The 115164-nt window shown below is 44.9% G+C and carries 100 protein-coding genes, 1 pseudogene, 2 riboswitches and 1 other annotated feature (1 of these 104 only partly in view); of the genes and pseudogenes, 44 read left to right on the forward strand and 57 right to left on the reverse strand.

Annotated elements, in window-relative coordinates; genetic code table 11:
* The 4 genes from panP to EXZ60_RS02655 all read right to left on the reverse strand — a co-directional run.
* Window positions 1-972, reverse strand: partial view of a pyridoxal-dependent aspartate 1-decarboxylase PanP gene (gene panP / locus EXZ60_RS02640; protein ID WP_115339696.1) — the 5' portion only. 672 nt of this gene lie to the left of the window's left edge; only the first 972 of its 1644 coding nucleotides appear in the window; the start codon lies at window positions 970-972; its stop codon lies beyond the left edge, outside the window.
* A 99-nt stretch (window positions 973-1071) separates the two neighbouring features.
* The gene (locus tag EXZ60_RS02645; protein WP_094125238.1) at window positions 1072-1584 is read right to left on the reverse strand and encodes a hypothetical protein; all 513 of its coding nucleotides are present in this window, start codon (window positions 1582-1584) and stop codon (window positions 1072-1074) included.
* An 86-nt stretch (window positions 1585-1670) separates the two neighbouring features.
* Complete coding sequence (locus tag EXZ60_RS02650; protein ID WP_277435243.1) at window positions 1671-2576, reverse strand: lysine exporter LysO family protein; 906 nt, start codon at window positions 2574-2576, stop codon at window positions 1671-1673.
* A gap of 23 nt (window positions 2577-2599) precedes the next feature.
* Window positions 2600-3520, reverse strand: coding sequence for an HDOD domain-containing protein (locus EXZ60_RS02655; protein WP_026028826.1), 921 nt, complete (start codon window positions 3518-3520; stop codon window positions 2600-2602).
* 370 nt (window positions 3521-3890) lie between these two features.
* Between EXZ60_RS02655 and EXZ60_RS02660 the strand changes: the two genes are divergently transcribed.
* Window positions 3891-4484 carry a TfoX/Sxy family DNA transformation protein gene (locus EXZ60_RS02660; protein WP_013857112.1) on the forward strand — a complete coding sequence of 198 codons (594 nt, stop codon included), beginning with the start codon at window positions 3891-3893 and terminating at the stop codon, window positions 4482-4484.
* Between the two features lie 88 nt (window positions 4485-4572).
* Here the strand turns inward: EXZ60_RS02660 and EXZ60_RS02665 are convergent, their stop codons facing one another.
* The 3 genes from EXZ60_RS02665 to EXZ60_RS02675 form a co-directional block, all read right to left on the reverse strand.
* Window positions 4573-5121: a hypothetical protein gene (locus EXZ60_RS02665; protein ID WP_026028034.1), complete on the reverse strand. Its 549-nt coding sequence runs from the start codon at window positions 5119-5121 to the stop codon at window positions 4573-4575.
* Between the two features lie 182 nt (window positions 5122-5303).
* On the reverse strand, window positions 5304-5801 hold the full coding sequence (locus EXZ60_RS02670) for a response regulator (protein WP_029189736.1): 498 nt from the start codon (window positions 5799-5801) through the stop codon (window positions 5304-5306).
* Window positions 5802-5831: 30 nt separating this feature from the next.
* Window positions 5832-7757 carry an ATP-binding protein gene (locus EXZ60_RS02675; RefSeq protein ID WP_277435244.1) on the reverse strand — a complete coding sequence of 642 codons (1926 nt, stop codon included), beginning with the start codon at window positions 7755-7757 and terminating at the stop codon, window positions 5832-5834.
* 174 nt (window positions 7758-7931) lie between these two features.
* Here EXZ60_RS02675 and EXZ60_RS02680 point away from each other — a divergent pair, with 174 nt between their 5' ends.
* Together EXZ60_RS02680 and serC are read left to right on the forward strand one after the other, a co-directional pair.
* The gene (locus tag EXZ60_RS02680) at window positions 7932-9191 is read left to right on the forward strand and encodes a DUF945 family protein (protein WP_277435245.1); all 1260 of its coding nucleotides are present in this window, start codon (window positions 7932-7934) and stop codon (window positions 9189-9191) included.
* Window positions 9192-9334: 143 nt separating this feature from the next.
* The gene (gene serC / locus EXZ60_RS02685) at window positions 9335-10432 is read left to right on the forward strand and encodes a 3-phosphoserine/phosphohydroxythreonine transaminase (protein ID WP_198300476.1); all 1098 of its coding nucleotides are present in this window, start codon (window positions 9335-9337) and stop codon (window positions 10430-10432) included.
* Between the two features lie 101 nt (window positions 10433-10533).
* Here serC and purB read toward each other — a convergent pair whose 3' ends face one another.
* From purB to mnmA, 3 genes are read right to left on the reverse strand one after another with little or no spacing between them, the layout of a single operon-like run.
* Window positions 10534-11904 (reverse strand): adenylosuccinate lyase, encoded by a 1371-nt coding sequence (gene purB / locus EXZ60_RS02690; protein ID WP_013857106.1) that lies wholly within the window; start codon window positions 11902-11904, stop codon window positions 10534-10536.
* Between the two features lie 54 nt (window positions 11905-11958).
* Window positions 11959-12576 (reverse strand): high frequency lysogenization protein HflD, encoded by a 618-nt coding sequence (hflD, locus tag EXZ60_RS02695; protein ID WP_019281971.1) that lies wholly within the window; start codon window positions 12574-12576, stop codon window positions 11959-11961.
* A gap of 20 nt (window positions 12577-12596) precedes the next feature.
* Complete coding sequence (gene mnmA / locus EXZ60_RS02700) at window positions 12597-13718, reverse strand: tRNA 2-thiouridine(34) synthase MnmA (RefSeq protein ID WP_017043901.1); 1122 nt, start codon at window positions 13716-13718, stop codon at window positions 12597-12599.
* Between the two features lie 199 nt (window positions 13719-13917).
* On the opposite strand from mnmA, the gene EXZ60_RS02705 reads away from it, so the two are divergent.
* Both EXZ60_RS02705 and EXZ60_RS02710 read left to right on the forward strand, forming a co-directional pair.
* Entirely contained in the window at window positions 13918-14187 is a 270-nt protein-coding gene (locus EXZ60_RS02705) for a hypothetical protein (RefSeq protein ID WP_013857103.1), read from the forward strand.
* 102 nt (window positions 14188-14289) lie between these two features.
* Complete coding sequence (locus tag EXZ60_RS02710; protein WP_088721150.1) at window positions 14290-15594, forward strand: inosine/guanosine kinase; 1305 nt, start codon at window positions 14290-14292, stop codon at window positions 15592-15594.
* A gap of 57 nt (window positions 15595-15651) precedes the next feature.
* Here EXZ60_RS02710 and EXZ60_RS02715 read toward each other — a convergent pair whose 3' ends face one another.
* Window positions 15652-16065, reverse strand: a complete 414-nt coding sequence (locus tag EXZ60_RS02715; protein ID WP_017043902.1) for an H-NS family nucleoid-associated regulatory protein — start codon at window positions 16063-16065, stop codon at window positions 15652-15654.
* A gap of 417 nt (window positions 16066-16482) precedes the next feature.
* A riboswitch (Lysine riboswitch) is annotated at window positions 16483-16666 on the forward strand.
* Between the two features lie 116 nt (window positions 16667-16782).
* On the opposite strand from EXZ60_RS02715, the gene EXZ60_RS02720 reads away from it, so the two are divergent.
* The 9 genes from EXZ60_RS02720 to hisIE all read left to right on the forward strand — a co-directional run bounded on the left by EXZ60_RS02720 (window position 16783) and on the right by hisIE (window position 25962).
* Window positions 16783-18384 carry a Na+/H+ antiporter NhaC family protein gene (locus tag EXZ60_RS02720; protein WP_088732249.1) on the forward strand — a complete coding sequence of 534 codons (1602 nt, stop codon included), beginning with the start codon at window positions 16783-16785 and terminating at the stop codon, window positions 18382-18384.
* A gap of 193 nt (window positions 18385-18577) precedes the next feature.
* Window positions 18578-18714 (forward strand) — a sequence feature (His leader region).
* A gap of 53 nt (window positions 18715-18767) precedes the next feature.
* Complete coding sequence (gene hisG / locus EXZ60_RS02725) at window positions 18768-19664, forward strand: ATP phosphoribosyltransferase (RefSeq protein ID WP_026027608.1); 897 nt, start codon at window positions 18768-18770, stop codon at window positions 19662-19664.
* 5 nt (window positions 19665-19669) lie between these two features.
* On the forward strand, window positions 19670-20968 hold the full coding sequence (gene hisD / locus EXZ60_RS02730; RefSeq protein WP_013857097.1) for a histidinol dehydrogenase: 1299 nt from the start codon (window positions 19670-19672) through the stop codon (window positions 20966-20968).
* Entirely contained in the window at window positions 20968-22008 is a 1041-nt protein-coding gene (gene hisC, locus EXZ60_RS02735; protein ID WP_277435246.1) for a histidinol-phosphate transaminase, read from the forward strand. Before hisD ends, hisC begins: the two co-directional genes overlap by 1 nt.
* 80 nt (window positions 22009-22088) lie before the next feature.
* Window positions 22089-23162 carry a bifunctional histidinol-phosphatase/imidazoleglycerol-phosphate dehydratase HisB gene (hisB, locus tag EXZ60_RS02740; protein WP_064624998.1) on the forward strand — a complete coding sequence of 358 codons (1074 nt, stop codon included), beginning with the start codon at window positions 22089-22091 and terminating at the stop codon, window positions 23160-23162.
* Entirely contained in the window at window positions 23162-23824 is a 663-nt protein-coding gene (hisH, locus tag EXZ60_RS02745; protein ID WP_017044648.1) for an imidazole glycerol phosphate synthase subunit HisH, read from the forward strand. The genes hisB and hisH overlap by 1 nt, the downstream gene beginning before the upstream one ends.
* A gap of 13 nt (window positions 23825-23837) precedes the next feature.
* Complete coding sequence (hisA, locus tag EXZ60_RS02750; RefSeq protein ID WP_277435247.1) at window positions 23838-24575, forward strand: 1-(5-phosphoribosyl)-5-[(5-phosphoribosylamino)methylideneamino]imidazole-4-carboxamide isomerase; 738 nt, start codon at window positions 23838-23840, stop codon at window positions 24573-24575.
* A complete protein-coding gene (gene hisF, locus EXZ60_RS02755) occupies window positions 24557-25330 on the forward strand; it encodes an imidazole glycerol phosphate synthase subunit HisF (RefSeq protein WP_017044649.1) in 774 nt (257 codons plus the stop codon). Before hisA ends, hisF begins: the two co-directional genes overlap by 19 nt.
* Window positions 25327-25962: a bifunctional phosphoribosyl-AMP cyclohydrolase/phosphoribosyl-ATP diphosphatase HisIE gene (gene hisIE / locus EXZ60_RS02760; protein WP_017043909.1), complete on the forward strand. Its 636-nt coding sequence runs from the start codon at window positions 25327-25329 to the stop codon at window positions 25960-25962. The genes hisF and hisIE overlap by 4 nt, the downstream gene beginning before the upstream one ends.
* 49 nt (window positions 25963-26011) lie before the next feature.
* On the opposite strand, the gene EXZ60_RS02765 is transcribed toward hisIE, so the two are convergent.
* The gene (locus EXZ60_RS02765) at window positions 26012-26695 is read right to left on the reverse strand and encodes a pseudouridine synthase (protein ID WP_206208096.1); all 684 of its coding nucleotides are present in this window, start codon (window positions 26693-26695) and stop codon (window positions 26012-26014) included.
* 361 nt (window positions 26696-27056) lie between these two features.
* Between EXZ60_RS02765 and EXZ60_RS02770 the strand changes: the two genes are divergently transcribed.
* The gene (locus EXZ60_RS02770; RefSeq protein WP_277435248.1) at window positions 27057-29282 is read left to right on the forward strand and encodes an NADP-dependent isocitrate dehydrogenase; all 2226 of its coding nucleotides are present in this window, start codon (window positions 27057-27059) and stop codon (window positions 29280-29282) included.
* Between the two features lie 79 nt (window positions 29283-29361).
* Here EXZ60_RS02770 and cspD read toward each other — a convergent pair whose 3' ends face one another.
* Window positions 29362-29583, reverse strand: a complete 222-nt coding sequence (gene cspD / locus EXZ60_RS02775; protein ID WP_013857087.1) for a cold shock domain-containing protein CspD — start codon at window positions 29581-29583, stop codon at window positions 29362-29364.
* A gap of 473 nt (window positions 29584-30056) precedes the next feature.
* Here cspD and clpS point away from each other — a divergent pair, with 473 nt between their 5' ends.
* The gene (gene clpS / locus EXZ60_RS02780; protein ID WP_010319243.1) at window positions 30057-30377 is read left to right on the forward strand and encodes an ATP-dependent Clp protease adapter ClpS; all 321 of its coding nucleotides are present in this window, start codon (window positions 30057-30059) and stop codon (window positions 30375-30377) included.
* 42 nt (window positions 30378-30419) lie between these two features.
* Window positions 30420-32690: an ATP-dependent Clp protease ATP-binding subunit ClpA gene (gene clpA / locus EXZ60_RS02785; protein WP_277435249.1), complete on the forward strand. Its 2271-nt coding sequence runs from the start codon at window positions 30420-30422 to the stop codon at window positions 32688-32690.
* 142 nt (window positions 32691-32832) lie between these two features.
* Here the strand turns inward: clpA and infA are convergent, their stop codons facing one another.
* From infA to aat, 3 genes are all read right to left on the reverse strand, one after another.
* Entirely contained in the window at window positions 32833-33051 is a 219-nt protein-coding gene (gene infA, locus EXZ60_RS02790) for a translation initiation factor IF-1 (protein WP_006075347.1), read from the reverse strand.
* An 81-nt stretch (window positions 33052-33132) separates the two neighbouring features.
* Window positions 33133-33831: an arginyltransferase gene (locus EXZ60_RS02795; protein ID WP_277435250.1), complete on the reverse strand. Its 699-nt coding sequence runs from the start codon at window positions 33829-33831 to the stop codon at window positions 33133-33135.
* Between the two features lie 2 nt (window positions 33832-33833).
* Window positions 33834-34550: a leucyl/phenylalanyl-tRNA--protein transferase gene (gene aat, locus EXZ60_RS02800; RefSeq protein ID WP_277435251.1), complete on the reverse strand. Its 717-nt coding sequence runs from the start codon at window positions 34548-34550 to the stop codon at window positions 33834-33836.
* A 205-nt stretch (window positions 34551-34755) separates the two neighbouring features.
* Between aat and aroA the strand changes: the two genes are divergently transcribed.
* The gene (gene aroA, locus EXZ60_RS02805; RefSeq protein ID WP_277435252.1) at window positions 34756-36036 is read left to right on the forward strand and encodes a 3-phosphoshikimate 1-carboxyvinyltransferase; all 1281 of its coding nucleotides are present in this window, start codon (window positions 34756-34758) and stop codon (window positions 36034-36036) included.
* 60 nt (window positions 36037-36096) lie between these two features.
* Here aroA and EXZ60_RS02810 read toward each other — a convergent pair whose 3' ends face one another.
* A complete protein-coding gene (locus EXZ60_RS02810) occupies window positions 36097-36348 on the reverse strand; it encodes a YciN family protein (protein ID WP_013857082.1) in 252 nt (83 codons plus the stop codon).
* Window positions 36349-36868: 520 nt separating this feature from the next.
* Between EXZ60_RS02810 and topA the strand changes: the two genes are divergently transcribed.
* From topA to EXZ60_RS02830, 4 genes are all read left to right on the forward strand, one after another.
* The gene (gene topA / locus EXZ60_RS02815) at window positions 36869-39499 is read left to right on the forward strand and encodes a type I DNA topoisomerase (RefSeq protein WP_277435253.1); all 2631 of its coding nucleotides are present in this window, start codon (window positions 36869-36871) and stop codon (window positions 39497-39499) included.
* A 658-nt stretch (window positions 39500-40157) separates the two neighbouring features.
* Window positions 40158-41375, forward strand: a complete 1218-nt coding sequence (gene glgC / locus EXZ60_RS02820; protein WP_096036297.1) for a glucose-1-phosphate adenylyltransferase — start codon at window positions 40158-40160, stop codon at window positions 41373-41375.
* A gap of 1 nt (window position 41376) precedes the next feature.
* Complete coding sequence (glgA, locus tag EXZ60_RS02825; protein ID WP_019282197.1) at window positions 41377-42831, forward strand: glycogen synthase GlgA; 1455 nt, start codon at window positions 41377-41379, stop codon at window positions 42829-42831.
* Window positions 42832-42964: 133 nt separating this feature from the next.
* Window positions 42965-43765, forward strand: coding sequence for an alpha/beta hydrolase (locus EXZ60_RS02830; protein ID WP_019282196.1), 801 nt, complete (start codon window positions 42965-42967; stop codon window positions 43763-43765).
* Here EXZ60_RS02830 and EXZ60_RS02835 read toward each other — a convergent pair.
* The 5 genes from EXZ60_RS02835 to torD all read right to left on the reverse strand — a co-directional run bounded on the left by EXZ60_RS02835 (window position 43762) and on the right by torD (window position 47791).
* Window positions 43762-44079, reverse strand: coding sequence for a DUF2007 domain-containing protein (locus tag EXZ60_RS02835; protein ID WP_081244899.1), 318 nt, complete (start codon window positions 44077-44079; stop codon window positions 43762-43764). The two genes, EXZ60_RS02830 and EXZ60_RS02835, sit on opposite strands and share 4 nt — an antisense overlap.
* A gap of 8 nt (window positions 44080-44087) precedes the next feature.
* Window positions 44088-44768 (reverse strand): TVP38/TMEM64 family protein, encoded by a 681-nt coding sequence (locus tag EXZ60_RS02840; RefSeq protein ID WP_026028026.1) that lies wholly within the window; start codon window positions 44766-44768, stop codon window positions 44088-44090.
* Between the two features lie 149 nt (window positions 44769-44917).
* Window positions 44918-45505: a TfoX/Sxy family DNA transformation protein gene (locus tag EXZ60_RS02845; protein ID WP_013857073.1), complete on the reverse strand. Its 588-nt coding sequence runs from the start codon at window positions 45503-45505 to the stop codon at window positions 44918-44920.
* A gap of 114 nt (window positions 45506-45619) precedes the next feature.
* Window positions 45620-45705: riboswitch (cyclic di-GMP riboswitch) on the reverse strand.
* A 161-nt stretch (window positions 45706-45866) separates the two neighbouring features.
* A complete protein-coding gene (gene purR / locus EXZ60_RS02850) occupies window positions 45867-46874 on the reverse strand; it encodes an HTH-type transcriptional repressor PurR (protein WP_010319453.1) in 1008 nt (335 codons plus the stop codon).
* A 272-nt stretch (window positions 46875-47146) separates the two neighbouring features.
* Window positions 47147-47791, reverse strand: a complete 645-nt coding sequence (gene torD, locus EXZ60_RS02855; RefSeq protein WP_064625014.1) for a molecular chaperone TorD — start codon at window positions 47789-47791, stop codon at window positions 47147-47149.
* A gap of 286 nt (window positions 47792-48077) precedes the next feature.
* Here torD and torR point away from each other — a divergent pair, with 286 nt between their 5' ends.
* Window positions 48078-48791 carry a two-component system response regulator TorR gene (torR, locus tag EXZ60_RS02860; RefSeq protein ID WP_017044659.1) on the forward strand — a complete coding sequence of 238 codons (714 nt, stop codon included), beginning with the start codon at window positions 48078-48080 and terminating at the stop codon, window positions 48789-48791.
* A 125-nt stretch (window positions 48792-48916) separates the two neighbouring features.
* Here torR and elyC read toward each other — a convergent pair whose 3' ends face one another.
* Entirely contained in the window at window positions 48917-49741 is an 825-nt protein-coding gene (elyC, locus tag EXZ60_RS02865) for an envelope biogenesis factor ElyC (RefSeq protein WP_096036300.1), read from the reverse strand.
* Window positions 49742-49829: 88 nt separating this feature from the next.
* Here elyC and cmoM point away from each other — a divergent pair, with 88 nt between their 5' ends.
* From cmoM to mukB, 4 genes are read left to right on the forward strand one after another with little or no spacing between them, the layout of a single operon-like run.
* The gene (gene cmoM / locus EXZ60_RS02870) at window positions 49830-50621 is read left to right on the forward strand and encodes a tRNA uridine 5-oxyacetic acid(34) methyltransferase CmoM (protein ID WP_010319458.1); all 792 of its coding nucleotides are present in this window, start codon (window positions 49830-49832) and stop codon (window positions 50619-50621) included.
* A gap of 2 nt (window positions 50622-50623) precedes the next feature.
* A complete protein-coding gene (mukF, locus tag EXZ60_RS02875; protein WP_194662791.1) occupies window positions 50624-51961 on the forward strand; it encodes a chromosome partition protein MukF in 1338 nt (445 codons plus the stop codon).
* Complete coding sequence (gene mukE / locus EXZ60_RS02880; RefSeq protein ID WP_017044662.1) at window positions 51942-52673, forward strand: chromosome partition protein MukE; 732 nt, start codon at window positions 51942-51944, stop codon at window positions 52671-52673. The genes mukF and mukE overlap by 20 nt, the downstream gene beginning before the upstream one ends.
* Entirely contained in the window at window positions 52670-57127 is a 4458-nt protein-coding gene (mukB, locus tag EXZ60_RS02885) for a chromosome partition protein MukB (protein ID WP_277435254.1), read from the forward strand. The genes mukE and mukB overlap by 4 nt, the downstream gene beginning before the upstream one ends.
* 79 nt (window positions 57128-57206) lie before the next feature.
* Here the strand turns inward: mukB and EXZ60_RS02890 are convergent, their stop codons facing one another.
* From EXZ60_RS02890 to EXZ60_RS02915, 6 genes are all read right to left on the reverse strand, one after another.
* Window positions 57207-58184, reverse strand: coding sequence for an alpha-L-glutamate ligase-like protein (locus EXZ60_RS02890; protein ID WP_019282191.1), 978 nt, complete (start codon window positions 58182-58184; stop codon window positions 57207-57209).
* Window positions 58185-58186: 2 nt separating this feature from the next.
* A complete protein-coding gene (locus tag EXZ60_RS02895) occupies window positions 58187-59692 on the reverse strand; it encodes an inactive transglutaminase family protein (RefSeq protein ID WP_013857063.1) in 1506 nt (501 codons plus the stop codon).
* 14 nt (window positions 59693-59706) lie between these two features.
* The gene (locus EXZ60_RS02900; protein WP_129532439.1) at window positions 59707-60459 is read right to left on the reverse strand and encodes an ATP-dependent zinc protease; all 753 of its coding nucleotides are present in this window, start codon (window positions 60457-60459) and stop codon (window positions 59707-59709) included.
* 139 nt (window positions 60460-60598) lie between these two features.
* The gene (cmoB, locus tag EXZ60_RS02905) at window positions 60599-61570 is read right to left on the reverse strand and encodes a tRNA 5-methoxyuridine(34)/uridine 5-oxyacetic acid(34) synthase CmoB (protein WP_277435255.1); all 972 of its coding nucleotides are present in this window, start codon (window positions 61568-61570) and stop codon (window positions 60599-60601) included.
* Window positions 61571-61664: 94 nt separating this feature from the next.
* Window positions 61665-62408: a carboxy-S-adenosyl-L-methionine synthase CmoA gene (cmoA, locus tag EXZ60_RS02910; RefSeq protein WP_064625030.1), complete on the reverse strand. Its 744-nt coding sequence runs from the start codon at window positions 62406-62408 to the stop codon at window positions 61665-61667.
* 100 nt (window positions 62409-62508) lie between these two features.
* Entirely contained in the window at window positions 62509-63375 is an 867-nt protein-coding gene (locus EXZ60_RS02915; protein ID WP_277435256.1) for a DUF72 domain-containing protein, read from the reverse strand.
* 276 nt (window positions 63376-63651) lie between these two features.
* Between EXZ60_RS02915 and aspS the strand changes: the two genes are divergently transcribed.
* Window positions 63652-65427: an aspartate--tRNA ligase gene (aspS, locus tag EXZ60_RS02920; RefSeq protein WP_047690909.1), complete on the forward strand. Its 1776-nt coding sequence runs from the start codon at window positions 63652-63654 to the stop codon at window positions 65425-65427.
* A 120-nt stretch (window positions 65428-65547) separates the two neighbouring features.
* Window positions 65548-66126 (forward strand): thymidine kinase, encoded by a 579-nt coding sequence (locus EXZ60_RS02925; protein ID WP_026027614.1) that lies wholly within the window; start codon window positions 65548-65550, stop codon window positions 66124-66126.
* Window positions 66127-66209: 83 nt separating this feature from the next.
* Here EXZ60_RS02925 and EXZ60_RS02930 read toward each other — a convergent pair whose 3' ends face one another.
* From EXZ60_RS02930 to EXZ60_RS02940, 3 genes are read right to left on the reverse strand one after another with little or no spacing between them, the layout of a single operon-like run.
* On the reverse strand, window positions 66210-66842 hold the full coding sequence (locus EXZ60_RS02930; protein ID WP_277435257.1) for a YdcF family protein: 633 nt from the start codon (window positions 66840-66842) through the stop codon (window positions 66210-66212).
* On the reverse strand, window positions 66835-67665 hold the full coding sequence (locus tag EXZ60_RS02935; RefSeq protein WP_277435258.1) for an NAD(P)H-binding protein: 831 nt from the start codon (window positions 67663-67665) through the stop codon (window positions 66835-66837). The genes EXZ60_RS02930 and EXZ60_RS02935 overlap by 8 nt, the downstream gene beginning before the upstream one ends.
* Before the next feature lie 32 nt (window positions 67666-67697).
* Window positions 67698-68588 carry a LysR family transcriptional regulator gene (locus EXZ60_RS02940; protein WP_277435259.1) on the reverse strand — a complete coding sequence of 297 codons (891 nt, stop codon included), beginning with the start codon at window positions 68586-68588 and terminating at the stop codon, window positions 67698-67700.
* 96 nt (window positions 68589-68684) lie between these two features.
* Here EXZ60_RS02940 and EXZ60_RS02945 point away from each other — a divergent pair, with 96 nt between their 5' ends.
* Window positions 68685-69128: a PACE efflux transporter gene (locus tag EXZ60_RS02945; RefSeq protein ID WP_094147084.1), complete on the forward strand. Its 444-nt coding sequence runs from the start codon at window positions 68685-68687 to the stop codon at window positions 69126-69128.
* 63 nt (window positions 69129-69191) lie between these two features.
* Here the strand turns inward: EXZ60_RS02945 and EXZ60_RS02950 are convergent, their stop codons facing one another.
* Complete coding sequence (locus tag EXZ60_RS02950) at window positions 69192-69425, reverse strand: TIGR02647 family protein (RefSeq protein ID WP_010318620.1); 234 nt, start codon at window positions 69423-69425, stop codon at window positions 69192-69194.
* 302 nt (window positions 69426-69727) lie between these two features.
* On the opposite strand from EXZ60_RS02950, the gene focA reads away from it, so the two are divergent.
* The 5 genes from focA (at window position 69728) to EXZ60_RS02975 (ending at window position 77064) form a co-directional block, all read left to right on the forward strand.
* Window positions 69728-70582 (forward strand): formate transporter FocA, encoded by an 855-nt coding sequence (focA, locus tag EXZ60_RS02955; RefSeq protein WP_026028023.1) that lies wholly within the window; start codon window positions 69728-69730, stop codon window positions 70580-70582.
* A gap of 640 nt (window positions 70583-71222) precedes the next feature.
* A complete protein-coding gene (gene torE, locus EXZ60_RS02960; protein ID WP_010318622.1) occupies window positions 71223-71399 on the forward strand; it encodes a trimethylamine N-oxide reductase system protein TorE in 177 nt (58 codons plus the stop codon).
* 51 nt (window positions 71400-71450) lie between these two features.
* Complete coding sequence (gene torC / locus EXZ60_RS02965; protein ID WP_026028833.1) at window positions 71451-72635, forward strand: pentaheme c-type cytochrome TorC; 1185 nt, start codon at window positions 71451-71453, stop codon at window positions 72633-72635.
* A gap of 24 nt (window positions 72636-72659) precedes the next feature.
* Window positions 72660-75122 (forward strand): trimethylamine-N-oxide reductase TorA, encoded by a 2463-nt coding sequence (gene torA, locus EXZ60_RS02970; RefSeq protein ID WP_017044673.1) that lies wholly within the window; start codon window positions 72660-72662, stop codon window positions 75120-75122.
* A gap of 205 nt (window positions 75123-75327) precedes the next feature.
* Window positions 75328-77064, forward strand: a complete 1737-nt coding sequence (locus tag EXZ60_RS02975; protein ID WP_277435260.1) for an alpha-galactosidase — start codon at window positions 75328-75330, stop codon at window positions 77062-77064.
* A 102-nt stretch (window positions 77065-77166) separates the two neighbouring features.
* Here the strand turns inward: EXZ60_RS02975 and EXZ60_RS02980 are convergent, their stop codons facing one another.
* The 22 genes from EXZ60_RS02980 to EXZ60_RS03085 form a co-directional block, all read right to left on the reverse strand.
* Window positions 77167-78876 (reverse strand): ATP-binding protein, encoded by a 1710-nt coding sequence (locus tag EXZ60_RS02980; protein ID WP_277435261.1) that lies wholly within the window; start codon window positions 78874-78876, stop codon window positions 77167-77169.
* Between the two features lie 2 nt (window positions 78877-78878).
* Window positions 78879-79418, reverse strand: coding sequence for a heme NO-binding domain-containing protein (locus EXZ60_RS02985; protein ID WP_277435262.1), 540 nt, complete (start codon window positions 79416-79418; stop codon window positions 78879-78881).
* Window positions 79419-79561: 143 nt separating this feature from the next.
* Window positions 79562-80203, reverse strand: a complete 642-nt coding sequence (locus tag EXZ60_RS02990) for a sugar transferase (protein ID WP_017044066.1) — start codon at window positions 80201-80203, stop codon at window positions 79562-79564.
* 11 nt (window positions 80204-80214) lie between these two features.
* Entirely contained in the window at window positions 80215-81405 is a 1191-nt protein-coding gene (locus EXZ60_RS02995; protein ID WP_277435263.1) for a glycosyltransferase family 2 protein, read from the reverse strand.
* A complete protein-coding gene (locus EXZ60_RS03000) occupies window positions 81402-82508 on the reverse strand; it encodes a glycosyltransferase (RefSeq protein WP_277435264.1) in 1107 nt (368 codons plus the stop codon). The genes EXZ60_RS02995 and EXZ60_RS03000 overlap by 4 nt, the downstream gene beginning before the upstream one ends.
* Window positions 82509-82652: 144 nt before the next feature.
* Entirely contained in the window at window positions 82653-84080 is a 1428-nt protein-coding gene (locus EXZ60_RS03005; RefSeq protein WP_277435265.1) for a Wzz/FepE/Etk N-terminal domain-containing protein, read from the reverse strand.
* Window positions 84077-85189 (reverse strand): glycosyltransferase, encoded by a 1113-nt coding sequence (locus tag EXZ60_RS03010; RefSeq protein WP_277435266.1) that lies wholly within the window; start codon window positions 85187-85189, stop codon window positions 84077-84079. The genes EXZ60_RS03005 and EXZ60_RS03010 overlap by 4 nt, the downstream gene beginning before the upstream one ends.
* Complete coding sequence (locus EXZ60_RS03015) at window positions 85182-85910, reverse strand: acyltransferase (RefSeq protein ID WP_010320166.1); 729 nt, start codon at window positions 85908-85910, stop codon at window positions 85182-85184. Before EXZ60_RS03015 ends, EXZ60_RS03010 begins: the two co-directional genes overlap by 8 nt.
* Window positions 85911-85981: 71 nt before the next feature.
* Window positions 85982-87358, reverse strand: a complete 1377-nt coding sequence (locus EXZ60_RS03020; protein ID WP_277435267.1) for an O-antigen ligase family protein — start codon at window positions 87356-87358, stop codon at window positions 85982-85984.
* The gene (locus EXZ60_RS03025) at window positions 87355-88818 is read right to left on the reverse strand and encodes an oligosaccharide flippase family protein (protein ID WP_277435268.1); all 1464 of its coding nucleotides are present in this window, start codon (window positions 88816-88818) and stop codon (window positions 87355-87357) included. The genes EXZ60_RS03020 and EXZ60_RS03025 overlap by 4 nt, the downstream gene beginning before the upstream one ends.
* Before the next feature lie 22 nt (window positions 88819-88840).
* Window positions 88841-90016, reverse strand: a complete 1176-nt coding sequence (locus tag EXZ60_RS03030) for a glycosyltransferase family 4 protein (protein WP_017044060.1) — start codon at window positions 90014-90016, stop codon at window positions 88841-88843.
* 1 nt (window position 90017) lies between these two features.
* A complete protein-coding gene (locus tag EXZ60_RS03035; protein WP_277435269.1) occupies window positions 90018-91220 on the reverse strand; it encodes a glycosyltransferase in 1203 nt (400 codons plus the stop codon).
* A 226-nt stretch (window positions 91221-91446) separates the two neighbouring features.
* Complete coding sequence (locus EXZ60_RS03040; RefSeq protein ID WP_277435270.1) at window positions 91447-92514, reverse strand: glycosyltransferase family 4 protein; 1068 nt, start codon at window positions 92512-92514, stop codon at window positions 91447-91449.
* Window positions 92495-94018, reverse strand: coding sequence for a sigma-54 dependent transcriptional regulator (locus EXZ60_RS03045; RefSeq protein ID WP_010320160.1), 1524 nt, complete (start codon window positions 94016-94018; stop codon window positions 92495-92497). Before EXZ60_RS03045 ends, EXZ60_RS03040 begins: the two co-directional genes overlap by 20 nt.
* Before the next feature lie 183 nt (window positions 94019-94201).
* Window positions 94202-94585, reverse strand: a complete 384-nt coding sequence (locus EXZ60_RS03050; RefSeq protein WP_010320159.1) for an Hpt domain-containing protein — start codon at window positions 94583-94585, stop codon at window positions 94202-94204.
* A gap of 30 nt (window positions 94586-94615) precedes the next feature.
* The gene (locus EXZ60_RS03055) at window positions 94616-95302 is read right to left on the reverse strand and encodes an AAA family ATPase (RefSeq protein ID WP_277435271.1); all 687 of its coding nucleotides are present in this window, start codon (window positions 95300-95302) and stop codon (window positions 94616-94618) included.
* A 1-nt stretch (window position 95303) separates the two neighbouring features.
* Window positions 95304-97400: an SLBB domain-containing protein gene (locus tag EXZ60_RS03060; protein WP_017043980.1), complete on the reverse strand. Its 2097-nt coding sequence runs from the start codon at window positions 97398-97400 to the stop codon at window positions 95304-95306.
* A complete protein-coding gene (locus EXZ60_RS03065) occupies window positions 97387-98223 on the reverse strand; it encodes an OmpA family protein (RefSeq protein ID WP_277435272.1) in 837 nt (278 codons plus the stop codon). The genes EXZ60_RS03060 and EXZ60_RS03065 overlap by 14 nt, the downstream gene beginning before the upstream one ends.
* 19 nt (window positions 98224-98242) lie before the next feature.
* Entirely contained in the window at window positions 98243-98563 is a 321-nt protein-coding gene (locus EXZ60_RS03070; RefSeq protein ID WP_010320155.1) for an STAS domain-containing protein, read from the reverse strand.
* A 195-nt stretch (window positions 98564-98758) separates the two neighbouring features.
* On the reverse strand, window positions 98759-99736 hold the full coding sequence (locus tag EXZ60_RS03075; RefSeq protein ID WP_277435273.1) for an endonuclease/exonuclease/phosphatase family protein: 978 nt from the start codon (window positions 99734-99736) through the stop codon (window positions 98759-98761).
* Between the two features lie 15 nt (window positions 99737-99751).
* Window positions 99752-100306, reverse strand: a complete 555-nt coding sequence (locus EXZ60_RS03080; RefSeq protein ID WP_194662765.1) for a hypothetical protein — start codon at window positions 100304-100306, stop codon at window positions 99752-99754.
* Between the two features lie 9 nt (window positions 100307-100315).
* On the reverse strand, window positions 100316-102427 hold the full coding sequence (locus EXZ60_RS03085; RefSeq protein ID WP_194662763.1) for an LruC domain-containing protein: 2112 nt from the start codon (window positions 102425-102427) through the stop codon (window positions 100316-100318).
* 315 nt (window positions 102428-102742) lie between these two features.
* On the opposite strand from EXZ60_RS03085, the pseudogene EXZ60_RS03090 reads away from it, so the two are divergent.
* From EXZ60_RS03090 to EXZ60_RS03115, 6 genes and pseudogenes are all read left to right on the forward strand, one after another.
* Window positions 102743-103061: pseudogene (locus tag EXZ60_RS03090) on the forward strand (IS4 family transposase); the annotation flags it as partial.
* Window positions 103062-103190: 129 nt separating this feature from the next.
* On the forward strand, window positions 103191-104096 hold the full coding sequence (locus EXZ60_RS03095; RefSeq protein WP_194662762.1) for a manganese-dependent inorganic pyrophosphatase: 906 nt from the start codon (window positions 103191-103193) through the stop codon (window positions 104094-104096).
* Between the two features lie 100 nt (window positions 104097-104196).
* Window positions 104197-104589: a DUF2750 domain-containing protein gene (locus tag EXZ60_RS03100; RefSeq protein ID WP_017047713.1), complete on the forward strand. Its 393-nt coding sequence runs from the start codon at window positions 104197-104199 to the stop codon at window positions 104587-104589.
* Window positions 104590-104880: 291 nt separating this feature from the next.
* Window positions 104881-105864: a hypothetical protein gene (locus EXZ60_RS03105; RefSeq protein WP_088729450.1), complete on the forward strand. Its 984-nt coding sequence runs from the start codon at window positions 104881-104883 to the stop codon at window positions 105862-105864.
* Window positions 105865-106282: 418 nt separating this feature from the next.
* On the forward strand, window positions 106283-107956 hold the full coding sequence (locus EXZ60_RS03110) for an amidohydrolase (RefSeq protein WP_088729811.1): 1674 nt from the start codon (window positions 106283-106285) through the stop codon (window positions 107954-107956).
* Between the two features lie 49 nt (window positions 107957-108005).
* Window positions 108006-108518 carry a hypothetical protein gene (locus tag EXZ60_RS03115; protein WP_277435274.1) on the forward strand — a complete coding sequence of 171 codons (513 nt, stop codon included), beginning with the start codon at window positions 108006-108008 and terminating at the stop codon, window positions 108516-108518.
* Here EXZ60_RS03115 and EXZ60_RS03120 read toward each other — a convergent pair.
* A complete protein-coding gene (locus EXZ60_RS03120) occupies window positions 108508-109413 on the reverse strand; it encodes a LysR family transcriptional regulator (protein ID WP_115339918.1) in 906 nt (301 codons plus the stop codon). The two genes, EXZ60_RS03115 and EXZ60_RS03120, sit on opposite strands and share 11 nt — an antisense overlap.
* Window positions 109414-110165: 752 nt before the next feature.
* On the opposite strand from EXZ60_RS03120, the gene ltrA reads away from it, so the two are divergent.
* A complete protein-coding gene (gene ltrA, locus EXZ60_RS03125; protein ID WP_277435275.1) occupies window positions 110166-111638 on the forward strand; it encodes a group II intron reverse transcriptase/maturase in 1473 nt (490 codons plus the stop codon).
* A gap of 148 nt (window positions 111639-111786) precedes the next feature.
* Here the strand turns inward: ltrA and EXZ60_RS03130 are convergent, their stop codons facing one another.
* Window positions 111787-112383, reverse strand: coding sequence for a tyrosine-type recombinase/integrase (locus EXZ60_RS03130; protein ID WP_069546410.1), 597 nt, complete (start codon window positions 112381-112383; stop codon window positions 111787-111789).
* A gap of 350 nt (window positions 112384-112733) precedes the next feature.
* Between EXZ60_RS03130 and EXZ60_RS03135 the strand changes: the two genes are divergently transcribed.
* Both EXZ60_RS03135 and yidZ read left to right on the forward strand, forming a co-directional pair.
* Window positions 112734-113942, forward strand: coding sequence for an MFS transporter (locus tag EXZ60_RS03135; RefSeq protein ID WP_277435276.1), 1209 nt, complete (start codon window positions 112734-112736; stop codon window positions 113940-113942).
* Window positions 113917-114873, forward strand: coding sequence for an HTH-type transcriptional regulator YidZ (yidZ, locus tag EXZ60_RS03140; RefSeq protein ID WP_017045330.1), 957 nt, complete (start codon window positions 113917-113919; stop codon window positions 114871-114873). Before EXZ60_RS03135 ends, yidZ begins: the two co-directional genes overlap by 26 nt.
* Window positions 114874-115164 lie beyond the last annotated feature (291 nt).

A 115164-nucleotide genomic window follows, 5' to 3' on the forward strand; every position in this document is an offset into this window, starting at 1 on the left:
ATTGAGTAAGTGTCGGTGATTATTCGACATTAATGTTGCACCGCCCCAAGCGGCGTCTACGTGAAAATGACAACCTTCTTGCTGGCAAATATTGGCGATATCTCTTAAGGGATCAATGTTGCCCGTTTCTGTCGTTCCGGCGACGCCAACAACCGCAAAAGGTTTAATTTTCTGGCTTTTTAGGTGTGCCATTTTGGCTTTCAAATCTTGTGGGCATAAGCGGTTGTTATTGTCGGTTTTTACACAAACCAAGCCTTCTTGGCCGATACCCAATACGTCAGCGGCTTTCTTTAAAGAGTAATGGCCACGATCAGACACTAAAATGGCTAACCCGTGGTAACCATAATGACGCATGGCTTTAAACAGCCCTTCTTTTTCGACGCCTTGGAAATCACCATCGGCTTTCAAAGCATTATTACGAGCCACCCACAATGCCGTGATATTGGCAATCGTTCCGCCAGAGCAAAATGCACCGAGCGAATGATTAGCGCTATGCATCCATTGGCTGTAAAAAGCGTCGTTTTTTTGATAGATCAAACGATGCAACATACCCAAAACCTGCCGTTCTAGCGGTGTAAACGCTTTTGACGTTTCAATTTTGACTAAGTTTTGATTCAGCGCAATCATGATCTTTGATAACGGCATCAAGAAATATGGCAGTGCAGATGTCATATGACCAATAAAGCTAGGAGCCGAGGTATGCACTGAATGAGCGACTAAATTATCCAACAAATGCTGAGTATGTTCTGAAACGAACTCCGGTGACTCTGGAATTTGCGGATTAGAGAAATCTTTTTCGATCTCTTTGAGTGGTTTTTCTTCAGCGACAATATGTTCACGCAAGAAGAGGTTCAAATTGCGCGATAGCTCTTGGTCTATTTTTGTCAGTGTTGAATCGGGGCCTTCGGGCACAGTGAAGATCCGTAACAAGCTCTCGAAACTCACATTTGCAGTTTTTTGTTCTGATACCATACAGCTTCGTTATTTTGATTTTATGGAATGCGAGCGGCACAATCTAAACGAAAACGGGACAGTTGTCCCGTCTTAATTAGGCTAGAGTAGAGGCGGCGACTAGTTACAGACTTTCTTTTCGATCAAGGCGATGGCATCGTTATATTTATTCAACGCAGCTTCGATCTGCTTCGGATGACTGAGCAATTCGGCTAAAGCTGAACGTAATTCATAGTTTTTTTCGTTAGGCTTTGCTTGGCGATCTTCATAGGTGATTTTAGCAATGTGGCCAAGATCATCACCGCGAGAGGCTAATACTTTAATGTCGTGCTGTTCTAGTTTTAACCAAGCTTCTACAGGTTGCGAGGTGGCGACTTTAGAAGGATCGTTGCTTAGGTAATAGTGGACTGCCGCACGGCTTAATTCAAAGTGATGCTGGCGTCCTTGCAGAAACCATTGGCTGACTTCAGTAAGTTCAGGATATTGCGCGGTCGTTAAGTCTGCGAGATCACTATACCAATGGAGAGACGCGTCGACATAAGCGTCATATTTTTCGGATAAGCATTGGTTATCAGCAGCGAGAGCAACATTCGCTGAAGTTGAGAGCAGTAGGGCAACGATAACACGTTTCATAAATCTTCCTTTGGGCTTTGTTATTGTATGGGAGTTTTCTACTCCCTATTGTTAGTTTAAATGAAGGCTAAAGTGATTCCTGAGATCTAGCCTGCAAGTGATACAAAGAACAGCATAAGAATAGGCACCAGTAGGCTGAGAATAAACCCACTGACAATTGCGATCGGTACGCAACGAACTCCGCCAGTTGTCTGGATCACGGGCAAGGTGAAATCCATCGCGGTTGCCCCAGCATAGCCGATGGCAAAGCAAGGTTTGGTTCGGATTAGCATGGGGATCATCACTAAAGCAACCAGTTCTCTAAGTAGCTCTATCATGAAAGAGGCACCACCATAGACTGGGCCGAAAGCATCACCCATTAAAATCCCGGCAAGTGAATACCATCCAAAACCGGAAGCCATGGCTAGTCCTCGATAAATTGGGATATCAAGAATCATGGCCGCAATGATCCCCCCAATCCAAGAGGTCAATATAATGACTAATGCGATGACCATTCCGTATTTATTGAGCAAAATTTGTCGTAGAGTTAAACCACTATTTCTCAACTGAATACCAATAAAGAAAAGTAATACGAACAAGATCCATTCACTGGCGGTGCTCACCCAACTTAAATCGAATCCTAATACAACCCCAAGCGCCAATCCTCCACCGACAACCACAATCAGCTTTACGGATTCTAACGCCATGCTAGATAGTGGCAGTTTTGAATGGTTCGCATCGGTTTTTATGGGTAGAAATTTGTCAATAAAGGGCAAGACCAACAAGTTGCAAGCACCGATCATCAAGAAAAATACGGTGGTAAATTTAAGTATCAACTGTAGGTTACTGCCCAAGTTATCGAGGGCTGCCAAGCTTAAACCCATCAGAAACAGAATGACGTAAACTAACCAAGACGTGGCTTTATTTAATGCTGCTAGCCACTGTTGATTGGCAATAGAAAATAGATACCCCACTATTAGTGGGGCAAAAATAAATAACATCCCTGAGAACATCTCATCCTCTGATTATTTTGGGTTTAGAAGCCGCTTGCGTTGATCACATCATTGAGTTTTGATTTGAATTCAAGCTCACTAAGGTTACTTAAGTTATATAGCACCTCAGCTCCGGTCGCATTAATTTCGACGTCATGCTCTTCAATCTCTTCATCTTGACGACGAAACAGTAAAAGATGGTGAGCAATACGTGCCACATCAAGGTAACTGACTTCGTGAGAAGATGCGACTAAAGATTGATTTCCTGCTACTTCAAGGAAATCTGAGTCGAATCCCCAACTTCTTAACACAAGCTGACTGGTTTTTGAACATCGCGACTGAAAAATCTGTAGGGCGATGTCTTGATCGAGATAGTTGCCTTTCTCAAGATATAAATGATATTCGTGTACCAGACAAAACAAGCCAATATCCGCAAGTAGACCGACAAGTAAGGCTTTTTCCTGCTCTAAATGTTGATATCGGCTTGGTTCAAGTTGTTTAAATGCGTGAGTTACCATCACCATGGTTGCGCCAAGCTCTCGCGATATGGCGGCGCTATTAACCAATATTTTATTGCATTCTTTGCTTAAGTTTACAGAGTGCTTTAACTGCTCAATCGCTTGGGCTGTTACAATGTCGCGTACTCGTAGTATGCCTAAGCGTGATACAGCCGTGACTAAATCCGTACAGGTAATATTTCGACGATTAAAGACAACAGAGTTTGCTACGCGTACTACAATTGCAGTCAGTCCGGGATCTTCAAGTAGACAATCGGCGACATCTGAAATTTCAGTAGATTCTAATGTGCATAAGCGCTGTATTTTTAGAACAACATCCGGAATAGGAGGAAGTGAAATTTTTCCTGTGCTGAGTGAGTGTTCAACCAATTGAGAAAATTCACTTTCTAACCCTTGGATGAGCATTTGATGATGATCTGGAAGCCAGTAAAAAGATAGATGATTCATAAATTTGTGCTCAATCTGTACTGAAGGCATTTTACCGTCTGCTAACCCAAATAAGCAATCAATTCACCATCAATCGCATTAATTTGTTTTCTTGATGCATTAATCTTAATACGTTAATGGAAAGCGTATGTGTCAAAAAAATTTATTCATAAACACAATGATGTGATTTCTATCTCATAACTCTGCTGAGATATGTCTATTGATGTGATGTATGCCCAGACTTATTTTGTATCGTTAACTATGATAGTACCCATATTAAGCAAGCTAATACTAAACTACTACAAGCTTGTTACTAACTTACTCTTTTTATTCGCAAAAATACGCTGCTATCTGGTGATCACTATTAATCGGGGAACTTGATTAAGGATCAATGGATATGATTGAGCATGCATTTTTCAATTACGTTATTAAATTTGGCGCATTTCAAAAGCGTTCAATGTTTGGTGGTGTTGGGCTTTTCCAAAAAGAAGCGATGTATTCACTGATTAGTGAAGAGTCTGTTTTTATTCGTGGAGGTGAAGAGCTCGATGATGCACTCACAAAATTAGGCTGCGAAAAATACAAACACGTTAAAAAGCAGACTACAGCAACCGTTAATTATTATGATATTACTGAGCTTTTTGTGAGCAATCATGAGAGCCTAGATACGATTATTGAACGTTCCATCCGCTATTCTGTTGAGCAACGTAGTTTTCAAAAATCCTCTGCAAGCCGTCGACTACGTGATTTACCAAACATGCAGTTAACGTTAGAGCGTATGGTTAAAAAAGCGGGCATCAATGATGTGGAAACGTTCATGCGCTTAGGTGCTCCTACGATATTTTCTAAAGTGAGAAAAACGTACGGTAGTGACGTCGATGTAAAACTACTGTGGAAGTTTGCTGGTGCGATCGAAGGTATTCATTGGAAATTGCTGCAAGAGCCTCGCAAGCGTCAATTATTAGAAAGCTGCTCATTACGCTGACAGTTTTGTAGCACAGTTATCAAATAAATAGTTATCAAATAAAAAGCCGAGTCTTACGTCTCGGCTTTTTATTGTATTTAGCTTACACCTAGAACTTAAAACGAGTCGTAAACATCAGTTGATCGCCGTAAGCATCATTGATGCGAGCCTCGGCACCGAGAGAGAAAAGTTCTGTAGAATGAAAACGGGCATAAACAGACGCAATCCAGTCATCATTGTCATCGATAGAAACAAAGCCACCTTTGCCACCAACTTCTAACTGTGGTCCAAGCCATTGACGTACGCCAAGGTTTAATTCCATTCCGGTATCGGTGCTTTTATTATCGCGGGTATCTACGACGCGTAATAGCATTTCACCCGTGAAGTCAGCCCAGTTGTTAATAGGAGCATGAAAGCCAAAACCTGCGGCTGCGTCAAAATCACCTTCAAACTCAGAGTCTATACGACCAATAACATGTGCATTTGGGTGAATTGATTTGCTCATCGCAGCACCAAAGGTGACTGGACTTGCTCCAATACGAGCTTCGATATAGTCGTAACTAAAATTGCTCATGACGGATGGGCTATTTCGGTCTATTTCTGCCAGTGTTTGGCCTGAGGCTAGCAGCAAAGCGGCTGCAATGATTGTTTTACGCATAGTCACTATAAACCTATATTTTTAGTTTATTTCCATGGTCAGTCGCGGAATACCCGCGGTGACATTAAAGAATTTAGACATCATAGTGCATAGATTGACATTGTCGCCATTAAAAAGTGTCATTCTTTTGTTGTCTTCGCAAAAAATAAGCAAAGAGAGTGCCATTTCTTCGTTAGGATATTTTATTCACCAAAACTGATGCGGTTTTGTGCGATCGCATTGAAGATTTTCTCGGCATCCAAGACTCTGGCCCAAGGCATTAAATCTGATTCGTTTTCAATCATATATTGTGTTAATTGATCTTTGATAACATCGCGAAGTTTGTTCCCATCCCAAGGTTTGGCTACATAAAAATGTAGGCTGGCATTATTCACCGCTTCTACGGTGTCTTCTAGCCCTGCTTGGCCTGTTAGTAGTACTTTGCGTGTATGTTGCGTCTCTTCATTGTGGCTTAATTCAATTAAGAAACTAATGCCTGTTTGTTCGGGCATAATGTGATCGCACAAAATTAAAGCCAGCTTGATATTTTGAGCTTGGTGATCGGCAATCACTTCTTTTGCCTCTGCAACAGATTCTGCGGCTTCTAAGATAAAAAACTCTTCAAATTCGTCGAGGTCTTGTATGACGCTGTCCAATACTTCACGTTCATCGTCCACGCATAAGATCAAAAATTTGTTCATGATATTCTCCTTAATCATCAGCACGACAAGTTATCGACTAACTGGCAGCCATACCGTCATTGTCGTGTATTTATCCTGTTCAGATTGAACATCGATCCAACCTTGATGCTGGTGGACTATTTGTTGGCAGACAGAAAGCCCAATACCGAGCCCAAAGTTACCTTCTTTTTTCGTCGTGTAATTTAATGTGAAGATACGCTCTTTCTGCTCGTACGGGATCCCACAACCATTATCCGTGAAACTGATGGTCACAAAAGATTGATTACCCTGTTTTGCTAATGTGGTTGCAATGTGCAGTACGCCATTGGCTGGGAAGGCATCAATAGCGTTGGAAATGAGGTTTGTCCATACTTGTTGTAATGCAATCGGCTGACAGGTAATCAAAGGTAAGTCGGCATACTCTTTCTCAACTTTGTGGCGCTTAAGACGATTTTCGAAAATAACCAGAGTGTCTTCAATACCTTCATGAATATTGACCTTGTGCAGCGCTTCATCATCAGGGCGAGCATACCCTTTAAGGCTTCGTACCATATCGGCGATGCGTTGTGCACAAATATTGATAGAACGAAGTGTACTACCTGTTAGGAAATAGTTTTCTAATTGTTCCAGTGTTTCTAACGTTTTCTCAGGATCGTGCTTAGCCGATTGTCGGAGCGCAAGATCATCATCTAGATTGAGTTTGACCAATTTTTTCGCGATCAAACGATGATGAATTTCATTTTCTATGGCTTTAGCGCGTGCCCGCTCTTCTGATGTAGAAGTAGGTTTGGCTGAAAGTGCATTCCTTAATAGTTGGCTGCCTTTATGTTGCAGATTTTTATGTTCAGTCTCTTGGACTAAGTGCTCAATCTTGTCTGACAATGTTTCGGTTCCACGTAAAATTGCGGCGACAGGATTGTTTAGTTCATGAGCGACGCCTGCAACAAGCTGACCGAGCATGGCCATTTTTTCCCGCTCGATTAATTGCTGATGAGCTGACTCAAGTGATTCGAGCGTTTTTTGTAGTTGCAATTTAGTGTTAATACTGCGTTGTAAGCGGCGGTTAAAATGGCGGAGCAGCAAGTTAGTAAATAGGGGCAATAGCCGAGTATCCGAATGCATGACTTTTGCAAACACATCTCGGTCTAGTTTAATCACATCGGTTTTAGTCAGGGTGACGGCGGTAGAAAAAGATTTCTCACCAGTCACAAAAGACATACCACCGACAATGTTACCTTTTTTGTGGCGAACCACTTCTCTTTGTTGCCCTAAATCATCTTTTTTATACAGGGCCACTTCACCTTCAGTGATGAACCAAAGAAAGCGGTTCTCTTCTCCCTCTTTGGTAAGAAAGTGATTAGTGGAGTAGGTACGGCAGGCGCGAGTTTCATCTTCATTTTCAAAAAATTGGTGTAAAGCACCAATTACTTGTTCAGCCAGTTCTGTATCAGAAAGCTTGTGGTAATCGGAGATAAAACCATCTCGATAACTGCGCATTTTATTATCGATGTGCGCGCGTAAGATGCGCTGTTGATCAAGTACGGTGCTGTAGTTGAGAATGTTGTCTTTATCGTGATCTAAGATGTAGGTCGTGAGCTCTTTTTGGACGGTTTTATAGAGCACGTTATTTTGTAGTGGCTTAGTGAGGCAGTGATCTAATCGCCCCTCATTGACGGCGGTGAGAATGGCTTGAATATCTTGTCCGCAGCTTATCAGCACTTTCCGCGCTGAACGCGTGTGGATTGATTTATCGAGTTGAGTCAAAAAATCCGCACCATCAAACTGCTCATGGTGACTGGCAATGACCAATGCAATCGTTTGTTGCTGTTCGTGCAAATATTCTAGGGCTTGCTCAGCTTCATCTATGGTGTCCGCTGTATGAAGATCAAATTTAGCGGCGAACGGAGCTAACTCAGCTCGCAACTGTTCTGTGCTGATTGGGTTATTGTCTAAACAAAGTAGTGCGTAATGGTTCACACAAGCCTCTACTGTCATCGCTGTTTTGACTACTGTAGCAAGTATTACGCAGTGGGTTTGAGAGCTAGGTTTTAGAATTTCTCATCACATCTTAGCAATACTCTGACCTAACTCCATGTTTTGGTTTTCAATTGTTTACGGTAGACTGGATAAAATCTTCAGGAATGGAACACTATGAAACAGTTAAAAATTATTGGTGCGGTTGGTGGTGCTATCGTCTTAGCAGCATGCTGGCCGTTGGCTGTCGGGCAAATCGGTGAAAAGGTGATCACTAACGGTATTGCAAATATCTCTTCAGGTTCAATCGAGGCGGACATTGTCAGTTATAAGCGCGGTTACCTTTCATCAACCGTGCAAACCCGCTATCAGATTGCAGATAAAACGCTCAAACAACAGTTTGTTGCCGATGGTTTACCGACCCAAGTTTTAGTCAATAGCGAGGTTAAGCATGGCCTGTTGAGTTTAACAGCAACATCCGTTATTGCTGATCAAGAAAATCTACCATTGACGATGACCAGTATCACGCAGTTGAATGGCAATACTCAATACATTGTGGCGCTAGACAGTTGGCACTACCAAAGTGAAGATGGCGAGATGACGTTCTCGACAACGCCCGCCACATTGAAAGGTGATATTTCGGTGCTAGGTGAAATCACTTATCAACTGAATGTTCCTTCTGTTGAGTTGGATTTTACCAGTGGTGAAAAAATGATGCTTTCACAGCTAACTGGTCAAGGTATAGGTAAACAAGATAAAGGCTTCTGGCTAGGACAACAGTCATTGGTGTTAGCAAAAATTAATCTTGTCGATGGGCTAGGTGAAAATACGCTGAGTATGGACAACATGCGTTATTCCTTTGATTCGGTATTAAAAGGAGAGCCTTCTCGTTTTGATAGTAATCACTTGATTGAGATGGATAAATTAACTTATAGCGAAGGCGAGGTGAAGGACCTCAATCTTGATTTTACCTTGGGCGATTTAGATGGTGACGCTTTTGAGAAGCTCTCAACGCTGTACCAAAACAGCCCAGAACTTTCTGATGAGGACATTCAGCAAGCACTACCTTATGTGCAATCATTATTCGAGAAAGGTTTTTATCTATCGATGAATAAAATGGCGCTAAAAGTTGGCCAAGGTGAGTTTGAATCAAACTGGAAGATAGCGGTTCCTGAAGGGACAAATAATGTGGTGCAGGATCCGAGTACCATTTTACCAGCCTTAACCGGCCACATTGATACCTTCATTTCTAACCAGCTGGTTGAAGATTTTCCTTTTATCCAGCAAGGTATTGATGAGCTTGTTGTGATGGAAATTATGCAGCAAACCGATCAAGGATATCGACTCCAAGCTGAACTGAAACAGGGCAACTTGGAATTTGAAAATGGCAATCAAATGCCGCTATTGACACTATTACTTCCGGCATTGATGCGATAGCGAACGGCGCTCAAGCAAACGATTTCGCGAGTTTTAGCAATCAGTAAGAGAAAAGAGCCGATAGAAGCTCTTTTCTCGCTTTTTATCCACATCAAAAAGTGGTATTAATCACATTAATTGTCGATAGCAGGAGCAAGGAACTCATGGAATCAAATCAAGCGGGCCCAGTCTATAATTTCAGCGCAGGCCCAGCAGCCTTACCTAAAGCCGTGATGGAAAAAGCGCAAGCCGAGTTTATTAACTGGAACGAGCTTGGCACGTCCGTTATGGAAATTAGTCATCGCAGTAAACCTTTTATTCATGTTGCTCAAGAAGCGGAGCAAGATCTGCGAGATTTGCTTAATATCCCAAGTAATTACAAAGTATTATTTTGTCAGGGTGGAGCGCGCGCTCAGTTTGCGGCGGTGCCTTTAAACTTATTAGGCGATGCGACTAAAGCGACCTATATTGATGCGGGTTACTGGGCTGAAAGTGCGGTCAAAGAAGCGAAGAAATATTGTGAAATCGATGTTTTCAACGCCAAAGTGACCAAAGAGGGCAAAACAGCGGTATTACCAGCCAGCGAATGGAAAATCGATCCTGAGTCGGCTTACGTGCATTTTTGTCCGAATGAAACGATAGATGGTATTGAGATTAATGATTTACCAGATACAGACAAACCGATTGTAGCTGATATGTCATCTACGATTTTGTCGCGCCAAATAGACATCTCAAAGTACGGGGTCATTTATGCGGGAGCGCAGAAAAACATTGGGCCAGCGGGGATCTGTATTGCGATTGTTCGTGATGATTTGCTTGATTTAGCCAGTGATGTGCTACCGACTATATTGAATTATAAAGTGCAAGCTGAACAAGATTCTATGTTCAACACGCCGCCTACGTTTGCGTGGTATTTGTCGGGTCTCGTGTTCAAGTGGCTAAAAGGGCAGGGTGGTGTCGCGGCGATTGAGAAAATCAACCGCGAGAAAGCAGCGCTGCTTTATAACGCAATTGATGAGTCACCTTTCTATCGCAATACCATTCACCCAGACAACCGTTCACTGATGAATGTGCCTTTCCAATTAGTGAAACCAGAGTTGGATAGTACGTTTTTAGAGTTGGCTGAAGCGCGTGGTTTAGTCTCGCTGCAAGGTCACCGAGTCGCGGGTGGTATGCGTGCCTCGATTTACAATGCGATGACACTGGAAGGCGTTCAAGCCTTAGTTGATTTTATGCAAGAGTTTGAACAGCAGTACGCCTAACGTTTTTTGATGGTATCAAAAACGATATAACATAAAATACGACCTTAAAAAACAAAGCCCACTAAGTGGGCTTTGTCATTAATCGGCTAGATTGAAGAGCATTACAATTTGTCGGTTAACTCAATTGCTTGGCCAATATAGTTGGCTGGTGTCATCTCTTTCAAGCGTGCTTTTTCAGCTTCAGGTAGCGCAAGGCCATCAATAAAGTGGCGCATTGCTTCACCATCGACTCGCTTACCGCGCGTGAGTTCTTTCAATTTTTCGTACGGTTTTTCGATGCCGTAGCGGCGCATAACTGTTTGCACTGGTTCAGCAAGGACTTCCCAGTTTTTATCGAGCTCAGCAAGCAGCGCATCACGGTTCACTTCCAGTTTACTGATCCCTTTTAGCGTTGAAGTGTAGGCGATGATCGCATAACCAACACCCACACCAAGGTTACGCAGCACGGTTGAATCTGTTAAGTCACGTTGCCAGCGAGAAATAGGCAGCTTTTGTGCTAGGTGATTGAACACGGCATTAGCAAGGCCTAGGTTGCCTTCTGAGTTTTCAAAATCGATCGGGTTGACTTTATGTGGCATTGTCGATGAACCAATTTCACCCGCAATGGTTCTTTGTCTGAAGTGGCCCAAAGCGATATAGCCCCAAATGTCACGATCGAAGTCGATCAGAATAGTATTGAAGCGGGCAACGGCATCAAATAGCTCTGCGATGTAATCATGTGGCTCAATTTGTGTGGTATAAGGGTTCCACGCCACACCTAGCGATTCAGTGATAAACTCTTCACTAAAGGTATGCCAGTCGAGTTCTGGATAGGCTGAAAGGTGAGCGTTGTAGTTACCTACTGCGCCGTTTACTTTTGCGAGAATCTCGATATTGGCAATCTGCTTATATTGGCGTTCCATACGGTACGCTACGTTAGCCATCTCTTTACCCATAGTACTTGGTGATGCTGGCTGTCCGTGGGTACGAGACAATAACGGAATATCGCGATACTCTTCTGCTAAGTGACGAATCGCATCAATAATGTTGCGCATTTCAGGAAGAAGCACGGTATCGCGCGCTTCTTTGAGCATTAGCGCGTGAGATGTGTTGTTGATGTCTTCTGAAGTACAAGCAAAGTGAATGAATTCATTAACGGCGTGCAGCTCAGGAACACCCGCTACTTTTTCTTTTAAGAAATACTCTACAGCCTTAACATCATGGTTCGTTGTGCGTTCAATTTCTTTAATACGAGCGGCATCTTCTTCGCTAAAATTGTCTGCTATCGCATTAAGAAATTGATTGGCTTCATCACTGAATGCTGGAACTTCGGCAATTCCAGCAGTGGCTGAAAGCTTCTGTAACCAACGAATTTCAACAATGGTCCGATACTTGAGGAGACCAAACTCACTAAAGATACTGCGTAACGCAATCGTTTTACTTCCGTAGCGGCCGTCTACCGGTGAAACAGCAGTCAAGGCTGACAGTTCCATGTTTTTCTCCTGAATTTTGAGGTTAAGTGTGAGAGTGAATTCTTTGCGTCAATATTAGACTCGAGCTAATAAAATCTGAGCTTGTTCGATCATTTTCTTACGACCGAAGATCAGATGGCGACGCTTTCCTCCAACCTGACGCCACAAGACAGCGCAACGAATTCCTGAAAGGAGTAAGGCGCGCACTTTGTGCTGGGTTGAAGTTTGTTGAAGTATGGTAGGGGTTCCAGTGACTTGGATTCTTGGGCCAATAGGGCTGATAACATCCAAGTAGATACTGGCAAGGTTGCTGATCATCTGATCATCAAGCAAGTCAAAATGGTTGACTTGACGTTCAATCGTTTGAATACGATCGCCCAGCTGTGACATCGCATCACGACGAGCGCTTAATTTACGCTCTAATGCCATCAGGCTAATGATATAGCGAGTGATTTCACTCCCTGATGGCGTGCTATCAATACCTTTCACCAAACATTCGAGGCCAATTTTTAAGTTGGCCTCAGAGCCGAAGACATCAAGTGTATTGCTTGGATTAGTACTTAAGATAGCCGTTAGAGAAGTTTCAAACGCGTCTGAATCACAGTGACCATTTTTTGCTACGTGTTGCACTAAAGCGACAGCTTGGCAGATACCCGCAAAAGCGATGGTACGGTCATAAAGGGTGTTAGCCACGTTTATTACTCCTAAGTTGTTTAAATTCGCTGCTCAATAATTCCACCGCCAAGACACACATCGCCTTGATAGAAAACCGCGGATTGACCAGGCGTGACGGCCACTTGTGGCTCATCAAAAATGACTTTAATGTTTTCATCATCAATAGGGATGATGGTACACGCTATATCCGTTTGACGGTAACGCGTTTTTACCGTGCAGCTTAGCGTTGCTTGGATTGGTGTACGATCAACCCAGTGTAATTGGGAAGCGATCAAGCCATGAGATTTCAATAATGGGTGATCAGCGCCTTGGACTGCAATCAAAACGTTACGTTTAAGATCTTTATCAGCGACATACCATGGGTCTTCGTTACCGCCACCGCCTTTTTGGCCACCAATGTGTAACCCTTTGCGTTGACCTAAAGTGTGGTACATCAGGCCTTGATGTTCACCAATAACGAGACCTTCTGGTGTTTCAATTTTACCCGGTTGTGCTGGTAAATAGCGAGACAAGAAGTCGGTAAATTTGCGCTCACCGATGAAACAGATACCAGTTGAATCTTTTTTCTTCGCCGTCACCAAACCTTGTTCTTCCGCAATGCGTCGAACTTCGGGTTTTTCTAAATCACCCACAGGAAATAAGCTACGAGCCACTTGTTCATGGCTTAATGTATAGAGGAAGTAGCTTTGGTCTTTGTTGTTGTCCAAGCCGCGCAGCATTTTTGGTTTGTCATTACCTTCAGGGAAGGTGCGTCGAACATAGTGGCCCATGGCGATATAATCGGCATCTAGCACTTCATCTGCAAACTCTAAAAAGGCTTTAAACTTGATTTCTTTGTTACAAAGAATGTCTGGGTTAGGAGTTCGCCCTGCTTTATATTCCTCTAGGAAATATTCAAATACGTTGTCCCAATATTCGGCGGCAAAATTAATGGTATGAAGAGGGATGTCTAACTTATCGCACACGGCTTGTGCATCGGCTAAATCTTCCGCCGCTGTACAATATTCCTCGTTATCATCTTCTTCCCAGTTCTTCATGAACAGGCCTTCGACTTGATAACCTTGCTCTTTGAGAAGATACGCCGAAACGGAGGAGTCAACACCACCGGACATGCCGACGATGACTTTCTTTTGGCTGTTTGCGCTGCGGTTGTCTGACATTACTTAATACCACTCAATTGACTTGGTCGCAGATTCTAGCAGAAAGATTTTCGTCGCGACAGATCCGAGACAGCAATCACACTTCTATCTGGTTTAATTGGCGTCGTATCTGTCAATGTCAGCAGAAATTAGTTTTAGAATTCTACAATGGCTTATGGCATAGTGCGTGCCATTTTAAAGCGTAATAAAAGGCCACAAAATGCAAGATGACAATCAGATTATGGATGACGCATTCCTTATCGAAACAGTAGAGAATCAACTCGCGGACGGAAATCCGTTAAAGGTCAAAGAAACCTTGATGCGCTTGATGATGACAGGTCACTCAAGGGAGGATGCCGTTGCCTCTATTGCTTGTGCGCTTGCAATTGAGATTTTTGATGTGATGAAAAACGAAGGGCAATTTGACCTAAAACGCTATTCAGAGCATTTAGATAGGTTACCTGATCTCAGCTTTATGGAAGGTGAATAAAAATAATCAAGAGCAAACGTTTGCTATAGTTGCCTTAGTTGCCGCGCTAATGGGTGCGCGGTAGAATCGCGCATCTTTTTCTCCTCTACTCAGACTGACGTTATGAAATTTCCTGGCCAACGCAAATCAAAGCATTACTTTCCTGTTCATGCACGTGACCCACTTGTTATCCAAGCACAAGAAAATAAAAAAATGTCACGTACACATATTATTGGTATCGACCAGACCTTGGTGGATATAGAAGCGAAAGTAAATACTGACCTCATCGAAAAATATGAGCTTAGTAAAGGCCATTCGTTAGTGATTGACGATCAGAAGGCCGAAGCTTTGTACACTGAGCTCAAACAAAATGGTCTGATTACTAACGAATATGCTGGGGGAACGATTGGCAACACATTACACAATTATTCGGTGCTGGCAGATGATCGCTCAACGTTGTTAGGTGTGATGAGCCAAGATATAAAAATTGGTAGCTACGGTTATCGTTATTTATGTAATACATCAAGTCGGATGGATCTGAATTATTTACAAGCGGTCGATGGAGCGATTGGGCGCTGCTTTGCCTTGATCACAGAGGATGGAGAAAGAACCTTTGCTATTAGTGAAGGGCAAATGAACCAACTTCGCGCAGAAAGTGTTCCAGAAAAAATATTTAAAAGTGCTTCAGCCTTAGTACTGACTGCTTATTTAATTCGCTGCAAAACTGGTGATCCAATGCCAGAGGCAACAATGAGAGCGATTGAATATGCTAAGAAATATGATGTACCTGTTGTTTTAACCTTAGGCACTAAATTTGTTATTCAAGATGACCCTCAATTTTGGCAAAATTTTTTGCGTGATCATGTCACTGTTGTTGCCATGAATGAAGATGAAGCCGAAGCATTAACCGGGGAAAGTGATCCCCTTGCAGCGTCAAATAAAGCCTTAAATTGGGTTGATCTTGTATTATGCACCGCAGGCCCAGTCGGTTTATTTATGGCAGGATATACTGAAGATGCGGCGAAACGTGAAACATCGTTGCCACTATTACCTGGTTCTATTGCTGAATTCAATCGTTATGAATTTAGTCGCCCAGCATCAAAAATAAGTTGTGAAAATCCGATACGTGTTTATTCTCATATTTCACCGTATATGGGTGGACCTGAGAAAATTAAAAATACTAATGGTGCGGGAGATGCGGCGTTATCGGCATTGCTGCATGATATGGCAGCCAATAAATATCATAAAGAGAACGTCCCTAATTCGAGCAAGCATCAGAATAACTTTTTAACCTATTCATCCTTCTCGCAAGTTTGCAAATATTCCAACCGTGCCAGTTATGAGGTGCTAGCCCAGCATTCACCTCGTCTGTCACGTGGTTTACCTGAACGTGAAGACAGCTTAGAAGAAGCGTATTGGGAAAGATAAAAGATTAAAATAATAAAAAGGCTCCGTTAGGAGCCTTTTTATTTGCTAAAGAGATTATTAAATCTCGAATTCTTCTAGAGATTTACCTGCATCAAGTTGCTCTTGAATTGCAGAAGGTGTGCGACCTTGACCTGTCCATGTTTTTTCTTGGCCATTGGCATCAAGATATTTGTATTTTGCTGGACGAGGTGCGCGTTTGCCTTGAACTTTAACTTTGTTCTTAGTTTCACCAGAAAGTGCAGAAATTAATGCGCTTACATCAATACCGTCTTTGGCAATCTGTTCTGCAATCGCAGCCAGCTTCGCTTCTTGTTCTGCGCGAGCAGAGCGTTCTTCTTCTTCCGCTTCTCTGCGTTCTTGAACAACGATCGTTAATTTATCTAGTGCTTCTTCAAGCTGCTCTAGAGTGAGTTCACGAGAAAAAGCGCGTAGGCTACGAATATTAAGTAGAGTTTTTGTTAATTCAGACATGACTATTCCTATTTGATTTAATTTAGTCGACACAGCAATAATAAACTGCTGAATTGGTACTTACAATATTAGATTCAAATATTAATGAAAATTTTATAGATAAATAAAAATCAAAAAAATATGAACTTGTTAATGATGAGCTAATTTCATACATAAGTAGTAGTATCAAGAAGATCATCAATGATTTTTAGATAAACTTATAATTAATGTTTTTATTATAATCTTCGTGATATTCATTGCACCACATTATGAAAGAAGTCTCAATGTTTCTTAATGAATGTGACCAATAATTGATGCACTTTGATGACATGATCGGTTGCAATGCATTCGTTGTTAAGTACAATGTCATTTACCTAAAGCGAAGTAAGACATTTATCATTGTTAAAATGACTTAATAACGGTGATTTATTGTACTTTCTTTGACGTAGAGGTGCGGTAAAAAATAGTAACTTCTGTTGGGGTAATGCCAATGAACAAAAGTGAAAGGTTTTATCGCCGAAGTAAGTATGCACATTAAAGCAGCTTGCTGGGGTTGTATTCGAATAGGAACAACACTGCCATAGTCTATTCTTTTTTTAAACTATGGAGCGCTACTGTAGGGTTGGGTGAAGTGTTCGCTTCCCTTTCGCTTAGTTCAACATGAATTACGTGGTTATCTTAGCTCGTAATTTGTCTGCAGTAGATCTCTAACCATTTACTTACTGGTTTTTGAAGATCATGAATTTAATCGATTTTGCATCATCTCCTCTGTCGCTGTTACCGCCTCTGGTAGCATTAAGTTTGGCTGTTCTTACACGCAGAGTACTTGTTTCATTAGGTGTCGGTATTGTATTAGGCGCGGTATTACTCGCGGATTATTCTTTTGGTAGTGCATTCAGTTATGTTGCTACTAAGGTATCAAGCGTCTTTGTTGCTGATGGCGGCATTAATACTTGGAATATGAGTATCGTCGGGTTTTTGCTTTTATTAGGTATGATGACTGCGCTATTAACTTTGTCTGGCGGTACTCGTGCTTTTGCAGAATGGGCACAAGTCCGCGTAAAAAGTAAACGTGGCTCAAAACTGCTGGCGGCATTTTTGGGTGTGTTTATTTTCGTTGATGATTATTTTAACAGTTTAGCCGTAGGTTCTATTTCTCGTCCTGTGACTGACCGCTTTTATGTATCTCGCGCTAAACTTGCCTATATCCTTGATTCAACTGCAGCACCAATGTGCGTTGTGATGCCAGCTTCTAGCTGGGGCGCGTACATTATGACGATTATTGGCGGTATTCTCGTTTCTCACGGGATTACCGAATATTCGGCATTGGGCGCGTACATGCGTTTAGTACCAATGAATTTTTATGCCATTTTTGCATTACTGATGGTGTTTGCGGTGGTGTGGTTCCAATTAGATATTGGTCAAATGCGCCAGCATGAAATTAATGCCTCCCAAGGCCGTGGATTTGACGACGCAAATGAAAACGATAGCCAAGACGCACATGAGTTAAATGAAGAGCTTGATATCAAAGAGAGCGAACATGGCAAAGTGTTGGATCTGGTTCTGCCTATCGTATTACTCATCATTGCAACGATTTCAGCCATGTTATTTACGGGTGGTCAATCTTTAGCCGCAGACGGTAAAGCATTTGATCTACTGGGTGCGTTTGAAAACACCAATGTCGGCGCTTCATTGATTTACGGCGGGCTAGTTGGCTTGGCGATGGCTCTGTTTACTGTGTTTAAGCAAAAGCTGCCAATAAATGACATCAGTAATACATTGTGGATCGGTGCTAAATCGATGTTTGGTGCGATTTTGATCCTGATTTTTGCCTGGACAATTGGCTCTGTTATTGGGGACATGAAAACCGGTGCGTATATGTCATCTTTGGTTCAAGGTAATATTGATCCGCATTGGCTACCGGTCATCTTATTCTTACTATCGGGTGTGATGGCGTTTTCAACCGGCACTTCTTGGGGAACGTTTGGCATCATGTTGCCCATTGCTGGAGATATGGCCGCGGCGACCGATATCGCTCTAATACTCCCGATGCTGAGCGCGGTGCTCGCTGGTTCCGTTTTTGGTGACCACTGTTCTCCTATTTCTGACACCACCATTTTATCGTCGACAGGCGCGCGTTGTAACCATATCGATCACGTTGCGACACAATTGCCGTATGCACTGGCTACGGCCTTGGTTTCGAGTGTCGGTTTTGTTGTTTTAGGCATGACAGCGTCAGTGCTGATCTCGTTGGCTTGTGCCTCTGTTGCATTTATCATTGTGTGCATGATTATGGCCGCTATGGCGAAATCAAAAATGACACATTGCGAGACGTTGTAGCTGTATTTTGGTTAAATAGAGTTGATGAAAGGGAAACGAAAGTTTCCCTTTTTTATTACTGGCGCACGACGGCGAAAAAAGATTTTAAAAAAGCCAAATTTTTAGTTGAAAAAGAACATCAGCTTGGTTAGTGTGGAGTCAAGACAGCAAACCAATAAGAGCTGATAAGTATGCGTAATTTTGTAATGAACATTCATCATCACCATCACCCTAAATAATCTTTCGGGGAGATGTACGCATACCCGGGAGGCAGGAAACTCCCGGTGGTTAAGTCAAAGCATTTAGATTAAAACCCTCGGGAGAACGCAAATCTCCCGAGGGTTTTTTCATTTTGCTTTAACTCAATTCCAAATACATTCAATACATTGCACAGGGAAATTGTCATGCAAACACAACGCCTAAGAATTGCCATCCAGAAGAAAGGCCGCTTGAGCTCAGAGTGCCAAGACCTACTTAAAAAATGCGGCGTGAAATTCAATATCATGGGTGAGCGTCTTGTCGTTCACTCTCTCAATATGCCGATCGACCTACTGCTAGTGCGTGATGACGACATACCCGGGCTGGTGATGGACGGTGTGGTTGATCTCGGTTTCATTGGTGAGAATGAACTGGAAGAGGTGCGTTTAGAACGCTTGTCGCAAAATAAGAAAAGTGAGTTTGTTTCACTGCGCCGTCTTGATTTTGGTGGTTGCCGCTTATCCATCGCGATCAATAAAGATCAGCAATACAACGGTCCTCAAGATTTGGCGGGTAAACGCATCGCCACAACTTATCCGCAGCTACTCAAAGCGTACATGGATGAAAAGGGCATTGATTTTAGCACTTGTGTGCTCACCGGTTCTGTTGAGGTTGCGCCACGAGCTGGCCTAGCTGATGCGATTGCTGACCTTGTTTCTACCGGCGCAACATTAGAAGCGAATGGTCTCAAAGAGGCTGAAGTTATCTTCCAATCCAAAGCAACACTCATTCAGCGTCAAGGTGAATTCAGTGAAGATAAGCAAGCATTGATTGCTCGTTTATTGACGCGTATGCAAGGCGTGATTCAAGCTAAAGAGTCCAAATACATCATGCTACATGCCCCGGTTGATCAATTAGAAGCGATTAAAGACTTACTTCCGGGAGCGGAAGACCCAACAGTGCTGCCTTTATCGGCGGAGAAAAATCGCGTTGCAGTACATGTGGTCAGTACCGAGAACCTATTTTGGGAAACCATGGAGCGCCTAAAAGCATTAGGGGCGAGTTCTATTTTGGTTTTACCTATCGATAAAATGATGGAGTAACGGCGATGAGAACTGTCGTTTGGCAATCGTTGAGTGAAACTCAGCAAGATTCAATTTTAGAACGCCCGGCCATTACTGAAGGAGCCAATGTCACTGCTGCTGTGAGCGCCGTGATTGCGCAGGTGAAAGCGCAAGGTGACCAAGCGTTAATTGAGTTAACTGAAAAATTTGACCGCGTGAAACCGGATTCAATTCGCGTTTCAAGTGGTGAGATTGATGCGGCGTGCGAGCGTCTTTCTGACAAGATGAAACAAGCGCTTCAACAAGCTTATGAGAACATTACTAAGTTCCATAAAGCACAAAAGCTGCAACCGATCAAAGTGGAAACGCAGCCGGGAGTGGTGTGTGAACAAGTCACGCGTCCAATTAATACGGTGGGCTTGTACATTCCCGGAGGCAGTGCGCCTTTACCTTCTACCGTATTAATGTTGGGTGTTCCTGCACAAATTGCAGGGTGTCGTAAAGTGGTGCTCTGCTCACCGCCACCGATTGCGGACGAAATCCTCTACGTGGCCAAGCTGTGTAACATTGATGAGGTGTACAACATTGGTGGTGGTCAAGCGATTGCAGCAATGGCTTATGGGACTAAATCCGTTGCTAAAGTAGACAAAATCTTCGGCCCCGGTAATGCCTACGTGACAGAAGCAAAACGTCAAGTGAGCAATGATTTTCGCGGTGCAGCGATTGATATGCCAGCGGGTCCTTCGGAAGTGTTGGTGATTGCTGATGATACGGCTGATGCCGATTTTATCGCGGCAGATCTGCTTAGCCAAGCTGAGCACGGACCTGATTCACAAGTTGTGTTAGTGACCCCTTCAGCGGTGATTGCCGATCAAGTAACAGATGCAGTGCAAAAGCAGCTAAAAAGCTTATCTCGCGCCGCCATTGCAGAAAAAGCCTTGGCTTCTAGTTTGATTATCATCGCTGAGTCTTTGACCCAAGCGGTTTCTATCTCGAACTACTACGGTCCTGAGCATTTAATTGTGCAAACGCGGAACCCTCGTGAGCTGTTGCCGTTACTTGATAACGCTGGCTCAATTTTCTTAGGTGAGTGGTCACCAGAATCAGCCGGTGACTACGCTTCGGGTACCAACCACGTTTTGCCAACATACGGCTACACGCGTACTTATTCTAGCCTTGGTTTAGCTGATTTTAGTAAGCGCATGACGGTGCAAGAACTCAGCGCAGAGGGCTTACAAGGGTTAGCGCCAACTGTGGTCACAATGGCAGAAGCTGAAGGATTGGATGCACACAAACGTGCGGTCACCATTCGAGTCGAAAAATTGCAAAAGGCGAAAAAATAATGGAAAAACTGGCTCGTAAGCAAATTCAAGCACTAAAACCTTACTTATCGGCTCGCCGTATTGGCGGCAGTGGTGATGTGTGGCTCAATGCCAACGAATCGCCATTCAATAATGAGTACAAAACCGATTTTGTACGTTTGAACCGTTACAGTGATTGCCAACCTAAAGCTATGATCGATGCGTATGCGGCTTATGCCAAGGTACAACCAGAGCAGGTGTTGACCTCACGTGGTGCCGATGAAGGGATTGAACTTTTGATCCGCGCATTTTGTGAGCCCAATCAAGACGCTATTTTATACTGTCCGCCGACTTATGGTATGTACGCGATTAGCGCTGAAACGTTCGGTGTCGAGCGTAAAGTTGTGCCATTAACAGCGGATTGGCAGCTCGACCTGTCAGCCATTCGTGCCAATTTGGACCGCGTGAAGTTGATCTTCGTTTGTAGTCCTAATAATCCAACCGGCAATTTGGTTAAGCGCCAAGATATTATTGCTTTGCTGGAAATGACTAAAGACCGCGCTATTGTCGTGATGGATGAAGCCTACATTGATTTTTGTCCAGAAGCCTCAACCGTTGATTTATTAGCGCAATACCCGAATTTGGCGATTTTACGCACCTTATCTAAAGCGTTTGCGCTTGCAGGTTTGCGCTGCGGTTTTACCTTGGCCAATAAAGAGCTGATTGATGTGCTGCAGAAGGTAATTGCACCTTATCCCGTGCCAATTCCGGTAGCAGACATTGCCGTGAAAGCGTTATCGGAAGCTGGGCTGGCTCGTACCAAATTCCAAGTGTTGGATCTCAATGCAAACCGTGCTTACTTACAAGCAGGGTTGTATATGGTGCCCAATTTAACTGTGTTTGAAGGGTGGGGAAACTACCTATTAGTGAAATTTCCCGATGGTGATGCATTGTTTAAAGCCGCTTGGGATCACGGCATTATTTTACGCAATTCTCCGATTGAAAATTGCGTGAGGATCAGCATCGGTAATCGTGAAGAGTGTGAAAAAACACTCGCTTTTATTCGCAATTATTATCAGTAATCGAGCACCATAAATAGCCCAAAATGAATAAGAGCCAGTCGTTTAAGTGACGTTACTGGCCAATAGAAAAGGATATTCCAGTGAGCAAACAGCAAAAAATTCTCTTTATTGATCGTGACGGAACCTTAATTGTTGAGCCTCCGGTCGATTTCCAAGTTGATCGTTTAGACAAACTGAAACTAGAGCCGTATGTGATCCCAAGCCTACTGGCTTTGCAGGCTGCGGGTTATCGGCTGGTGATGGTCACCAACCAAGATGGACTGGGGACGGATAGCTATCCTCAAGCGGATTTCGATGCCCCTCATACGATGATGATGGACATTTTTCAGTCCCAAGGAGTGATCTTTGATGATGTGCTGATTTGCCCGCACTTTGAAAAAGATAATTGCTCTTGCCGCAAACCCAAACTGGGGATGGTTAAAGAGTATCTGCAAGGAGGCAAAGTCGATTTTCAGCAATCAGTGGTGATTGGCGACCGAATGACCGACCTGCAACTGGCTGAAAATATGGCGATCCGTGGTATTCAATATCATCCGAAAAGTATGGGATGGCGTGAAATAGTTAAAGACTTAACCGTGAAAGCGCGCAGCGCCGAAGTGGTAAGAACAACTAAAGAAACAGACATTAAAGTTGCGGTCAATTTGGATGAAACGGGTGGTAATCAAATTACAACGGGGTTAGGTTTTTTTGACCACATGCTTGACCAAATCGCAACCCATGGTGGTTTTCAATTGAAGTTGAGCGTCAATGGTGATCTGCACATTGATGATCACCACACCATTGAAGATACCGCATTAGCACTCGGGCAAGCCTTAAAAGAGGCATTAGGCGATAAGCGTGGCATTGGTCGTTTTGGTTTTTCGTTGCCGATGGATGAGTGTTTAGCACAATGCGCGCTCGATCTATCGGGTCGCCCTTATCTGAAATTTGAGGCCACCTTTACACGTGAGCAAGTGGGCGATCTCTCCACTGAAATGGTATATCACTTCTTCCGTTCATTAACCGACACTTTGGCCTGTACGCTACATCTCTCATCCAGTGGCGAGAATGATCACCATATTATTGAAAGTTTGTTTAAGGCTTTTGGCCGCACATTGCGCCAAGCCATTAAAGTGGAAGGCAATGAACTACCTAGCAGCAAAGGAGTACTGTAATGTCGTCAGTCCGCGAAGCGATGAGTGATCACAGCAGCCAGCCGCAAAAGGTCGTCATCATTGATACAGGCTGCGCTAATGTGTCTTCCGTGAAATTTGCCATCGAACGCTTGGGTTACCCAGTCACTATTTCAAAAGATCCTGATGTGGTGTTGACGGCAGATAAGCTGTTTTTACCCGGTGTCGGTACGGCAAGTGAGGCGATGAAAAATCTGCAACAGCGCGATTTAATCACCTTGGTGAAACAGGTTGAAAAGCCACTGCTCGGCATCTGCTTAGGCATGCAACTGTTAGGTCAGCTGTCAGAAGAAAAAGGACAGCAAGCTAACGATCAAGCTAATGACATTGTTGAATGCTTGGGGTTATGTGACGGCGAGGTTCGCCTGATGGATACAGGCGATTTACCACTGCCACATATGGGTTGGAATACGGTCAATGCCGAAAGAGGCCATCCTCTGTTTAAAGGCATTGAGCAAGGCGAATATTTCTATTTTGTCCATAGCTACGCCATGCCCGTCGGTGAATACACGATTGCTGAATGTGAATACGGCAAGCCTTTCACCGCGGCGCTGCAAAGCGGTAATTACTATGGTGTCCAATTTCACCCAGAGCGCTCATCCAAAGCCGGCTCGGCACTGATCAAGAACTTCTTGGAATTATAAAAGGGAATTAGCAATGATTATTCCAGCATTAGATTTAATTGATGGCCAAGTGGTTCGCTTATTTCAAGGCGATTATGGTCAAGTTACCGAATACAAAGTGGACCCTGCAGAGCAGTTTCGCCTCTATCATCAGGCTGGAGCTAACTGGTTGCACCTTGTCGATTTAACGGGTGCAAAAGATACCTCAGCCCGACAGCTTGATCTGATTGCCAAACTGCTTGCCAGTACCCCTGCCAATATTCAAATTGGTGGCGGTGTGCGTAGTGAGCAAGATGTGGTGGATTTATTAAATGCGGGTGCGCAGCGCGTGGTTGTCGGTTCTACGGCCGTAAAACAGCCTGAATTAGTCAAAGGATGGATGGAAAAGTATGGCGCAGAAAAAATTGTGCTAGCGCTAGACATCAACATTGATCAAGACGGAACACGTAAAGTGGCCATTTCAGGTTGGCAAGAAGATTCAGGTGTAACGATAGAAGCCTTGATTGATGATTACCTAACGGTTGGTTTGACGCACGTATTGTGCACTGATATTTCCCGCGATGGCACACTAGCCGGTTCTAACGTTGCGTTGTATATCGATTTATGCAAACAGTACCCACAAGTACAGTTTCAATCCTCAGGTGGTATCGGTAGCTTAGCGGACATCAAAGCCTTAACAGGCAGTGGCGTCGCAGGCGTGATTGTCGGTCGTGCCTTATTAGATGGTAAGTTCACCGCTCAGGAGGCATTCGAATGTTGGCAAAACGCATAATTCCTTGTTTGGATGTCCGCGATGGACAAGTAGTGAAAGGGGTGCAGTTTCGCAATCACGAAATCATTGGTGATATCGTACCGCTTGCAAAACGCTACGCCGAAGAGGGTGCGGATGAGTTGGTATTTTATGACATTACCGCGTCGAGTGATGGCCGAGTGGTGGATAAAAGTTGGGTTGCGCGTGTCGCGGCAGTGATTGATATTCCATTTTGCGTCGCGGGCGGTATTAAATCTGCCGAAGATGCTGCACGAATTTTAGAATTTGGTGCAGATAAAGTCTCCATTAACTCTCCAGCACTCGCTAACCCACAGTTGATTACTGACTTGGCGGATAAATTTGGCGTGCAATGTATTGTGGTCGGAATTGACTCTTACTTCGATCAAGAAACGGGTCAGTATCAGGTCTATCAATTTACTGGCGATGAGACGCGCACCAAAGCAACACAGTGGCAAACTTGCGATTGGGTACAAGAGGTACAAAAACGTGGTGCGGGTGAAATCGTATTGAATATGATGAACCAAGACGGCGTGCGTAATGGTTATGATCTACAGCAACTCCAGAAGGTACGTGCTGTGTGTCGCGTGCCACTTATCGCTTCTGGCGGGGCGGGAACGATGGAGCACTTTGCGCAAGCTTACCAACAAGCTCATGTCGATGGCGCGTTGGCGGCATCGGTTTTTCACAAGCAGATCATCAATATCGGCGAATTAAAACAATATTTACAAGCAGAAGGTGTAGAGGTAAGACGATGAGTTTTCAAGTATCGAGTGCGGTTGCACTTTCTGAGCGTATTGATTGGAACAAAGTTGATGGCCTTGTTCCGGCGATAGTGCAAGATTTTCAATCAAGTCAAGTGCTTATGATGGGTTACATGAACCAAGATGCGTTGCAAAAAACCGCGCAAACAGGCCAAGTGACGTTCTTTTCTCGCAGCAAACAGCGCCTTTGGACCAAAGGAGAGACCTCTGGTCATGTGTTACAGTTGAAAAACATGGCGCTCGATTGTGATAATGACACTTTATTGGTCAAAGTGAATCCCATTGGGCCAACGTGCCATACTGGAACCACAACCTGTTGGGATAACGATGCACAAGAAGAGTCTCAAATGGTGTGGCTTCATCAGCTTGAGCAGCTATTGGCTGCCCGCAAGAGTGCCGACCCTGATTCCTCTTACACCGCTAGCCTTTATGCCCGTGGAACAAAGCGTATTTCGCAGAAAGTGGGCGAAGAGGGCGTTGAAGTTGCGCTTGCGGCGACGTCGGGCGATAAGGCGGAGTTAGTGTGTGAGTCTGCTGATTTGATTTATCACTTATTGGTGCTATTGCAAGACCAAGGATTAGCGTTGAGTGATGTGATTGATAAGCTTAAAGAACGCCATAAATAAACACAGTGAAGCCTCTTAAATAAAGAGGCTTCCGTTTTTGAGAGCGGTGTTAGAGGGTAATTTCTTTCCACTCACCGGGTTGTAGATCGCCTAAAACAATGTCGCCCATCGCGTAGCGCACTAAGCGCAGTGTTGGAAAGCCAATATGCGCTGTCATACGTCGTACTTGCCGGTTTTTACCTTCAGTAATGGTAATCGCAAGCCATGTGGTTGGGATTTGTGCGCGAAAACGAACCGGTGGATTACGTTCCCACAAGGTAGGCGGTTGCAAAATCTCAACCTTGGCAGGCAGCGTCATGCCATCTTTTAGCTCTACACCTTGGCGCAATTTATCTAAATCGTTTTGAGCGGGTTCTCCTTCTACTTGAACCCAATACGTTTTTGGTAATTTTGACTGCGGCTGCGTTAGTCTCGCTTGCAAGATGCCGTCATTGGTGAGCACCATCAAGCCTTCGCTGTCTCTGTCCAAACGACCTGCGGCATACACCTCTTTTACGGGAATAAAATCAGCGAGAGTTTTGCGCCCATCACCATCGGTAAACTGGCTTAGCGTATCAAAAGGTTTATTAAAGATAATGACTTTTCGATCAGCAAGTGATACTCGTTTTTTTACCTCTTCTGCAGATGAAGAGGAGCGGGCGGTTGAACGCTGATGTGGATCGCGCCGTTTAAAATGAGAAGAGCCAGAGGGTTTTGATACTGATGAAGAATCACGACGCAAGCGGGATGACATGTTAACTACCTTGCAAAAATGTAAATGAAGTGTGTTTGAAAGTTTTCTGAACTTTGGATTTAAGCTATGATTTGCGCGCCCAGAAACAGGATTGACGCACAAGATAATAGACTATTATCCTAGTTTTGTTTAATTATACTCAACCCATGCTATTTGGATTCAGTATCAATAAAGGGTTTGGGTGTATACGTATTTTCACTCAATGACTAAAATCGGATAACGCTCAACGACATTCGATTCAGTTTTTGAAAGAGTGACGCTATCGTGTTCAAGTCGCGAGGATGCTAACCCACTTGACACGGACAATCACACAGCGCTGTTTCATCCAATGGTGCTGCTAGAACAAATAGGGAAATTTTTCATGCCTACAGAAAAACCTACAATTATTTATACCATCACAGACGAAGCACCAGCACTGGCCACTTATTCTTTATTGCCGATTATCCAATCCTTTACCGCCTCGTCAGGCATTAGCGTTGAAACCCGCGATATTTCACTGGCTGCGCGTATCCTTGCCAGCTTCCCAGAACATTTAAAAGAAAATCAACGTGTAAGTGATGCGCTTGCCGAATTAGGTGAACTGGCGACCAAACCAGAAGCGAATATTATTAAACTGCCTAACGTTTCTGCATCGGTTCCACAATTGAAAGCCGCGATTAAAGAGTTGCAGGAAAAAGGTTACGACCTACCAAATTATCCTGAAGAACCAAGTGCCTACGAAGAAGAAGCGATTAAAGCGACTTACGATAAAATCAAAGGTAGTGCGGTTAACCCTGTGTTGCGTGAAGGAAACTCCGATCGCCGCGCACCATTATCAGTCAAGAATTATGCGAAGAAAAACCCACATTCAATGGGCGCATGGTCACCGCAATCCCGTTCACATGTTGCCAGCATGCAAGACAAAGATTTCTATGGAACAGAAAAGTCAGTCACCATTGAAGGTGACACTAAGGTCAAAATTGAGTTTGTCGGCCATGATGGCTCGACTAAAGTCTTAAAGAAAGAGTTTGCGCTGCTTGATAAAGAAATTATCGATGCTTCAGTTCTAAGCAAAAAAGCGTTAGTTGAGTTTTTCGAGCAACAAATCGCAGCAGCGAAACAGCAAGATGTGCTGCTTTCCTTGCACATGAAAGCAACCATGATGAAAGTGTCTGACCCAGTCATTTTCGGCCATGCCGTTAAAGTGTACTACAAAGACGTATTTGCGAAGTATGGTGCGTTGTTTGACTCATTAGGTATTGATGTCAACAATGGCCTAGGCGATGTTTACGCGAAAATACAAGCATTGCCACAAGCACAGAAAGAAGAAATTGAAGCCGCGATTCAAGCGGTTTATAACACGCAGCCACCGCTTGCTATGGTCGATTCTGACCGAGGTATTACTAACCTACATGTCCCAAGCGATATCATTGTTGATGCGTCAATGCCAGCAATGCTGCGCGCTTCTGGTCAAATGTGGGGGCCAGATGGCAAGCAACAAGACACCAAAGCACTGATCCCAGATCGCTGCTACGCTGGCGTTTATCAAGCGGTGATTGATTTTTGTAAAAAGCACGGCGCATTTGATCCCACCACGATGGGCAGTGTGCCAAACGTGGGCCTTATGGCGCAAAAAGCTGAAGAATATGGATCGCACGATAAAACCTTTATCCTCGATGCAGCGGGTTCGGTACGTGTTGTGGATACCTCCGGCAAAGTATTGCTAGAGCAAGCTGTTGAAGCTGGTGATATTTTCCGCATGTGCCAAGTGAAAGATGCACCGATCCAAGACTGGGTGAAACTGGCCGTGACTCGTGCCAGAGCTACTGGTGTTCCTGCGATTTTCTGGTTAGACGATCAGCGTGCGCATGACCGTGAATTGATCAAAAAAGTCAACGTCTACCTTGCTGATCATGATACGGCTGGCTTAGATATTCAGATCCTATCACCCGTTGAAGCGACTCTGTTCACACTTGAGCGTCTCAAAGCGGGTAAAGATACCATCTCAGTTACGGGTAACGTACTGCGTGATTACCTCACGGATCTATTCCCCATTCTTGAGCTCGGTACTTCGGCTAAAATGTTGTCGATTGTTCCCTTGATGAATGGCGGTGGCTTGTTTGAAACAGGTGCTGGTGGCTCTGCGCCAAAACACGTTCAGCAGGTTGAGAAAGAAAACCACTTGCGTTGGGATTCGTTAGGCGAATTTTTGGCGCTGGCGGCGTCTTTGGAACATTTGAGTGTTGTCACTGGAAATGCGAAAGCGAAAGTACTAGCCGATGCGCTTGATAAAGCCACAGGTAAGTTCCTTGATCTCAATAAATCACCATCGCGCAGAGTTGGTGAGCTTGATAACCGTGGCAGTCACTACTATCTTGCAACCTATTGGGCTGAGGCCTTAGCAGAGCAGACGGCGGATGCTGATTTAGCGGCGGAATTCGCACCGATTGCGAAGCAGCTACAAGAAAATGAACAGGTTATCGTCTCTGAGCTGAATCAGGCACAAGGTACTCCGGGTGATTTGGGTGGTTACTATGCGCCAGTGTTTGAAAAAGCATCAGCACTAATGCGTCCAAGCCAAACCTTGAACGCGATCATTGGCGCTTAACCTTCAGTTATTCACCTCTAAGCAATAAAAAAACCCGCCAGTTCGGCGGGTTTTTCATCAAATACACGTTTGGCAGCGATTATTTTGCAAGTTGACCTTCGATTGGAACAACAGCGCTAGCGTGATAACCTTTCGGCCCCTGTTCAATCTCGTAGGAAACTTGTTGGCCCGCTTTGAGTGTGCGGTAGCCTTCCATTTGAATGGTTGAATAGTGAGCAAAAATATCGGTATCCTCACCTTCTGGACAAATAAACCCAAATCCTTTGGCGTTGTTAAACCATTTTACTGTACCTGTAGCCATGCTTTACATCCCTCATTGCATTTTAGTTACTGATGTTGTTATCGAGAAACTTATCCTAAAAACGTTACCCGAATGTGAATATCAATTCAGCCGCTGCCAAATTTTTAGTCACTAATTGACCAATGTAGTCAATGATTCGGCGCAGTCAATAGGCAAAAGGTATGATACTCGACATATTTGCAAATAAATCACTTTTCAGGTTTACATTGTTGTAACGATTAAATAGGGCGTTAAGAATGAAATAGTTAAAGAAAGCAGTTGCTTTTGTTTTCTTTTTAATCAACTACGCCGTTGATAGTTCGGAATAGCAATGTTTTATTTGCAGCGATACAATTGCTGCATTAGTCTCTAAGTAAGGGTTGTTTTTCAACTGTGTCGGTAGCACTAATAACATTAATAGATTCCAACGACACAATGGTTACTGAGAGGCACACGGTTCCACTAGGTAGAGAAGCACTCTAAATACGGTCATCATGAGTAAACATTTTGAATGGGTGACTCCAGACTCAGATCTTCTGGAGAAAGAGAAGACAGCAATTAAACCACCAGCGATGTACAACGTAGTTCTTAATAACGATGACTACACGCCGATGGAGTTTGTGATTGAAATCCTTGAGCGATTTTTCTCGATGGATATCGACAAAGCAACACAGATAATGCTCAAGGTGCATTATGAAGGGAAAGCAATTTGTGGCACGTTCAGTGCTGAGATTGCAGAGACCAAAGTAGCTCAAGTTACTTTGTACTCAAGGGAAAATGAGCATCCACTGCTTTGTACTATGGAGCAAGCGTAGTCGCTTGCTGGAGCAACAAAGTGGTTCCTTAAGGAGGTACTTATGCTTAATAAAGAACTAGAGTCGAGTCTAAACGGCGCGTTCGCTCGAGCGCGAGACAAAAGACATGAATTCATGACCGTCGAGCACCTCCTACTTGCGTTATTGGAAAATGATGCAGCCAGAGAGGCCTTATTAGCCTGCCAAGCGGATTTGGATGCCTTACGCCAAGAGCTTGATGTTTTTATTGATCAAACCACACCTCTTATTCCTGAAAGTGACGAAACACGTGAAACGCAACCTACATTGAGTTTTCAACGTGTGCTGCAACGTGCTGTGTTTCATGTGCAATCCTCTGGCCGCAATGAAGTCACCGGGGCGAATGTACTGGTTGCAATCTTTAGTGAGCAGGAGTCACATGCGGCTTACCTACTGAAAAAAAATGACATCAGTCGCTTGGATATCGTCAACTACATTTCGCACGGCATCACTAAAGCTTCCAGCGCAAGTGATAATTCAGCCTCTTCCGACTCTTTTAGCAGCGAATCAGCTGATGAAGTCAGTTCTGATGAACGTTTGGAAAGCTTTGCCAGCAACCTCAACCAATTGGCAAAGCAAGGGTTGATTGATCCGCTAATTGGGCGTGATAAAGAGCTAGAACGAACCATTCAAGTGTTGTGTCGTCGCCGTAAAAATAATCCGCTGTTAGTGGGAGAAGCGGGAGTCGGTAAAACGGCGATTGCGGAAGGGCTGGCGTGGCGCATTGTGGAAGGCCAAGTGCCTGAAATCATTCAAAATAGCGTTATTTATTCACTGGATATCGGCTCATTGCTCGCCGGAACCAAGTACCGTGGCGATTTTGAAAAGCGTTTTAAAACCATTTTGAAACAGCTTGAAAAAGAGCAAGACGCGATTCTATTTATTGATGAAATTCATACCATCATCGGTGCGGGTGCGGCTTCTGGTGGCCAAGTTGATGCGGCTAACTTAATCAAACCGCTGCTTAGTAGTGGCAAATTGCGTTGCCTCGGTTCAACAACTTATCAAGAGTACAACAACATCTTTGAAAAAGAGCGCGCGCTGGCTCGCCGTTTTCAAAAAATCGATGTGGTTGAGCCATCGTTGGATGACACTACTAAGATACTTATGGGCCTGAAAACAAAATATGAAGCGCACCATGATGTACGTTACACCAATAAAGCGTTACGTGCGGCCGTAGAGCTTTCGGCAAAATACATCAATGAACGTCATTTGCCAGATAAAGCGATTGATGTGATTGATGAAGCGGGTGCGCGTTCAAGGTTGGCACCTGCAAGTCGCCGCAAGAAAACCGTTGGAGTGGCCGATATTGAAGCGATGGTTGCTAAAATGGCGCGTATTCCAGAAAAATCGGTCTCTTCTTCCGATAAAGACATTTTGCAACACCTTGATAGAAAAATGAAAATGTTGGTATTTGGACAAGATGACGCTATCGATGTATTGAGTGAGGCGATCAAACTCTCACGCGCTGGCTTAGGTGCCGATAATAAACCGGTGGGATCATTCTTGTTTGCTGGCCCAACGGGTGTGGGTAAAACGGAAGTGACCGTTCAGTTATCGAAGCTACTTGGCATTGAGCTGCTGCGTTTTGATATGTCTGAATATGGTGAACGCCATTCAGTGAGTCGTTTAATTGGTGCTCCTCCTGGTTATGTTGGGTATGACCAAGGTGGCTTGCTAACTGATGCTGTGATTAAACATCCACATTCAGTGGTGCTACTTGATGAGATTGAGAAAGCGCACCCTGATATTTTCAACTTGCTACTTCAAGTCATGGATAACGGCACTTTAACGGACAACAATGGACGAAAAGCGGATTTCCGTAACATCATTTTGGTGATGACAACCAACGCAGGTGTTGCAGAGACAGTGAAAAAATCGATTGGTCTTATCCAACAAGACAATAGTTTTGATGCGATGTCGGAGATTAAGAAAGTATTCACACCCGAATTTCGTAACCGTTTAGATAACATCATCTGGTTTAATCGTTTGGATGAGCGTGTAATCCATCAAGTGGTTGATAAGTTTATTGTTGAACTACAAGCTCAACTCGATGCGAGAGGTGTATCGCTAGAGGTTTCTGAGGATGCTCGTCATTGGCTTGCTGTGAAAGGCTACGATATTGAGATGGGCGCTCGTCCTATGGGCCGCGTGATTCAGGATAAGCTGAAAAAGCCATTAGCGAATGAGTTGTTGTTTGGCTCGTTGGTCGATGGTGGCACAGTGAAAGTGGATTTAGATGGTGAAGAGCTTAAGTTTAAGTACATTGGTTCTCGTGAAGAAGCGGTTCACTAATCGGTAATCCCGATGCTTATCACCTAATAACAAAAGCACGCTGAGGCGTGCTTTCTTCTATGCATTGCATTTAATCCAGTTCTATAAGTAACAAAAAACGGAGCATTTAGCTCCGTTTTTTGTTGCGTTCGAAAATCAGAGATTAACGAGCACGGAAGACGATGCGGCCTTTAGTTAGGTCGTATGGAGTCATCTCTACAGTTACTTTGTCACCAGTAAGAATACGAATGTAGTTCTTACGCATTTTACCAGAGATGTGAGCTGTTACTACGTGGCCGTTTTCTAGCTCAACACGGAACATTGTGTTTGGAAGAGTATCAAGGACAGTGCCTTGCATCTCAATTACGTCTTCTTTAGCCATTTAATCCTCTTTAGAAACTTGGCGATTTTTAACGGACGCATTCTGCCGCTAAAAGATAAATATGTAAAGTTGGGGCGTATTCTACCCTTGCCAACGTTGATTTACTAGCTTTTGATGGCGCTCAAAGCGTACTTTGTAGTTCATTGCTGGGCATTCATCAATTTGATAACCCAAATATAACCATTGTTTCTGTGTGGCTTGGCAATATTGCAGTTGAAATAAAACGCCAAGTGTCCCGAGTGACAGATCTGACTCTGGATCATAAAAGGTATAAAAGGCGCTGGCACTGTTTTGTAAAATATCCGTCACCGCAATCGTGACCAGTTGTCCGTTTTGATAAATATGCAGGTATTGAGTATCTAGCCAACGACAAGCGGAAAAGGTTTCAAACTCCTGCTCGTTGGGAGGGTACATGCTGCCCTCTTTATGTCGCGCTTCAATATAGCGGGCATAGAGTGCAAACCAACCCGAATCCATGGTCGGTTTCAGCTGCCACTGAAAAGCGTGTGCCTTTTTGAGTAACCGCTTTTGGCTGGTTGATAGCTTGACTTGGTCAACAAAAACACGCAATGCTTGGCAGGAGTTGCAATTGTCACAGTGAGGTTTGTAAATGGTATCCCCACTGCGTCGAAAACCATTTGCGAGTAGAATTTCATAATTCTCAGGCGATTGCATGGCGGAGTCTAAAGTCACAGCGACACGTTCTTGCCTATCTTTTAAATAGCTACAAGGGTGGTTATTGGTTAAACCGATGCGTATTTGCTGTAAATCTGAGCTCATGGTTATCCTTCATTAGGCAAGGTGATCCACTGGGGTGTAAAGCAGCGCTCATCGACAGAGCTATCTCTAAAAGATAGCAAGGATTTGAGAAAATCGTCGCGCTCTAATTCGAAAGCTCCCAATGATGCCAGATGCGGATTCATCACCTGACAATCAATCAACTGTCCACCGTGTGATTGAAAATGCTGGCAAAAATACCAAAGCGCAATTTTTGATGCATTGGCTTTGATACTAAACATCGACTCACCGCAAAACATTTGGCCCATTTGTATGCCATAGAGTCCGCCGATCAATTTATCTTCTTGCCACACCTCAACCGAATGACAATGGCCTGAAGCCGCAAGGGCGAGGTAGGCGCTGCGCATCTCTTCATTTAGCCAAGTTTGATCTGCGGGTCTTACGTTGGCGCAACTTGTAATTACCTCTTTAGTTGCATGGTTAAGGCTTATTTTATATTGATGTTTTCGCTGGAATTTTTTAACGCTTTTAGCTGGAGAAAAAGTTTGTGGGTTAAACACAGCTCGCGGAGCGGGGCTCCACCAAAGAATAGGCTCTTGTGGGCCATACCAAGGAAAAATTCCGTGTCGATAAGCATTATAAATACGTTCTGGTTGTAAATCTCCACCAAACGCGAGCAGTCCATTTGGCTCTTCTAGCGCCTCATCAGCGGAAGGAAAAGAGAAATCATCAAGCGCAAGTTGAGGAAGGTAAATAGTCATGTTCGATCCGATCTGGGTTAACCATCAAGATAAGGCCACGGAATGAGGATAGTAGGGATTTTTCAATAGTTTGCCAATCATTACTATCAGGCCATATTTGTACTGGAGTTCGCTTTTATTTTTAGATAGGCTGCAAGTACGAAGAATTTTCATTTTCCCAGAGCAAACAGGAGCTCTTTGGAAGATGCAAGGAAACACAACTCGAATGGAAAGCCTCACGTTACAACCAATAAAAAAAATTAATGGGCAAGTCAATTTACCCGGTTCCAAAAGTGTCTCAAACCGAGCGCTACTGCTTGCCGCTCTGGCAAGTGGTACGACTAAGCTAACGAACTTGTTAGACAGTGACGACATTCGCCACATGCTCAACGCACTAGCAAAACTTGGTGTGGAGTATCGTTTGTCAGACGACAAAACGGTGTGTGAGATAAAAGGTTTGGGTCGGCCTTTTAGCATAGAGCAATCTGTTGAGCTGTTTTTAGGTAATGCAGGGACGGCAATGCGTCCACTTGCGGCAGCATTAGTTCTTGGACAGGGTGAATTCATTTTGACTGGTGAGCCGAGGATGAAAGAGCGTCCAATCGGTCATCTCGTTACGGCGTTACGTGAAGCGGGCGCTGATATTGAGTACCTTGAAAACGAAGACTTCCCGCCGTTAAAAATTACGGCAACCGGCCTTAAAGCTGGAACCGTGGCGATTGACGGTTCAATCTCGAGTCAATTTTTGACCGCCTTTTTAATGGCTGCACCACTGTCTGATGGTGAAATGACGATCAACATCGTCGGTGACTTGGTCTCAAAGCCCTACATTGACATCACGTTACACATCATGGCGCAGTTTGGTGTAAAAGTGATCAACCATAACTACACTCAATTTGTGATCCCAGCTGGGCAATCGTATGTTTCTCCTGGGCAGTTTTTGGTGGAAGGAGATGCATCCTCTGCTTCTTACTTCCTCGCGGCGGCGGCTATCAAAGGTGGCGAAGTAAAAGTTACTGGTATTGGTAAAAACAGTATCCAAGGAGATATTCAATTTGCCGATGCGCTAGAAAAAATGGGCGCAGTCATCGAATGGGGGAATGATTATGTCATCGCTCGTCGTGGAGAGCTTAATGCGGTTGATCTCGATTTTAATCACATTCCTGATGCGGCTATGACCATTGCGACGACCGCATTATTTGCCAAAGGCACCACAGCCATTCGCAACGTATATAATTGGCGTGTTAAAGAAACTGATCGTTTAGCCGCAATGGCGACGGAGCTGCGTAAAGTGGGTGCAGAGGTTGAGGAAGGGGATGATTACATTATCATCACACCACCAACGTCATTACAGCATGCGGCAATCGACACTTATGACGATCATCGAATGGCGATGTGTTTTTCGCTGGTTGCACTGAGCGATACCGCAGTGACGATTAATGATCCTAAATGTACTTCGAAAACGTTTCCTGATTATTTTGAAAAGCTTGCGCAACTAAGCCACTAGGCATTGAGCGTTTAAACCCAATAATGAAAAGCCTCGAATGAGGCTTTTTTTCATCAAGAATTACGATTGAACGAGAGTAAATTGCTTTGATAAATGCAAGGCAAGGTACTTGAACATGTTAAATACCGCAGTGGTATTAGGTGTTGGCAGCCCCTTGTCGTCTAAAAAGTAGTTGCCTTTAAAAACTAATACATCCTCTTTTTCTTCAACGCTATCGGCGCGCATGCCAACGATATAAGCGTCATGCTCTTGAATGATTTGGTTTGCAATAAGTAACAAATCAAATTCAGTAATAGATTGTTTTTCGCTCATCTTTTACGGTCCTATGAGTAGATGTGCGAGGATAGTGCCGTAAAAGGGTAGGTAATTTCAATGATTTCAAATAGAATTCGGCGCAAAATTCGATGGAGTGGATTCTCAAGCTTTGACCAAAGAGAGAAGTCATGTCTAAGCTTAGTCAAGAAAGCCGATTTTTTATGCAATGAGAATGTGTGACTTACGGCATATTTCATTGGATTTATTTCGCGAACTGATAATACTCACTTTAGTATGAGCGCCAAAGCAGGTTTAGTAGAGTGCTGCAGCAATGAAAGTCAAGCTCACAAGTACCACAGGATTCGATTTTAAACTTCTCAATTTAGGTTGGAAAGCTGGCGGAGAATAGGCCACTGAGCTCTGGTTGCATTTTGACCAATTATTGAGTGGTTGAATTTTATTTTTAAAAAACATGTTGATCTTCTTGTTAACTGGCTCGATAGTAAAAAAAGAAGCAATAATTTAGAACGTCATGCGATTTACTTTCGCGTAATGATTAAGGGCATTTGAGTCAATTATGGGTAAATCACTCGTTATAGTGGAATCGCCAGCCAAGGCTAAAACGATCAATAAATATCTTGGTAAAGATTTTATTGTTAAGTCGAGCGTAGGGCATGTTCGTGATCTTCCAACCGCAGGTCAAAGTACCGCTAAAAAAGCAACGCCTAGTTCTTCTTCAAAGAACCTTAGCGCTGAAGAGAAAGCACGCTTGAAAAGCGAGAAAGACCGCAGTTCGTTAATTAAGAAGATGGGCATCGACCCTTATCACGGCTGGGAAGCGAATTACCAAATTTTGCCGGGTAAAGAAAAAGTAGTGGCGGAATTGCAAAAGCTTGCCAAAGATGCCGACTGCATTTATCTCGCAACCGATTTGGACCGCGAAGGAGAGGCCATCGCTTGGCACCTTCGTGAGATCATCGGTGGCGATGAACAGCGATACAAACGAGTTGTATTTAACGAAATTACTAAAAATGCAATCCAACAGGCCTTCCAAACGCCGGGTGAATTGAATATCGACGGTGTAAACGCCCAACAAGCGCGCCGTTTCATGGACCGTGTGGTGGGTTTTATGGTCTCTCCATTACTTTGGAAAAAAGTGGCGCGTGGCTTGTCTGCGGGTCGCGTCCAATCGGTGGCGGTGAAATTACTTGTTGAGCGTGAGCGTGAAATTAACGCGTTTGTCCCTGAAGAGTTCTGGGATATCCATGCTGATACGAAAACGCAAGATAAAACGGATTTCCGTCTGTTGGTCGCGCAAAAAAATGATGTAGCGTTTAAGCCTGTCAACGAAGCGGAAGCTAAATCAGCGGTTTCGATTTTAGAAAAAGCTTCTTACGAAGTGTGTAAACGTGAAGACCGCCCAACCAGCAGTAAACCTTCCGCTCCTTTTATCACCTCGACGTTACAGCAAGCAGCCAGTACTCGCTTGGGTTACGGAGTGAAGAAAACGATGATGCTAGCTCAGCGCTTGTATGAGGCGGGTTACATCACTTATATGCGTACCGATTCAACCAACTTAAGTGCTGAAGCGGTCGAAGCGGTTCGCAGCTATATTGGGAGTGAGTTTGGACAAGCTTACTTACCTGAGAATCCGTTAGCTTATGGAAGTAAGCAGGGCGCTCAAGAAGCGCACGAAGCGATTCGTCCATCCAGTGTGGATGTTAAAGCCGATGATTTACAAGGTATGGAAGCGGATGCTCATAAGCTATACGCGCTAATCTGGAATCAGTTTGTTGCTTGCCAAATGACGCCAGCTCAATACGATTCGACCACTGTGAGCGTGAAAGCGGCAGAATTTACCCTTAAGGCGAAAGGTCGCATCCTTAAATTTGATGGTTGGACACGAGTTCAACGTCCAATGGGTAAGAATGAAGACCAAATTTTACCTCCAGTGAAAGTGGGCGAAACGTTGTTATTGCAAACGTTAGATCCAAAACAACATTTCACTAAGCCACCGGCACGTTATACGGAAGCTGCGCTGGTAAAAGAGCTTGAAAAGCGTGGTATAGGCCGACCATCGACGTATGCATCTATCATCTCTACCATTCAAGATCGCGGCTATGTGAAAGTGGATCAGCGACGTTTTTATGCTGAGAAAATGGGTGAAATCGTCACTGATCGCCTGGATGACAGTTTCAATGACTTGATGAACTATGACTTCACCGCGCGAATGGAAGAAAAGCTGGACCAAATTGCAGCAGGATCTGCAAATTGGAAAGGAGTCTTGGACGATTTCTTTAAAGATTTCACTGCAGATTTAGAAACGGCTGAACTGGATGAAGAACAAGGTGGTATGAAACCCAACCACATCGTGATGACCGACATTCAATGTCCGACATGTTCACGTCCAATGGGAATTCGTACAGCCTCTACAGGGGTGTTCCTCGGTTGCTCTGGTTATGCACTGCCACCTAAAGAGCGTTGTAAAACCACCATTAACCTAGGTGACGAAGAAGGCGTCATCAATGTCTTGGAAGAAGATGTTGAAACAGCTGCACTGCGCGCTAAAAAACGTTGTCCTATCTGTGAAACGGCGATGGATGCGTACCTAATCGATGACACACGTAAAATGCATGTGTGCGGGAACAATCCGAACTGCGAAGGTTACGTTGTAGAATTCGGTGAGTTTAAAGTTAGAGGCTATGATGGCCCAGTTGTCGAGTGTGACAAGTGTGGGTCAAACATGGTACTGAAAAATGGCCGTTTTGGTAAGTACATGGATTGCACCAGCGATGACTGTAAAAATACGCGTAAGATCTTAAGAAGCGGCGAAGTTGCTCCACCAAAAGAAGATCCTATCCATTTCCCTGAATTGCCTTGTGAAAACTCGGATGCGTATTTTGTACTGCGTGATGGCGCTTCAGGCCTGTTTCTTGCGGCGAGCAATTTCCCGAAATCTCGCGAGACACGTGCGCCATTGGTTGAAGAATTGGCTCGTTTTAAAGAGCGCCTAGCACCAAAGTATCAATACTTAGCGGATGCGCCTGCACATGATCCTGATGGTGTGGCGGCGGTTGTACGCTTTAGTCGTAAGTCAAAAGAACACTATGTACGCACTGAGATAGAGGGTAAACCCTCAGGTTGGACGGCGTTGTTCGATAATGGGCGGTGGGAAATTACCGATAAGCGTAAAAACGCTAAAAAATAGCCTTTAATGTGATCAATGCGAAAAGGTAGCCTTCGGGCTACTTTTTTTTGGCTGGAGTTTGAGCAAGTTCAATTATTCATATAATTCATAGTGAATTTATCGCCAATATTTTGACATTTGTCGAGTAAGACAGTAATGATGAACTATCCACAAGCGATACGAGGTATTGTCGGATGTTAAGAACCATTCTCATAAAACTAATCTATTCTGTCAGCACCTTGCTATCAGCTCATGCTACTTAATAACTGAAATCAAAATATTTGGTTTAATTAATACTTATGTCTTTAACCTAGTAAACATAGCGTCATAAATTCGTTGTATTTTTAATAAAAAGAGAGTGTATATAAAATTAAGAATGCATCAATAAAGTGAATAAAAATGATTAGTTAATACATTGTTATGTTTATATGTTACACCGAGCTGTAAATGTGAGCTAGGTTAGGAGTTAGCAAACTAAAGGGTTCAGACAAGTCAGAACAGCGTATTTAAAATTGTATTATTTCTTTAATTCGATAACGTATAAACAACCGATTGCATTTAGGGTGGTGAGGGAGTTTCATACAGCCCACTGCAAGTGGTCAATAAGGATAGCATCCATACATCCCCTGTAAATTAAGGTATGGAATGCAAATATAAGAATGAAATAAGGAGAATTAAAATGGCTGGTGTTTTAGGAATGATCCTTGCTGGTGGCGAAGGCTCGCGCTTGATGCCTTTAACGGAATCTCGTAGTAAACCTGCAGTGCCATTTGGTGGCAGTTATCGTTTAATCGATTTTGCTTTGAATAATTTTGTAAACGCGGATTTGATGCGTATCTACGTGCTTACACAATTTAAATCACAATCGTTGTATTTACATATGAAGAAAGGCTGGAACCTTTCGGGCATCACTGATCGGTTTATCGATTCAATCCCCGCACAGATGCGTGATGGCAAGCGCTGGTACGAAGGTACTGCGGATGCTATCTACCAGAATATTCGTTTTATTGAACTCTCTACCCCCGACCAAGTATGTATTTTTGGCTCTGATCATATCTATAAAATGGATATCCGCCAGATGCTCGATTTCCATAAACGTGTAGACGCAAAACTGACCGTTTCTGCGCTGAGAATGCCGCTGAAAGAAGCGTCTCAGTTTGGTGTGATTGAAGTTGATGAAGCCGGAAAAATGGTCGGTTTTGAAGAAAAACCTTCCAACCCTAAAGCGATCCCTGGGCACCCAGACCTTGCACTTGTTTCTATGGGTAACTATATATTCGATACAGATAAACTCTGTGCAGAACTGCGTCGTGATGCTGAAGATAATCATTCCAGCCATGATTTTGGCAAAGATATTATTCCTAAACTTTTCCCGGAAGGAGAGGTTTATGTCTATGATTTTTCAACCAATAAAATCAAAGGCGAAAAAGACACAACTTACTGGCGTGATGTTGGTACGATTGAGGCCTACTGGGCAGCGCACATGGATCTATTAGAGCATGATGCCGATTTTTCGTTGTATAACCGTAGCTGGCCTCTCCACACTTATTATCCACCGTTGCCACCTGCAACCTTTGTTGATTCACACGATCGTAAAGTACAGATCACCGACAGCTTGATCTCCGGCGGAAGCTACATTCAAGGTGCGAAGATTTATAAATCGGTACTAGGTTACCGCAGTAACATTGGAGCCAACACTTTAGTGAGTGAATCCGTGATCCTCGGTGATGTTAAAATTGGTGAAGGATGTACAATTAAGCGTACGATTATTGATAAAAATGTCGAAATAGCACCAGGTACTATCATTGGTGAAGATTTAGAACTCGATAGACAACGTTTCCATGTTTCTGATGAGGGCATCGTTGTTATCGCAAAAGGAACAAAAGTTGGATTCTAGAATGGAAAAAATCGATGTTTGGTTTACCGTTTCAGAAGCTCAAGGTTTGATCAAAAGTGGTGGTTTGGCCGATGTGGCCAAAGCACTGCCTAAAGCACTGCAAGAGTTAGGTCATCAGGTAGCTATTGTGCTACCTGCTTATCGTTCTATATTGGGCATTTCAGATGCTCCTGTTGTGCTAGAAACTGAGCTTACCCATTGGCCTCATACTTCATATCTGGTCCGCCAGATGGAGCTAGATGGAGTGGCCGTGTACTTAATTGAATGTGAACAATATTTTGGCCGAGCACAAATGTATGGCGAGAATAACCAAGCGTATGCTGATAATGGTGAGCGTTTTGGTTTCTTTTCAGCAGCTAGCCTAGATGTTTTACCTAAGCTCGGTAAAAAACCACAGATTATCCATGCAAATGATTGGCATACAGGGTTGGTTCCATTTTTGTTGAAAACGCGTTACCAGCATGACGCTTATTTTTCTGATATTAAAAGCGTATTGACCGTTCACAACGCGATTTTTAAAGGTATTTTTTCTTATCATCAATTAGAGATCATCCCAGAATTGAACTTATCTGGCATGGAATTTTTACGCTACGGACACGATCACGTCAGTATGCTAAGAGCAGGGATTGCCTTTGCTGACAAAATCAATGCCGTTAGCCCTAATTATGCTTCCGAGCTGCTAACACCGCTTGGCTCTCATGGGTTAGTAGATGATTTTGTTCACCGAGCTAGAGATTTGCACGGCATCGTTAATGGGTGTGATTATAGCGAGTGGGATCCACAAAACGATGAATTTCTTCCTCTTGGCTACTGTGATGAAGCTGAATCACTTCAAGCGGGCAAACGGGCGAGTAAGCGTATGTTGCAAGAGGAGCTGCAATTACCTCAGCGTGACTTGCCTTTGTTTGGGATGGTTTGTCGACTCACCCACCAAAAAGGTTTCCACTACATTTTACCTATACTAGAGTCGTTCTTACGCAATGATGCTCAGCTCATTATTGTTGGCACAGGAGAGCCTGAAGTTGCTGTTCAGCTACATAAAATGGCGGCGAAGCATGCTGATAAATTTGCGTTTGTTGAAGCTTATAGCAATCGTTTTGCACATTTGGTTGAAGCCGGTTCTGATTTCTTCTTAATGCCTTCAGAATTTGAAGCTTGCGGTTTGAATCAGATCTACAGCATGGCTTATGGCACGCTGCCCATCGTTCGTGAAGTTGGTGGTTTAAAAGACACCGTGCGTGATTATGATAAGTTTCCTGAAGAAGCGACCGGCTTTGGTTTTCATGATCCTTCTCCAGAAGCACTGCTTATTGCAATGCAGCGAGCGATGCTGTTTTATCTTCAACATCCCGAAACTATGTTGGAGGTTCAGCAGAGGGCGATGCGACAAAATTTTAGCTGGCAGGATTCAGCGAAAGAGTACATCAAGATGTATCATCTCGCGTTTCATGACTGATGTTTTTATAACAAGTAAGGCGCTTTGGCGCCTTACTTGTTTAGCCGAACGAGCCCGCATGATTTTTTGCTATTCAGCCCCCGTTTTGTGGTAGTCTTGCGTTTCTCAAATTGAAGCTGATTAACGGTTTTGTATGTCTCATAGCCTACTTTTCCATAAGACCTACCTGCATCCCACCAGTGATGAATGGGTTGTTTTTGTGCATGGTGCAGGTGGAAGTTCATCCATCTGGTTTAAGCAAATCAAAGCGTACCGTGAGCATTTCAACCTGTTATTAGTTGATTTACGAGGTCATGGCAAGTCAAACCAACTGTTTAAAGAGTTGATGGCAAATCGTTACACGTTTAAATCCGTCACTCTTGATATTCTCAAAGTGCTCGATCATTTGAAAATTCAGTCTGCCCATTTTGTTGGAATGTCACTCGGCACCATTATTGTGCGTAATCTTGCTGAAATAGCGACTGGGCGAGTTTGCTCTATGGTTTTGGGCGGAGCGATAACCCGTTTGAATGTGCGCTCTCAAGTGCTCGTAAAGTTGGGTAATTTGAGTAAACACATCATTCCTTACATGTGGCTTTATCGTCTGTTTGCTTACATTGTGATGCCACAACGCAACCAAAAAGAGTCACGGCATCTTTTTATTCGAGAAGCGAAGAAGCTGTGCCAAAAAGAGTTTAAACGCTGGTTTATGCTGACTTCCGAAGTCAATCCTCTGATGAAATGTTTCAAAGAGAAAGAGCTGCCCATTCCCACTCTTTATCTTATGGGAGAGAGAGACTATATGTTCATTCAACCCGTTAAAGACATGGTGGCAATGCATAGACAAAGTGTGTTATTAGAAATCCCAGATTGCGGCCACGTGTGTAATGTTGAACAATCTGAGATGTTTAACCACCACTCAATTGAGTTCATCCGCCAGCATCAGACTCGTTAGTCTGAATCTAAACAACCGCAGTACCAGCAGGCTGCAAACTGCGGCCCATTTTCCTCGTTGCACTGTCCACAAACCCAGTTAGGTTCTTCGTTTATCTCTTCTATCTGATAGGCCAATAATTGTGCTTGAGCCTCGGCGATTTGAGCTTCATCCAACAGCCATATATAGGGCAAGGTTTCTTCTGAAAAAGGGAGCTCTCCACCTAAGCCGTATAAGTTATCGCCTCTCACTTCACAGCGAATATTGAATTGCTGTAAATACTGACAAACTATATATGCCTCTATCGGGTGGTTTGAAACACAAATTTTCATCATTATTCACTTCAGGCGGATGTTGGGTTTTTGTTCAATCTGGCCATAATCCACTTGGTGAGAATAGGAAAAAGACCTAATAGAGCAAATGAAAGCAAAACCGAAGGAGATACAATACCGGATAAGCTTTCAATTTCAGCTAGTTGAGTACCAGCATTCAGATAAACGGCAGTGCCGGGCAGCATACCGAGTTGGCTAATCAGGTAAAAGCGAGCGGTTGATATGGGTGTTAGGCCCATCAATAAATTAATCAAGAAAAAAGGGAAAACCGGAATTAAGCGCAGTGAGAATAGATAAAATGCCCCATCTTTTGCAACGCCTTGATTAATCGTTTGCAGCTTTTGACCAAATTTTGTTTGAATCCATTCACGCAGTAAGAAACGGCTACTCAAAAAGGCGATAGTTGCGCCTATGGTGCTGGCAAAGGAGACAAGCAGTAAGCTAGTCCAAAAACCAAACAGCGCAGCACCCAGTAACGTGACGACCGCCGCTCCTGGGATAGAGAAAGCCGTGAGCACAATATAGAGTGAGAAATAGATCAAAGCAGCGCTGATCACGTTTTGGCTAATGTATTCGTTTAATAGCATTTGCTGTGCTTTGGCATTATCTAACGTTAGATAGTGGCCAAAATTTACAATCAAAAAGACAATAAAGGCAAATAAAGCCAAGCCTAAGAGAAGTTTTTTATTCATGGTATTCCTCAAAACGACATATTTTACTAGATATAGTGAAGAAGACAGAGGAAGTCGAATTTATATTTCAAAACGGGATGAAAAAAAACGCTCGCATGGTGATACGAGCGTATTTGATTATTTAATCGAGATATTTATTTACTCGGAGGTTAAAGGCTTTTCGCTAATTCATCGCGTCGAGATTGTGGGATAACCGACCAATGCTTGCCTTCAATCGCACCTTCAAGGGCCCATAGCAATTCAAGACTGATTGAAGAAGAATGGGTTTGCTGAATCGCTTTATAGGCTTCCAAAGCCCCCTTTGTATGCAAATCCGTTACAGATTCTATTCCTGCTTTCTTAAGCATACGTTCGGTGGCGAGTCGAAGGTTCGGGAGATCTTTTAGGCGTTCTGGCTTCGTTTGGGCTTGAACTTCTCGTTCTTGTTTGGCGATTTCGAGTGCGACAGCAGCATCTCGTAAAATAAGCGAAGGGTTTTCCCAACAATTGTCAGGTAATGCGAAGTATTTTGTGACGACAGGGAACCCACGTTTTTTATAGATATAGGGCTCATAGCCTTGCTCTTTAAAGCGAGAGGTTGATAGATCGTCTGCGCGAATATGAAGTTTATCGTTTACGACCAAAGCAAACATGGTGTCATCGACAAAAATGCCGAAGCCGCCAAACATTGAACGAGACTTAACGCGTCCAAGTTGTTCGAAGAGTCGCATTGAATCTTTAAGTACTGGTTTATCCATGCTGTAAATTCTCGGTGTATGGGAAAAACGCCACCAAAATCAGGTCCGAGAGATTAGCAAACTTATGCAGAAAGAGTGTCAGTAAGGGGTAAACTTAACGTTTGCATATTTGCCATCGGCAACCCCGCTACCTACCGAATAGTCGGTTTAGGCCGGAGGCTTTGCGTCCCATCTTTTCAAATGGTTTGCCCTGTGCGTGACTTCTAATAGTAAGAATATATAAATTTTTGGATGAGCATCACGTTTATTTATTATTTGCGTGATGCTCATTCCAAATTTACTATTATTTAATACGGCGTTCTGTCTCGAATATAGGAAAATCCCTAAAATTGACATTTGTCGCTTGCTTTAAATAATGACACTATTTCGTTATGTTTTTTACTGTGTTGCGTTCAACAATCTCGGGATGCATCTCAAACACACGACGTTCATGCTCTTTGTCTTTAATGCGTTCCAATAGGATTTCAAAGGCGTTTTTCCCTACTCGTCGTTTTGGCTGGTGAACCGTGGTTAACGGTGGCGAGAAATATTCAGCAAGTTCAATATTGTCATAACCAATAACAGACATGTCATCAGGAATACGGATGCCTTTTTGTTGCAAGCGACTCATTAAACCGAGAGCCATTGTATCGTTAAAGCAAAAAACAGCCGTTGGGCGCTTGTCCATGGCGGCGATCTTGTCGGCGGCGAGAACCGCCGTATCACATTCGAAATTACCTTCTAAAATCCAATCGTCATGCGCTTTAAGGCCTGCTTCGGCAAGCGCACGCTTAAACCCTTGAATTCGCTCTTGGCACGCCGCTTTTTCGAAGTGTCCACTTAAGCAAGCAATGTCAGTATGTCCATGATCAATAAGGTATTTGGTCGCGAGATATCCGCCTTCCTCTGAGTTATCAATAATTTTATCGGCTTGAGAACTTTCAGGGCCCCAGTCCATGATAACTTTCGGAATGTCTGAATGACGATCAAGCATCTCAAGCAGTTCTTGGGTGAGGTCCGAGCACATGACCAACATACCATCGACACGTTTTTCCGCTAGCATGCGGATGTAGTCGCGTTGCTTCTCGTAAATACCGCCGGTATTGCACAAAATAAGTGTGTAGCCTTGGCGGTAGCAGTAGCTTTCAACACCATCGATAACCTCAGAAAAAAATAAGTTTGTCGATTGGGTCACTAACATACCAATGGTACGGGTGGTGTTGCATTTTAAGCTGCGAGCGACTGCACTTGGTGCATAGTTAAGCTCTGATACCGCTTCCATCACTCGTTCTTGGGTTGCTTCAGCCACAAAGCGAGTTTTATTGATTACATGCGATACCGTGGTGGTTGATACGCCAGCTAAGCGTGCAACGTCTTTAATCGTAGCCATAAATTCTCTGTCCTGTCGATAACTGCTGAAAGTGATAGTCACGAAGAGCAATTCAGCGGTATTAGGCCTATCGGTGTTATATTGAAGCCTAAAAGTAGTAAAAACACAAAAACCGCCTCTAATCAGCGGTTGCATCTTAAATTCATTTTTTATCGTTTGCGGTCAAGATTCTAGTCCGCAAATGTCCATCAAGCAACGAAAAATCCACCGAATAAATCGGTCAACAGTCACAATTGACCGATTTAGTAATAGGTATTAACTAGGTTATCTCATTAGTTTGATAAATAGTCGCGGTCTAAGTGAAGAAACGCGACCAACAATTCGCTTGCGGCACCGTAAAAACCAAATTGATCAATTTGTTGGCAGCGAAGATGGAATTGTGGGATCCAAGAGAGCAAATGTTGTTCAATAAAATCACACTGCTGTGTAAAGGCTTGTTCAAGGTGTGTCTCTTGTTCAAGCTCATTGGAGCGAATGATCAAGTTACCTAAGAAATCCAGTTCAATCGCAATGTGGTCGGCGGGTTCGTTGAGTGTATCGTTGACTGCAATGTGATGGGCTGCCATCAAATCCGACATTGCTCTGGCTGGTTCGTCATTGAGCAACCCTGATTTTCCAATGTAAATTGAGGCATAGGGTAGCGCGGACTCCTTATTGGATTTTAAAAAAAGATCACAGAAATCGGCTGCGAGCTCAAGCTGTGCGTCTTCTTTGTCTTGCAATCGGTTCAGTGCATCAACTAATTTATCAATGGCAGGTTTAAGTGTCACGTTTTCTGCTAATCCTGAAAGAAATGTGCGAATAGCGGGCGTATAGTATTGCTCTAATTCATGCTCCGAAAGTTCTTTCACAAATAAGCTCGAAAGCCACCAATAAATCTCGGCACGCTGTTCATTAAAAGCTTTGATGTCTTGCATGGTATTGGCTCTCCAAGGGGTGGTTTTGCGACAATCGTTTTTAAAAAGTAATTGATCTAAGTGTAACTAATAAAAATGAATAGCAGTCGCTAAGAAAATGAAAAAATATGAGTGATTTTTTCATTAAGTTAATGGATGTCTGGAAGGTTGTTTTGAATCAATAAACTCTCATCTTTCTTAATTTTAAAAGTGATACGACTAGAATTATGACTATTTATGAATAGAATGGCTTTGTACAGAATCTCGAGCCGAGGTTTGAACATTTCTATAGAGTAAAGTGGTGTAAATGAGCTATCACGTATTAGTAGTTGAAGATGATGCAGTCACTCGCAGCAAGCTAGCTGGATACTTTCAAAGCGAAGGTTATATGGTAACGCAAGCGGAAAGCGGTACTCAGATGAGAGATGCTTTGAAAAACAGCGCGATAGATCTGATTATGCTAGACATTAATTTACCCGGTGAAGATGGTTTAATGTTAACGCGTGAGCTACGCAGCCAATCTGATATTGGCATCATATTAGTGACAGGGCGCACGGATAGCATTGATAAGATTGTTGGTCTTGAAATGGGGGCCGATGATTACGTAACGAAACCTTTTGAATTGCGCGAGTTGCTGGTGAGAGTGAAAAACTTGCTGTGGCGGATCTCGACCGCAAAAAACAAACTGAACGAAGAGAGCGGTGTATCTCACAATACGAATTTAGTGCGCTTTAGCGAGTGGACCTTTGATATCCAGCGCCGAGCGCTGAGCCGTAATGGTGAGCCCGTAAAACTGACCAAAGCGGAATATGAGCTATTAGTTGCCTTGTCGTCATATCCGAATCAAGTCCTTAGCCGTGAACGTATTTTAAATATGATCAGCCATCGTGTGGATGCACCTAACGATCGAACGATTGATGTACTGATTCGACGCATGAGGGCGAAGATGGAGTTTGATCCCAAGAATCCGCAAATCTTTGTGACTGTGCACGGTGAAGGTTATATGTTCGCTGGTGATTAGCTGAGTGGTCGCGTGTGTAAAATTGGCGTTGGGCCGTACCTTTTTATTCCCATGATTTTTTGTAGCCGCGATTATCAAGAAAAACGGAGCACATAAGTGGCTCCGTTTTGGGTTGAATACAATTGCTAATTGCTATTGATGTCCAACTCTGTATCGCCATGCCCGGAGGCCCAATCACGTAAGTCTTGCCACAGCAGCCCTAACGTTTCATACCAGTAACGCTCAGTTTGTTCTAAATAACGCGCTCGAGGAGCGTATTTTTCCCAAGGTTGCTCAATATTCGTTTGCGCTAAGAAATTGGTTGGCGCAGGTATTGGGTCAATACCTGCAGAATTAAACTCTTTTAACGCTCTTTCCATATGACTGGCTGACGTTACCAAAACCAGCCTACGCTGTTGAACAAAGGCGGCGGCTTGTCGTGCTTCTTCCCAAGTATCTTTAGCTGTTTCTAGCAAAATAATATCGGATTTATTCACTCCAAGCGCGAGTGCCACCACGGCTAGCATGCGCGCATGGCTAAATTCCGACCCGCCAGAGTAGCCTGATAAAATCAACTTTGAGCCGGGGTACATACGCATGACACGTATGCCTTCGTTTAAGCGTACCAACGCAGTGCGGCTGAGTTCCGAGGTCGGCGGGATTTGGTCATCCACTACGTGGCCGCTACCTAAAACCATCACATAATCGATGGTGCCATCAACGGGGAGAAAAGCCGAGTATTGTCTTTCCAAAGGCATTAACATGCGCGTTGCAAAGGGTTGGAAAGAGATAAGAAATATCCCCACTAAAGAGAAGAGGACAAACATACAGCCAGTCTTACGTCTGACGGTGAACATTATGAGCATTAATCCGACAAAACCGAGGATTAGCATCGCCGGAAGAGGCATTAATAATGAGGAAACAACTTTTTTCAGCTCAAACATATACAAAATAGTCCGAAAAAACACCACTTGATAATAAAAAGGAACAAAGCCCCTTTATTCCTGCCATTCCTATGACAGAATAGCAGCACGATTCGCTATCATAACTCAAGCCACTGTGACTGAAGACCGGAATTTCGACGATATTGCCCACAAATTTGCAAAAAACATATACGGCTCTGACAAAGGTGAAATTCGTCAAGTCATTGTTTGGCAAGATCTTGAGCAACTGCTCGCTTTGTTGAGCAACCACCCAAAACCTTTGCAAGTGCTTGATGCGGGCGGCGGTTTGGCACAAATGTCACAAAAAATAGCCAAGCTTGGACACCAAATCACGCTGTGTGATTTATCCTCTGAAATGCTTCAACTTGCGGAACAAGAGATCCGCAAAAATGGTCTGCTTGAGCAGTATCGGTTGGTACATTCCCCCGTGCAATCCATCCAATCGCACCTTAGTGCGCCAGTGGATGTGTTGTTGTTTCACGCGGTGATGGAATGGTTAGCCGAGCCAAAACCCGCATTGCAGAATTTGTTAGCTCAAGTTAGGCCAGGTGGTATGGCATCAATCATGTTCTATAACCATCATGGCTTGGTGTACAAAAATGTTGTCTGTGGCAACATTCCCCATGTATTGGAGGGTATGCCGCATCGCAAGCGGTTTAAGCTCCAGCCTCAGCAAGGGCTAAAACCTGAAGAAGTGTATCAATGGATCGAAGAATCAGGATTTGAGATTTGTGGAAAATCGGGCATCCGATCATTCAGTGACTATATTGGGAATGTGAAAAATATGGGTGACTACCAATATGAAGATGTACTGGCACTCGAACAACAATTATGTAGACAAGAGCCGTACCTCTCGCTAGGTCGATACATTCATGTATGGGCGAAAAAGAAAATAGAGCAGGAATAACAATGAGTGAGATGACTCAGAACGCTGCACAGCAACCTATTGATGAATTGGTTAGCTGGGTAAAGCAGCATGATTTCTCATTGAACCTGACGACAGAACGACTGGCGTTCCTTATTGCCATCGCAGTATTGAGTAACGAAAGGTTTGATGAAGAATTAGGTGAAGGTGAGTTACACGATGCGTTTGCCATCGTAACTCGCTTATTTGAAGAAACCGGTGAAGCCTCCGCGTTTCGTGCCAATAATGCGATCAATGAGTTGGTAAAACAGCGCTTAATGAGCCGCTTCACCAGCGAGATGACTGATGGCGTTAGCATTTACCGTTTATCACCGTTGGCTATTGGTATTACGGACTACTACGTCCGCCATAGAGAGTTTTCCAAGCTGAAGCTCTCAATTCAGCTTTCTATGGTCGCCGATGAAATGGCAAAGGCGATTGAAGCCGCGAATAAAGGTGGTACCTCAGGGCATTGGAAAAAGAACGTCTACGGCGTATTAAAATACTCGGTAGGGGAAATTTTTGATCGTATCGATTTAAACCAACGTGTGATGGACGAGCAGCAGCAATCGGTCAAACTGCAAATCGCAGAGTTGCTGAATAAAGATTGGCGTGAAGCGATCAACAACTGTGAATCGTTATTGTCTGAAACCTCTTCAACGCTGCGTGAACTGCAAGACACTTTACAAGCGGCGGGGGATGAGCTGCAAACGCAAATTTTGGATATCCAAGAATTGGTTTATGGCGAAGCTGAACTCGAATTTATTGAAGAAATCCTGTTTGGATTACAGATGAAACTTGATCGCATCACCAGTTGGGGACAACAAGCGATCGATCTCTGGATTGGCTACGACCGACATGTCCATAAATTCATTCGTACCGCCATTGATATGGACCAAAACCGAGCGTTTAGCCAGCGTTTACGTCAATCACTGAGCGACTATTTTGACGCGCCTTGGTATCTCACTTATGCCGATGCTGAGCGTTTAACCGACCTTCGTGATGAAGCTCTCGTCTTAAGAGATGATGAGGTGATGGGGCAAGTGCCTCCAGAAGTGGAGTACGAAGAGTTCCAGCAAGTCAATGATGAGCTCTCCTTGCGTATCGGCAGCATGCTCAAAGGTCATAAAGATCAAGGGATGCCAATTGATTTAGGACGAGTACTGAGAGACTACCTCGCCACTCATCCCCATACACATCATTTTGATTTAGCGCGAATTATTGTTGATCAAGCGGTGAGGCTTGGCTACTCAGAGCAAGATTACCAAGCCATCCAACCTGACTGGCAAGCGATCAACGATTTTGGTGCAAAGGTACAAGCAAATGTCATCGACAGATATTAATGAATACATGCCAGAAAATCTGGCTAAAGCGATTTCAAATCCTTTATTTCCTGCTCTAGATAGCCAGCTTCGAGCTGGGCGTCATGTTTCTAGTGATGATTTGGATAATCACACCTTTTTATTGGATTTTGAGCCCGATTTAGCGCTGTTTTACCAACGCTATAACACCGAATTAGTCAAAGCGCCGGAAGGCTTTTTTTACCTGCGTCCTCGTTCTACTGCTTTAATCAATCGTAGCGTGCTGTCTGAGTTGGATATGCTGGTCGGCAAAGTGCTCTGTTTTCTTTATTTGAGTCCTGAACGCCTTGCGCACGAAGGCATCTTTACTAATCAAGAATTGTACGAAGAGCTACTGTCTCTGGCCGATGAAAAAAAACTGATGAAGCTCGTCACCAACCGAGCCAGCGGTTCAGACTTAGATAAAGAAAAGCTGTTTGAAAAAGTGCGTACCTCACTGCGTCGTTTACGTCGTTTGGGGATGATCATCCATTTAGGTGATACCAATAAATTCCGCATTAGCGAAGCCGTATTTCGTTTTGGTGCCGATGTGCGCATTGGTGACGACATGCGTGAAGCGCAACTGCGTTTGATCCGCGATGGTGAAGCGGTTGTCCACGCCCAAGAACCGAATCAAGGCAGCTTGCTGGATAACGAAGACGAGATTGAAGAACAAAATGTTAACGAGCAAACAGAATGGGAAGGTGAAGCATGATTGAGAGAGGTAAATATCAATCGCTAACCATGATCAATTGGAACGGCTTTTTTGCTCGTACTTTTGATATTGATGGATTAGTTACCACCTTGTCAGGCGGTAACGGTGCGGGCAAATCAACCACCATGGCGGCATTCATCACCACCTTGATCCCAGATCAAAGTTTGCTCCATTTTAGAAACACCACCGAAGCGGGCAGCTCACAAGCGTCTCGCGATAAAGGCTTATACGGTAAACTGCAAGCGGGCGCATGTTACGCCGCGTTGGATGTAGTGAATTCACGCAAACAGCGTTTACTGTTTGGCGTTAAGCTACAACAGGTGGCGGGGCGCGATAAAAAAGTGGATATCAAACCGTTTGTGATTCAAGGCTTGCCAAGCCATGTTAAACCAACCGATGTGCTGATTGAAAACGTCTCAGACAACCACGCGCGCGTGCGTCAACTCAATGAAGTGAAAGAGATTGTCGCGAAAATTGAAGGGGCGCATTTTAAAGCGTTTAGCTCCATTGTCGATTATCACGCGCAGATGTTTGAATTTGGCGTGGTGCCGAAAAAACTGCGTAACAGTAGTGACCGTTCAAAATTCTATCGCTTGATTGAGGCTTCTTTATACGGCGGTATTTCCAGTGCCATTACTCGCTCGTTGCGTGATTATCTGTTGCCACAAAATGGTGGTGTGAAGAAAGCATTCCAAGATATGGAATCGGCGTTACGTGAAAACCGCATGACGTTAGAAGCGATCAAAACCACGCAAGCGGATCGCGATCTCTTCAAGCACCTGATTACCGAATCGACAAATTACGTGGCCGCTGATTACATGCGCCACGCCAACGATCGCCACAATAAGCTAGAGCAAACGCTCGCGTTGCGTAACGAGTTATTCGGCTCTCGCCATACATTGATTGAGCAAAATCGATTACTCAATCAAGTTCAAGAAGAGCTTGAGCTGCTGTTAGAGCAAGAATCTACCTTAGAGCAAGATTACCAAGCCGCTTCTGATCACTTGCAACTGGTGCAAAACGCACTGCGTCAGCAAGAGAAAATTGAACGCTATCAAGAGGATTTGCAAGAGCTCACTATTCGCCTTGAAGAGCAGATGATGGTGGTGGAAGAGGCGCAAGAGCGCGTCATGATGGCTGAAGAGCAAGCGATTATCTCTGAAGATGAGGTCGATAGCTTAAAGAGTCAATTGGCCGATTACCAACAAGCATTAGATGTTCAACAAACGAGAGCCTTGCAATATCAACAAGCCGTACAGGCGCTCGATAAAGCCAAACAATTGCTAAATGATGATCAGTTAACACCAGAGCGTGCCCAAGCGCAGGTTTCTGATCTCAAGCATCAGCAAGACGCTAACACCACCACCTTATTAGCGTTAAAGCATAAATTGGACATGTCTTCGGCCGCGGTCGAACAGTTTGAGCAGGCACTGAAACTGGTGCGCAGTGTGGTGGGTGAAGTGCCTCGTCACGATGCGTCTCAGCATGCAAAAGCCATCATGCAGCAAGCGCGTAACGCCCAGCAAATTAGCCAAAATGAAGCACAGTGGTATGCACAGCAGCGAGATCTGGAACGCCGCTTAAATCAGCAGCAAGTGGCGCGTCAGTCCGTGGTTGAATACCAAAAGCAACACCATATTGACTTGCACGATGAGCTAACACTAGAGCAAGAGCGCGAGCGCCATGCCGCTCTGATTGAATCGCTGGAATATGAACAAGAAGTGCTGCGTGAACAGCGCAGTGAGCAGCGCCGTACCGAGCAAGATAAACAGGCTGAAATTCAACGACTGGAATCGATCGCTCCTACTTGGATTGCTGCCAACGATGCATTGCATACTTTACGCGAACAAAGTGGTGCAACATTAGAAAATAGCCAAGCTGTGATGGCGCAGATGCAACAAGTGCTTGAGCAAGAAAAAGCACAATCAATCGCTAAAGATAAGCTGGCAGAACGTCGCGCGCAGCTTGAAAACGAAATCGAGCGCTTGGCGTCTCCTGGTGGTTCAAATGATCCTCGCTTGAAAGGATTAGCGGATAGCTTAGGCGGCGTTTTACTGTCTGAAATTTACGATGACATCACGATTGACGATGCACCTTATTTCAGTGCCATGTACGGCCCGGCTCGCCATGCGATTGTGGTTTCGGATTTATCTGGCATCAAAGAGAAGCTGGTCGAGCTTGATGACTGCCCAGAAGATCTGTACATCATTGAAGGGGATGTCGATGCCTTTGATGATAGCTCGTTCAATGCTGACGAATTGGAAGGAGCGGTATGTGTTCAGCTCAATAACCGCCAAATGCGTTATTCTCGTTTACCTGAGATCCCACTCTTTGGCCGCGCCGCGCGTGAACAACGTTTAGAGTTACTGCGTAACGAGCGCGAAGAAGTGGTGGAAGAGCACTCGAAAGCGGCGTTTGATTCACAAAAACTGCAACGTCTATACCACAGCTTTAACCAATTTGTTGCTTCACACATCCAAGTTGCTTTTGAAGCCGATCCAGAACAAGCGTTGCAAGCTGCACGTGAGCAACGCAATCAACTGGTCCGTGTATTGGCTGAATTGGATGCAAAAGAACAGCAGCAACGCAACCAGTTACAGCTAAGCAAACACGCGTTAACGATGCTCGATAAGCTGGCTCCTAACATGTTGCTCATTGAAGATGAGGCATTGCAAGCACGTTTCGATGAAGCTGAGCTGAACATTAATCAATTGGCGGAAGCGAAAGCGTTTTTAAGCTCGCACGGTAAAGCCATCGCGGAGTTAGAGCAGCTTGCTTCAGCGCTTGAGGTTGACCCGCAGCAATTTGATGCACTCACTGCACAATATCAGCAAGCGGATCAGGCTCTTCAGACATTGAAAGTGCAGATCTTTGCACTCTCAGACGTGATTGAACGCCGCCACTATTTTAGCTATTCCGATTCGGTTGCTCTGCTCAGTAAAAGTAGCGAGCTAAGTGAGCAGCTCAAAAACAAATTGGTTGAGGCAGAAAGCGCCCGTACCCGTACTCGTGATGAGCTCAAACAGGCTCAAAGCCAAATGAACCAATATAACCAAGTGTTAGCGGCCTTAAAAAGCTCGCATCAAGCTAAGTTGGAAACGGTTCAAGAGTTCAAGCAGGAGCTACAAGAGTTTGGTGTGCATGCCGATGAAGGTGCGCAAGAGCGTGCTGAACGTCGTCGTGATGAATTGCAACAGCGTCTGCATGCCTCACGTACCCGTAAGAGCGAGTATGAACGTACACTGACCGCAACTGATCTTGAAATGAAAGCATTAGTTAAACGGTTGAAAAAGGTGCAGAAAGATTATCAAGATCTGCGCACATTTGTGGTGAATGCAAAAGCAGGGTGGTGCTCTGTATTACGTTTGGCGCGTGATCACGATGTTGAGCGCCGCTTGCATAAACGTGAGCTGGCGTATCTATCGGCCGATGAACTGCGTTCCATGTCGGATAAATCGTTGGGCGCGCTGCGTTTAGCCGTCGCAAACAATGACGACCTGCGCGATGCACTGCGTTTGTCGGAAGATAACGCACATCCAGAACGCAAAGTTTTGTTCTACATCGCCGTGTATCAACATCTGCGTGAGCGTATTCGCCAAGACATCATTCGCACTGATGATCCTGTTGAAGCGATTGAAGAGATGGAAGTGGAGCTTGCGCGTTTAACTGAAGAGTTGACTCAACGTGAAAACCGTTTAGCGATCAGCTCTGAATCGGTGGCCAGCATCATCAAAAAAACCATTCAACGTGAGCAAAATCGTATTCGGATGCTCAACCAAGGTTTGTCTAACATTAACTTTGGTCAGGTGAAAGGCGTTCGCCTTAACGTGAAAGTACGCGAGAGCCATGAAATCCTACTCGCGGGATTATCTGAAAAACAGAGTCAGCATAAAGATCTGTTTGAGAGCACTCGTTATACCTTCTCCGAAGCGATGGCGAAATTGTTCCAGCGTGTTAACCCACATATCGATATGGGGCAACGTTCACCGCAAGTATTGGGTGAAGAGCTATTGGATTACCGTAACTACTTAGAGTTGAGTGTTGAAGTAAATCGCGGATCCGATGGCTGGTTGCAAGCGGAATCGGGCGCGTTATCGACTGGTGAAGCGATTGGTACTGGGCAGTCTATTTTATTGATGGTAATTCAAAGTTGGGAAGAGGAATCTCGTCGTCTACGCAGTAAAGACATCGTTCCATGCCGTTTACTGTTTTTAGATGAAGCGGCGCGTTTGGATGCCAAATCCATCTCAACCTTGTTTGAACTGTGTGAGCGTCTGGACATGCAACTCTTGATTGCTGCGCCAGAGAACATTAGCCCTGAGAAAGGCACGACCTATAAATTAGTGCGCAAAGTGTTTAAAGATCACGAACACGTTCATGTGGTCGGTCTGCGAGGTTTTGGTCAAACTGAAAAACCAAAATCAGAAGCACAGCAGATGGCCGAAATGCTGTAAGCATCGCCTCCATCGCTAATAAAAAAGCCCAATACTCCTGATAGAGATTGGGCTTTTTAGTGATTAAATTTGGTGAGAGTTACTCGCTTAACTCACCAGAGCCGAATTGCTTAGCGGCATAAGCCACGCGTTCTTCTGGGCTAGGGTAGATAAGTTGCGATCCTAAACTTTCGATATGCTGCAAACGTGGCAGCAGCCCTGCGCCATTCGCTATCTGGATAGCAAGCCCTGGGCGAGCGTTCAGTTCAAGTACCATTGGTCCTTCTTCTTTATCCAACACCATGTCGGTTCCCATATAACCAAGGCCGGTCATTTCCCAAGCACTAGAGGCTAAGGTGAGTAGCTTTTTCCAATGTGGTACTTGCAACGTTGAGAGATCTTTGCCGGTATCTGGGTGCTCAGTGATGGGTAAATTAAACTGCACGGCTCGTACGGCTTTTCCTGTGGCAATATCAAGACCTACACCAACAGCGCCTTGGTGTAAGTTGGCTTTACCATCAGAAGCCGAAGTCGAAAGGCGCATCATCGCCATGACGGGGTAGCCCTTGAAGACAATAATGCGTACATCAGGCACACCTTCATAGCTAAAGCCTTCGAAACAATCGTCGAACTTAATCAGGTTTTCAACCACAGCCACATCATTTTTACCGCCTAGCGAAAATAGTCCTGCCAAGGCATTACTAATATGGCGCTCAACATCTTGCTGGTTGATGGTCGCACCAGAAGGTTTAGTGTACACACCATCCTTGTGCGACATAATCACTAAAATGCCTTTACCACCGCTTCCGCGCGCAGGCTTTATCACAAAGCCTGGCCACTCTTTAACCATGGCATGGATCGACTTCACATCCGCTTGATTACTGATCACACCAATCAGTTTTGGCACAGTACAACCCGCACGTTGCGCAATCAATTTGGTTTGTAACTTATCATCAACCAATGGGTATTTTGAGCGATCGTTATAGCGACCAATGTAGCTATGGTTACGCTTGTTCATGCCCATAATGCCTTTACGGCGTAGCTTAAATGGAGAAGTGTATTCGGATAATGAAAACATCTTTACTCCTCGGCTAACGGTTTAAAGCGGCGAAGTTCAGTTAAACGGTAGCCCGTATAGGTTCCCAATAGCAGAATGGCAGCCAATACGATCAGCTGTAAGCCAATAAAATTAAAGGTTAGGTGTTGGACATAAGAGTTAGTCATTGCTAAGTAGATTAAGATGGAAGTAAAGAGCGAGCCGCCACCTTGTAAAATCACCTCTTTTGCTCCTTCTTCTTCCCACAGAATCGACATACGTTCGATGGTCCAAGAGAGAATGATCATCGGGAAGAAGGTAATGGATAACCCTTCGGTCAGCCCGATCTTAAAGGCAACGACGGTAAAGACAGAGATGATGAGTATTACCGCAATGATGACCGCCGATATCCGTGCTACCAGTAGCAGGTTCAATTTCGATAAATAGCTACGAATGATCAAACCTGTTCCGACGATAAGCAGAAAGCCCACGATACCCGTCAGTAATTGAGTTTGAACAAACGCCACGGCGATCAGTACCGGCATGAAAGTACCTGAGGTCTTTAGCCCAATAATCACCCGCAAGAACACCACAATTAATGCGCCGATAGGAATCAACATGATGGTCTTGAACATCGCTTGCTCTTCAAGCGGCAAACTGTGAATAGAGAAGTTTAAGAGTTTGTCGGCCTCAATTTTATTATTGGTTGCTGTTTGAGGTGAAACATCTTGAGACAGCATAGTGAAGTGAACTTGGCTGTTTTGCCCACCCGTGACATCCAGCAGTGAAACGTTGGATTCATCCCAAACCAGTAGGTTAGGGTGGTTGGGCTGCGTACCCGTTTCAGGGTTAAAAAGTACCCACTGATCGCCATTCCATATTTCGTTCATGTGTTGAATCGTTTGACGGCGGCGACCATCTTCGAGCTGAATAACACCAACGACTTTATTGGGAATTTGAGAGTATGACAGCAGTTTTTGTGTGGCGTCCACTTTGCTCATTTTATTAAGCAGCAAAGAGGCGTTTTGGCTATCGGCGTCATTGAGGTTTTTAATCAGTTCGCGGGTAAAAGTGATGTTATCCGCCGAGCGTTGATTCGCTCGTTCAATTAATGCGATAGCCGCTGCTTCTTCTGGGCCATCAAAGGTTGGCTTAACCACATCACCCATCGGGGGGATAGGGTCCGCTTTCGCTTGAGGATCGACTAAAAATTGGCTTTTGTAGTAAATCGTTTGTGGGCCAGTTGCTTTGCGGATTGACCACTCAACACGTTTGCCCGTGTCAGTAGTAACGTAAGCTACGCCATAACCTGGTGATGATGACGATTCATTGATCAAAGTATATCCATCTTGAGTATGAGGCGCAGCTAAAGAGACTTTGGCTTCTTTGCCTAACGCATTGAATTCAACACGTGCTTCAATATCCCAAATTTGGCGAGTTTCCCCGGGTGTCCATGGCACCCCATAAGTTTGGTGGCGAACTACACTCAATGTAATGCCAGCCGCTATCAGTAACAAGACTGATAGATAAAATGGAACTCGTGACGTCATAAATATCCTTGCTGTTATTTGGTTTCGGTGTGGATGTATTTGCGACTGACATCGACTAGGGCGATATCACGAATAAACTCGCGGCCTAGAAGGATAGGATGGCTCATTTGAGAGCGATCAGCCAAGGTGAACTGTGCTTTTTCGTGAATACTGCCTAATTTTACCCACAGCTCAACAACGGCTCTGCGTTCCATTTCTTCATTGGTCGATTGGCGAATTTTAACGTAGCGAATAATAGGGGATTCTATCCAGTTCGTTTCATCTGTTGCTTTCTCACCATCGGAAAGGTGGAAACGCACCCAGTTCTTTCCGTTACGCTCAAATTCTTCAATATCAATGGCATTAAGCGAAGAAGTCGCGGCTCCTGTGTCAACACGCGCGTCAAATGTTTGTTTGATCGAATCAATCGTTACCTTTTCAACTTCACCTAAAATAACGTCATAGCGTGATTTTTGAATAGAGGTTGTAGCGACTGGAATTATCACATCATCATTACTGGTTGCTTCTACACGTTTTTGTTGGTTATTGGTCGTGGTCTGCTTAAGTTTGGTCAGTTTTTGATCGAGCTTTGATATTTGGTTTTCAAGGCTTTCAATGTAATCATTCTGGTTACTTAGCTGAAGCTCAAGGTTGGTCATTGTGTTGCTGAGGTTTGATTCGGCAGTTTGAATCGCTGCGAGGGTAGCTTGGTGGTATTGTTCACCATTGGTTAGAGTGCAACCTGACAGTAAGGCAATGGCAATGACGGGGGCTACAGACTTAAACATTTGCGACCTTATGTGTTTGTAATGAATACGGATAAACCGAAGTTTAGCTAACAAAATTTAGCTGATAAAAAAGGATGCGTACGGCATCCTTTGACAAGGGTAGTATTATACGCATAGCCAAGCGTTAAAACTGTGTCAATTATAGTTTTTTTGCTACCAAAATAGCGCGTCGTGGTGCGGGATACCCTTCTACGGTTTTGCTTGGGTCGTTTGGGTCAAGATAGTCGGGCAATGAGTTGTGCGTCATCCATTGAGTTGTTCGTTGTTCATCAACAGAGGTGACGCTTTCATCAACGATACGCACGTCACCAAAACCACATTTCTCAAGCCACACTTTGAGCGCTTTGGCGGAAGGGAAAAAATAGACGTTACGCATTTGTGCGTAGCGGTCGACAGGGACCAACACCGCATTTTCGTCGCCTTCAATCACCAGCGTCTCAAGAATCAATTCGCCCCCTGTGACCAACTGATTTTTCAATTGGATCAGATGATCTAGCGGTGAGCGGCGATGGTATAGGACACCCATGCTAAATACGGTATCAAAGGCGTTCAATTCGGGTAACTGTTCAATGCCTAGTGGCAGAAGATGAGCACGTTGGTCATCACCCAATAGTTTACGCACCGCTTCAAACTGCACTAAAAACAGGTGCGAAGGGTCGATACCCACACACAGGCGAGCACCTTCGCCAAGCATACGCCACATGTGATAACCATTACCACAGCCGACATCCAGCACGGAGCGGTCTTTCAGCGGTGAAATGTGGGGCAATACGCGGTCCCATTTCCAATCGGATCGCCACTCAGTGTCGATATGGATACCGTGTAAGTGATAGGGGCCTTTGCGCCAAGGATGAAAAGTTTTAAGCAAACTTTCTAATTTCTTCTGTTCGCCGAACGTCAGCGGTGTGCTATTTGAGAGAGTGACTGACTGTTTGAGCTCGATCAGCTCAGGTGTGCCCGAGGGGATTTTATTTAACGCACGAACCCAGCGGTCAAAGTCGCCATGCTCTGCATTTTGCCAGTCCGTCAACTGTTGTGGCAAAACGTTTAGCCAAGGTTGAAGACGGGTATCTTGAGCGATCAGTTGATAAAAATTGGCAAAGTTAAACATGCAAAGCGTATTCCTAGATGAGGTAAAAAGATCCTAGATAAATGGCTGGTCAGGTTTTGGGCCTTCTAGGGAAAAGATCTAAAATGTCATTCTATTATTTGATAGCGAACATCGAACCAAAGTTGAAACACTGGAACCACACTTCATAACTTGAAAAGCCAATGTGTTTAAAGCGAGCTTTATGTGTTGTGATGGAGTCTGGGCGCATCACATTTTCAATCGCACTGCGTTTTTGACTGATTTCTAATTCGCTGTAACCATTGGCTCGCTTGAAATCATGGTGAAGGTCAATTAGCAGATCATGCGCCGTTTCATCTTCAAAAATGTACTTTTCAGATAAAATCAGTATGCCACCGGGGCGAAGACCCACGTAGATTTTTTCAAGCAGTGCGAGCCTATCTTCTGGCGATAGAAATTGCAGCGTAAAATTGAGCACTACCACTGAGGCATCACGAATTTCAATCTCACGAATGTCGGCCTCAATCACCTCGACAGGCGTATCCGAACGATAGGCGTTAATGTGCAGCTTACAACGCTCCACCATGGCAGGTGAATTATCAACCGCTACAATTTTACAACCTTCTTGGCGAATATGACGACGCATCGAAAGCGTAGCCGCGCCTAAAGAGCAACCCAAATCGTAAATGGTAGAGTGTGGCTTAACAAAGCGTTCAGCTAACATGCCGATTGCCGAAATAATATTGCTGTACCCCGGCACAGAGCGCTGAATCATATCAGGGAAGACTTCAGCAACTCGTTCATCAAAGGTGAAATCACCAATCTTATCGATTGGGGCAGAAAAGATGATGTCTTTATGATGGCTCATGGTGTACCTCATGGCGGCGCGCAACAAGCAGTGCTGACGGCTGCACTACCTTAAAAAAGGCGCACATTCTAAGAGAAAAGTGTGCGCGTGTCATTAACCTCGCACGCGATCATCAAAATAGGGTGATTTGGTGTTGGTCATCTTGGGCTGGAAATGTTGTCAATGTAGGTAATGTGAGTCGTTGTTGCAGCTGTTGGTATAGCTCGGTGGCTAATAATGGGGCTTCAATATTGTCTGGCGTGTGGACCATAAGATAAGGTTGTTTTCCTTGTTCGATCCAATGTGGCAGTTTGGTCATCCACGCTTCAAAAAAGGGGTAATTGGCCTCTAATTCTGGGTGGCCGATAAAACGGATCATCGGCGTTTGTGCCGTGGCAATGGCGTGAACAGGGACTTTAGGTTTCTTTTTCTGAGCATCAATGATGACGTCGGTCGTCGGTTTGGCCGAAAAGATAGGACGACTATCCATAATGATTCGATCAATCGACGATTCAACTAACCATTGATTGAGCGCTTTTTCAGCTTCTCCCTTAGCAAAAAACTCAAGGTGCCGCACTTCAACACCCAGTGGAAAACCCGCGGGAAAATAGGCGCAGAATTTTTTCAACTGTTCTAAGTGCTGTGGGCCAAAAGTAGCTGGCAGTTGGATGGTCCATAATCCTACACGAGAGTGTAGAGGCTCCATGAGCATCATAAAATCTTTTAACTGATCTTGGCAGCCAGTGAGCTTATGTTCGTGGGTAATAGCTTTGGGCAGTTTGAACGTAAACCGAAAATCATCATGAGTGGCGGCGCGCCAGTTCTGCACTGTGTTCATGGAAGGTGACGCATAGAAAGTAGTGTTGCCTTCTACGGTATGAAAAACCCTCGCATACTTTTCAAGACGCTGCGCAGCAGGCGTTCCCGCGCCGTAAAACGTACTTTGCCAGCCCGCGTGTGACCACATGGTAAGGCCGAGTCGTAGTGGTAAATTCATCATACTGACCTTTTATCCATTACTAAAAATAAATACTCTACGAGAGTTTTGATGATTTTGGTATTTTAACGCTATAATCAGCCGCAATTTCTCAGCGGTGTTGCTATTTTGGTTGATTATTGATTTAAAAAGCAGCAACCCTTGATAAAACACAACAAATTGTATTCTGGAAGGTCGATTTTGCACATCTTTCAGCGTATAAATGGAACTTTGCGCTGCTCAGATAATGACGCTGAGCGGCTTAGAATTGATAACTAATTAGAGATTGGGAAATTCATTATGCGTAGCCATTATTGTGGTCACCTGAACAAGTCCCTCGCAGGACAAACTGTGGAGTTGTGCGGCTGGGTTAATCGCCGTCGTGATTTAGGCGGTCTTATCTTTATTGATATGCGAGATCGTGAAGGCATCGTTCAGGTGGTGGTTGATCCAGATATGGCGGATGTATTTGCAGTAGCTAACCAACTGCGTAATGAATTCTGCATTAAGCTAACTGGTGAAGTACGCGCGCGTCCAGAAAGTCAAATCAATAAAGAGATGGCGACTGGCGAAGTAGAAATTCTCGCGAGTGGGATTTCGATTATCAACCGCAGTGATGTTTTGCCACTGGATTTCAACCAAAAGAACTCAGAAGAGCAACGTCTAAAATATCGTTACTTAGATCTACGCCGTCCAGAAATGAGTGATCGTATTAAGCTGCGCGCTAAAGCGTCTAGCTTTGTACGCCGCTTCCTTGATGAACACGGTTTCCTCGATATTGAAACGCCAGTTTTGACGAAAGCAACGCCGGAAGGGGCTCGTGACTACTTAGTGCCAAGTCGTGTGCACAAAGGCAGTTTCTATGCACTTCCTCAATCGCCACAACTGTTTAAACAGTTGCTGATGATGTCAGGCTTTGACCGTTACTATCAAATCGTAAAATGTTTCCGTGATGAAGATTTACGTGCTGACCGTCAACCAGAATTTACTCAAATTGATATTGAAACGTCATTTATGACGGCCGACCAAGTGCGTGAAGTGACTGAAAAAATGGTTCGCAATATGTGGCTTGAGTTACTAAACGTTGATCTAGGCGATTTCCCTGTGATGCCATACAGCGAAGCGATGCGTCGCTATGGTAGCGACAAGCCGGATCTGCGTAACCCACTGGAATTGGTTGATGTTGCAGACCTTGTAAAAGATGTGGATTTCAATGTTTTCTCTGGCCCAGCTAATGATGCTAAAGGACGCGTGGCGGTTATTCGTGTACCGGGTGGCGCGGCATTAACTCGTAAGCAAATTGATAGCTACGCTGAGTTTGTTGGTATTTATGGCGCGAAAGGTTTGGCGTGGATGAAAGTCAATGACCGCGCCGCTGGCTTAGAGGGTGTTCAATCTCCGGTCGCGAAATTCCTTTCGGCTGACATTGTGGAAGGTATTTTACAACGCACTCACGCTGAGTCTGGCGACATCATTTTGTTTGGTGCCGATAAAATAAAAGTGGTGACTGAAGCCTTGGGTGCGCTGCGTTTGAAATTGGGTAAAGATCTGGCGATCACCAATGAAAATTCATGGGCTCCACTATGGGTTGTTGATTTCCCGATGTTTGAGGAAGATGACGAAGGTAACTTGCATGCTATGCATCACCCATTTACCGCGCCACTTAACTTAACCGCGCAAGAGCTGCAAGCCAACCCAGCGGTTGCAAATTCAAATGCTTACGACATGGTACTAAACGGCTATGAAGTGGGCGGTGGCTCGGTGCGTATTCACAATGCTGAAATGCAATCTGTGGTGTTTGATATTTTAGGTATCGATGCGCAAGAGCAACAACTGAAATTTGGCTTCCTATTGGATGCGCTGAAATTTGGTACGCCACCACACGCAGGCCTTGCATTCGGTCTTGACCGTTTGGTGATGCTGTTGTGTGGTACGGAAAATATTCGCGATGTGATTGCCTTCCCTAAAACAACCGCAGCCGCTTGTTTGCTAACGGATGCACCGAGTCTGGCTAACCCAGCGTCGCTCGAAGAGTTGGCGATTGCGGTGACGGTCGCAAAAGAAAAAGCGCAATAAACGCAACGGTAACAGGGTGGCGCAAGTCACCCTCTTTTTTGCCCCCGCGTAGGGTTATCCTTTTTTATTTGAGTGAACCTTGTTCTCTCGCCAATTGACTTAGTGACAGGAATCTCTCTTTTGGCTCAAATGTATTTCTATTACTCTGCGATGAATGCAGGTAAATCAACCACTCTTCTACAATCTTCTTTCAACTATCAAGAGCGTGGTATGACGCCCGTGATCTATACCGCTGCCATCGACGACCGCTATGGTGTTGGTAAAGTAAGTTCAAGAATAGGATTGGAATCAGACGCCCAGCTTTTTACTGCTGAAACGAATTTGTATGATGAGATCAACGCACTGCACGAGCAACAAAAGCGTCACTGTATTTTGGTTGATGAGTGCCAATTCTTAACCAAAGAGCAAGTTTATCAATTGACTGAAGTGGTCGATAAAATCGGCATTCCGGTACTGTGCTATGGCTTGCGTACCGATTTTTTAGGTGAGCTATTTGAAGGGAGTAAATATCTACTTTCTTGGGCCGATAAGCTGGTGGAATTGAAAACAATTTGTCATTGTGGCCGTAAAGCGAACATGGTCATTCGTACCGATGAACATGGAGTGGCGATTGCCGAAGGTGATCAAGTCTCTATTGGTGGTAACGATAAATACGTGTCGGTATGTCGTCAGCACTATAAAGAAGCCTTGGGTAAGTAAATTCATTACTTCTGCGCCTTGAACAAATTATTCGATAGGGAGGTTTAAGCCTCCCTATCTATTTTGTATGCCCACAACTTGTGTTACCACTCAAATTGACTCAGAACTTGGTAAGCAAGTGTCACATCGTCTGGGATCGGTTGCTCAATCTGAAATCCTTGTGCTGGGTAGTCGCGGACTCGCACAAAATCGTCTAATAGTGCACTCAGTACAACATCAACGGTGAAATCCTCATCAAGATAATCGAAAAATGTTTCTCCGCCAGAGGTCACCATCAATGACTCAAATGGGGCTGGCCACTGCTGAACAAATGTGGCGTAGGCACGACGTTCCATGAAGGGTTTTTGAACCACAATAATACGTTGCGCAGTGATCGATTTTTCTCCCAATAGATGGTGACTAAATCGTACATTTTCTCCAGAGTGAGTCGCCTCTTTTTCCAGTAAAATCGCGTGGGTTGGTACGCCACAATCTGTGGCTATGTCAGCAAAGGTTTCTGCTTCGCTTTTAGCAAATTTACCCTCAGTAAAACGCCCTTGTCCGCCAGAGAAAAGAAGGTAGGGAGCCAGATTTTGTTGGTACAAATGTGCAGCATACTCAGCCACGCGCAAATCATTGCTGCAAAACACCATAATGATATCGGCCGCGACGAGCTCATGCTTCATCTGCATGTACTGCCACAAGGTTTCAATGTGTTGGTAGAGATGTTTACTCATTCAGTGCCAGTGCCTCTAACGTGTGTGAATAATGAAATTGATAGCCCAATTGGCTCAGCTTGTCGCTTAAGATGCGTTTGTCTGCAATATCGACAATTGGCGGCAATGGTGAGTCTAGCTCGGCGGCCGCCAACGCGGCTTGATAAAACTCAGCTTTACTCACGGTTTGTGGTGTGGTGGCGTTAACGACCTGTTTGGAGAGTTTTTCGCTGGCAAAAATCAGTGCACCAATGGCGTCTTTTTGATGCAACATATTAGCTGGTGCAAGCTGGCTGACTTGCGCCAAACGCGCTGCAAATCGTGAGGGATGACGGTTTGGTCCGATCAAGCCACTACAGCGTACAATGACATAATCTAGCCCTGAATCGATAACGTGTTGCTCGGCTTGTAACATGATTCGTGCTCCTTCACTGAAGTTTGAGTCATTTTGCGCCAGTGACAAGGAGGCATCCTGTTCGCTCATTGGTTGTGCAGTGTCAGGATAGACGCTGGTTGAGCTGACCATGACGATTTTACGCACATTAGCCAGCTTTGCTTGCGCGACTAAATGCTGCCACTGCTGCGCATACTCTTGCCCTCTTCCCTTGCGAAAACCGGGTGGAAAGCTACCTATCACAATCTCACTTTTTTGAGCAATAAAGTGCTGCGATAAACTTTGGTCGCGCAGAGAAAGATCGCATACAAAGCCTGTGATGCCATGTTGCGTTAACTCAAGCATTCCTGCCGTTTGGGTGCGGCTGGCGTAGACTTGGTGGTTTTCGGTAAGAGCTTGCGCTAGAGGAAGGCCTAGCCAACCTGCGCCAATGAGGGTAATGGTGCTCATAAAATGTACATCCTGTATTGATTGTATGCCGATCAGGCATCGGTGAGTGGACTAAGCTGGCGCAACAACTGCCTGACCATTTTATGGATAGGATCGGCGCTCATGCGCTGGTGCTGAATGACATCAATATTGGTATACCAAGCCAGCTGTTCAAACTCAACAGGGACACGCACTAATTTCCCCATCGCTTGTTCACTTTCGGCTAAATAGCTTGGCAGCAAACACCATCCTAAACCGCTTAACGCCATCTCTAATAATAGATAGTAGTTATCGGCGTACCATATCTCGGGGCTAAAGGCTTGATGGAAACTGCTGGTTTTATGGCTGCGTGAGCGGATAACGAGTTGGCGATGCAATCTTAGCATATCGATATAGGGCGCTTGATGCTGAGCTAATTCATGCTCTGCGGCCACATAAACATCAAAACGGATTGAACCGACATTTTCAAAATCAAGGTTATTCGGTAAGGCCAATTCACTGAAGATGATCCCACAGCTAGCGCGACCTTGTTCCACCATCTCAATCACATCGGTACTTGATGCACTTAAACATTCAATTTCAATGTGTGGAAACTGTGTGGCTAACTGTTTGAATAAATGGGTTAACCCTTGTAACGGGATCCCTTCATCCATCGCGAGCGAAAGCTGTTGATTGGGTGATGAAGCAAGCAGTTGTGCTTGTTGCGCTAAGCGTTGATGTTGCTGCAACGTCGCTTGCGCATACGGTAGAAGTCGCTCGCCTTGCGCGGTTAATCGTGGATAACGGCCGGAGCGATCAAACAGTTCTACACCGCAATCAATTTCTAAATTGATGATGTGTTGGCTAACGGCCGATTGAACTTTGCCCAACTGTCTTGCCGCGCCGGAGAAAGAGCCACTCTCAACGGTTGCGGTGAAGGCTTGCAACTGATCAATACTCAACATATCTCATTTACCGATACTATCTAACTTTTTAGTATCTTCAATATAGATGAAAATGAGCCCATTCAACACCTCAGACGAAGAATAAAGAGGAGAAAAATGATGTCAATGAGAGAGCTGTCGATGAAAGAGCGCCTTTTCCATGCAATAACGTTTGAAGTGACCGCATTAGCGTTAATTATTCCAATTTCCGCATTGGTGACAGGACAGGGAACGGGGGATTTAGCCATGATAGGTATTGGTTTGAGCCTATTTGCCGTAGCGTGGAACTATCTATACAACGTTTTGTTCGACCGAGTGTTTGGTACCAACCGATTAGCGCGTACGGTTAGCTTACGCTTGTTACACACGACCGGTTTTGAAGGTGGGCTCGTCTTTATTTCTATTCCGGTGATCGCTTGGGTTTTAGACGTATCGATGTGGGATGCATTGATTTTGGAAGCTGGGTTTCTGACCTTTTTCTTTATCTACACCACACTGTTTAACTGGGGATATGATCGAATTCAGCCCTATCAACGTTGGATTGAGCCAATGGCCAAATAAAGAAGGGCGGTTTTTAAGGGGACAAGGCAGCCAGCAGAGTCATGGCTGCCTTTGCAGGCTAGACTAAGAGTTCAAAACGCGCAGCACGCGCTCTGCATGCTCGGCCACTTCGATGCCTTCATCCGTCAAATAGCCACCATCAGGTAATGTACACAGACCTTTTTCGTAAAGACGTTGAACGGCGGATTGCATGTCGTCAGACGCATCATTACGGACTTTAATGCCAGTCGCAGCGCTGCTTAAATCAAATTGGAGGAGTAGATTGAGCTCGGCGATATTTTGTTGAGTAAATTTCATCTCGACACCTATATAGTGAATGATTTTTTGTCACCATAGATGGCAGCGCTGTTGGCTGCAATCAGTTGTTGTAAGAAATGTTATCTGCAACCAAATTGGGGATATTTCACACAGTTATATTCATCATTGGCTTGCAAGAGAGTGGCTATCTATAGACGCTGGATATGGGCTATCAATAAATTTTTATGATTTTCATCACGCTAAACACATTTTTTGTAAACATAGAAAATAGCTCTTGAATTGTCATAGGAATGGAGCGATTATCCGCGCCTTATATAACTTGTTTCAAAATGTTACTTGCCATGAACTTAAACCAATTTGATTCCCTATTGCCACCGCAAATGGCAGAGCGCGCCGCAGAAACTGGCGTTGGAAAAGCGACGAAAGATCCGATGAAGTCTTTCCTTCTTGCCATTTCTGCTGGCATTCATATCGGTATTGCTTTCGTTTTTTACACTACAGTGACGACAGGAACTGGCGATATGGCTTGGGGTCTGAGCCGTTTTATCGGCGGCTTTGCGTTTAGCTTAGGTCTTATTCTGGTGGTGGTCACCGGTGGTGAGTTATTCACTAGTTCAGTGCTGACTTTGGTTGCACGTGCGAGTGGCAAAATTTCTTGGAGCATGTTGATTAAAAACTGGGTCATCGTCTATTTTGGCAACCTTGCTGGTGCGCTGATGCTTGTCGCTTGTATGCTAGTTTCCAAACAATATATGTTTGATGGTGGCCAAGTTGGCCTCAATGCGATGGCCATTTCTCAGCATAAATTGCATCACGAGTTTATGCAGGCAGTAGCGCTTGGCATTATGTGTAACGTGTTGGTGTGCGTGGCGGTCTGGATGACTTTCAGTGGTCGTACCTTGACTGACAAAATTATGGTGATGATTTTACCTGTCGCCATGTTTGTCGCCGCGGGTTTTGAGCACTGCATCGCTAATATGTTCCAAGTTCCGATGGCAATTGGTATCAAATATTTTGCACCCGCTGAGTTTTGGCAGATGACGGGTGCCAATATTGCCGACTACGCAGACCTTAACTTAATGGGTTTTTTGATCAATAACCTATTACCCGTGACGATTGGCAATATCATCGGTGGGGGGGTTTTTGTTGGCATTTGGTACTGGTTAATTTACCTTCGAGATGGATCTCACGAATAACTCCTTATTGAAGAGATGATCTTAGAAGCGGCTTTAAGGGCCGCTTTTTGTTGTCATCTCTAAACCATCACCTTAGGTGGTGTTGACTGCTTCTGCTAGTGTTTATTCACTATTTATACCTTTAAAACAGCTTATCCACATTTTCTGTGGATAAGCTGTTTTAAAGCCAGTGTGTAAGATCAATTCTATCAAGAAGTGCACAAAAACCCAGCAGTGGGCAGTGCATCATGCACTGAAGTGGGGCGAATATAATACCGATTCCTGAGCGGTGATCGACATCTAACCATCCCTCATCTTATTAACAATGGCGTTACATTTCGGTTGTCATTTGAGCGTTTTGCGGGAAGAAATTCGCACCTCAATCCTATCTTGCAATTCATTTTGTTTCTTTTTTGTTTCTTGTTTAACGTTTATGAAAAGAAATTAAATTGACACAACTACTCACATTTCTATACATAAATTCTTAATCAAACACAACTCCGTGTGAGCTCAAAAAAGTAGTGGATTCCTTGCTATATAAGGTAGGAATCGATTGAACCCTACAAAGAGTATGGTCTAACATTTCGTATCAGAAATGGTAATAAGCTGAGCTCTGTCGTCGAGCTGCTCAAAATGACTGAAATACAAAACAGGCAAATGTATGAGTGATGTTAATAAAATAGAGAGTAATGAGAAACGTTCGCTTGAGTGGAAGTCTTTCCTCTTAATCACAGTGGTTCTCTTTCCGATCTTAAGTATCGCCTTTGTCGGCGGTTATGGATTCATTGTTTGGATGCTGCAAGTGTTCCTCTTTGGTCCTCCTGGTGCGCACGGTTAATTCCACGGTTCACCCGTAATCCTTTTGATCGAAAATTTAAGAGAGCGAATCATGAAATCATTGTTAGTCAAAATTTGGCGCACTATGACTCGTCCAGCCGTGCACATCAGCCTTGGTGTGCTCACGATGGGCGGTTTTATCGCCGGTGTGATTTTCTGGGGCGGTTTTAATACTGCACTGGAAGCCACCAACACAGAAGCATTCTGTATCAGCTGCCACACAATGCGCGACAACGTTTATGTTGAGCTGCAAGAAACCGTGCACTGGAAAAACCATTCAGGCGTACGTGCCACTTGCCCAGACTGCCACGTACCACACGAATGGACCGCTAAAATTGCGCGTAAGATGCAAGCCTCTAAGGAGGTATTTGCGCAAGTTTTTGGTGATTTAGGTACCCCTGAAAAATTCGAAGAGCGCCGTATTGAATTGGCCAAGCATGAGTGGGAGCGCTTTTCAGCCAACAACTCATTGGAATGTAAAAATTGCCACAATTACGATTCGATGGATTTCGAACAGATGTCGGCAACCGCGCGTATTCAGATGAAACAAGCAGCGGAAAAAGATCAAAGTTGCCTAGATTGCCATAAAGGGATCGCCCACAACCTGCCTAAAAATATGGATAGCTCAGGTGGACTGATTGGCGAGCTAGAGCAGTTGGCATCTAAAACCGATTACTCGGTCGGCAAGCAAGTGGTGAGCGTTCGCTTCTTACCTATTTATGAAGATGCGCAAGCTCAAGTGGAAGCAGGCCTTCTGAACCCAGCATCGGCAGTCACGGTATTGGATGAGAAAGGCGAGATGATTCAAATCGAAATTGATGGTTGGCGTAAAGCAAAAGGCTTTGGTCGTGTGATCCAAGAAGATTTTGGTATGAACATCGCTGTGGGCTCCTTGATGAAAGAAGCGGCACAAAATGATGCAATCGTCACTGTTGGTGAAAAGCGTGTCGATGATCTCACCGGTCTACCTTGGGAAAAAGTAAACGCGAAAGTGTGGATGAAAAAACAAGCCATGCTCGATAGCGTGGATCCAATTTGGGAAAAAGCGGGTGAGGCCTATAAAACGAACTGCTCTGTCTGTCATAGCCAACCGGATGAAGCGCATTTTGATGCGAATACTTGGCCGGGCATGTTTAACGGCATGATGGCATTCGTCAACTTCGACACAGACAGCGAAGCGTTAGTCTTGAAGTATCTACAAAAACACTCTTCAGATTTTGCTGAAGGTCACCATTAATCCACGTCAAACGGAGTTTTAAATATGGCGATTACACGAAGAAGTTTTCTTAAAGGTGTAGCAACCACCAGTGCGGCGTCGGTTATTGGGCCAAGTTTATTGGTCTCGACATCGGCTAACGCGGCAGAAACAACAGGCAGTTGGAAAGTATCAGGCTCTCATTGGGGTGCATTTCGCGCACATGTGTATGGCGGAAAAGTACAATCGGTCAAGCCGCTAGAGTCAGACACGCACCCCACTGATATGCTCAACGGAATCAAAGGCATTATCTATAGCCCATCACGAGTGCGTTACCCAATGGTTCGCCTTGATTGGCTCAAAAAACATAAATACAGCGGCGAAACACGTGGCAACAACCGTTTTATCCGCGTCACTTGGGATGAAGCGTTGGATCTGTTTTATCGTGAACTTGAGCGTGTACAAAAAGAGTACGGCCCTTGGGCGCTGCATGCAGGACAAACGGGTTGGAACCAAACGGGGTCATTTCACAACTGTACAGCGATGATGCAACGCGCTGTAGGTATGCACGGTAACTTCATCACTAAAGTGGGTGATTACTCAACAGGTGCAGGCCAAACCATTCTTCCTTACGTGTTAGGTTCGACAGAAGTGTATGCCCAAGGAACCTCTTGGTCGGAAATTCTTGAGCATTCAGACAACATTGTTTTGTGGGCGACCGACCCGGTAAAAAACCTGCAAGTTGGCTGGAACTGTGAAACGCACCAATCCTTTCCTTATCTTGATCAGTTGAAAGAAAAAGTGGCGAAAGGAGAGATCAACGTTATTTCGGTTGATCCAGTCAAGAATAAAACCCAGCGCTTCTTAAACAGTGACCATTGGTACATTAACCCACAGACCGATGTGGCGTTTATGTTGGCGGTGGCGCATGTGTTGTATAACGAAGATCTGTATGACAAGGCGTTCATCAAAACCTATTGCTTAGGATTTGAACCTTTTATTCAGTACGTTCAAGGCGAAACGAAAGATAAGATTGTTAAGTCGCCAGAATGGGCCGCCGAGATTTGTGGCGTAACAGCCGATAAGATCCGCGAATTTGCACGTATGCTCGTTAATGGCCGAACTCAGTTACTGTTTGGTTGGTGTATTCAGCGTCAAGAGCATGGCGAACAGCCTTACTGGGCTGGTGCGGTTGTGGCTGCGATGGTTGGTCAAATTGGCCTGCCAGGCGGGGGGATCTCCTACGGGCATCACTATTCTGGCATTGGGGTCCCATCAACCGGTTTTGCCTCGCCCGGCGGTTTTCCACGTAACCTAGATACGGGTTCAAAACCGAAATGGGACAACGAAAACTACAACGGCTACAGTAAAACGATTCCTGTTGCCCGTTGGGTCGATTGTTTGCTAGAGCCGGGTAAAGAGATCCGCTACAACGGTTCGAGCGTAAAATTACCTGATTACAAAATGATGGTTATTTCAGGCAACAACCCGTGGCATCATCACCAAGATCGTAACCGAATGAAGAAGGCGTTCCGCAAGCTTCAAACCGTCGTCACGATCGATTTTGCTTGGACGGCGACTTGCCGTTTCTCCGACATCGTTCTTCCTGCCTGTACTCAGTTTGAGCGCAATGATATCGATGTATACGGTTCTTATTCGGGCAAGGGTTTGATTGCCATGCACCGCTTGGTTGACCCTCTGTTCCAATCGCGTACTGACTTTGAGATTTTCACTGAATTGACGCGTCGCTTTGGCCGCCATGAAGAGTTCACACGCGGCATGGATGAGATGGAGTGGGTCCGTTCGCTCTATGACGAGTGTAAAAAAGCCAACGCGGGTAAGTTTGATTTACCAGAATTTGAACAGTTTTGGCAGCAGAGCGTACTGGATTTTGGTGAAGGCCAACCTTGGGTTCGCCACGCCGATTTCCGTAAAGACCCTGAGATAAACGCATTGGGTACACCGTCTGGCTTTATCGAGATTACGTCACGTAAGATTGGGCGTTATGGCTATGAACATTGCCAAGATCACCCGATGTGGTTTGAAAAAACCGAGCGTTCGCACGGCGGTCCGGGTTCAGATAAGCATCCATATTGGTTACAATCTTGTCACCCAGATAAGCGTTTGCACTCACAAATGTGTGAGTCAGAAGAGTATCGCGCGACCTATGCTGTCAATGGCCGTGAGCCCGTGTATATCAACCCAATCGATGCGAAACAAAAAGGCATTAAAGCTGGGGATTTAGTTCGCGTATTTAATGATCGCGGCCAGCTATTAGCTGGTGCCGTTTTAAGCGATGGCTACCCGCGCGGCGTGATCCGCATCGAAGAGGGGGCGTGGTATGGCCCGTTGAATGAAAAAGAGGGAGCTATTTGCACCTATGGCGATCCAAATACACTCACACTCGATGTCGGCTCATCTGAGCTGGCGCAAGCCACTTCAGCCAATACTTGCATTGTCGATTTCGAGAAATTTACTGGTAAAGTACCACCAGTGACGTCATTCGGTGGACCAATCGAAGTGGCGTAATTCCGTCATTAGCTCAACGAAACGCCAGCAAACATGCTGGCGTTTTACTTGTCACATCCAAACTTGTACCTTGGGCGTTCTCATTGTTGAATAAAACAGCATACGGAGCCACGTCAAAGAGAAAACGTGATCAAAACAACTTACATGCAACGCGAATTCATTAGACACTGCCAGAACAACAATTTGTACTTTGTACTGAGGTGTTATGACAACGATCACTCTGCCATGTCATCGAGAAGTTGAGTTACTTCAACCGGATTTGATTGCCCAATTGCAAGGCGATGAGATCAGTTTTTCCTATTCAGGAATACATAACTCGCCCATTTCCGATCACTACTCGCTGTTTCGCACTCTATTTGACGTTGAATCGGACGCACGAGTGATTGGTGACGGTTTTCAAATGCTAGCGCAAACTGCAGGTTCGCCGCATCATCCGGTGGATGTGGGGCGTTGCCCTGACAATAGCTTGAGCTACCGGATTTACCCGCAGCAAGACAGCCAACGTTATTACAACACGCTGGTGATTGAACAATCCACCGGATACCAACTGTTTGGTTTTACCTCTTGCCACCGTTTTGCTGGCTATTTTGAAATTCTTGAGGAAAGGACGGGCACCTATTTAGTCGCTTCCATTGACGGCGAGCAGACCCATCCACAAGATTGGACAAATAACAGTTTAGAATCCGTCGTTATTTTGCAAGGTGATTCATTATCAGGTTTGTATCAACAGTATGCGCAATATATTAGTTGTCACCATACGCCGCGTGCTGGTGTGGCACAACCTGCGCCCGTTGGATGGTGTTCATGGTATGCCTATTATGCCGATGTTAATGAACAGCACATCCTAACCAACCTTGCGGCAATGCAAGGAGAACTTTCGGGGCTAGAATGGGTGTTGCTGGATGATGGCTATCAGGCGTTTATGGGCGATTGGTTGACGCCGTCCGATAAGTTTTCTCGTGGTGTTAAAGCGCTGATCCAAGAGATCAAACAAGCGGGCAAAAAACCTGCAATTTGGCTCGCTCCCTTCATTGCACAAGCTGAATCTAAATTGTTTAAGCAACATCCAGATTGGTTTGTACAAAATGCTCAAAGACAGCCACTGAAAGCCGAAGAAGTAACCTACGGTGGCTGGCGTTGTACACCTTGGTATGTGCTGGATGGCTCTCATCCTGACGTGCAAGAATACTTAACCCATGTGATCAAAACCATGAAAGAAGAGTGGGGGGTTGAGCTGTTTAAGTTGGATGCGAACTATTGGGGAGCACTTAAAGGACGGCGTTATCAGTCGGGAGTGACGGGGGTTGAAGCGTACCGTTTAGGTATGCAGGCGATCGCAGAAGGCGCGGGAGAGGCATGGTTACTTGGATGCAATGCACCGATGTGGCCGTCACTGGGGCTGGTGGATGCCATGCGTGTTTCGGACGATGTCGAGCGTTCGCCACAGCGCTTTGAACAAATCGCTAAAGAGACTTTTTATCGCAGTTGGCAGCACCGCAAGTTATGGCAAATTGATCCTGATTGCGTAACACTGACGTCGCTTGCGAATCAATCGACCGATCGCATCAGCTATGAATTTCATCGCAATGTATTGCTTGCGTGTGGTGGCTTGTTGCTTTCAGGTGATCCACTCCCAGAATTGACCTCTTTTGCTAAGCAGAGCCTAAATAAGTTAATGATTAGGCGCAAACACAACCAAGATGCGGCTAAGCCAACTTCATTGGCTCTCAATCACCTATTTTTAAAGTTAACAGAACGCAATGATCTGCACTGCTTATTCAATTACCAAGGTGAGGCGTGTGACTATACTTTAACAGCGAGCCAGCCAGTGGATTGGTATGACTACTGGACAGGAGATAAGCTTTCACCAAATCCGGTCAAGGTATTTGAACTCTCCTTGGCAAGTGGCTTAACCAGCCGAGCCGTGATTACCTCCAGCTAATTGAATGCCGTACTAAATTAGCCATAATTTCTTAGCCACAAAAGCTGATTTAGTTTCTTTTCTAAGCATGCGGTCGGAGTATAATTTCGACTGCATGTTGGTTTATTGCATTTCAGGCTGAGAGTCATCCGCGGCCGACAGCCACTTTTGTAGAATGGTTTTCAAATCTTCTAAACGGTAGGGCTTACTCAGCACATCGTCCATACCACATGCTATGCAGTGCTGCTTTTTATGCATGGTCGTGCCTGCGGTGAGCGCAATGATGGGCTTATTGTAACCTTGCTCACGTAGGTGTTGGCTTGCTTCAAAACCATCCATTTCTGGCATTCGGCAATCCATAAAGATCAAGTCGTACTGTGTATGTTGGACGGCATCCAATGCTTCTACGCCATTGTGGCTAAAATCGGGAGAGATACCGAGTTTTCCTAACATGCCTTGAATAATAATCCGGTTCATCTCTATATCATCGGCTACCAGAATGGCCAGTTTTCTACCATTCCATTCACTGACGAGAGTATTCGTCATTGTTTTTGTGTTAGGTTTATTTGCAGCAGGAAGCGGAAGAACAACGGAAAATTCGCTGCCTTCTCCTTCTGAGCTCTTAACGCTTAATAATCCATTCATGAGTTTGGTTAAACTTAAGCAGATAGCTAATCCCATACCTAAACCTTCAAACTGGCGCGTGGAAGAACGATCAACTTGATAAAAGGCATCAAAGATTTTTTTCTGCGCATATTCAGGAATGCCGATGCCTGTATCTTTCACATCGATTTTCAGTTTGTCATCAGCCCAAGAAATATAAATATTAATTTCTCCTTTAAGGGTGAATTTCAAACTGTTGCCAATCAAATTTAACAGTATTTGCTGAATACGTTTTTTATCACCATAGACGTATTCGGGAAGTGTATCTTTGTAAATGAAGTTCAGCGTAGTATTTTTCTTTTTTATAGAGACTAAGTTATAAACATAATTGTGAAGTTGTAACCACTCAAAAGGTTGATCATTGATGCGTAATAAGCCTGAGTGGAGTTTATTAAAATCAAGAAGGTCATTGATGACGAAATTGAGCATCTCTCCTGAATGTTGGATATCCGCAAGGTACTTTTTCTGTTCATCGGTTAAGTATGTCGTTTCAAGTAGATCTGCGCTACCCAGTATGCCCACCAATGGTGTGCGTATTTCATGGTTGACCATAGTAACAAACTCTTTCGTTGCTTTTTCTGAATCTTCGGCTTGTTTTCGGGAAAGCTCTTTGCTCTGGATATCAAGGTGTTTGCTCAGTGCACCACTTAGCAAATCGAACAGCATGTTGACCTGTTTGACGATGAACTCGAACTCAATTGGATGGGTTTGATAAGTAAAGATTAACTCTCCGACCTGTTGCGTGTTCGAATAAATAGGGAGCAGAATTTCTTTCTGTGATGTCATTTTCTCTTTCTTAGGAAGCCAACAGTTACTGAAATGAAACTGACTATAAGTGGGGAATAAATCTGCCTGTAATATCAACTCACATTGAAGGATGTTTTTTCTGTCTGGAATGCTGTCTATAAAGGTGTTAATCAAAGCTTCGTTGAGTTCGGTAAATAAAAACCGTCTTCCAAAACGAATCAAAATAGCATCAATGTGTTCTTTCAATTCTAATTTGAATATATCCACCATGGATTTTAATTTTTGCGCTTCAAGTGCTTGCTGCAAGTATTTGTTTATTTCATAGATTTCCCGGCTTTTCTGCTCAAGCAATTGTTCTGCGGCAATTCGCGCCGCTTTTTCACGCAGTAAACGTTGTTCCCAGACAGAAGAGGCTTTAGTCATGATCAGCTTTCACTTTTGATAATCGTAAAACGGACAGCACTACCATCAGGTTTTAGGTAGTGGCTAGTAATCGTTATCGGTTGGGAAAAGTGTGCGGCACATCCCTCTAGCAGTCCTAAACAGAGTGACGACAAACATCGGTGGCTTTGATATTCAAAAACGGTAGCTTCTCCACTCTGTTCAATAAAAATGAATTTGGGCGGACGCGCATTGGGGTACAGTTTGTTAACTTCCGCATGAATTTCATCTTCCACCTTTTTGAGAAATTCAACGAAAGGAAGATCGTGCTGAATCGGGATGGGTAACGTTTGATAAAGAGAGCTAAACATGGCTTTGCCCACTTCCCGTTGCAGGTTGTCAACACTTTCACCCGTCAGTTGGTGCATGGCTTGTATCATAGCGATCAATTCATGGTGTTTATAGTCTCCAACCGAGGTGAATGGGTGAGTTAATCCAGTCCGTTCGAGCATAGTTTCTAATGTCTCCATGCCAAACCGCTGTTCGATAATGTCGAAAAATAGACTAAATACGATACCCTTCATCGTGGGTTCTCCCTTTGGGGTGAATAGTGATACCCATACTTTTAAGCATGGTGGAGAAAACTAATGTACGCAAGTGAGAGGATGGGAGCCAGTTAATGTGCTCCCCCTAATTTTCGCCAAACTTTTCCATTCTGTTATTTCATTTACTGGCCTCGGCTGCCCACCATCACCATCACGGTTTTGAGCATAATCCTGATATCTGTATTGAACCATGAGTACAGAGAGTACATGGACAGAGCATAGCTATGATCAAAAGCCACTTTACGTCTCACATCATCAATACAGGTGTCATAACCTTGGTTAACTTGAGCTAAGCCAGTGATGCCGGGCAATAGGCCATAGGTACGTTCAGCAAAGTAAGGGATGGCATCTTCAAGCTTTTTGTAGAATCCAGGGCGTTCTGGGCGTGGGCCGACAATCGACATATCGCCTTTTAACACATTGAAGAGTTGAGGAATTTCATCCAAACGTGTTTTGCGTAAAAAGCGTCCTACAGGCGTGATACGTGGGTCATTATCGGTTGCCCAAACGGCTCCTGAGCGACTTTCGGCGTCTTGGTACATGGTACGAAACTTAATAATTTCAAAAAGAATGACCCGGTCGGGGAGTGATTTGCCTACTCGCCATTGTTTATAAAACACAGGGCCTGAAGAGTTAATTTTAATGGCAAAGGCAATAATCGGAAATAAGGGGGAAAGTAGGATTAAACCTACGATAGCACCCAGTAAATCCATAGTGCGTTTGAACACGGTAATTGATATTTGAGTGGGTTGATGGCGATTCATAATAGGGTTCCTTACTGGTTCACTTTGATCCAACGGCCTTTTTCGTATCCACAAAGATAGCGAAGACCACCGATAAAATTGGCAAGATGTCCAAACACCAAATAATGCAGCCAGCGTAATAGGCTTGGTTTGTGTTGTTCTGGCATCCAATGACTGCATGTAGCAATTAAGTAGAGGCTGATTTGTCCACCGAGAAGTACCACAAAGAGTGGGTTGTGAATCGCGAGTAGAGCGCTGCTGATCAAGCAGGTCAGCATCAAATAAGGAGTAAGCAGGCGCAGCCCTTTGCCGGATAGGAAAGCAAAAGCAACTTTGCCGTATTTGGGACTAAAGAGTCGAAATAGGGTAATTGCCTGCTGCATATTGCCTGCGGAGATACGAAGCCGACGCCGAAAATCTTCAGACTGACCTGTCGGTTCCATTTCAATCGCCAGCATATTCAGGTCATAACGTGTTTGATAACCTTGCTCAACAATCTGCATAGGCAGAATAAAATCGTCATTGATGGTATTGGCTGGCAGAGGAGTAAACAATGAGGTGCGAAATAGGTATAACGCACCATGAGAACCGAGTGTGCTTCCGAAGCTGGATTCATGCAGTTTGATTTGGTTTTGATAGTGCCAATAGGCTTTTTCCTGGTTAGAGGCGTTAGGTAAACCTTGATAGGTTGCATTCACGACGCCAACTTGAGCATCAATAAAGTGCTGTGCCCCAATCAGCATGGCATCAATCGAAATCAGGGCGCTAACATCACTCAATGCGGTAATGTCACTGTCCACCATGTTCATTAACTGGTTGATGACGGCAACTTTGCCTCGATTTTGTGGGTAGATATGTATTTCAAATAAGGTATCGTCACAGATGGCTTCCTGAATGGTTTCTTGCGCGATTTCCGCTGTTTTGTCTTGGCATCCATCACAAGCAATGACAATACGCAGCTTGTCTCGTGGATAATCTAATGCACTCAGGTTACGAATTTTCTCTGCAATCCAGCGTTGTTCGTTGTAAGCAGGCACCAAAATGGTGATGCTGGGGAAATGCAGGTCGGTTTGGCTGGCTTGATAACCGCGAGATGGCACTTGGCTTTCTGGCAAAGGGTGCCGACCAGCATACCAACGCAGCAACACTGGGTAACCAAAATGGTGGTAAACAATTAATCCACTGGCGACAGAAAACAGCAGAGTGAGAGCCCAAGTTATCATGCTAATTCCCCTTCTGATAAAGCATTGTAGGCTTTGACCATTTGATGAATATCACCGTGTTCTTGTACAAAATGACGAGGTGAAATCTCGGTTTTATGTTGGAGGGCGTGCAGTAAGCGGCTTGCCATTTTCAGTTTCAGTGGGTCATCGCTTTCAACTGCACTTCCAGTGTGAGGGCATAATGTCTCTTTGGCTGAACCTACATCCGTCAGAACCACGGGAATGCCACACGCTTGTGCTTCTAACGGTGATAAAGGGAAGCCTTCCGAGCGTGAAGGCAGACAGAAAATATCCAAAGCACGGTAGAACTCGGGCATGTTGTCTATTAACCCAAGAAAATGAACTCGTTCAGTGAGCCTCAGTTCTCGGCAAAGGGCTGAAAGAGAATCGAGCTGAGAGCCTTTGCCCGCAACAGCTAAATGGATATGGCTGGGTAAATGAGACAATGCGCGGAGCAGTTGATCTTGCCCTTTCACCCATTCAAGGCGACCAGCACAACCGATCAGAGGTACACCTTCTGGTAAGTTGAACTGTTGACGAGCCCGAGTTTGGTTGCCGGGAGTAAAACGAGCGCAATCAATGCCATTTTTGATGGTTTGGGTGCGTGGATAATGAAAGTAGCGCGCCAGTACTTGCGTGACTTGATGAGCATCCCCAACCAAGTGTGGCTGAATCCAACGTAAAGCCACGTACTGCAAGTAACGATGAATCCGGTTAGAGAGATGCCATACATCATGTTCGGTATGAATGCGTACTGGCGTTGCACTGCAACGAGCAGTAATCCCTGCGTAGAGCAGTGGTCCAATGTGGTGAGTATGGACAACATGAGGTTTTATTGCTGAAAACAGTCTGAACAGTTTCCACAGCGTCGACAGGGAACGCCCAGCGGGTTTATTCAGAAACAGCAATTGATCTTGGTATTGAGCGAGTTTGGGCCAGTGTGCCAAAGCTTCGTTCTTTGTCCCTTCTAAGCTCACGACCAATACACTATGGTTGGGTTCAGAAAAGCGCAGGAAATCAAGAACAAGGCATTCTAAGCCTCCGGGTGCCAAGTGTTGGACAACATGGATGATGACTTTTTCATTCTGAAGAGGAGAGTGCATACACAGGGCCTCATAATGGGATTCTTATGAGGTAATTGCATGAGCTGTGCCAATTTTAAAAGTCTTTAAAATTCAACTGGTTATTTTAATTGTGTAATTGGTGAAACTCGGATTTTATTTTGAGAATGAATTTGAGTTGCGCGCTTAGGAACGAATACGCGGCAGAACGGTTAAAACAGGCACTTTAGTGATGAGTTCTAACTCATCTTGGCGACGAATGGTGGTATCAAACAATTCAAAGATAATGGCAAGGCCAGAACCTAAAAATACGCCTGCAAAACAACCCGCAAGAACAAACACCCACACAGGTAGGTTGGCTGTAGTGGCTGGGGTATATGGGATATCAATAATTTTCACTCGCTTGTTTTGCTCGAAGATACCTAATGAGCCAGTTAATTGAGCCATTTCGTAACGCACCATCAACTGATCATAAAGTTGGCGTTTTATATCGGCTTCACGCTGTAAGGTTTGCAGTTGCTTGGCATCATCCCCGAAGCTGTAAGCTTGTTGCTCCAGTTGGACAATCATGGTTCGCAAACTTCGAGTCTCTTCAGTAAGGGCTTCATATCGCCCACGTCTAGTCTGGAGGTTTTGCAACTGGGTAATCAGCAGGGGCTGGACCTCACCTTTTTCCGCACCGGGAAGACGACTGGCCATCTCCCATAATTGATCGCTGCCCATCAGTTTTCTCTCTTGTTGAAGCATTTGATGGCGTTCTGCTTCTAAACGCTCCAGTTCGCGCTTTTTGGCTTGCACAGCACTGTGTGAATCCGTGTAGTGAGCTTGCAGTAAAGTAAGTTCGCTGCGTATCGCAATAATCTGCTCTTCAATTTTACCCACCACAGGGTCAGTTTTAGAAAGCTGCTGATCCAAAGAACCCAAACTCTTTTCAACTCCTGCCAGCTCCGCTTCTTTTTCAGAGAGGCTTTGTTTTAAGCTTGCCAACTGATTCAGCACTTGGGTTTGTAGCTCAGGTGCCGAAGAGATGTGTTTATTTCTAAATTGAGCGAGGGCGCTTTCGGCAAGTTCCAGTTCTTGTTTGCGCTGATCAATATGAATGGTTAAGAAATCAATGGAATCACGAATGGATGAACGTTCTGGCGCGAGTAACTGCTCAATGAATTGATTGCTGACGGCTTGCAGAGTCTCTTTCATTCCTTCTGGCTTGTTTGCTGAAAGTTCTATTTTGATGAAATCCTTACCCAACTGCGAGATAGAGATATTGTTGGATAAGCTGCGAATCACACTCTCGGCATCGCGTTCCGACATCTCAGGGGTGATTAAGCCGCGGCTTTCTGCGACTGATTTTAAGACGTGACGACTTTTGAGTAAGGTGGTTAGCGCATTCATACGGTCGTTGAGCATGGCCGAAACGGCCAAATCTTCCAAAAAAGGGTTCATCTTGGCCGTTTCTTGAATCAGCATGCTGGTGTGAGCTTGATAATGCGGAGGCGCCAAGCTGCCAATAATCCCACCAATGATGGGTAAAATGAGTAGGGGAATGGCGATGACGTAGCGTTGTCGCCATGCAGCACCTAACAGAACCATCAGACGAAACTTGAGATCGTTCATAGCTGCTCCAGCAGGTCGGATAACCACACACTCCGCGAATGCCAACTGTCTTGCGTGACACGCTGAGGAGAAGACGGGCTTAATGAACGATAGCGTGATAATGCCGTGATCATCTGTTGCGCATTGGATACCAAATGGAGCTGGTCCTGATAGCGTAATGCCGCTGGGTACGGGCTCGACAAAATAGGTTTACCTATCGCGAGATATTCCATCAATTTAAGCGGGCTGCAAGCGCGAATTTGTTCATTAAGCTTAAATGGTAATAGACTAATATTCCAATGTTGGCAATAGCTTGGTAGCTGATGGTGTGGACGACTCCCCAACAAATAGACGTTTTCTCTTAGAACTAGGGCTTCTTTTTCCAGCTTATTAGGGCCGATAAACACAAAATTCCAATCGGGTAAGGCGGCGGTTACATGATTGAGCATCTTGCAATCTAACCATTCAGAAAGGCTACCGTAGAATCCGGCAATTGGCCGACCATTATCGGGTAAATCATGGGCACGTTCTGCTGGCGTGGTAAAGAGTTTGAGGTCGACACCATGCGGTAGAAAATGGGTTTTCTGAGCAGGAAACTTCTGCTGCAACTCTTGGCTGGCAGCCAAGATTAATTGTGCATGGTTGACCAGACGATCTTCATGCTGGGCGACTGTGTCGTGATCGACGCCTTCTAAAGCTGCAAAATCATCACCGCAATAATACACCACCGCGGATTCGCCCAATTCGCCACATAAATCCGCAGCTGTGGGCAGTGAACTCCATAAAATAGGCCGGTTAAGTTGTGCTCGGCGCAGAATGGGTTTCAGTTGAGTCAGCATTGCGGTTTTGGCCAGCGCTCTTGCCCATGGTGAGCGAGGAGCGGGAATGGTTCGCAAATTGACGACCTGTATTTGCGCGGGCAGAGTAACTTGAGTGGAATAGGTTTGGCGAGTTTGACCACGCAGTTTTTGCCACACTCGAGCCATATCTCGCCAATTCAATTTAGGCTGGCGAAGGCCAATCGAATTGATCCAAAGGACTTTCCGCTCGCGAGAGAGTTGCAGAATTAGATGCTGAGTACTGGAAGGCAAACCGCCAAAATCCTCACCAAAAACAATCAAATCACGCATGGCTTTCCCCTAGTTTTAAGCTTTTTACGACTCTAGCAGGGCTACCAGTGGCCAACACAAACGCAGGAAGATCATGAGTGACCACACTGCCTGCCGCTACAATGGTGCCTTCACCAATGGTGACGTTACGCATCACGCACACATTGGTTCCTAACCACACATCACGTTTAAGATGTATCAGGCCAATCTGATCATCGGTTTCTGCTTCGCCGCGAGCTCTGGCTTCTGGATCGACTGGGTGACCGGGGTAACCACACAAAAATGCTCGGCCTGCAATGCGTACATTGTCTTCCAAGATCACTTGTGTGCCGACCGCGATGGTGGTTTGCCAGCCAATCCCTACATTATTTCCGATGATTAATGTAGGGTTGAGGCTTTGGCTACGGCCAGAAAAAGTGGTTTGCCCTGAAATGCGGCAACCATGGCCAATGTGCAGTTCTAACGGGCCTGAAATGTAGGGTGTGCCACCATAAAGCCAGAGTTTATTGCCACATTTTTTGGCTCGGGCACGAAAGGTTGGGGTGTAAACCAACGTTCGCATTACACTGCTCAGCAGATTGTGTAGGGTAAGATAAACCACACGGATCAGAAAATTGATAAAAGAAGGAAAACGCAGCTCGCAACTTCTGATTTGTTTGAGCGTACGAAAGAGCGTTTGCATGCGTGGGTCTGGGTGCTGTTTGAGCCACTGTTTGGTCTGCGCCGTTTTTGCAATCCACATAATCTACCCCTTTTATTGGTTGAGTAGATCTTTTACTTCAAAAGTTGTGCCTGATTTTTAATAAAAGGAAATCAATGAGTTGTCATTTTGTCTGTCGAATTGGAAGCCTCATTCTCAATTTGAGAATGGTTTTGCGTAATGTGTGCAACGGCCACCGTTAACGCCGCCAAAATGTAAATGGGCCAGTTAAAACCTTGGGTCAGGAAGGTTCCAGACACAATCGTACCGACTAACGCAGCAAAGATTGCGTGGGCGTTGGCAAAAACAAACAGTGGTGCGGAAGGCGTCAGCAAACTGATGGTGTGTTGTGCCGTTTTGAGCAAAGAGATGATAAAAACAATAAACAGGATGAGCCCCAAAAAGCCGGTTTCCGCTAATACCCCAAACCAAGTGCTGTGCACGGCGTGATTGAGTCCATCCCAGTGCGAGCTGTAGAAATAGTAGTTATAGTAAAAGTTATCGAGTCCGACTCCAAAAAAGGGATGACCTAACGCCATACGAAAAGCGGCCTGCCATGCGTAAAGCCGACCCATAGCTGAAGCATCGATCCCTTCTTCTGCATTACCGCCAGAGGCACGATCAGAAATGCCTGCCACGCTATACAGTAGCAAAGCGCCGATACCGCCTATGGCGATCAACAGTGCTTTGTTTTTGATCAGACGTAACGCAAAAAGGGCAAATACGGCGAGTGAACCAAGTAATCCGCCGCGACTTTGTGTTGCAATCACGGCGACCATCAGCATGACAGTCACAATGATACCCAGCAGCCTTAACACGAATGGCATGCCTCGGGTGGTGACTAAAGCAACGGAAAACGCGAGCGGAAACATCAATACCAGTGACAGATCATTGGGATCGCCCAGCATAGAACCGAGTTCCCGCCCAACCGTGACACGGCTACCTTCAACTAACCCAATACCGTTGATTGAATTACTCAGCGCCGCAAACGCGACGATGGCACCGGAGATCACAATAGTCAGCATCACTTTCTTGAGATTGGCGGCGCTGTTCACCAGCCAGACAATCGCCAAAGACATCACCATGATTTTCCAGTAAATATTCTTAAAATACTCAATCGCGATACCGCGGTTTGAAGCTAAAACAATACCGATACAGACCACTAACCAGAACAGTGAAAGCCAAGTTAAACAAGGGTGCCAGTAGAGGTTTAAAGTTCGACTAATGAGGCTGTGCCACAGTAATGCAGACAGTGCACCAACCGAAAGTAACAGCGGAATTTTCAGCGAATAAAGCATGGGAATAGCTTCATGCAGACGGAAGAAAGAGAAGGCGACAAACAGTGTTACTAGCCAGAAGGTTTGGTTTAGTACAAACAGTGCACCCAGCGGTAATAACGCGATCACCAAAGGCAGCACAGGGTTTGGTATGACATACCAAGCTGCACTGAGAAAGATGCACAAGATGATCACGATTATTTTGACATTCATGTCGCCTTCCTAGTTCGGCGAGTTAAGTGGCTTTGAACCCAATCGATTCCCCATTGTTTCATGGAGAAAGGAAAGCTAACCCAACCCAATTTACAGCTTAGCAGTAAACCCAAAATCGGCAGCAGAGTTCCCCAAAATACTAGCCCAATCAGGCTATTGATCTGCATAGCAAGGCCAAAACTGGCAAGCATAAAAGCAAGTTGGGGGATAAAGCGCAGCAGTTGTAGTGGAATAGGTTGTATGCGCTGGCTGAAATAGCTGATTGCCAATAAACGCAGGCATTGAGCGAAAGTAATGGCACTGGCGATACCCATCACACCCCATTGACTGAACAACCCACACAATACGATTGCCAACAAGGCACTGAACAAATTGATTGAAAAAAGTAGAGCACTGCGTTTTTGGTAGAGCACTCCGATATTCAGTAGTTCAGCCCACTCTTTGCAAGCCGCGCTGAGTAGAATGATCAGCAATATTTTTTGCGCAGGGAGATAAGTGGCAGGCAGTGCAAATGCGATAAACCATTGCCCCCAAAACGCCATGCACAGAGACAGCAGCAACACATAAGCCATGCCGATTCGAGTATAGCGTGCTACCGCGTCATCGCCTTGCTGTTTGAGCATGGCAAAACGTTTTGGCATCCACCACATGCCAAAAGGTTGAACGAGTAAACACATTGCAAGGGCAAATTTTGCAGCAATAGCGTAGTAACCCAAGGTTTCAAGTGTGGTTGTGCTACTAATGAACCAGCGCTCAGCGCCATTTAAGCCGTAAGCCACCATAGCAGAAAGCATCAGAGGTAAGCTGTAGCGTAATAGCTGAGAGGTGTGCGCTGGATAAACCAAACGAAAGCGATTAATGAAGGTTAAAGCGGCAAACTGACAAACCCGAGTAAACGTACCTGCGGCAAGCACTCCCCATACGCTAGGTTGTGTCATGAGAACAAACAAAATAAGCGTAATTTGCAATGCGCTACTGCCCACACTGATCAGGAAAAAGAGCTTGGCTTTTTCTTGCATACGTAACCAAGTTAAATGCAGTGACACCGGACCTTCAAACAGCAGTGCCAGCAGCAGTAAAGTTAATTCAAAGCGGCTGAGTGGGATGGCGCTTAACAGCTCAGGGAAAAGCATGAGCAGCCCAAGCCCCAAACCACACACCAGCATTGAAAAAAGCAGCGAAAGTGTGGCGATATGTGATGCTTGATGTTGACGCTGCTCCTCAGACGTTAAATTAGCTGTGAAACGATACAGGCTTTCGTGCATGGAGGCCGTGCTGATGATGCCAAGTAAGGCACCACAAGTGGCAAGTAACTCTAGGCGACCGATCTGCTCCACACTTAAATAACGTGCAATCACGGGCAACATGATCAGAGAAATACCTTTAATCAAGACCAGGCTTATCCCGTACAAGGCGAAGTGAGATAAAGCAGAAGGCATGGCTGGGCTCGGGTTACTCATAATCTTGCCTCACAAAAAATGGTTAAGAAGATTGGCGGGAGTGAGAAGGTGCTGCTCCCTGTTGAACACTTTGCGCTATTTGCCAATAACACTCTTCAGCATGATAGTGTTGAGCAATATCTAGGGCTTGATTGCCGAGCCTTTGGGCGAGATGAGGCTCGGTGATCGCGCGGTGCAGTGTTTCGGCCAAGCTGTTGACATCATTGGCAGCGTACTTTAGGCAGTTCAGTTCATGAGTTAGCAGTGAATCCCAATACGCATTATCTTCAGGAATAATCACGCACATTCCCGCCGCTAAGGCTTCCAGTATCGATAATCCAAAAGGCTCTTGCTGGCTGGTGGAAACAAACAGATTGCATTGACTGCGGATGGCATCCAAATCTTGAGGGTCTTCATGCCAATTGACGTGAGGCAGAGACCGCGGAGCTTGACTGGTGGACAGGTGTGTTTGCTGCGGTTTGATATAGCAAATGTGGGTGGTTGAAGGAACCCGTTTGACCAGTTGATCAAGGGACTCAAGCAGCAAATCCAAGCCTTTCCATTTAAGTAAGGAAGCCGCCCAAAAAATGCAGGGTGAATGATACTGGCACTGAGTGGGCCACTGCTCGATAGGTAGGCCATTCACAAATTCTTGGCTGTGGCGACTTGCTAAAGTAAATGCAGCGAGGGTTTGGGCATTGTCACTACCGAATGAGAAAGCGTAGTAGTGGCTCAACGCCTTGAGCAAACTTGGTTTACTTGAAGGCAGATAAAACAGCTTATTCGCTTTACTTAAGCAATAACCCGTGGCGCGAGATTGTCCAACCGGGCCGTGTACCAATTGAATCAAGGGGATGCGAGTGACTCGCGCGAATAAGTGCAGCGCCATATCGACCCCAGGGCCAGAACTGGCCAGAAGGAGATGAAAGCGCTGACAGCGTAGGGCAAACCAGCATAGCCAGAGGAAATAAACGCCGTGTTTCAACCAATAACTCAACCCTTGAGTCGCTAGCCCCAAATTGCCACAACTAGGGAGTGTGATGAACTCTACACTGTGTTTTGAGTTGAAAGCAGAGTGCTGCCAACTCTCTGGGTGGCGAGTCACGATAGTAAATTGAGCCTGATTGGCCGCCACTTGTTGGAGTGCCATACGGGTTGCGATTTTTGAGCCGCCTTGAAAGGCGATAGGATCAAAAATCAGACAATGAATAGCAGCCATATCAACCCCCTAAAGAAAAGCGTTGAGAAACATAGGTTTTGACCGGACGCCAAGTCGCCCAAAATGAGTCTTTATAGGTTGCAGGGCTTGAGAGGATTTGCTCGTAAAGCGCTTCAATTGCAGTGCGATTTTTTTCAAGCGTATGGGCGAGAAGAATATGAGCGTGAGCTTTCACCGCCATCATCTTGGCATCAATTGGGTTTTTCATCATCCAACGCATGGCTTCATGCATTGCCTTCGTACTCTCTTTAGGGTAGAGCTGGCCGTGAGTTTGGTGGCGTAGGATTTCAGGTATGCCGCCAGTGTCGGGAGCAATAATGGGGAGTTCGGCTAATGCCGCTTCGGCAATCACCAAACCAAATGGTTCTCTTCGTGCGCCACTGATAAATGCATTAGCGCCTTTGAGCCAGCCCATGACATTGTGCTGCTCACCTACAAAATGAATGTGTTGTGAGAGCTTGAGGTAGTCACTCATCTGCTCAAGCGATTTTCGCTCAGGGCCATCTCCGACAATGATTAGATGGGCATTGGGGTGTTCCAACACGAAGAAACGCATTGCTTGTAAAAGGCGATCCATACCTTTGCGTTTGATGAGTGAACCGACAGAGATGAATAAAAAGGCATCATCATCCAATTGTAGTCGTTGGCGAAGATCCATTGCAGGCAATAGCTCAAGTCGCTCAGTATCAATTCCATTATGGATGACATGAATTCGCTCAGCTGGGTAGCCGTCACTCATTAATTTATCGATAATGGCATAGCTGACGGCAATGATGTTCGGAACGCGATGGAGAGCAAGAGTGAGCCGATCACGAGCTGGATAATCCGAATGCAGTTGAGCGAGCCACGGAGTTCCTGTCTCGTTCGCGGCTTTCCCAATCCATTGGCACGGCCCGGCACTGTTGGCATGGATTAGGTCGATCTTGCAATCTTTAATCAAGGTTTTTGCGGTATTAACCAAATTCCACCAGCCGAACAGTTGAAAGCGCGGAGCTTTCCATCCCAGCAAAATCGGAAAAGGGCTAAGCACACTGTGAATCCCCATTTTGCTAATCTCTTCATGCAGCATGGCGTTATTGGTCCACAGGAAAGGTAAAAAGCGGCTGCGATCCAGATTGAGCAAGTGATCGATCAAGCAGCGCTCACTGCCGCGAATCCAGTTATCCCCGTAGTGCACAAACAGGACATTTTTTCTAATTGCCATAGTGCTTTCCTTATGATTCGAAAATGGTTGAAAAGTCGTGTGACGTTGCTAAATAGAGATTTCGTCAATCACAACGAGACTTGGCTACATAACGAGACTTGGCTAGCGCAGTCCAAAATGGAACCTCAAGAGAGGTAAAGCAAAGGGGATGCCAAAAAGAATTATATTTAACTCAATGAAAAATAAGCAGTAATTTTAATGGTTCTTGAAGTTCTCAATATGAGAATCAAATCGGTTTTTGATAATGGGTGAGGAGTTGAGGTATTACCGCGGAAGAAGAGTAATGAGTCAGTACGCTTTCTCGTGCAGCTAAGCGTAGAGTTTGTTGCTTGGTTTGGGGGAGTGTTTGCCAGTGCTGCAGTACATCGCAAAAGGCTTGTTCACTGTCTGCCAGAAAACCATTTAAGCCATGTTGGATCAGCGTGGGTAATTCGCCAACGGGAGAGGCTATCACCAAAATGCCTTGAGCCATGGCTTCCAAGGCCGCCAATGGTAGCCCTTCGGCTCGCGAGCAGAGAATCAGAATACCAATGTTTGGCCATATCGTGTGCATATGAGTTTGGTGCCCATGCCAACGGATATTGCTTGGTGATTGAGCAAGCAAATCGGTATAGCAAACACCATCTCCATACACATCAAACATCATCTCTGGCAGAGATGCGGCGATGGCAATCATGCGGTCGGGACCTTTTTCTGGGCTTAAACGCCCAACAAATGCGATTTGTTCACCATACTTGAACGTGAGCTTATCCGTATCAACAAAGTTATTCAGTCGAGTGGTGTGAAAAGGCACTTTGCGTGCAATATCGTTACTGACAGAAAGCGAGTGATGTGAGAGAAAGGCCGTATAGCGATCACACCAGTCATACAGCTTAACGCGGCCAGCTGGCGTTTCACCGGCGTGATAGGTGGTGAACTGACGTATGGGCAAACCAGAACGTTTGACCGCTAATCGACTGAGTAAGCTCGCCTTATAGCCGTGAGCATGCACAAGATGAGGTTGGTAGTGACGAAGCGCTGCGAGTAATGCTTGGTTGAGTGAGCGCTGAGGTGCAGCGTCAGCCAAAATACAAAATGGAATGTCGGTTTCGCTGAGTTTTTGCAGCAAAGGTGTATCGCTTTGATAACGCCGAAGGATCACCACCACGACGGACTGTTGATGCAACTGCAATCCTTGAGCTAATTGCAGAACATGGCTCTCTATGCCGCCAAACACGCGGCTGTCGATCAACAGCCAAAGGTGATGTTCGAGCGCAACACAAGGCGGCAAGGAGTTAAGAGTGGCTAGCTTCATCCTGTTCCCACGCCAATTTTTTACGGTAAACCGTGGAGGGGCTCAGTTCGAGCAGCACGGCAGCATTGATGACATTACCATCGCAAAAATCAATAGCTTGCTGAATCGCCTCTCTCTCTACCTGCCACATAGGGCGAATGACCACAGGATTATTATGAGTCGGTGTGCTGCTTTCACGCGGCACACTTTCTGCGGGTGAAGAGATAAATCTCTCGGGTGCGGCCGTTTGAAGTGGCAGCTCATTTTCTGGTTCATGGAATGCGGCGGCTTTATGGACGATAGATTCAGCCGCGACATTATTAACAGGGGTGATAGGGGCCGCAGGAACACTATTTTTAGCGAGTATTTGGTTGGGCAGATGCTCAGGTTTGATGGTTTTTTCGTTATTGAGTACGACGATATTGCGGATCACGTTCTGCAATTGGCGCACGTTGCCCGGCCATGAATAGCTTTTGAGGATTTTTTGCGCATCACGGCTAATCTCGGTGAAGCGTTTTTTATCTTGTTTGGCATACTGGGTTAAAAAGTGGTTGGCCAGAACCACAATGTCAGTGCTTCTTTCGCGTAATGGAGGCATCTCGATAGGGATGACATGGACACGGTAGTAAAGATCCTCACGAAAACGTCCCGCTTGCACTTCTTCTAATGGCTGGCGATTGGTTGCGGCGATAATGCGCACATCCACTTTTTGCTCTTTATCAGAGCCGAGTGGAGTAAAGGTGCCTGTTTGCAGGAAACGCAGCAGTTTCTTTTGCATCTCCAACTCCATTTCACACAGCTCATCCAGAAACAGAGTACCACCGTCCGCTTGAGAGGCTGCACCTTTGCGATCTTTGGTTGCGCCAGTGAATGCTCCGCGGGTGTGCCCGAAAATCTCACTTTCTAATAAATCTCGGGGAATCGCTCCGCAGTTCAGGGCAACAAAGGTTTTTTCACGGCGTTGGCTTTGGTTGTGAATGGCTTGCGCGCACACTTCTTTACCCGTACCGCTTTCACCAATAATAAATACGCTTGCGTTGGTAGGGGCGACGGATTCAATCATGTTGTAGACGGATTGCATGGGCAGCGAAGCACCAATAAAGCCGTGGAACTTTTCACGCTCTAAGCGGTGTTCGAAATTCTCGACGAGGGAAGCGAGTTTGGAGCGTTGAAGATGAAGATTGATCGAGGTTTTTAAGCGCTCGGCTTTGATCGGTTTTTCGAGGAAATCTTCCGCCCCTTTCTGGAGTAAATTGACCGCAATATCGACTGAGCCATGGGCGGTAGCGATGATCACTGTCGTTGGGATTTCGTGCTGATTAATCCAGTCGAGGATCTCCTCGCCAGACATGTCCGGCAGTTTCAAATCGAGAATAATCAACTCAGGCGGCGTTCTTTGTAAAAATTGAATGGCATCGCGCCCAGTTTCTACATGAAAGAGATCAAAAGGTTCATCTTTAACATACTGCTTATACAAAATGGCTAACGAGGTGGAATCTTCCACTAACAGCACTTTAGATTTCATCTCTTATCCTTAGTTTTTATTTACCTTTCTCATTGGCATTCATAGCAGGCCAGCATCTGTACAACTACATTTCAGAAAATAGGGCGCTTATTTTTCGCTATCAGACCACCATGGCGTTTGAGGATTGATATGCAAGATGTCTCTATTGGTATAGTACAGATTCTCAAATTGCGAAAGTGCTACTTAAACCTCAAATCCCAGTTCTAAACGTTCTTGGCTGGCAATGAGCGACCAGTACGCGATACGAACCAATTTCGGATACAGAGCAATTGCCTCATTCCATTGCTGTTTTTGGCAATGGCGCTCCATTTCACGAGTACAGCGCGATAAATGGCGGTTACCCAATGCAAGAGAAGCACTGCCGAGAGTATGCAGCTCAAACTCTAAGGCAGCGTGATCGGTGAGTTGTATGGCTTTTTCTATGTGCTGCAAGCGTATTTGGCTCTCTTCAATATAGCTAGTCAGCAGCATGGGCATTATGCTGATGTCGGTATCGTGGATCACTTCTTGGATGATGGTTTCATCAATCCATTCTGCAGCATCGAGATCATGGATAGGGTCGTACATGGGGAGTCCTCTAGCAAACCGTTATGGAAATCAGGTGTAATTTGAGAGCATATCGTTACCGAGTACGGTGCGAATCCAACGTTCTCGCCACTGCTTAGGGATAAAAGAGAGTCGATTGATCTCTCGAATCAGCTCTAAACGCAGAGGTGGCTGGTCACGGGCATTTAAAATGGTGCCCAGTAGGGAGATCTGTTCTGAACCCAGTAACTCAATCGCTTTTTGCACTTGTTGAGTGGTGGTTGTGCCGCTCATCACCACCAGAACGGTCTTGTCACAAGCGCTCGCTACGCTTTGAGCGGGGATATTGTTTTTGTTTAAATTGAGGATAGGAGAAGTATCAATAATGATCCGTTCATACTGGTTCAGCCATTGCTGAACCGCTCGTGACAGGGTATTGGGATCTTTATAACTGAGCTGCAGTGACCTTTCGCGTGGTATGCTCAACCCAGTAAAAAGCTGGTGGGTTTCTCGGTTTTCAACCCATTGCCGCCCATCGGGTGCGTTGAGCATTTCTACCTCTTTAAATGCGGGTTTAAACATATTGAGGTCAACTAACAAGGCATCGTGTCCTGCCAGCAGGTAACGCTCGGTCAGCGCACTGGCGATCGACGTGACTCCTTCACCGGACTGACATGAAGTAATGCACAGTGATCGGCAGTCGGCTAACTCTGCGGCAAGGTAAATTTGCTCAATTTCGGCGTGTGTGGCGGGAATCATGCTACAGCGCTCCTATCAGTAGGATAGTGGTGGTGATGCGTAAAATATCATCAATACTTTCGCGAGCTTTCTCCAATAGGCTTTCACTGCGATCTGGAATGTAAATGGTGTCTCCCGCGCGTAATACTGGCAGGGCATAAAGGTTCGCAGTTTTGCTAAATTGAATCAGGTCGAAGGTACGTGCCTGCCCCTGACAGCAAGACATATTCACTATGGAAATTTTTTCAAGATAGGCCGATTGGCTCGGGCCACCCGCTTCGGCCAAAATATCGAGAATCGTCATGGTGTCACTGAACACGTAACGACCCGGTTTATTGATTGCGCCTAGCACTCTCACTGTGGATTCTTTGGTGTTGTCGAGCCAGTTCCGGTTCTTTTCAGGGATGTAAATTGTGTCTCCGGTTTTGATGTCGGGCAGCAAGTTCTCATCTCCCGTTTCAAAATATAAGGCGAGGTTGAGCTTACTCACTCTGGCGTAAGACTTGTCTCGATGGGTCACGCGCAAGTTGTGCAGATCCGCATCCTTGGTTGGGCCATCTGCGGCTGAAAGAATGTCCAGAAAATGCATATCGTTGTTGAAACGATAGCGACCGGGAGCATTGACTTGCCCCAACACATAGATGGAAGCATCCGATGCTTGGCGAACCCATTGTGATTTGTTATCTGAAGGGTCTTGAGGAAGATCGTGTATGCGAATGATGGTGCCTGCTTGAATGTGAGGCAGTTGGCTACGCGGCGCACCGTTTTGAATGAAAGCATCCAAATCAAACACCTGCATTTGTTGGCCATCAATCGCAATCTTAATGCGAGTGGTGTCCGCTCTCAAAGTCGGCCCACCGACATGAGCAAGCAGATCCATCAGATTCATTTCATCTGACCACTCAATGCGCCCCGGCCTAACCACTTCACCAATCACATTAACTGCTTGGTCCGGTGCCACTTTTAGCCACGACTTTTCATTCATATCGGTTTTTTCCGGTACAAAAATCGCGTCACCGGATTGAATGGCGGGCGGTGCTGTGCTGGTGAGTCCTTCTGTGAAAGCGGTTAAATCGAAACGGGTTACTTGGCCATTGGCTTTGATGACTCGAATTCTTCGAGCTTCGGCAAAACGGGTTGGGCCACCTGCATTGGCTAAAATATCCATAAAGGTTGCGCCCGGTTTGCCTTCAAAAGCGCCCGGTCTGGCGACTTCTCCCATCACATACACCATATTGGCTCCCGCCTTAATTTCTTCCTCCTGTTTTGGGACAAACACGGTCGTTCCTGGAGAGAGGATCGGGAGTAAAGATTCATTACCCGAATCAAGGTATTGCTTAAGGTTGAACAGTTTAGGGTTGTTATCGCTAATCACACGGATCTGCTCAACCGCCGCATAACGTGTCACACCGCCTGAACGCATCAAAACATCCACCAAGTTCGTGTTGGCTTGATAGGAGAAGGAGCCGGGAGCATTCACTTCACCGAAGACTTTGATGGCCATTTTGGAATCCGCACTGTCCCCCGCATTGGCCAGTTTAGCTGCATCAAATTCCTGTTCGATATTGCCAACGATCGGTGAAGCTGGCACAAAAAGTACATCAGTGGATTCGAGCTGGGGGAGAATGCTTTCATCGCCGCTTTCGAGAAAAGCTTTGTAGTTGAAAACGATTTTTTCGTCTTTACGTTTGAGTTGAAGCTTATCAAGTTGCCCCCCTTGGCGAGCACCACCTGCGGCATGCAACGCCATTTGAATATCCGCGTTACTCGATAATGTATATTCACCGGGAGAGGCGACATAGCCTTGCACTGAAATCAGCAGTTGCTGCTCGGCAATAAACACTTGGAGCGTGCTGATGTCGCGAAACACTCGGCTCAAAGCGTCAGAAACCGCTCGCTGAAGTTGGATTTCATCGTAGCCTGCCACATAAAGTGGGCCGACTTCCGGGAGCGTAATTCGCCCCCGTTTATCAACCTGAAATCCGTTATTGAATGAAGGTTCACCGGGCAGGTCAACTTGTACTAAATCACCAATTCTTACGGTTTCTTCCGCGAAGCTAAGGCCACTCAGCAGCAGAGCGCAGCACAGCAGCAGAGCTTTAAAACTATTCTTGCTCATAGAGCTCCCCTCCTTGTTTAGAGAGGTTTGGACTATCTGCCGTAATAATTTCAATGCTGACGCGTCGGTTGGTTAATTTCACTCCTGTTGTTTCGCCGACGTACAAAGGGAGCGACTCACCCAGGGAATGGGTGGTGATTCGCTCTGGCGCAAGGCCGAAAATCGTCAAGTAGCGTTTCACTTGTTCTGCTCGTCCCATGGCCAATTTTTCATTGAATTCCACGTTGCCGGATGAATCAGCATGGCCTGTTACCGAAAGTGTTAAGTCCTGGTGAGCTTTCAGTTTGTCGGCTGCGATGGCTAAATTGCCCATGTATTTCGGGTTGATCTCGGTAGAGTTAATCGCAAATTGATTATCCACATTGAGCCGCCGATTTAACTCTTCAATCAGCGAGAGCGAATTCACAAACGACTGTTCATTTTGAGGTGGAACGCAGCGTGTTTGTGAAGTGACATAATCAAGTTGCTGTTCTAACTGATTCAAGCGTTTACGCTGAATAACCAGATCATTCGCGGCATCCAGCAGCAAGCCGCCATCAAGCTGCCGAGCGATCCGATTTTGATTTTCTAAAGCCTGTACAACAGCCGCAGGAAAACACCATTTAGCGCCTTCGCGGATCAGGCTCCCCAAATGTAATTTGCTTAGTTGCCAGTCAAAACGTAGCCCATGTTCAGGGCCGAGCGGTTCATCCGGCATCACGGGGGCGAACTCCCCATTCATGTAAGCTTCTGCGATTCCACCTCGGCCTTCTTCTGGGTACGAGGTGCACCCAGCGGTACCAAGTAAGGTGAACAAACCAATACTGACGATAGCTAACTTCATGCTCACCTCCTCAGGTGGGCTAATAAGTGCGAGAATTCACGGGAATGGCCTGGCCGATACGGAGCAGTTTAATAATTTCAAGCGGCTGACCAGTGGCGTTCTCAATGCGCATTTTTCGTTCAGATTCAACGAGTCGCTTATAAAGATAGACCAAAGCACCAACACCTGACGAATCTAAAAAGGTGACATTGCGAAAGTCCAACTCAACTTCTTGGTGAACATCTTTCCAGATCACATCATCAATTATAGGCTGAAGAAAACGGCTACCTTCCGCATCTAGATTGCCCTCTATAAGAAGTGTGACTTGGATATCGCTATCAATAATGGTTCTGAGTTCCATGGGTGTCTCCTTACTGTTTACCAATCTTTTGATGCGTTCATGAATCTGTCAGCATCTTTGGGTTGCATGTAGGTAATAGAGCAGTAAGTGTGCCAATTTAATTATGATTAGATATCAATGGATTACGTTTTATTTTATGTGCTGACTTTTCAGTTTAAAGAGCATTGTCATTTTGGAAATCATTTTGAGACAAGGTTATTGCTGGGCAATTTTCGTGATAATCATGCGGTGATCTGAACCTAAAGAGGGAAGAACCCCTTGTCGGCTGCAAAGAGAAAATTGCGCTGATTTAAGCCACAAATGATCAATGCTGATCATGGTAAAAGCTGGGGTAGGGTAATGAGTTGACCATTCTGGCCATGAAGCCACAGGCCGAGTTTCAAAGCCTTCAAAATGGCTTCTAAAACGTGCATTCATACTTGAGAGGTTGAAATCCCCTAACACTATGGTGTTTGCCATCTCGCTTTCGTTTGCCAGTGTTTTTACATGAGTAAGCATGGCATTACGCTCTTCCCAAAGCGTCGAATTTCTTGGAGAAGGTAAGTGGGTGGCAATCAAACGCAAGGAGGTTTGAGGGGTAATTTGCCAATCGCCCTGTAGGATTTTATTTTTCTCTGTAAAAGGTTTGACAGAAAAATGAAGGATGACTTCTTTGCTGAGAATAAACTGGCTTGAGGGCACTTTTGCATGGGTTTTACCACCGTAAATGTACGGGTAGATATCGTCCAAAGTGCTGAGCTTATCTTCAAGCGCGGGAGCCACTTCCTGCAGTACCACTAAATCGGCTTGCTCTTGCAGTAAAAGGTTGAGCAGTCGGTTGTAGTCGGTATTTTCGTAGAGCGCATTAAACTGAATGATTTTCAGCGAAGAGGAACAATGCGCTGCACTCTGATCTTGTGAAACCTCGCCTTTTTTTTGAGTTTGCAGTACTACTTCACTTTTACTATTTGGTATGAACCAGATCAGAGCCAATGCACACAGTGTGCTACCAACAAATAAGACTCGGTAGCTCATTAAAAGCGCAATTACTATTAAAAGAGCATTAAAAGCCATTAGCCCAATTGGATAGCTAAAAAGATTATCTAACCACCATATGGGCATGGGATAATACAAACTGGTAAACCAAAGTAAGTTTACCCCAATGAGTAAACCACCAAGCCCTTTGTTGAACATGAGAGCGAATCCTTTTTACGGTTGTGTTGGTGTAAATACTTGCTGCAGTGGGGCGGAGCCATCATAAAACCATATCTCGGCCAGCAAGCTGGATTGAGAGAGTGGATAACTGAAGCTAAGGGTTGCGACACCAAGAGTTAACGCTGATGAAGCAATCCGGCTTTCATAAACCGCTTGGTCAGTTCCATTGCCACTGGACGTATATTGACTATAGAAGGTAACAAAGGCTCGGTCAGTACGATAGGCGCTAATATCAGCTTTGATCTCAATTTGCGCGACCGGGTTAAAGCTAAATTCAGCGGGCACATTCAATTGTGAAGTCGTTACGCTGCTGTCACTACCAAAATCTTGTTGGGAATAATCATTGCTGGTGTTTGCTGCTGTTGAGGAGAGCTGCGTTATAAAGCTCATTATCACAGGGGTGAAATCCTTGGCGATGATTGCGGCCTCTTCGGAAGTCGGTTGCGTTGGAGAAGTCACGCTAATCGATGCAGTATCCCCTGAACCATCGCCACCGCCTCCACAACCGTAGAGCAAACACGAAGTGACTAATAGAAATGCGTTTTTCATGGTGTCCTCCTAAGGGTTATAGCAGTATGCGCAGTTGTTGAAGGCGTTGTTGAACCAACTCTGTTTCTGTTGCCCTGCTGATTGGGAATAATCACTGAACTGCGGATAAGTACGTACTAAATCGCTACGTTCATAGGGCCATTGCCATTCATCTGTGATCAGTAAGGCCCATGGCAGATTGTTCGCGTTTTTGAAAAAACGTTGTTGAGCTGGGTCGCTGGTATCGGCGCCAGCGCCATATAAATTAGCGGTATCAAACTTCTCAGTGGCAGGGTAATCAGCAAGGTGAACTTCCCATTTGCGACCTGGTTGGAAGGTTATCCCTTCCCCATGATAAATACCGGGAGTGGCAAAAATGAAAGGGTCATAAGGCATTGCGATCAACTGACTCACATCACTACTGCGCTCGATAGCAATGATGAGACTGAAGTTAAAGCCAATGTCTTCCATGCATTGATTGTCGGTACGAAAGTAAGTACAAAGCCGTGGGAAGGCGCGTGACAGATCCTCTGAAATGATGAAGATTGCTTCATTCGAGTCCATCTCCAACCCGCTGTTTGGTTGCAACACATCATTGTGATACTGACGGGTTAAGTTGGTATCAATAGCACTGCGAGCAAGACCAGATAAGCGAATGGCAAAACCGTTGTGATAACCCGCGCCATAAGCTGCAAGGTAACCATCAATCCGAATCTGTGCGACTTGGTTATCTTGCAGTGTTTCGGTGACTCGGTAACGGATCACCACATCGTTCATGTCATAGTCGGCTAAATGTGGCCAGTTATCCTCAAAGGCGACCGTAGCGTAAGTGGTTTCACTAGGAAAATAGCGTATTGCGACCCCATTCGCGGAGATGGTAATAGGGTAGTCTTCCACTTCTCCAGATGTTGAACCTCCGTACGCATTCAACCCTTTTTGTTGGCTAAAGCGAAAACGGCTCCAACTTGAACCCATAGTCGCTTGTTGGGCGACCGTAAAAATCAGCACATTTTGCCCGCTGTTCAGTAGTTGGTCGGTAAAGACTTGCTCTCCTGCATCATCAAAGTCGCCATCACGATTCCAGTCAAACCAAGCAGAGAGATAACCCGAAGTGGAAGCATTCACTGTGATTAATACTTCCAGACCCGCTTCTAACGCAGTGACAAAGCCAACCCCATCTTCGTCATCAATGCCGGCTTTGTCGTCACTGGCCGGAAAAGGCTGACCTGACTGTTCACCGTCTGGCGCTGAGCCTAACCATGTCATCCCATCCATCTGATGACGCGGGCCATTGGACGCTAATGTGGTACGGTAGCTATCTGGAGCATCACCAAAATCAATGGTTGAGTCTTCATCGATCACAGGAGCATTCGCACAACGCGCACCATCATTTTGGTTTGAGGAAGGGCCGTCAGCAAAGTGCACGGCAGGCACATTGCCTTGCGCGATTAAATCAGGGTTTGAGAGATTAATCCGGAATATCTTTCCATCACTGTTACGTGAGATGTAGTAATAGCCATCCACATCAAAGTAGCCGGCGCCAAAAGTGCCTGTTTGGCCGACGTTGCCAATATAACTGCTGACACCCGTATCCGTATCAAACAGATACAAGCCTCCGGTTGAGTTATCGACACCGTATAAGCTGCCATCAGCGGGATGAAAAGCGAAATCGGTGAGTTTGACGGTCGCTGTTGCTGAGATTTGTTCGATGATGAGTACCGCATTCGGGTCACTGTCTAAAGGGCTTAGGTCGATTTTAAATAACCCTTTACCTTGGCGGTAAAGATAAAAAATATGGTTATAAACATCCCCAACAAAGAAGGTGTAGTCTTGCGGCAGTCCAAGGGTATTAAGAGTTTCTACCTGAAAATCAGAGCCTAACCGAACTAATCGCTTGTTGTTGGTATCGTAACCGTAGATATAGCGATCTTGAAAATCAAAGCCCACGGCATTGATGTTTCCGTTTAGCCCCGTATTGCTTTGTAGCAGAGCGGTTTGCCCCGTCACTAAGTTCACACCATAAACCTGTACCGGAGAAGCTTGGAATAAATACGCTTTGCTTGGACAAGTTTCAAAAGGTGCAGCGATAGTTCGAACAGAAACCAATACCAACACGATGAAACACCATAATTTTAAGTGCATACCGTCACCTAGTTTTTTGTGGAAGGTTGATAAGGTAAATCAGCAAAAAACAAGCCAAAATTAAGCTATTGTTTTTAAGTGAATTATTTTTCTTATCTCAATTTGAGAACAAAAATAAAACTTGAGAACAAAAATAAAACGCAGGATTGATGATGTGTTGAGAGCAGAATTTTTAGGAAATGGCATCGATTTAGGGTGAGAGGCTTGAGTAAAGTTTTCAAACCTCTTCACCAAAAGGAGGCGGGTTGTGGTCCCCCATCATAGACAGGATCTTAAGAGCTAAGCGGTTTATTTAGATAGAAAAAAGGCCTCATTTATGATCAGATAATCGTCGCCAAACAAACCACCTACATCAACCGTGAAGTCGATGACGTTTATCCGAGTCTATTTAAGCGTAACCCTGCCGTAGTCGAATGCAGGTTACCCTGGTTTCCAGTTCTTTACCGCTCTTGAGCATTATGGTGGCTTCTATATTTTCCGCGGAACCAAATCCATGAATCCTAACCTTATTGAAGCGAGAAATGGTCAGGATCGGCATTTATCTAAGCTAAAAGGGAAGAAGCTTAAAGAGATCACTCGAGGTACTAATCGCTCGCAGGTGCTCGACCTTGAAGTTCGTCGTGGTAAGCAAGATAAATTAGCCATAATTTCTTAGCCACAAGCCATGACAAATTCTGAAAATCAGGTAAAGTATCGGCCTTTGTGAGCAATCTCGCCTATCACCTTCGATAGGCCATCAAATAGCATTAAAATAGGAAGAAAGATGATTTTCGTTGTCGGTCATAAAAACCCAGATAGTGATAGCATTTGTGGTGCATTAGTTGCTGCTGAATTACTTAAAGCACGTGGTCTAGAAGCAACGCCTGTTCGTCAGGGTGACATTAACCGTGAAACTCAACACATTCTTGCAACAGCCGGTGTTGATCAACCTGAACTTCGTACTAGCGTAGCGGGCGAAAAAGTATGGCTTGTGGATTATACCGATCTTGCGCAAGCACCTGATGACATCAACCAAGCGGAAATTCTCGGTATTGTTGACCATCATCGCCTAGGCGACGTAATGACAGTGAATCCGCTAGAAGCGTGGATTTGGCCAGTCGGCTGTACCTGTACTATCTTGTTCAACCTATTCAAGATGGAAAATGCGCCAATCACACGTCCTTTAGCCATATTGATGATGTCTGCGATTTTGTCTGACACGGTCGGTTTTGCGTCTCCAACGTGCACACCAAAAGATAAAGAAGCGGTGCTGGCACTGGCTGAAATTGCTGAGGTTGAAGACCTTGATGCCTTTATTAAAGCGCTTTTGATTGCGAAAACAGACATTGAAGGTTTATCTGCCGCTCAACTTGTTGAGAAAGATTTGAAAGCTTACCCATTCAACGGCCGTGATGTGGTGGTTGGTCAAGTGGAATTGGCAACGCTTGAACAAGTCGATGGCATGATTGACGCCATTCAAGCAGACCTAGTTCGTCGCTGCGAAGAGGAAGGCCTTGCGTTTGCCGCCGTGATGTTGACCGACATTACCACCGCGCAGACCCGTCTTCTTTATACTGGTGAATGGGCTGAAAAACTGGCCAAACACGAACAAGATGGCATGTTGATGATGGAAAACACCTTAAGCCGTAAGAAACAAGGTTGGCCTTGGCTGCAAGCTGAATTGGCTTAATCCTTTTTATCATCTTATTGTTTAAGATTCTAAATTTAACGCCTGCAGTGCTACACTGTAGGCGTTTTTATATTCCCCAACTTTCGCATGGAGCCGGTCTATGGCAGACGCATTAACCACAGAACAGATAGAAGCAATCAATCGCTATAATGAAGAAGAACGTTTTAAATACTGCATTAAAGCCATTGTTGCAAACCGTGAAGTTTGGATACTAAAAGATGAGCACGGTTGTGTCATGCTCAACACAGAAGAAGATGATTGTGTTCCTGTGTGGCCTAACCAAGAGTTTGCCAAGGCATGGGCAACAGGCGAGTGGCAAGCGTGTGAAGCGGAAGCGATCTCTTTGAACAAATGGCACAGCCGTTGGACTTCGGGCTTGGAAGAAGATGAACTGTCGGTGGTGGTGTTCCCCAATGAGAATGAAGAAGGCGTTGTGTTATTTCCCGACGAATTTGATTTTGAATTGAAAAAGCAAGCCAGTAAAACGCGCTAACTCAAAGAGCTTCTGATAGAAGCTCTTTTACTAACACGATTAAATGTTAGATGACAGTATAGTTTGATCAATTTCTAGGTCATTTTTGGACATTTGTGAGTTACGAAGTGCAGTCTGTGAAAGCTCGGAACAGAAGTTCATTTACCGAGAATTGCACATCGTTTACGTTGATTTGCATTATATAGTCTATATCTACGCGCCAGCGCCAGCTATCTCACCAGTCCAACATATTGATCTGTTGAGATTAATTATCTACACTTAAGCTCCATGCTAACGACAGAATTTTTATTGATGATTATTACAAATAATAGAGTATTAGCTCTTTCGTCTATCGCCGTGTTGTTGGCTGGTTGTTCTCCATCCTCCGACCTAACTGTTAGCGGAAGTGTCAGTGATTACAAAGGTTCAGCTAGCATTACTCAAGGTCTCGCAAAAACAGTAGAAGAAAACCTTTTTGAGTGTGCGAATGGTCGAAGCCGTGTTGCAGGCATTGGTGAAATTGCTGATGCTAGCGGAAAGGTATGGACAGTTCCTGCTCAAAACCATTTTACAACTGCGCCAAAAGCGGTCGATCTTTATGAAGAGTGCGCCAACATCACTCCTGAAAGCATTGCCGATGTGGACGAAGACTCAGTCCCTGTGACCATAGTTGATGCAAATGGTGAAGAGATCACTGGTTACATCTTTGCTGACAACTACTTCGAGTTATATATCAATGGTCAGCTTGTTGCGGTAGACACCGTACCCTTTACGCCGTTTAACTCTAGTATCGTAAAGTTCAAAGTAAATAAGCCATACACTATTGCTGTAAAAGTAATTGATTGGGAAGAAAACTTAGGTTTAGGTACAGAAGATAACCGTGGCAAGGCATTCCACCCAGGTGATGGTGGCTTTATCGCAAGCTTTAGTGATGGCACTGTGACGAGTTCCGACTGGCAAGCACAGACATTTTATACTGCACCAGTCTATGATTTAAGCTGCCTGAGTGAGGTTGATGGTAAACGCTTATCGGAGAACTGCACAACAAAAGGCACAGATAACGGTGCAAATGCTTATGCAGCTCACTGGGAGACCCCAAGTAACTGGATGGCAAAAGACTTCGATGCCGTTTCATGGCCTCAAGCGACTGAATATTCAGAAGATGAAATTGGTGTGAACAACAAAAAATCTTACATGAACTTCATTGAGAAATTTAGTGGTGCTGGGGCAAGTTTTATTTGGTCAACAAACGTTGTTTTGGATAATGAAGTCCTACTGAGGTACGAAGTGAAATAACTTTAACCTCTCACTTCAAGAAGCAGTTATATCTCAACTTAACAGATATAGCTGCTTACCTTTCTTCGTTCGTTACTTCTACAGCTTCTTTCCTTCCCCAACAGGTTATGGGGCAGAAGTGCTTTAGAGTAGTAGCACTAAGGCGCTCTTGTCCCAAAGCTTGGCTCTGTGAAACGTTTTTGGACAAAAGAGCGTTAGGTAAAAAGATTTACCACATAAGGCTCTGATTAGAAAAATTATCCTTTAATTGTTCATCCATCACCAAGTTAGTTGAGTTGAGACTAAGTATCTAACCTATCCCTGTATTCTTATACTCACTATTTTTCTTTTGTTCTTACTATTCTTTAATCTCTATCCGACGAAATCAAAGCACTCCCTGCATTGAGGATAAATGTGGGGTACGCAAGGAGTATAAATGATGAACCGAACCTCCCCTTTAACACTAATAGCGAGTTTAATCATGAGTTCGAATGCATCGGCTGTTGAAAAAGCCGATATGATCTTAACAAACGCAAAAATCCACGGTCATGAAAATGCCGATGCAATTGCAGTTCATGATGGAAATATTTTGTTCGTTGGCAAAATGTCGGATACCAAGAAATATCGTAGTGAAAACACTGAAGTCATCGATCTCGAACATGGATATGTAATGCCAGGTTTTATTGATAACCACAACCATGTTTTTGAAGCAGCCTCTGAAGCTGGAGGTAACTGTGAACTCAGTATGGATGCATCACTTGAAGCCCAAATACCTTATCTAAAAGCTTGCAGTCGAAATAGTAAGTCCAAAGGGTGGCTGATGGGGTATGGTTTTTCGTTAGATGCCATTCTAAATGAAGATAATATTCAAACACCTCTTGAGGTTATAGATGGAATTTTTCCTGATCGGCCTGTCGTATTCATGGAGCAGACCTCACACTCTATGTGGGTAAATTCTGCTGCACTGGAACTTGCTGGTATTACTAAAGATTCACCTGAGCCTCAAGGAGGAAAGATTCTCAAAGATCCAGTTAGTGGTGAACTTAACGGTATCTTATTTGATAATGCTGGAGATATCGTTATGGAAATGGCATGGAACAGCTTAGAAGGTCAATTTGATCAAAGTTATGATGGATTGATGGTTGGCCTAGAAGAGTCAGCATCATACGGCATTACGACTATTGGTGATGGTCGACTCTATTGGAAACGCGGATGGTATGAAGTGTGGAAACAGGCAGAAAAAGACGGTAATCTGACCGCACGAGTGTCGTTGCGCCCTTGGATTTATCCTGCTGATTCTATGGAACCGCAACTAGCTTTTCTAAAGAAAATCCAATCAAGTGATACATCGAGTTTGCTATTAGTTGATCAAGTAAAAATGTATAGCGATGGTATTACAATAAACGGTACAGCAAAAACGCTGGCACCATATTTAGATACTTACATTCCAGACGAACCTTACGGAATTAATTATATTCCACCCAGCCAAATGAAAACTTGGTTAGATGCTCTGGATAAGGTTGGTTACAGCGCGCATATTCATGCTATTGGTGATGGAGCGGTTCGCGAATCACTTAATGCAGTTGAACATGCACGTAATAATGGCTCAACTAAGCCGTACACACTCACCCACGTTGAACTTGTCGATCCAGAAGATGTAGGTCGGTTCACTAAATTGAATGTTACAGCTGACTTTCAAGTAGGCTCTGAATACGTTGTTGAGCACGACCATTCATGGGCTAAACTCTTCCTAGGAGCAAAGAGAGCACACTCTTTGATGAACCTGAAAGCTATCTTTGATACAGGGGCTAATCTTACACTCAGTAGTGACTGGAATGTCCATGAGTTAAATCCGCTCGTAGGCATAGCTAACAGTATAAGAATGGGGAATACAGGGCTACCCAATGTTGAGGCTGCTATTGATGCATACACCATCAACGCTGCGGTTAGCTTAGGGATACAAGATATTACAGGCTCTGTTGAGGTAGGGAAATCAGCAGATTTTGCTATCTTAGATAGAGATATTACCCGCTTGTCTCCCGACGACATAGCAGATACTGAAATCTTAATGACTGTCTTGCAAGGTGATATCGTATTCGACGCCGAAGAATAGATAACTAGGTACAGGGTTCGCCCTGTACTATTTTTAAGGGGGGTTAACAGTGCAGAAAAAGCGCTTTTATATTGAAGTCGCCGTAAGACAGTTTGCACTTCTGCTATTTATCGTACCATTTTTGTTTCGTTGTACATTTGATAGCATGCGGCAGATGGAGCAGGGAAACCAAAGCGCGATATTGACGGCCATCGGGCTTTTAATGGCCGCTGGTATCATTGGTGTATTTGAAGCGACCTATCAGAAAACTCTACTCTCTAACGTAATGCAGCGTTCACTTGCTCATTTAACCAAGTTGTTATTATTTATTGGTATTTCTGAGATAATCATTTTAGCCATTGCCGCAATTGGAATTACCTCAGCAGTATGGGACGACCCATTGCTATGGGCTGTTCTCCCGATTTATGTGTCTCTATATATCTATGATTGGTGGGATACTTCAATTGCCGCTTCGAGGCTTGAACGAGAGTGTAGCTCTCTGGACGAAACAGAAGTCTCATCTGGCTCTGAGCCTCAAGTTCAAGAGTATACGAAACCAGATGATTGTCATTCTAAGCAGTAGGCTTGCTTTGCAATTGGTGACTGGTTTTGAATGCCTCTACAATTTGATTACCGTATCGAGATAACGTTAAACCGTTACGCCAACACAATTCAATTCTTCGGTCGATACCTGTGGGTTCAAAATCGCTGATGAGGGCTATTAATTGACCGTTTTTAATATAGGATTCAACACTTTCAGCGGGTAAAAAGGCAAAGCCTGTGTTGCGTTGTAATACCGCGATAAGTAACTGAATGTCCGAAAAAAGACTATAACTAGGACTAAAACTATCATCGTTTTGATTGTTGAATTTCTCACCACTATCTGTTTCGCCCCAAATTAGCTCGCGATATTGACTTAAGTCACTACTTGCTACTGTTGGCAATTTACCAAGAGGATGCTCTGAGCTGCAGGCTAATACCTCTTTGTAATGGCCTAAACGGCAATATTCAAAATTCTGATGGTGGAGCGTATCGGACTCATGGACAATAATAATATCGGCATCGCCTTCCGTAAGATCCTGCATCAGTTGGTGCCTTTCTTCTCGATAAACTTCGATGCACAAGTGGGACAATTCTAGTGTTAAAGTGAGAGGGGCTGCGAAGGCTAAATCTGGAATGTAGTTTTCAATTCCGATTCTCACAACTGTAGATTCGCCTTGCGAAATGACATCAGCACTTTGCATCAACTTTGTAAATTGGCTCATGCTGTGGGATAGATAAGGCAGTAATCGCTCACCATCTTTACTAAGTGACATTTTATTACCTGTCCTATCAAAAAAAGACACTCCGAGATCAATTTCCAAGTCAGAGATCCATTGGCTGACTTGAGGCTGTTTTTTTCCGAGTTTACGGGCGGCAGCCGATATTGAGCCTGTTTCAACCGCTAGCAAGAGCGCTTTTAAGTGCAGTAAGTTCATATACTTAAACTCTCTCCATGACGTAATGATGATCAAACTTGAATCTTTAAGAGGCACTATACTTGCTTAGTTTAAAATGATCACATAGATAACTGCATCACAACCGATTATCACAGCATTAGATTAGCTCAGGTATGGGAAATGAATACAAGTAAATATCAGTACTAACACGGAAAGGGGCGTGCGACGTGAGGTCGTATGAAGCGCTGTTCACCGCTCAAAGAGTGAACCATCTGTATCACCAGATGAACCTAGGACTCTGAATAAAGTAGCGAGTCTGGCAATGTAACGAAGGTTGGTATTTGCCAATCGGGATCTAAATCGTGAGAGAACGATCCTCCTGATAACCATAAATCGGGTGAGTGCTAGGTAGTCAGCATGATGAACATAAGTGAATCCGCGTAAGGTGCGTTATATGATGAAACAGCGGAAGTGGTTAATACGCTGTAGCCAAAAGGCAAGAGAGTCGGAAAGAGATTGCCCCATGCTCTTTCGTGATCGTTGAGCTCTCCGCACCATAGCGGGCATCTACCCTGACATTGCGCGACATACGGAACACGGTAAGCCTGTATCACTCCCACTGGGAAAGTCTCTGCGACCGACAGTGATGCAGGTAGAGGATGTTGGAAAAAGCGAAGGCTGCATTGTAACGATGCAGATACAGGTCTCTATCTGGCACGAAAGTGAGCTGACTTCCGACTGGTCTTCCGTTGCAAGAGAATTTGAAGAACTTTATTCAAGGAGAAACGCAAATGATGATTTCAAAAGAGATTAGTGCCTCTCCTAGCAGTGCTCAATGGCAGTCCATAAACTGGAAAGCCGTTGAAACCCATGTCTTAAAGCTTCAGATGCGTATTGCAAAGGCAACACGAGAAGGTAAACACAGCAAAGCGAAAGCGTTGCAGTGGATACTAACTCACTCGCGTTCGGCAAAACTTCTTGCTGTTAAGCGGGTATCACAAAACAAAGGCAGTAAAACGCCAGGAATAGACGGCGTCATCTGGAGCACGGATACGCGCCGCATGAAAGCAGTCAATCAATTGAGCAGAAAAGCTTATCAAGCCAAACCGCTCAAGCGTATCTACATCCCCAAGAAAAACGGTAAGCTCAGACCACTTGGTATCCCGTGCATGGTCGACAGAGCGCAGCAAGCGCTTCATCTTCTTGCACTAGAGCCAGTATCAGAAACACTTGCCGACCCTAATAGTTATGGATTTAGACCAAACCGCAGTACTGCCGATGCAATCGCTCAGTGCTTCAAATGTCTGGCGCTAAAGAAATCTGCACAATGGGTTCTTGAGGGAGACATCAAAGCTTGTTTCGACAAGATCGGACATCAATGGTTAATGGATAACATTGCCGTCGATAAACGTATGTTGGAACAATGGCTAAAGTCTGGTTTTATGGACAAAGGGCTGTTCTATCGTACAGATGAGGGAACACCTCAAGGCGGGGTTATATCCCCCACCTTGATGCTAATGACTCTTGCAGGGCTTGAGCAACGCATAAAGTCTACCGCGCTCAAAAAGGGCGCAAGAGCCAACTTTATTGGATACGCCGACGATTTCGTCGTCACTTGCGCTTCAAAGGAAGTGTTAGAGAACGATATCAAACCGTTGATCGCTGATTTCTTAGCGGAAAGAGGCTTAACACTCTCCGAAGAGAAAACGCACATTACCCACATCAGTAGTGGTTTTGATTTCCTAGGTTTTAATCATAGGAAGTACAAAGGGAAATTGCTCATTAAGCCGAGCAAATCCAACACGCTACTGTTCCTAAGTAATTTGCGCGAACTCATCAAAAAGCACGCAACCATCCCCGTTAATGATCTTATCAAGTTGATAAATCCGAAACTCAGGGGCTGGTCGAATTACTATCGACACTGCGTGGCTAAACAGGTGTTCGGATATGTAGGTCACAAGCTATTCCATACGTTATGGCACTGGGCTAAAAGGCGTCATCCAACAAAATCCAGAACTTGGATCGCGCTTAAATACTTCATCAACCGTCAAGGTCAATGGCAATTTCACGGTTGGCAGAAGATCATGAATATGGATTGTCAGCTCAATCTGTTCCAAATAGCTAAGGTGCCAATAGAGAGACATGTGAAAATCAGGAGTGCCGCTACGCCTTTTGATCCTCAATACCAAGAATACTTGGCAAAGAGAAAATCAAAGAGGCAATGCCGTAACTCGTGGCATGAACCTGCTCTCACTGCTTTATAAGTTGCTGGGTGCCAATCGGTGCCTTAGTGAAGGCTTGAGCCTAGTGCGGTGAAAGTTGCACGCTGGGTTCTTAGAGGGACGGCACTTGGTAACAGGTGTCGTCTACTCGACACAGGCTTTTCAGGAGAAAAGCCTGTATCAGCAAGCCTCAGCAGTCTGTTTGCTCTGAGAGCCTCAGAGCGTCTTCCAGTTCCACTCCAAGGTAACGAATAGTGTTATCTAGCTTCGAGTGCCCCAGTAAAATCTGTACCGCTCTGATGTTTTTTGTTTTGGCATAGATCAAGGTTGCTTTAGTACGGCGCATGGAATGAGTGCCATAGTAGTCCGCATTCAATCCAAGTTTTACTGCCCAGTTCCTGATAATCGATCGATAGAATGAGTAGCTGATAGGTTGTCCTTTTCGGCGACCACTTGGAAACAAAAAACTGCTTGCCTCTAAGGATGCCGAGTAGATCCATCGGCTAATACTTTGTTGCGTTCTCGGGGTAATCTCGTAGTGGACGTCGGTGCCAGTTTTTTGCTGGATGCATTGAACCCTTTCATAGATTACACCTTGCGAAGAAACATCATATACATGCAGCCTTAGTAAATCACTTGCCCTTAATTTGCTATCAATGGCTAAGTTCAATAGTGCAAGCTGCATTAGGTCGCTTTCAAGCTCTAGCCTAGTTCTAATTCGCCATATTTCTTCCAACTTGAATGGTCGTTTAATGCCGCTGCATTTTCCCGAAGATAACTTTCTCATGTTGACCTCCTCTTCGATATTATTGGTCAACATAAAGTCTGGCTATAAACTGAAACTGTTCCACCCTGATAGCCATCGATCACACAGTCGTTCAGGGTGCTCAGAATCATCCGTGGACAAAAGTGTTTATTAACCGCCGTATTAGGTTGAATTTAGCAAAGACGCAGTAGCTCAAGGAAAAATCAAGCATGTATGAAAAACAGGGGCCTTACCGACGTTAACCCCTGACATACCCATACATTTCATTTACTAATGTAGTAAATGGAAATACCTGTTGTCATAAAGGTAACGCGCCAAGTTCAGTGATGTCTCATATTATCCTCGTAAGACCAACCACTTACGAGACCACCATGAAACCAGCGGCTAATGTATCCCGATATCTGCTATGCAGCTTTGCCTTTGTGCTGCTCTATCCCACTGCCATCGATCTCTATTTGGTTGCCTTGCCACAAATTGCCAACGATCTTTCTGCAAGTGAATCCCAACTTCATATCGCCTTCTCTGTTTATCTTGCGGGTATGGCTTCTACTATGGTGTTTGTAGGACGAGCTGCTGACCGTTTTGGCCGTAAACCTGTCGCCATGTGTGGGGCAGTGATCTTCTCGCTTGCTTCGACATTGGCAGGTTCAGCGGAAACCAGTGATAGCTTCCTAGTTATGCGTTTCTTCCAAGGCGTTGGAGCGGCATGTTGCTACGTTGTAGCCTTCGCTATTTTGCGTGATACCTTAGATGACCAAATGCGGGCTAAAGTGCTTTCAATGCTTAATGGCATAACTTGTTCTATTCCCGTGCTAGCACCTGTTATCGGTAATCTGATCATGATTAAGTTTCCATGGCCTGTGCTGTTCACTGCCATGGCACTGATGGGGGTAGCAATAGGTTTGATAGCTTGCTGTGTATTGAAGGAAACCTTACCTAAAAATGAGCGTCACTTTATCACTGCGAATGACGGTTCAAATGATTCACTGTTTAATCGTTTCTTTATCTCGCGCGTTGTTTACACATCCTTGGGTGTGACTGCGATTCTTTCTTATGTGAATACCTCACCGATGATTGTTATGGATATTCTTGGCCTTACAAGAGGTGAGTATTCTACGGCTATGGCACTGCTTGCCATGGTGGGTATGGTAACGTCATTTTTAGCGCCTGTGGCCCTCTCTTACTTCAAACAAACGACATTAATGTTTGCAGCTCAGGTAACCATTTTGCTGTCGGTTATCGTCATTCTTGCGGCTCACTTGAATGGCGATAACTCGACACTCTATATGGCTGGGTTCGCCTTAATCAGCATGGGCTTTTCAATGGGGTTTGGTGTGGCAATGAGTCAAGCACTCAGTTTGTTCTCTCGCAAGGCTGGGTTAGCAAGCTCCATGCTTGGTATTGCTCAGGTATTGTGTTCGGCAATATTTATCTGGTTGATGGCGCTTTTAGGACTCTCGGCAGTGATGATATTAATCATTGCCTTGGTCGCGAGTGGCGTAATTGGCCTCTCTCTAATAGTATTGTTTCCATATCATAATGTTAGTGAAAGCCATGAAGAAATCTCTTGCCCGACTTGATCTCAATTTATTGCTCACTCTGCAGTTGCTCTTGCAAGAGCAGAGTGTCACGAAAACGGCGAAAAAGCTGAATGTAACCCCCTCATCGGTGAGTAAGTCACTGGCTAAATTACGTGATTGGTTTGACGACCCTTTATTTGTGAACACGCCGCTGGGACTTAAACCAACAACACTTGCGACGAGCATGCAAGAAAGCTTGTCAGACTGGATGCAAATCGGTAATCAGATTGCATCACGACGAGGTGATGATGCGCCGAGTGGTGTGAAGTTTCACCTTGGCGTCGAGTCTCCATTGTCACTCATTATGGTGGATGAGCTGACTAAACGAATTCATGACACGTATCCCGATTCTAAAGTGAAGTACCACAATTGGGATTACGATTCATTAGACGCGATTACGCGCGGTGAAGTGGATATCGGTTTTACGGGGCGAGAGAGCCACCCTCGCTCTAAGGAGTCGCTAGAGCTGCTGCCATATTTCATCAATTTTGAAGTTCTATTTTCCGACCTGCCTATGGTGTATATCCGAAAAGACCACCCAGCGATTGATCAGGAATGGAACTTGGAGACCTTCTTAAGCTACGCCCATATCAATGTTACATGGGAGAAGAACGACAGCTGGGCGTTGGATGAGATTTTGGCTGAGCAGGGACATACGCGCAATGTTAGCCTAACGATGGCAAGCTTCGAACAGGCGCTGTTTGTAGCAGAGAAGCCCAGCCATCTAATGTTAACCACGGCACCCAAGTATTGTCAGCGATATTGTGAACAACTGCACCCTAACTTGGTATCGCTACCCATTCCAATTTCGCAAGAATATCAGCATAAGCTACTGATTCCATTTACGATGATCTGGCATAAGCGCAATAATCAGAATCCTAAAATCGTATGGTTAAGGGAGACAATAAAAAGCTTGTATAGCGTAAATTGAATGTTCAGGTAACATATGAACAGCTCTCGCTAAATCATTGAGGTTAGGTAGGGACTTCCATTAGTTTGGGTACAACCCATTTAGAACGCTTTCCTCTATTCTGATACCGCTTTCAACTCATTTTGGGGCGTGCGACGTGAGGTCGTATGAAGCGCTGTTCACCGCTTAATGTGTGAACCATCTGTATCACCAGATGAACCTAGGACTCTGAATAAAGTAGCGAGTCTGACAATGTAACGAAGACTGGTCATGCACCAGTCGGGATCTAAATCGCGAGAGAACGATCCTCCT

Origin of the sequence: Vibrio sp. 1151_11 (genome assembly GCF_029478525.1) — a bacterium.
In the GTDB taxonomy this organism is placed as follows: Bacteria; Pseudomonadota; Gammaproteobacteria; order Enterobacterales; family Vibrionaceae; genus Vibrio; species Vibrio anguillarum.

Coding starts and splice junctions, on each gene's coding strand:
- EXZ60_RS02645 (WP_094125238.1), bottom strand. CDS start 1,584: ATGAAACGTGTTATCGTTGCCCTACTGCTCTCAACTTCAGCGAATGTT.
- EXZ60_RS02650 (WP_277435243.1), bottom strand. CDS start 2,576: ATGTTCTCAGGGATGTTATTTATTTTTGCCCCACTAATAGTGGGGTAT.
- EXZ60_RS02655 (WP_026028826.1), bottom strand. CDS start 3,520: ATGAATCATCTATCTTTTTACTGGCTTCCAGATCATCATCAAATGCTC.
- EXZ60_RS02660 (WP_013857112.1), top strand. CDS start 3,891: ATGGATATGATTGAGCATGCATTTTTCAATTACGTTATTAAATTTGGC.
- EXZ60_RS02665 (WP_026028034.1), bottom strand. CDS start 5,121: ATGCGTAAAACAATCATTGCAGCCGCTTTGCTGCTAGCCTCAGGCCAA.
- EXZ60_RS02670 (WP_029189736.1), bottom strand. CDS start 5,801: ATGAACAAATTTTTGATCTTATGCGTGGACGATGAACGTGAAGTATTG.
- EXZ60_RS02680 (WP_277435245.1), top strand. CDS start 7,932: ATGAAACAGTTAAAAATTATTGGTGCGGTTGGTGGTGCTATCGTCTTA.
- serC (WP_198300476.1), top strand. CDS start 9,335: ATGGAATCAAATCAAGCGGGCCCAGTCTATAATTTCAGCGCAGGCCCA.
- purB (WP_013857106.1), bottom strand. CDS start 11,904: ATGGAACTGTCAGCCTTGACTGCTGTTTCACCGGTAGACGGCCGCTAC.
- mnmA (WP_017043901.1), bottom strand. CDS start 13,718: ATGTCAGACAACCGCAGCGCAAACAGCCAAAAGAAAGTCATCGTCGGC.
- EXZ60_RS02705 (WP_013857103.1), top strand. CDS start 13,918: ATGCAAGATGACAATCAGATTATGGATGACGCATTCCTTATCGAAACA.
- EXZ60_RS02710 (WP_088721150.1), top strand. CDS start 14,290: ATGAAATTTCCTGGCCAACGCAAATCAAAGCATTACTTTCCTGTTCAT.
- EXZ60_RS02715 (WP_017043902.1), bottom strand. CDS start 16,065: ATGTCTGAATTAACAAAAACTCTACTTAATATTCGTAGCCTACGCGCT.
- EXZ60_RS02720 (WP_088732249.1), top strand. CDS start 16,783: ATGAATTTAATCGATTTTGCATCATCTCCTCTGTCGCTGTTACCGCCT.
- hisG (WP_026027608.1), top strand. CDS start 18,768: ATGCAAACACAACGCCTAAGAATTGCCATCCAGAAGAAAGGCCGCTTG.
- hisD (WP_013857097.1), top strand. CDS start 19,670: ATGAGAACTGTCGTTTGGCAATCGTTGAGTGAAACTCAGCAAGATTCA.
- hisC (WP_277435246.1), top strand. CDS start 20,968: ATGGAAAAACTGGCTCGTAAGCAAATTCAAGCACTAAAACCTTACTTA.
- hisH (WP_017044648.1), top strand. CDS start 23,162: ATGTCGTCAGTCCGCGAAGCGATGAGTGATCACAGCAGCCAGCCGCAA.
- hisA (WP_277435247.1), top strand. CDS start 23,838: ATGATTATTCCAGCATTAGATTTAATTGATGGCCAAGTGGTTCGCTTA.
- hisF (WP_017044649.1), top strand. CDS start 24,557: ATGTTGGCAAAACGCATAATTCCTTGTTTGGATGTCCGCGATGGACAA.
- hisIE (WP_017043909.1), top strand. CDS start 25,327: ATGAGTTTTCAAGTATCGAGTGCGGTTGCACTTTCTGAGCGTATTGAT.
- EXZ60_RS02765 (WP_206208096.1), bottom strand. CDS start 26,695: ATGTCATCCCGCTTGCGTCGTGATTCTTCATCAGTATCAAAACCCTCT.
- EXZ60_RS02770 (WP_277435248.1), top strand. CDS start 27,057: ATGCCTACAGAAAAACCTACAATTATTTATACCATCACAGACGAAGCA.
- cspD (WP_013857087.1), bottom strand. CDS start 29,583: ATGGCTACAGGTACAGTAAAATGGTTTAACAACGCCAAAGGATTTGGG.
- clpS (WP_010319243.1), top strand. CDS start 30,057: ATGAGTAAACATTTTGAATGGGTGACTCCAGACTCAGATCTTCTGGAG.
- clpA (WP_277435249.1), top strand. CDS start 30,420: ATGCTTAATAAAGAACTAGAGTCGAGTCTAAACGGCGCGTTCGCTCGA.
- infA (WP_006075347.1), bottom strand. CDS start 33,051: ATGGCTAAAGAAGACGTAATTGAGATGCAAGGCACTGTCCTTGATACT.
- EXZ60_RS02795 (WP_277435250.1), bottom strand. CDS start 33,831: ATGAGCTCAGATTTACAGCAAATACGCATCGGTTTAACCAATAACCAC.
- aat (WP_277435251.1), bottom strand. CDS start 34,550: ATGACTATTTACCTTCCTCAACTTGCGCTTGATGATTTCTCTTTTCCT.
- aroA (WP_277435252.1), top strand. CDS start 34,756: ATGGAAAGCCTCACGTTACAACCAATAAAAAAAATTAATGGGCAAGTC.
- EXZ60_RS02810 (WP_013857082.1), bottom strand. CDS start 36,348: ATGAGCGAAAAACAATCTATTACTGAATTTGATTTGTTACTTATTGCA.
- topA (WP_277435253.1), top strand. CDS start 36,869: ATGGGTAAATCACTCGTTATAGTGGAATCGCCAGCCAAGGCTAAAACG.
- glgC (WP_096036297.1), top strand. CDS start 40,158: ATGGCTGGTGTTTTAGGAATGATCCTTGCTGGTGGCGAAGGCTCGCGC.
- glgA (WP_019282197.1), top strand. CDS start 41,377: ATGGAAAAAATCGATGTTTGGTTTACCGTTTCAGAAGCTCAAGGTTTG.
- EXZ60_RS02830 (WP_019282196.1), top strand. CDS start 42,965: ATGTCTCATAGCCTACTTTTCCATAAGACCTACCTGCATCCCACCAGT.
- EXZ60_RS02835 (WP_081244899.1), bottom strand. CDS start 44,079: ATGATGAAAATTTGTGTTTCAAACCACCCGATAGAGGCATATATAGTT.
- EXZ60_RS02840 (WP_026028026.1), bottom strand. CDS start 44,768: ATGAATAAAAAACTTCTCTTAGGCTTGGCTTTATTTGCCTTTATTGTC.
- EXZ60_RS02845 (WP_013857073.1), bottom strand. CDS start 45,505: ATGGATAAACCAGTACTTAAAGATTCAATGCGACTCTTCGAACAACTT.
- purR (WP_010319453.1), bottom strand. CDS start 46,874: ATGGCTACGATTAAAGACGTTGCACGCTTAGCTGGCGTATCAACCACC.
- torD (WP_064625014.1), bottom strand. CDS start 47,791: ATGCAAGACATCAAAGCTTTTAATGAACAGCGTGCCGAGATTTATTGG.
- torR (WP_017044659.1), top strand. CDS start 48,078: ATGAGCTATCACGTATTAGTAGTTGAAGATGATGCAGTCACTCGCAGC.
- mukF (WP_194662791.1), top strand. CDS start 50,624: ATGAGTGAGATGACTCAGAACGCTGCACAGCAACCTATTGATGAATTG.
- mukE (WP_017044662.1), top strand. CDS start 51,942: ATGTCATCGACAGATATTAATGAATACATGCCAGAAAATCTGGCTAAA.
- mukB (WP_277435254.1), top strand. CDS start 52,670: ATGATTGAGAGAGGTAAATATCAATCGCTAACCATGATCAATTGGAAC.
- EXZ60_RS02890 (WP_019282191.1), bottom strand. CDS start 58,184: ATGTTTTCATTATCCGAATACACTTCTCCATTTAAGCTACGCCGTAAA.
- EXZ60_RS02895 (WP_013857063.1), bottom strand. CDS start 59,692: ATGACGTCACGAGTTCCATTTTATCTATCAGTCTTGTTACTGATAGCG.
- EXZ60_RS02900 (WP_129532439.1), bottom strand. CDS start 60,459: ATGTTTAAGTCTGTAGCCCCCGTCATTGCCATTGCCTTACTGTCAGGT.
- cmoB (WP_277435255.1), bottom strand. CDS start 61,570: ATGTTTAACTTTGCCAATTTTTATCAACTGATCGCTCAAGATACCCGT.
- cmoA (WP_064625030.1), bottom strand. CDS start 62,408: ATGAGGTACACCATGAGCCATCATAAAGACATCATCTTTTCTGCCCCA.
- EXZ60_RS02915 (WP_277435256.1), bottom strand. CDS start 63,375: ATGATGAATTTACCACTACGACTCGGCCTTACCATGTGGTCACACGCG.
- aspS (WP_047690909.1), top strand. CDS start 63,652: ATGCGTAGCCATTATTGTGGTCACCTGAACAAGTCCCTCGCAGGACAA.
- EXZ60_RS02930 (WP_277435257.1), bottom strand. CDS start 66,842: ATGAGTAAACATCTCTACCAACACATTGAAACCTTGTGGCAGTACATG.
- EXZ60_RS02935 (WP_277435258.1), bottom strand. CDS start 67,665: ATGAGCACCATTACCCTCATTGGCGCAGGTTGGCTAGGCCTTCCTCTA.
- EXZ60_RS02940 (WP_277435259.1), bottom strand. CDS start 68,588: ATGTTGAGTATTGATCAGTTGCAAGCCTTCACCGCAACCGTTGAGAGT.
- EXZ60_RS02945 (WP_094147084.1), top strand. CDS start 68,685: ATGATGTCAATGAGAGAGCTGTCGATGAAAGAGCGCCTTTTCCATGCA.
- EXZ60_RS02950 (WP_010318620.1), bottom strand. CDS start 69,425: ATGAAATTTACTCAACAAAATATCGCCGAGCTCAATCTACTCCTCCAA.
- focA (WP_026028023.1), top strand. CDS start 69,728: ATGAACTTAAACCAATTTGATTCCCTATTGCCACCGCAAATGGCAGAG.
- torE (WP_010318622.1), top strand. CDS start 71,223: ATGAGTGATGTTAATAAAATAGAGAGTAATGAGAAACGTTCGCTTGAG.
- torC (WP_026028833.1), top strand. CDS start 71,451: ATGAAATCATTGTTAGTCAAAATTTGGCGCACTATGACTCGTCCAGCC.
- torA (WP_017044673.1), top strand. CDS start 72,660: ATGGCGATTACACGAAGAAGTTTTCTTAAAGGTGTAGCAACCACCAGT.
- EXZ60_RS02975 (WP_277435260.1), top strand. CDS start 75,328: ATGACAACGATCACTCTGCCATGTCATCGAGAAGTTGAGTTACTTCAA.
- EXZ60_RS02980 (WP_277435261.1), bottom strand. CDS start 78,876: ATGACTAAAGCCTCTTCTGTCTGGGAACAACGTTTACTGCGTGAAAAA.
- EXZ60_RS02985 (WP_277435262.1), bottom strand. CDS start 79,418: ATGAAGGGTATCGTATTTAGTCTATTTTTCGACATTATCGAACAGCGG.
- EXZ60_RS02990 (WP_017044066.1), bottom strand. CDS start 80,203: ATGAATCGCCATCAACCCACTCAAATATCAATTACCGTGTTCAAACGC.
- EXZ60_RS02995 (WP_277435263.1), bottom strand. CDS start 81,405: ATGATAACTTGGGCTCTCACTCTGCTGTTTTCTGTCGCCAGTGGATTA.
- EXZ60_RS03000 (WP_277435264.1), bottom strand. CDS start 82,508: ATGCACTCTCCTCTTCAGAATGAAAAAGTCATCATCCATGTTGTCCAA.
- EXZ60_RS03005 (WP_277435265.1), bottom strand. CDS start 84,080: ATGAACGATCTCAAGTTTCGTCTGATGGTTCTGTTAGGTGCTGCATGG.
- EXZ60_RS03010 (WP_277435266.1), bottom strand. CDS start 85,189: ATGCGTGATTTGATTGTTTTTGGTGAGGATTTTGGCGGTTTGCCTTCC.
- EXZ60_RS03015 (WP_010320166.1), bottom strand. CDS start 85,910: ATGTGGATTGCAAAAACGGCGCAGACCAAACAGTGGCTCAAACAGCAC.
- EXZ60_RS03020 (WP_277435267.1), bottom strand. CDS start 87,358: ATGAATGTCAAAATAATCGTGATCATCTTGTGCATCTTTCTCAGTGCA.
- EXZ60_RS03025 (WP_277435268.1), bottom strand. CDS start 88,818: ATGAGTAACCCGAGCCCAGCCATGCCTTCTGCTTTATCTCACTTCGCC.
- EXZ60_RS03030 (WP_017044060.1), bottom strand. CDS start 90,016: ATGGCTGCTATTCATTGTCTGATTTTTGATCCTATCGCCTTTCAAGGC.
- EXZ60_RS03035 (WP_277435269.1), bottom strand. CDS start 91,220: ATGGCAATTAGAAAAAATGTCCTGTTTGTGCACTACGGGGATAACTGG.
- EXZ60_RS03040 (WP_277435270.1), bottom strand. CDS start 92,514: ATGAAGCTAGCCACTCTTAACTCCTTGCCGCCTTGTGTTGCGCTCGAA.
- EXZ60_RS03045 (WP_010320160.1), bottom strand. CDS start 94,018: ATGAAATCTAAAGTGCTGTTAGTGGAAGATTCCACCTCGTTAGCCATT.
- EXZ60_RS03050 (WP_010320159.1), bottom strand. CDS start 94,585: ATGTACGACCCTATCCATGATCTCGATGCTGCAGAATGGATTGATGAA.
- EXZ60_RS03055 (WP_277435271.1), bottom strand. CDS start 95,302: ATGATTCCCGCCACACACGCCGAAATTGAGCAAATTTACCTTGCCGCA.
- EXZ60_RS03060 (WP_017043980.1), bottom strand. CDS start 97,400: ATGAGCAAGAATAGTTTTAAAGCTCTGCTGCTGTGCTGCGCTCTGCTG.
- EXZ60_RS03065 (WP_277435272.1), bottom strand. CDS start 98,223: ATGAAGTTAGCTATCGTCAGTATTGGTTTGTTCACCTTACTTGGTACC.
- EXZ60_RS03070 (WP_010320155.1), bottom strand. CDS start 98,563: ATGGAACTCAGAACCATTATTGATAGCGATATCCAAGTCACACTTCTT.
- EXZ60_RS03075 (WP_277435273.1), bottom strand. CDS start 99,736: ATGTTCAACAAAGGGCTTGGTGGTTTACTCATTGGGGTAAACTTACTT.
- EXZ60_RS03080 (WP_194662765.1), bottom strand. CDS start 100,306: ATGAAAAACGCATTTCTATTAGTCACTTCGTGTTTGCTCTACGGTTGT.
- EXZ60_RS03085 (WP_194662763.1), bottom strand. CDS start 102,427: ATGCACTTAAAATTATGGTGTTTCATCGTGTTGGTATTGGTTTCTGTT.
- EXZ60_RS03095 (WP_194662762.1), top strand. CDS start 103,191: ATGATTTTCGTTGTCGGTCATAAAAACCCAGATAGTGATAGCATTTGT.
- EXZ60_RS03100 (WP_017047713.1), top strand. CDS start 104,197: ATGGCAGACGCATTAACCACAGAACAGATAGAAGCAATCAATCGCTAT.
- EXZ60_RS03105 (WP_088729450.1), top strand. CDS start 104,881: ATGATTATTACAAATAATAGAGTATTAGCTCTTTCGTCTATCGCCGTG.
- EXZ60_RS03110 (WP_088729811.1), top strand. CDS start 106,283: ATGAACCGAACCTCCCCTTTAACACTAATAGCGAGTTTAATCATGAGT.
- EXZ60_RS03120 (WP_115339918.1), bottom strand. CDS start 109,413: ATGAACTTACTGCACTTAAAAGCGCTCTTGCTAGCGGTTGAAACAGGC.
- ltrA (WP_277435275.1), top strand. CDS start 110,166: ATGATGATTTCAAAAGAGATTAGTGCCTCTCCTAGCAGTGCTCAATGG.
- EXZ60_RS03130 (WP_069546410.1), bottom strand. CDS start 112,383: ATGAGAAAGTTATCTTCGGGAAAATGCAGCGGCATTAAACGACCATTC.
- EXZ60_RS03135 (WP_277435276.1), top strand. CDS start 112,734: ATGAAACCAGCGGCTAATGTATCCCGATATCTGCTATGCAGCTTTGCC.
- yidZ (WP_017045330.1), top strand. CDS start 113,917: ATGAAGAAATCTCTTGCCCGACTTGATCTCAATTTATTGCTCACTCTG.